This window comes from Citrobacter sp. U14242 (assembly GCF_046555775.1).
In the GTDB taxonomy this organism is placed as follows: Bacteria; Pseudomonadota; Gammaproteobacteria; order Enterobacterales; family Enterobacteriaceae; genus Citrobacter.
The window spans coordinates 1-115,343 of the sequence record NZ_JBKGLW010000005.1 but is presented as its reverse complement, the minus strand read 5'-3'; the positions used below and the strand labels follow the sequence as shown (position 1 = coordinate 115,343).

General features: G+C 52.0%; 103 protein-coding genes, 1 pseudogene and 1 riboswitch (1 of these 105 running past the window's edge). Of the genes and pseudogenes, 68 read left to right on the top strand and 36 right to left on the bottom strand.

The annotated features are described in order from the left end of the window. From ACLJXE_RS09800 to hldE, 3 genes are all read left to right on the top strand, one after another. On the top strand, positions 1-643 hold the 3' portion of the coding sequence (locus tag ACLJXE_RS09800; RefSeq protein ID WP_410750758.1) for an inorganic triphosphatase. Its footprint begins 659 nt before the window's first position; only the last 643 of its 1,302 coding nucleotides appear in the window; its start codon lies beyond the left edge, outside the window; it ends in the stop codon at positions 641-643. A 126-nt stretch (positions 644-769) separates the two neighbouring features. Further along, complete coding sequence (gene glnE, locus ACLJXE_RS09795) at positions 770-3,610, top strand: bifunctional [glutamate--ammonia ligase]-adenylyl-L-tyrosine phosphorylase/[glutamate--ammonia-ligase] adenylyltransferase (protein WP_410750757.1); 2,841 nt, start codon at positions 770-772, stop codon at positions 3,608-3,610. Positions 3,611-3,669: 59 nt separating this feature from the next. Further along, the gene (hldE, locus tag ACLJXE_RS09790; RefSeq protein WP_286629476.1) at positions 3,670-5,106 is read left to right on the top strand and encodes a bifunctional D-glycero-beta-D-manno-heptose-7-phosphate kinase/D-glycero-beta-D-manno-heptose 1-phosphate adenylyltransferase HldE; all 1,437 of its coding nucleotides are present in this window, start codon (positions 3,670-3,672) and stop codon (positions 5,104-5,106) included. 121 nt (positions 5,107-5,227) lie between these two features. On the opposite strand, the gene ibsE is transcribed toward hldE, so the two are convergent. Beyond that, on the bottom strand, positions 5,228-5,287 hold the full coding sequence (gene ibsE, locus ACLJXE_RS09785) for a type I toxin-antitoxin system toxin IbsE (RefSeq protein ID WP_286629726.1): 60 nt from the start codon (positions 5,285-5,287) through the stop codon (positions 5,228-5,230). A gap of 332 nt (positions 5,288-5,619) precedes the next feature. Here ibsE and glgS point away from each other — a divergent pair, with 332 nt between their 5' ends. After that, positions 5,620-5,826 carry a cell surface composition regulator GlgS gene (gene glgS, locus ACLJXE_RS09780; RefSeq protein ID WP_286629477.1) on the top strand — a complete coding sequence of 69 codons (207 nt, stop codon included), beginning with the start codon at positions 5,620-5,622 and terminating at the stop codon, positions 5,824-5,826. 33 nt (positions 5,827-5,859) lie between these two features. On the opposite strand, the gene ubiK is transcribed toward glgS, so the two are convergent. Further along, the gene (ubiK, locus tag ACLJXE_RS09775; protein WP_202037734.1) at positions 5,860-6,156 is read right to left on the bottom strand and encodes a ubiquinone biosynthesis accessory factor UbiK; all 297 of its coding nucleotides are present in this window, start codon (positions 6,154-6,156) and stop codon (positions 5,860-5,862) included. Positions 6,157-6,288: 132 nt separating this feature from the next. After that, positions 6,289-6,438: riboswitch (FMN riboswitch) on the top strand. Between the two features lie 106 nt (positions 6,439-6,544). On the opposite strand from ubiK, the gene ribB reads away from it, so the two are divergent. Continuing rightward, complete coding sequence (gene ribB, locus ACLJXE_RS09770; RefSeq protein WP_410750756.1) at positions 6,545-7,198, top strand: 3,4-dihydroxy-2-butanone-4-phosphate synthase; 654 nt, start codon at positions 6,545-6,547, stop codon at positions 7,196-7,198. An 82-nt stretch (positions 7,199-7,280) separates the two neighbouring features. On the opposite strand, the gene dsbI is transcribed toward ribB, so the two are convergent. From dsbI to zupT, 4 genes are all read right to left on the bottom strand, one after another. Continuing rightward, complete coding sequence (gene dsbI, locus ACLJXE_RS09765; protein WP_410750755.1) at positions 7,281-7,958, bottom strand: protein-disulfide oxidoreductase DsbI; 678 nt, start codon at positions 7,956-7,958, stop codon at positions 7,281-7,283. A gap of 14 nt (positions 7,959-7,972) precedes the next feature. Then, a complete protein-coding gene (locus ACLJXE_RS09760) occupies positions 7,973-8,641 on the bottom strand; it encodes a thiol:disulfide interchange protein DsbA/DsbL (protein WP_410750754.1) in 669 nt (222 codons plus the stop codon). A gap of 23 nt (positions 8,642-8,664) precedes the next feature. After that, a complete protein-coding gene (locus ACLJXE_RS09755) occupies positions 8,665-10,461 on the bottom strand; it encodes an aryl-sulfate sulfotransferase (protein ID WP_410750753.1) in 1,797 nt (598 codons plus the stop codon). A 634-nt stretch (positions 10,462-11,095) separates the two neighbouring features. Beyond that, positions 11,096-11,869, bottom strand: coding sequence for a zinc transporter ZupT (zupT, locus tag ACLJXE_RS09750; protein WP_410750752.1), 774 nt, complete (start codon positions 11,867-11,869; stop codon positions 11,096-11,098). Between the two features lie 147 nt (positions 11,870-12,016). Here zupT and ygiD point away from each other — a divergent pair, with 147 nt between their 5' ends. Continuing rightward, positions 12,017-12,805 carry a 4,5-DOPA dioxygenase extradiol gene (gene ygiD, locus ACLJXE_RS09745; protein WP_410750751.1) on the top strand — a complete coding sequence of 263 codons (789 nt, stop codon included), beginning with the start codon at positions 12,017-12,019 and terminating at the stop codon, positions 12,803-12,805. Positions 12,806-12,849: 44 nt separating this feature from the next. On the opposite strand, the gene ACLJXE_RS09740 is transcribed toward ygiD, so the two are convergent. From ACLJXE_RS09740 to tolC, 3 genes are all read right to left on the bottom strand, one after another. Next, the gene (locus ACLJXE_RS09740; protein WP_286629484.1) at positions 12,850-14,010 is read right to left on the bottom strand and encodes a glutathionylspermidine synthase family protein; all 1,161 of its coding nucleotides are present in this window, start codon (positions 14,008-14,010) and stop codon (positions 12,850-12,852) included. 5 nt (positions 14,011-14,015) lie between these two features. Beyond that, on the bottom strand, positions 14,016-14,693 hold the full coding sequence (locus ACLJXE_RS09735) for a DUF1190 family protein (protein ID WP_316083979.1): 678 nt from the start codon (positions 14,691-14,693) through the stop codon (positions 14,016-14,018). Between the two features lie 147 nt (positions 14,694-14,840). Beyond that, the gene (gene tolC, locus ACLJXE_RS09730) at positions 14,841-16,334 is read right to left on the bottom strand and encodes an outer membrane channel protein TolC (RefSeq protein ID WP_410750750.1); all 1,494 of its coding nucleotides are present in this window, start codon (positions 16,332-16,334) and stop codon (positions 14,841-14,843) included. A 199-nt stretch (positions 16,335-16,533) separates the two neighbouring features. On the opposite strand from tolC, the gene nudF reads away from it, so the two are divergent. The 5 genes from nudF to parE are packed head-to-tail and all read left to right on the top strand — an operon-like array spanning position 16,534 to position 20,939. Beyond that, positions 16,534-17,166, top strand: a complete 633-nt coding sequence (gene nudF / locus ACLJXE_RS09725; protein ID WP_410750749.1) for an ADP-ribose diphosphatase — start codon at positions 16,534-16,536, stop codon at positions 17,164-17,166. Continuing rightward, positions 17,163-17,585 carry a DUF1249 family protein gene (locus ACLJXE_RS09720; RefSeq protein ID WP_005123087.1) on the top strand — a complete coding sequence of 141 codons (423 nt, stop codon included), beginning with the start codon at positions 17,163-17,165 and terminating at the stop codon, positions 17,583-17,585. Before nudF ends, ACLJXE_RS09720 begins: the two co-directional genes overlap by 4 nt. 24 nt (positions 17,586-17,609) lie before the next feature. Next, entirely contained in the window at positions 17,610-18,437 is an 828-nt protein-coding gene (cpdA, locus tag ACLJXE_RS09715) for a 3',5'-cyclic-AMP phosphodiesterase (RefSeq protein WP_271442239.1), read from the top strand. Then, the gene (gene yqiA, locus ACLJXE_RS09710; protein ID WP_003024575.1) at positions 18,437-19,018 is read left to right on the top strand and encodes an esterase YqiA; all 582 of its coding nucleotides are present in this window, start codon (positions 18,437-18,439) and stop codon (positions 19,016-19,018) included. The genes cpdA and yqiA overlap by 1 nt, the downstream gene beginning before the upstream one ends. Before the next feature lie 28 nt (positions 19,019-19,046). Beyond that, positions 19,047-20,939: a DNA topoisomerase IV subunit B gene (parE, locus tag ACLJXE_RS09705; protein ID WP_271454301.1), complete on the top strand. Its 1,893-nt coding sequence runs from the start codon at positions 19,047-19,049 to the stop codon at positions 20,937-20,939. Positions 20,940-21,045: 106 nt separating this feature from the next. On the opposite strand, the gene ACLJXE_RS09700 is transcribed toward parE, so the two are convergent. The 4 genes from ACLJXE_RS09700 to qseB form a co-directional block, all read right to left on the bottom strand. Then, positions 21,046-21,360: a putative quinol monooxygenase gene (locus tag ACLJXE_RS09700; RefSeq protein WP_003024557.1), complete on the bottom strand. Its 315-nt coding sequence runs from the start codon at positions 21,358-21,360 to the stop codon at positions 21,046-21,048. A gap of 30 nt (positions 21,361-21,390) precedes the next feature. Then, positions 21,391-21,972: an NAD(P)H-dependent oxidoreductase gene (locus ACLJXE_RS09695; protein WP_271442236.1), complete on the bottom strand. Its 582-nt coding sequence runs from the start codon at positions 21,970-21,972 to the stop codon at positions 21,391-21,393. Positions 21,973-22,081: 109 nt separating this feature from the next. After that, positions 22,082-23,431 carry a quorum sensing histidine kinase QseC gene (qseC, locus tag ACLJXE_RS09690; RefSeq protein WP_410750748.1) on the bottom strand — a complete coding sequence of 450 codons (1,350 nt, stop codon included), beginning with the start codon at positions 23,429-23,431 and terminating at the stop codon, positions 22,082-22,084. Next, entirely contained in the window at positions 23,428-24,087 is a 660-nt protein-coding gene (gene qseB, locus ACLJXE_RS09685) for a quorum sensing response regulator transcription factor QseB (protein WP_410750747.1), read from the bottom strand. The genes qseC and qseB overlap by 4 nt, the downstream gene beginning before the upstream one ends. A gap of 152 nt (positions 24,088-24,239) precedes the next feature. Between qseB and ACLJXE_RS09680 the strand changes: the two genes are divergently transcribed. From ACLJXE_RS09680 to ACLJXE_RS09660, 5 genes are all read left to right on the top strand, one after another. Further along, a complete protein-coding gene (locus tag ACLJXE_RS09680; protein WP_410750746.1) occupies positions 24,240-24,638 on the top strand; it encodes a YgiW/YdeI family stress tolerance OB fold protein in 399 nt (132 codons plus the stop codon). A gap of 117 nt (positions 24,639-24,755) precedes the next feature. Continuing rightward, positions 24,756-27,014, top strand: coding sequence for a DNA topoisomerase IV subunit A (gene parC, locus ACLJXE_RS09675; protein ID WP_286629488.1), 2,259 nt, complete (start codon positions 24,756-24,758; stop codon positions 27,012-27,014). A 196-nt stretch (positions 27,015-27,210) separates the two neighbouring features. After that, the gene (gene plsC / locus ACLJXE_RS09670; protein WP_410750745.1) at positions 27,211-27,948 is read left to right on the top strand and encodes a 1-acylglycerol-3-phosphate O-acyltransferase; all 738 of its coding nucleotides are present in this window, start codon (positions 27,211-27,213) and stop codon (positions 27,946-27,948) included. 71 nt (positions 27,949-28,019) lie between these two features. Beyond that, positions 28,020-29,432 (top strand): cell division protein FtsP, encoded by a 1,413-nt coding sequence (gene ftsP / locus ACLJXE_RS09665; RefSeq protein WP_005123112.1) that lies wholly within the window; start codon positions 28,020-28,022, stop codon positions 29,430-29,432. A 189-nt stretch (positions 29,433-29,621) separates the two neighbouring features. Beyond that, positions 29,622-31,793 carry a YgiQ family radical SAM protein gene (locus ACLJXE_RS09660; RefSeq protein ID WP_040233974.1) on the top strand — a complete coding sequence of 724 codons (2,172 nt, stop codon included), beginning with the start codon at positions 29,622-29,624 and terminating at the stop codon, positions 31,791-31,793. 57 nt (positions 31,794-31,850) lie between these two features. On the opposite strand, the gene ACLJXE_RS09655 is transcribed toward ACLJXE_RS09660, so the two are convergent. The 4 genes from ACLJXE_RS09655 to yqhD all read right to left on the bottom strand — a co-directional run bounded on the left by ACLJXE_RS09655 (position 31,851) and on the right by yqhD (position 36,214). Continuing rightward, positions 31,851-32,306, bottom strand: coding sequence for an HIT family protein (locus tag ACLJXE_RS09655; RefSeq protein WP_286629491.1), 456 nt, complete (start codon positions 32,304-32,306; stop codon positions 31,851-31,853). Positions 32,307-32,350: 44 nt separating this feature from the next. Next, positions 32,351-33,805 (bottom strand): DASS family sodium-coupled anion symporter, encoded by a 1,455-nt coding sequence (locus ACLJXE_RS09650; protein WP_410750744.1) that lies wholly within the window; start codon positions 33,803-33,805, stop codon positions 32,351-32,353. A gap of 188 nt (positions 33,806-33,993) precedes the next feature. Continuing rightward, complete coding sequence (dkgA, locus tag ACLJXE_RS09645; RefSeq protein WP_286629492.1) at positions 33,994-34,821, bottom strand: 2,5-didehydrogluconate reductase DkgA; 828 nt, start codon at positions 34,819-34,821, stop codon at positions 33,994-33,996. A 229-nt stretch (positions 34,822-35,050) separates the two neighbouring features. After that, positions 35,051-36,214: an alcohol dehydrogenase gene (yqhD, locus tag ACLJXE_RS09640; protein ID WP_410750743.1), complete on the bottom strand. Its 1,164-nt coding sequence runs from the start codon at positions 36,212-36,214 to the stop codon at positions 35,051-35,053. 193 nt (positions 36,215-36,407) lie between these two features. On the opposite strand from yqhD, the gene ACLJXE_RS09635 reads away from it, so the two are divergent. After that, the gene (locus tag ACLJXE_RS09635) at positions 36,408-37,307 is read left to right on the top strand and encodes an AraC family transcriptional regulator N-terminal domain-containing protein (RefSeq protein WP_410750742.1); all 900 of its coding nucleotides are present in this window, start codon (positions 36,408-36,410) and stop codon (positions 37,305-37,307) included. A gap of 91 nt (positions 37,308-37,398) precedes the next feature. Here the strand turns inward: ACLJXE_RS09635 and yghB are convergent, their stop codons facing one another. Next, positions 37,399-38,058, bottom strand: a complete 660-nt coding sequence (gene yghB, locus ACLJXE_RS09630) for a DedA family general envelope maintenance protein YghB (protein ID WP_137382572.1) — start codon at positions 38,056-38,058, stop codon at positions 37,399-37,401. A gap of 131 nt (positions 38,059-38,189) precedes the next feature. Continuing rightward, entirely contained in the window at positions 38,190-39,377 is a 1,188-nt protein-coding gene (gene metC, locus ACLJXE_RS09625) for a cystathionine beta-lyase (protein WP_410750741.1), read from the bottom strand. Positions 39,378-39,628: 251 nt separating this feature from the next. Here metC and exbB point away from each other — a divergent pair, with 251 nt between their 5' ends. Next, a complete protein-coding gene (exbB, locus tag ACLJXE_RS09620) occupies positions 39,629-40,363 on the top strand; it encodes a tol-pal system-associated acyl-CoA thioesterase (protein WP_410750740.1) in 735 nt (244 codons plus the stop codon). Positions 40,364-40,369: 6 nt separating this feature from the next. After that, complete coding sequence (gene exbD / locus ACLJXE_RS09615; RefSeq protein ID WP_048213224.1) at positions 40,370-40,795, top strand: TonB system transport protein ExbD; 426 nt, start codon at positions 40,370-40,372, stop codon at positions 40,793-40,795. 74 nt (positions 40,796-40,869) lie between these two features. Here exbD and ACLJXE_RS09610 read toward each other — a convergent pair whose 3' ends face one another. Together ACLJXE_RS09610 and ACLJXE_RS09605 are read right to left on the bottom strand one after the other, a co-directional pair. Further along, complete coding sequence (locus ACLJXE_RS09610) at positions 40,870-41,277, bottom strand: hypothetical protein (protein WP_005123132.1); 408 nt, start codon at positions 41,275-41,277, stop codon at positions 40,870-40,872. Position 41,278: 1 nt separating this feature from the next. Next, entirely contained in the window at positions 41,279-41,683 is a 405-nt protein-coding gene (locus tag ACLJXE_RS09605; protein ID WP_410750739.1) for a hypothetical protein, read from the bottom strand. A 103-nt stretch (positions 41,684-41,786) separates the two neighbouring features. Here ACLJXE_RS09605 and ACLJXE_RS09600 point away from each other — a divergent pair, with 103 nt between their 5' ends. Next, positions 41,787-42,290, top strand: coding sequence for an ESA_00282 family adhesion-associated protein (locus ACLJXE_RS09600; protein ID WP_333908952.1), 504 nt, complete (start codon positions 41,787-41,789; stop codon positions 42,288-42,290). Between the two features lie 77 nt (positions 42,291-42,367). Here ACLJXE_RS09600 and ACLJXE_RS09595 read toward each other — a convergent pair whose 3' ends face one another. Beyond that, on the bottom strand, positions 42,368-43,408 hold the full coding sequence (locus ACLJXE_RS09595) for an aldo/keto reductase (RefSeq protein WP_410750738.1): 1,041 nt from the start codon (positions 43,406-43,408) through the stop codon (positions 42,368-42,370). Positions 43,409-43,563: 155 nt separating this feature from the next. On the opposite strand from ACLJXE_RS09595, the gene yghX reads away from it, so the two are divergent. The 11 genes from yghX (at position 43,564) to hybG (ending at position 53,432) form a co-directional block, all read left to right on the top strand. Continuing rightward, positions 43,564-44,451 carry a YghX family hydrolase gene (yghX, locus tag ACLJXE_RS09590; RefSeq protein ID WP_410750848.1) on the top strand — a complete coding sequence of 296 codons (888 nt, stop codon included), beginning with the start codon at positions 43,564-43,566 and terminating at the stop codon, positions 44,449-44,451. A gap of 215 nt (positions 44,452-44,666) precedes the next feature. Beyond that, positions 44,667-46,307 carry a methyl-accepting chemotaxis protein gene (locus tag ACLJXE_RS09585; protein ID WP_410750737.1) on the top strand — a complete coding sequence of 547 codons (1,641 nt, stop codon included), beginning with the start codon at positions 44,667-44,669 and terminating at the stop codon, positions 46,305-46,307. A gap of 85 nt (positions 46,308-46,392) precedes the next feature. Beyond that, positions 46,393-46,680, top strand: a complete 288-nt coding sequence (locus ACLJXE_RS09580; protein ID WP_048213218.1) for a DUF2623 family protein — start codon at positions 46,393-46,395, stop codon at positions 46,678-46,680. A gap of 188 nt (positions 46,681-46,868) precedes the next feature. Next, on the top strand, positions 46,869-47,987 hold the full coding sequence (hybO, locus tag ACLJXE_RS09575) for a hydrogenase 2 small subunit (protein ID WP_016154493.1): 1,119 nt from the start codon (positions 46,869-46,871) through the stop codon (positions 47,985-47,987). Positions 47,988-47,989: 2 nt separating this feature from the next. Continuing rightward, positions 47,990-48,976 carry a hydrogenase 2 operon protein HybA gene (hybA, locus tag ACLJXE_RS09570; protein WP_286629501.1) on the top strand — a complete coding sequence of 329 codons (987 nt, stop codon included), beginning with the start codon at positions 47,990-47,992 and terminating at the stop codon, positions 48,974-48,976. Then, on the top strand, positions 48,966-50,144 hold the full coding sequence (gene hybB / locus ACLJXE_RS09565; RefSeq protein ID WP_005123144.1) for a Ni/Fe-hydrogenase cytochrome b subunit: 1,179 nt from the start codon (positions 48,966-48,968) through the stop codon (positions 50,142-50,144). Before hybA ends, hybB begins: the two co-directional genes overlap by 11 nt. After that, on the top strand, positions 50,141-51,844 hold the full coding sequence (gene hybC, locus ACLJXE_RS09560) for a hydrogenase 2 large subunit (protein WP_410750736.1): 1,704 nt from the start codon (positions 50,141-50,143) through the stop codon (positions 51,842-51,844). Before hybB ends, hybC begins: the two co-directional genes overlap by 4 nt. Further along, positions 51,844-52,338 carry a HyaD/HybD family hydrogenase maturation endopeptidase gene (locus tag ACLJXE_RS09555; RefSeq protein WP_271449640.1) on the top strand — a complete coding sequence of 165 codons (495 nt, stop codon included), beginning with the start codon at positions 51,844-51,846 and terminating at the stop codon, positions 52,336-52,338. The genes hybC and ACLJXE_RS09555 overlap by 1 nt, the downstream gene beginning before the upstream one ends. Beyond that, on the top strand, positions 52,331-52,819 hold the full coding sequence (hybE, locus tag ACLJXE_RS09550) for a hydrogenase-2 assembly chaperone (RefSeq protein WP_271442646.1): 489 nt from the start codon (positions 52,331-52,333) through the stop codon (positions 52,817-52,819). Before ACLJXE_RS09555 ends, hybE begins: the two co-directional genes overlap by 8 nt. Then, positions 52,812-53,153 carry a hydrogenase maturation nickel metallochaperone HypA gene (gene hypA / locus ACLJXE_RS09545; protein WP_045447504.1) on the top strand — a complete coding sequence of 114 codons (342 nt, stop codon included), beginning with the start codon at positions 52,812-52,814 and terminating at the stop codon, positions 53,151-53,153. The genes hybE and hypA overlap by 8 nt, the downstream gene beginning before the upstream one ends. A 30-nt stretch (positions 53,154-53,183) precedes the next feature. Then, a complete protein-coding gene (hybG, locus tag ACLJXE_RS09540; RefSeq protein ID WP_048213216.1) occupies positions 53,184-53,432 on the top strand; it encodes a hydrogenase maturation factor HybG in 249 nt (82 codons plus the stop codon). A 93-nt stretch (positions 53,433-53,525) separates the two neighbouring features. On the opposite strand, the gene yghU is transcribed toward hybG, so the two are convergent. Further along, a complete protein-coding gene (yghU, locus tag ACLJXE_RS09535) occupies positions 53,526-54,392 on the bottom strand; it encodes a glutathione-dependent disulfide-bond oxidoreductase (protein ID WP_410750735.1) in 867 nt (288 codons plus the stop codon). Positions 54,393-54,610: 218 nt separating this feature from the next. Between yghU and ACLJXE_RS09530 the strand changes: the two genes are divergently transcribed. From ACLJXE_RS09530 to ACLJXE_RS09505, 6 genes are all read left to right on the top strand, one after another. Beyond that, on the top strand, positions 54,611-56,899 hold the full coding sequence (locus tag ACLJXE_RS09530; RefSeq protein WP_410750734.1) for an FdhF/YdeP family oxidoreductase: 2,289 nt from the start codon (positions 54,611-54,613) through the stop codon (positions 56,897-56,899). Positions 56,900-57,051: 152 nt separating this feature from the next. Then, a complete protein-coding gene (gene gss / locus ACLJXE_RS09525; protein ID WP_410750733.1) occupies positions 57,052-58,911 on the top strand; it encodes a bifunctional glutathionylspermidine amidase/synthase in 1,860 nt (619 codons plus the stop codon). A 1,057-nt stretch (positions 58,912-59,968) separates the two neighbouring features. After that, entirely contained in the window at positions 59,969-61,660 is a 1,692-nt protein-coding gene (locus ACLJXE_RS09520; RefSeq protein ID WP_410750732.1) for a ShlB/FhaC/HecB family hemolysin secretion/activation protein, read from the top strand. Positions 61,661-61,672: 12 nt separating this feature from the next. After that, positions 61,673-72,331, top strand: a complete 10,659-nt coding sequence (locus ACLJXE_RS09515) for a hemagglutinin repeat-containing protein (protein WP_410750731.1) — start codon at positions 61,673-61,675, stop codon at positions 72,329-72,331. Beyond that, a complete protein-coding gene (locus ACLJXE_RS09510) occupies positions 72,328-72,714 on the top strand; it encodes a contact-dependent growth inhibition system immunity protein (RefSeq protein ID WP_410750730.1) in 387 nt (128 codons plus the stop codon). Before ACLJXE_RS09515 ends, ACLJXE_RS09510 begins: the two co-directional genes overlap by 4 nt. Before the next feature lie 291 nt (positions 72,715-73,005). Beyond that, a protein-coding gene (locus ACLJXE_RS09505) for an IS3 family transposase (protein WP_096755719.1) occupies positions 73,006-74,153 on the top strand; the annotation gives its coding sequence in 2 pieces (ribosomal slippage) (positions 73,006-73,243 and positions 73,243-74,153; 1,149 coding nt in all). 208 nt (positions 74,154-74,361) lie between these two features. Here the strand turns inward: ACLJXE_RS09505 and silE are convergent. From silE to silR, 3 genes are all read right to left on the bottom strand, one after another. Beyond that, positions 74,362-74,793 carry a silver-binding protein SilE gene (silE, locus tag ACLJXE_RS09500; protein ID WP_038633721.1) on the bottom strand — a complete coding sequence of 144 codons (432 nt, stop codon included), beginning with the start codon at positions 74,791-74,793 and terminating at the stop codon, positions 74,362-74,364. A 250-nt stretch (positions 74,794-75,043) separates the two neighbouring features. Next, entirely contained in the window at positions 75,044-76,519 is a 1,476-nt protein-coding gene (silS, locus tag ACLJXE_RS09495; RefSeq protein WP_001548141.1) for a copper/silver sensor histidine kinase SilS, read from the bottom strand. Continuing rightward, positions 76,512-77,192, bottom strand: coding sequence for a copper/silver response regulator transcription factor SilR (gene silR, locus ACLJXE_RS09490; RefSeq protein ID WP_000697970.1), 681 nt, complete (start codon positions 77,190-77,192; stop codon positions 76,512-76,514). Before silR ends, silS begins: the two co-directional genes overlap by 8 nt. 189 nt (positions 77,193-77,381) lie before the next feature. Here silR and silC point away from each other — a divergent pair, with 189 nt between their 5' ends. The 7 genes from silC (at position 77,382) to ACLJXE_RS09455 (ending at position 87,050) form a co-directional block, all read left to right on the top strand. After that, complete coding sequence (gene silC, locus ACLJXE_RS09485; protein WP_048242262.1) at positions 77,382-78,767, top strand: Cu(+)/Ag(+) efflux RND transporter outer membrane channel SilC; 1,386 nt, start codon at positions 77,382-77,384, stop codon at positions 78,765-78,767. Between the two features lie 27 nt (positions 78,768-78,794). Then, positions 78,795-79,148, top strand: a complete 354-nt coding sequence (gene cusF, locus ACLJXE_RS09480; RefSeq protein WP_001246155.1) for a cation efflux system protein CusF — start codon at positions 78,795-78,797, stop codon at positions 79,146-79,148. A 113-nt stretch (positions 79,149-79,261) separates the two neighbouring features. Further along, entirely contained in the window at positions 79,262-80,554 is a 1,293-nt protein-coding gene (gene silB / locus ACLJXE_RS09475) for a Cu(+)/Ag(+) efflux RND transporter periplasmic adaptor subunit SilB (RefSeq protein WP_000157620.1), read from the top strand. Between the two features lie 10 nt (positions 80,555-80,564). Beyond that, positions 80,565-83,711 carry a Cu(+)/Ag(+) efflux RND transporter permease subunit SilA gene (silA, locus tag ACLJXE_RS09470; RefSeq protein ID WP_032620969.1) on the top strand — a complete coding sequence of 1,049 codons (3,147 nt, stop codon included), beginning with the start codon at positions 80,565-80,567 and terminating at the stop codon, positions 83,709-83,711. Positions 83,712-83,797: 86 nt separating this feature from the next. Further along, positions 83,798-84,238: a DUF411 domain-containing protein gene (locus ACLJXE_RS09465; RefSeq protein ID WP_000758228.1), complete on the top strand. Its 441-nt coding sequence runs from the start codon at positions 83,798-83,800 to the stop codon at positions 84,236-84,238. Between the two features lie 126 nt (positions 84,239-84,364). Continuing rightward, entirely contained in the window at positions 84,365-86,812 is a 2,448-nt protein-coding gene (silP, locus tag ACLJXE_RS09460) for an Ag(+)-translocating P-type ATPase SilP (protein WP_023331515.1), read from the top strand. A 40-nt stretch (positions 86,813-86,852) separates the two neighbouring features. Further along, entirely contained in the window at positions 86,853-87,050 is a 198-nt protein-coding gene (locus ACLJXE_RS09455; RefSeq protein WP_000843494.1) for a DUF2933 domain-containing protein, read from the top strand. A 33-nt stretch (positions 87,051-87,083) separates the two neighbouring features. On the opposite strand, the gene ACLJXE_RS09450 is transcribed toward ACLJXE_RS09455, so the two are convergent. Both ACLJXE_RS09450 and ACLJXE_RS09445 read right to left on the bottom strand, forming a co-directional pair. After that, the gene (locus ACLJXE_RS09450) at positions 87,084-87,821 is read right to left on the bottom strand and encodes a peptidoglycan DD-metalloendopeptidase family protein (RefSeq protein ID WP_000287501.1); all 738 of its coding nucleotides are present in this window, start codon (positions 87,819-87,821) and stop codon (positions 87,084-87,086) included. 288 nt (positions 87,822-88,109) lie between these two features. Further along, positions 88,110-88,559 carry a copper resistance protein gene (locus ACLJXE_RS09445; protein WP_001023257.1) on the bottom strand — a complete coding sequence of 150 codons (450 nt, stop codon included), beginning with the start codon at positions 88,557-88,559 and terminating at the stop codon, positions 88,110-88,112. 234 nt (positions 88,560-88,793) lie between these two features. On the opposite strand from ACLJXE_RS09445, the gene pcoA reads away from it, so the two are divergent. The 16 genes from pcoA (at position 88,794) to ACLJXE_RS09365 (ending at position 102,503) form a co-directional block, all read left to right on the top strand. Next, on the top strand, positions 88,794-90,611 hold the full coding sequence (gene pcoA / locus ACLJXE_RS09440) for a multicopper oxidase PcoA (protein ID WP_000925242.1): 1,818 nt from the start codon (positions 88,794-88,796) through the stop codon (positions 90,609-90,611). A 5-nt stretch (positions 90,612-90,616) separates the two neighbouring features. Then, positions 90,617-91,507 (top strand): copper resistance outer membrane transporter PcoB, encoded by an 891-nt coding sequence (gene pcoB / locus ACLJXE_RS09435; RefSeq protein ID WP_001378118.1) that lies wholly within the window; start codon positions 90,617-90,619, stop codon positions 91,505-91,507. Positions 91,508-91,546: 39 nt separating this feature from the next. Next, positions 91,547-91,927 carry a copper resistance system metallochaperone PcoC gene (pcoC, locus tag ACLJXE_RS09430; RefSeq protein ID WP_000025662.1) on the top strand — a complete coding sequence of 127 codons (381 nt, stop codon included), beginning with the start codon at positions 91,547-91,549 and terminating at the stop codon, positions 91,925-91,927. A 55-nt stretch (positions 91,928-91,982) separates the two neighbouring features. Then, on the top strand, positions 91,983-92,861 hold the full coding sequence (gene pcoD, locus ACLJXE_RS09425; protein WP_306453573.1) for a copper resistance inner membrane protein PcoD: 879 nt from the start codon (positions 91,983-91,985) through the stop codon (positions 92,859-92,861). Positions 92,862-92,915: 54 nt separating this feature from the next. Beyond that, positions 92,916-93,596 (top strand): copper response regulator transcription factor PcoR, encoded by a 681-nt coding sequence (gene pcoR / locus ACLJXE_RS09420; RefSeq protein WP_001188930.1) that lies wholly within the window; start codon positions 92,916-92,918, stop codon positions 93,594-93,596. Then, a complete protein-coding gene (pcoS, locus tag ACLJXE_RS09415; RefSeq protein ID WP_006785898.1) occupies positions 93,593-94,993 on the top strand; it encodes a copper resistance membrane spanning protein PcoS in 1,401 nt (466 codons plus the stop codon). The genes pcoR and pcoS overlap by 4 nt, the downstream gene beginning before the upstream one ends. Before the next feature lie 215 nt (positions 94,994-95,208). After that, positions 95,209-95,643 (top strand): copper resistance system metallochaperone PcoE, encoded by a 435-nt coding sequence (gene pcoE / locus ACLJXE_RS09410; protein ID WP_038633679.1) that lies wholly within the window; start codon positions 95,209-95,211, stop codon positions 95,641-95,643. Between the two features lie 486 nt (positions 95,644-96,129). Further along, on the top strand, positions 96,130-96,738 hold the full coding sequence (locus ACLJXE_RS09405) for a TetR/AcrR family transcriptional regulator (RefSeq protein ID WP_004393990.1): 609 nt from the start codon (positions 96,130-96,132) through the stop codon (positions 96,736-96,738). Further along, a complete protein-coding gene (locus ACLJXE_RS09400) occupies positions 96,735-97,886 on the top strand; it encodes an efflux RND transporter periplasmic adaptor subunit (RefSeq protein ID WP_022652304.1) in 1,152 nt (383 codons plus the stop codon). The genes ACLJXE_RS09405 and ACLJXE_RS09400 overlap by 4 nt, the downstream gene beginning before the upstream one ends. Beyond that, positions 97,883-99,088, top strand: a complete 1,206-nt coding sequence (locus tag ACLJXE_RS09395; RefSeq protein ID WP_022652303.1) for an ABC transporter permease — start codon at positions 97,883-97,885, stop codon at positions 99,086-99,088. The genes ACLJXE_RS09400 and ACLJXE_RS09395 overlap by 4 nt, the downstream gene beginning before the upstream one ends. A gap of 1 nt (position 99,089) precedes the next feature. Further along, entirely contained in the window at positions 99,090-99,800 is a 711-nt protein-coding gene (locus ACLJXE_RS09390; protein WP_022652302.1) for an ABC transporter ATP-binding protein, read from the top strand. 28 nt (positions 99,801-99,828) lie between these two features. Beyond that, positions 99,829-100,398 (top strand): cytochrome C, encoded by a 570-nt coding sequence (locus ACLJXE_RS09385; protein ID WP_080975551.1) that lies wholly within the window; start codon positions 99,829-99,831, stop codon positions 100,396-100,398. 159 nt (positions 100,399-100,557) lie between these two features. Next, on the top strand, positions 100,558-100,878 hold the full coding sequence (locus ACLJXE_RS09380; protein ID WP_001137910.1) for a DUF134 domain-containing protein: 321 nt from the start codon (positions 100,558-100,560) through the stop codon (positions 100,876-100,878). Continuing rightward, positions 100,853-101,314 carry a NifB/NifX family molybdenum-iron cluster-binding protein gene (locus tag ACLJXE_RS09375; protein ID WP_000626969.1) on the top strand — a complete coding sequence of 154 codons (462 nt, stop codon included), beginning with the start codon at positions 100,853-100,855 and terminating at the stop codon, positions 101,312-101,314. The genes ACLJXE_RS09380 and ACLJXE_RS09375 overlap by 26 nt, the downstream gene beginning before the upstream one ends. 160 nt (positions 101,315-101,474) lie before the next feature. Beyond that, complete coding sequence (locus tag ACLJXE_RS09370; protein WP_016241611.1) at positions 101,475-101,912, top strand: PaaI family thioesterase; 438 nt, start codon at positions 101,475-101,477, stop codon at positions 101,910-101,912. A 114-nt stretch (positions 101,913-102,026) separates the two neighbouring features. Then, positions 102,027-102,503 carry a Dps family protein gene (locus ACLJXE_RS09365; RefSeq protein ID WP_072259269.1) on the top strand — a complete coding sequence of 159 codons (477 nt, stop codon included), beginning with the start codon at positions 102,027-102,029 and terminating at the stop codon, positions 102,501-102,503. 291 nt (positions 102,504-102,794) lie between these two features. On the opposite strand, the gene ACLJXE_RS09360 is transcribed toward ACLJXE_RS09365, so the two are convergent. Then, complete coding sequence (locus ACLJXE_RS09360) at positions 102,795-103,145, bottom strand: ArsR/SmtB family transcription factor (RefSeq protein WP_040115257.1); 351 nt, start codon at positions 103,143-103,145, stop codon at positions 102,795-102,797. Between the two features lie 213 nt (positions 103,146-103,358). On the opposite strand from ACLJXE_RS09360, the pseudogene ACLJXE_RS09355 reads away from it, so the two are divergent. The 6 genes and pseudogenes from ACLJXE_RS09355 to ACLJXE_RS09330 all read left to right on the top strand — a co-directional run. Then, positions 103,359-104,679 (top strand): annotated as a pseudogene (locus tag ACLJXE_RS09355) (FAD-dependent oxidoreductase); the annotation flags it as partial. Between the two features lie 245 nt (positions 104,680-104,924). Further along, complete coding sequence (locus ACLJXE_RS09350; protein WP_042998085.1) at positions 104,925-105,389, top strand: methyltransferase family protein; 465 nt, start codon at positions 104,925-104,927, stop codon at positions 105,387-105,389. Positions 105,390-105,589: 200 nt separating this feature from the next. After that, entirely contained in the window at positions 105,590-106,570 is a 981-nt protein-coding gene (locus ACLJXE_RS09345) for an IS5-like element ISKpn26 family transposase (protein ID WP_000019445.1), read from the top strand. Continuing rightward, positions 106,552-106,788 (top strand): hypothetical protein, encoded by a 237-nt coding sequence (locus ACLJXE_RS09340; protein ID WP_311776198.1) that lies wholly within the window; start codon positions 106,552-106,554, stop codon positions 106,786-106,788. The genes ACLJXE_RS09345 and ACLJXE_RS09340 overlap by 19 nt, the downstream gene beginning before the upstream one ends. An 82-nt stretch (positions 106,789-106,870) precedes the next feature. Next, positions 106,871-107,740 carry a DMT family transporter gene (locus ACLJXE_RS09335; protein WP_048242046.1) on the top strand — a complete coding sequence of 290 codons (870 nt, stop codon included), beginning with the start codon at positions 106,871-106,873 and terminating at the stop codon, positions 107,738-107,740. 133 nt (positions 107,741-107,873) lie between these two features. Then, the gene (locus ACLJXE_RS09330) at positions 107,874-109,097 is read left to right on the top strand and encodes a MalY/PatB family protein (protein ID WP_023287190.1); all 1,224 of its coding nucleotides are present in this window, start codon (positions 107,874-107,876) and stop codon (positions 109,095-109,097) included. A gap of 185 nt (positions 109,098-109,282) precedes the next feature. Here ACLJXE_RS09330 and ACLJXE_RS09325 read toward each other — a convergent pair whose 3' ends face one another. The 3 genes from ACLJXE_RS09325 to ACLJXE_RS09315 all read right to left on the bottom strand — a co-directional run bounded on the left by ACLJXE_RS09325 (position 109,283) and on the right by ACLJXE_RS09315 (position 111,995). Next, positions 109,283-110,056, bottom strand: a complete 774-nt coding sequence (locus tag ACLJXE_RS09325; RefSeq protein ID WP_004729618.1) for an SDR family NAD(P)-dependent oxidoreductase — start codon at positions 110,054-110,056, stop codon at positions 109,283-109,285. A gap of 65 nt (positions 110,057-110,121) precedes the next feature. Further along, on the bottom strand, positions 110,122-110,823 hold the full coding sequence (locus tag ACLJXE_RS09320; RefSeq protein WP_096755722.1) for a DsbA family oxidoreductase: 702 nt from the start codon (positions 110,821-110,823) through the stop codon (positions 110,122-110,124). 65 nt (positions 110,824-110,888) lie between these two features. Continuing rightward, positions 110,889-111,995, bottom strand: a complete 1,107-nt coding sequence (locus ACLJXE_RS09315; RefSeq protein WP_006687059.1) for an alkene reductase — start codon at positions 111,993-111,995, stop codon at positions 110,889-110,891. Between the two features lie 213 nt (positions 111,996-112,208). Between ACLJXE_RS09315 and ACLJXE_RS09310 the strand changes: the two genes are divergently transcribed. Further along, positions 112,209-112,538, top strand: a complete 330-nt coding sequence (locus ACLJXE_RS09310) for a thioredoxin family protein (protein ID WP_002431133.1) — start codon at positions 112,209-112,211, stop codon at positions 112,536-112,538. A 29-nt stretch (positions 112,539-112,567) separates the two neighbouring features. Here the strand turns inward: ACLJXE_RS09310 and ACLJXE_RS09305 are convergent, their stop codons facing one another. The 4 genes from ACLJXE_RS09305 to ACLJXE_RS09290 form a co-directional block, all read right to left on the bottom strand. Then, positions 112,568-112,906 carry a carboxymuconolactone decarboxylase family protein gene (locus tag ACLJXE_RS09305; RefSeq protein WP_000888080.1) on the bottom strand — a complete coding sequence of 113 codons (339 nt, stop codon included), beginning with the start codon at positions 112,904-112,906 and terminating at the stop codon, positions 112,568-112,570. 4 nt (positions 112,907-112,910) lie between these two features. Next, entirely contained in the window at positions 112,911-113,492 is a 582-nt protein-coding gene (locus tag ACLJXE_RS09300; protein ID WP_000210409.1) for a TetR/AcrR family transcriptional regulator, read from the bottom strand. 141 nt (positions 113,493-113,633) lie between these two features. Further along, complete coding sequence (locus tag ACLJXE_RS09295; RefSeq protein WP_000108589.1) at positions 113,634-114,191, bottom strand: OsmC family protein; 558 nt, start codon at positions 114,189-114,191, stop codon at positions 113,634-113,636. A gap of 185 nt (positions 114,192-114,376) precedes the next feature. Then, complete coding sequence (locus ACLJXE_RS09290) at positions 114,377-114,961, bottom strand: recombinase family protein (RefSeq protein WP_012695450.1); 585 nt, start codon at positions 114,959-114,961, stop codon at positions 114,377-114,379. A gap of 159 nt (positions 114,962-115,120) precedes the next feature. Here ACLJXE_RS09290 and ACLJXE_RS09285 point away from each other — a divergent pair. Further along, positions 115,121-115,343, top strand: a 223-nt coding sequence (locus ACLJXE_RS09285; RefSeq protein ID WP_410750729.1) for a hypothetical protein, incomplete at its 3' end; no start/stop codon positions are given.

The following is a 115,343-nucleotide window of genomic DNA, read 5'->3' as shown; positions in this document are numbered from 1 at the left end:
CATTGAGCAAGGACTGGAAGCGGCGCTGGAACTGGCATTGTCGCAATGGCAGTATCACGAAGAGTTGTGGGTACGTGGTGTTAAAGGGGCGAAAGCCGGCGTGTTGGCTGCAATAGGGTTGGTTCGCCACGTCCTGATGCTCTTTGGTGGTAATGTTCCGCGTAAAGCGAGCGCTCACTTACGTGATTTGCTGACGCAGTCGGAAGCGACAATTGCTGCGGATGTTTCTGCCGTTTCGGCAGTTTATAGTACGCAAACGGCTATGGCTAAACTGGCACTTACCGAATGGCTGGTAACCAAAGGGTGGCAAACGTTCCTGGATGCGAAGGCGCAGGGAAAAATTACCGACTCCTTTAAGCGTTTTTCTGACACCCATCTTTCACGTCATGCCGCTGAACTGAAAACGGCTTTTGCTCAACCGCTGGGCGATCAGTACACTGATCAACTCCCTCGTCTGACGCGAAATATTGATAGCATTCTGATGCTGGCTGGATACTACGATGAGAATGTCGCATCGGAATGGATTGCCAACTGGCAGGGGCTGCGTCATGCCATCGAAACCCGCCAACATATTGAAATTGAACACTTCCGTAACGAAGCGATCTCTCAGGAACCATTCTGGCTACACAGCGGTAAACGATAATCAGGACCGAGGCCAGGATGCCTGATGGCGCTGCGCTTATCAGGCCTACGCGATGGGTGTAGGTGTCATGTAGGCCGGGTAAAGCGAAACGCCGCCATCCGGCACTATTCAAAGGATAACCCGTAGATGAAGCAGCTCTCTTCACCGTTACAGCAGTACTGGCCGACCGTTGTTGAGCGGCTGCCAGCAGCAATATCTGAGTCTTCACTTAGTGTGCAAGCGAAGTCAGTGCTTACATTCAGTGATTTTGTTCGCGACAGTGTGATTGCCCATCCTGAGTGGCTGGTGGAACTGGAAAGTGCCGCGCCACTGGCTGATGAATGGCAACACTATGTCACCTGGTTACAGCAAGCGTTGAACGACGTCAGTGATGAAGCGACGTTGATGCGTGAACTTCGCCTGTTCCGCCGTCGCATTATGGTGCGCATTGCCTGGGCGCAGACGCTGTCGCTGGTGGCTGAAGAGAGTATTTTGCAACAGCTAAGTCACCTGGCGGAGACGCTGATCATTGCCGCACGTGATTGGCTGTATGACGCCTGTTGCCGTGAGTGGGGAACGCCCTGTAATCAGGATGGCACCCCACAACCGCTGCTGATTTTAGGGATGGGGAAACTCGGTGGCGGCGAGCTGAATTTTTCTTCCGATATCGATCTGATTTTCGCGTGGCCGGAACATGGCTCGACGCAGGGCGGGCGGCGTGAGCTGGATAACGCGCAGTTCTTTACCCGTATGGGGCAGCGGCTCATCAAGGTGTTGGATCAGCCAACAATGGATGGGTTTGTTTATCGGGTAGACATGCGCTTACGTCCGTTTGGCGACAGCGGTCCGTTGGTGCTGAGCTTCTCCGCGCTGGAGGATTATTACCAGGAGCAAGGGCGCGACTGGGAACGCTATGCAATGGTAAAAGCACGTATTATGGGCGATGTCGACGGTACTTATGTCAGCGAGCTTCGCGCCATGCTACGACCGTTTGTCTTCCGTCGCTACATCGATTTCAGTGTGATCCAGTCCTTGCGTAACATGAAAGGAATGATTGCCCGTGAAGTTCGCCGTCGCGGTCTGAAGGACAACATTAAGCTAGGTGCGGGCGGTATTCGTGAAATTGAATTTATCGTTCAGGTATTCCAACTGATCCGCGGCGGGCGTGAGCCTTCTCTGCAATCCCGTTCGCTTTTACCGACACTAAGCGCCATCAATGCGCTGCATTTGCTGTCTGATACCGATACGGAACAACTGCGGACGGCCTATCTCTATTTACGCCGCCTGGAAAATCTGCTGCAGAGTATCAATGACGAACAGACCCAAACGCTGCCGGGCGATGAGCTGAACCGGGCAAGACTGGCGTGGGGGATGCGTGTCAATGACTGGCAGCAACTGACCGATGTGCTGGCGGCACATATGAGTAATGTGCGTCGGGTGTTTAATGAGTTGATTGGCGATGACGACAGCGAAACCCAGGAAGAGTCGCTGTCGGAACAGTGGCGCGAGCTGTGGCAGGATGCGTTGCAGGAAGATGATACTACGCCAGTGCTGATGCATCTGGCGGATGATGATCGCCGCCGTGTGCTGACGCTGATCGCCGATTTCCGCAAAGAGCTGGATAAGCGCACGATAGGCCCGCGGGGGCGTCAGGTGCTGGATCATTTGATGCCGCATCTGCTGAGCGATGTCTGTTCCCGCGATGATGCTTCCGTGCCGCTGTCGCGTATTACTCCGCTGCTGGTGGGTATTGTCACTCGCACGACTTATCTGGAACTGCTGAGCGAATTCCCAGGGGCGCTTAAACACCTGATTTCGCTGTGCGCTGCTTCACCCATGGTGGCCAGCCAACTGGCACGCTATCCGCTGTTGCTCGATGAACTGCTGGATCCTAACACGTTGTACCAACCCACGGCGACTGACGCCTATCGCGATGAGCTACGTCAGTATTTGCTGCGGGTACCGGAAGATGATGAAGAGCAGCAACTGGAAGCCCTGCGTCAGTTTAAGCAAACGCAGTTGCTGCGTATTGCGGCGGCTGATATCGCCGGGACGCTGCCCGTCATGAAGGTAAGCGATCACTTAACCTGGCTGGCGGAAGCCATTATTGATGCCGTAGTTCAGCAGGCGTGGACGCAAATGGTCGCCCGCTACGGGCAACCAACGCATCTTGGCGATCGTGAAGGCCGTGGTTTTGCCGTTGTTGGCTACGGCAAACTGGGCGGTTGGGAGCTGGGTTATAGCTCCGATCTCGACTTGATCTTCCTGCATGATTGCCCGATGGATGTGATGACGGACGGCGAACGTGAGATTGACGGGCGGCAGTTCTATCTGCGCCTGTCGCAGCGCATTATGCATCTTTTCAGTACCCGCACCTCATCTGGTATTTTGTATGAAGTGGATGCACGGCTGCGTCCGTCCGGTGCGGCGGGAATGCTGGTGACCTCAACAGAAGCTTTCGCTGACTACCAACGTAACGAAGCCTGGACGTGGGAGCATCAGGCGCTGGTGCGGGCTCGTGTGGTGTACGGCGACCCGCAACTAACCTCTCAGTTTGATAGGGTGCGGCGCGATATCATGACGCTCGCCCGTGATGGAAAAACGTTGCAGACAGACGTGCGTGAAATGCGTGAGAAAATGCGCAGCCATTTAGGCAATAAACATCGCGATCGTTTTGATATCAAAGCAGATGAAGGTGGTATCACCGACATTGAGTTTATTACGCAATACCTGGTGCTGCGCTATGCCCATGAAAAACCCAGGCTGACGCGCTGGTCGGATAACGTGCGCATTCTGGAATTACTGGCGCAAAACGACATTATGGATGAACAGGAAGCGCTGGCGCTTACCCGCGCTTACACAACGCTGCGCGATGAACTTCACCATCTTGCCCTGCAGGAACTTCCGGGCCATGTCGCGCCGGAGTGCTTCAGTGCTGAACGTACGCTGGTGCGTGACAGCTGGCAGAAGTGGCTGGTTGCCGAGTGAAGTATGCTATTATCGCGCGCAAATTTTAAGACCCTCAGAGAATCTCTCAGGAGACAGGAATGAAAGTAACGCTGCCAGAGTTTGAACGTGCAGGAGTCATGGTTGTCGGTGATGTGATGCTGGATCGCTACTGGTACGGCCCTACCAGCCGTATCTCCCCAGAAGCGCCGGTCCCGGTGGTAAAAGTGGATACCATTGAAGAACGTCCCGGTGGCGCAGCAAACGTGGCGATGAACATTGCCTCCCTGGGAGCGAATTCGCGTCTGGTGGGGCTGACTGGCATTGACGATGCGGCGCGTGCACTCAGTAAAACACTGGCGGATGTAAACGTAAAATGTGACTTCGTTTCCGTGCCGACGCATCCGACGATAACCAAGCTGCGCGTGCTTTCCCGCAACCAGCAGTTGATTCGCCTGGACTTCGAGGAAGGCTTTGAAGGTGTGGATCCGCAGCCACTGCATGAGCGTATCAATCAGGCACTGGGCTCTATCGGTGCGCTGGTGCTGTCGGACTACGCCAAAGGTGCGCTGGCAAGCGTTCAGCAGATGATTGCACTGGCTCGTAAAGCTGGGGTTCCGGTACTTATCGATCCGAAAGGGACCGATTTTGAACGTTACCGCGGCGCGACACTGTTGACGCCGAATTTGTCCGAATTCGAAGCGGTCGCGGGTAAGTGCAAGAGCGAAGATGAACTGGTTGAACGCGGCATGAAGGTGATTGCTGATTTCGGGCTTTCTGCATTGTTAATCACGCGCTCCGAACAGGGAATGACGCTGCTGCAACCGGGCAAAGCGCCATTGCACATGCCGACGCAAGCGCAGGAAGTGTATGACGTGACCGGTGCGGGCGATACGGTTATCGGCGTGCTGGCAGCGACGCTTGCCGCGGGTAATTCGCTGGAAGAGGCGTGCTATTTTGCTAACGCGGCTGCGGGTGTCGTGGTCGGTAAGCTGGGGACGTCCACCGTTTCGCCTATTGAGCTGGAAAACGCCGTGCGCGGTCGGGCTGATACCGGCTTCGGCGTGATGAGTGAAGATGAGCTGAAGCAGGCTGTCGCCAGCGCCCGTAAACGTGGTGAGAAAGTGGTGATGACCAACGGTGTCTTTGACATCCTGCATGCGGGCCATGTCTCCTATCTGGCAAATGCGCGCAAGCTGGGTGACCGTCTGATCGTCGCGGTTAACAGCGATGCGTCCACCAAACGTCTGAAAGGCGAAACTCGCCCGGTTAATCCGCTTGAACAGCGCATGATCGTGCTGGGTGCGCTGGAGTCCGTCGACTGGGTCGTCTCTTTTGAAGAGGATACTCCGCAGCGTCTGATTGCCGGTGTTCTGCCGGATCTGCTGGTAAAAGGTGGTGACTATAAGCCGGAGCAGATTGCGGGCAGCGAAGAGGTATGGGCGAACGGCGGTGAAGTGCTGGTGCTGAACTTCGAAGACGGCTGCTCAACGACCAATATCATCAAAAAGATCCAGAAAGACAGCGATAAATCGTGAATGTTGGAGAGGCATCGAACATTTCGTTTCGGTGCGCATCTCGATGTTGACGCTGCTGTTTTTTCGACCTAAAGTAAAAGAATAAGGGTGAGAGGGGATTTCTCCCCCCTCTGATTGACTGTTAGTAAGTGGGGAAACTTATCAGTAACAGCACAACCAGTATGATGACGAGCTTCATCATAACCCTTTCCTTATTAAAGCCCCTTGCTGACAAGGCGATTGTTGGTGAGTGTCCATGCAGGCACAAGGGCTTTCTCATCTCGATTTTCTATTGCTGGATCGGCTACGCAAAAAGAGCTTTTCCTGGAAGGCTGAACGTAGAACTGTCCGTGAACGTAATCCAGTCGTTGAACTTCATTACTGGTTCAACGCTTATTCCCTCAAATTTCGTGGAAAAGTGTGAAGCAGGGCCCTTATTTTGCGCACATAATGTACAGAACAGCTTCGCGTATAGAGAAATACTGAAATCAGAAAAAGCATATGGCCTTAACAGATATTCAATAACTGGAGGGTATGCTCATGAACAGCAATATGTATTCACTGAACAATTTCGATTTCCTGGCCCGGAGTTTTGCCAGAATGCAGGCTGAGGGCCGACCCGTTGATATTCAGGCTGTAACTGGAAATATGGATGAGGAACATCGCAGCTGGTTTTGCAAACGCTATGTACTTTACTGCCAGCAGGCAACAGAGGCGAAAAAATTAGAACTGGAACACTAACACATTAACGGGCCTTGCGGCCCGTTGTCGTTTTTATACTTGTGGATCAACTGGCGGGATTGCGGGCGCAGGCTTCACTTCAGCCGTTTTCTCACGCGCTTCAAGCTCAGTCAGACGTTGCTCAAGCAGCGCCAGTTTTTCACGGGTACGCAGTAAAACCTGGGTTTGTACGTCAAACTCTTCGCGGCTTACCAGATCCAGACGCGTCAGCTGCGACTGCAGCGTTTGGCGAATTTTCTTCTCGACGTCTTCGCCAAACTCCCGGATCCCTTTCGGCATCGACTCGTGAACCTGACGAGCAATCTGCTCAATTTTTTTCGGGTCAATCATTATGGTTTCCCTGAACTGGTACGTGTTGCTGCCTATTGTAGTGCGAACTGCCCCAGGCATAAACCAGAATTGTGTGAAGCTAAGTCGAGTAAAGGCGTTGATGAAGGTAATCAATAGCGTTATAGTTAACCCGCTTATTCTCAGGGCGGGGCGAAATTCCCCACCGGCGGTAAATCAACGAATGTTGAAAGCCCGCGAGCGCTTTTTGTTACGGCAAAAAGGTCAGCAGATCCGGTGTAATTCCGGGGCCGACGGTTAGAGTCCGGATGGGAGAGAGTAACGATCCAGTCGGGCATGGACCCGCTCACGTTATTTTTTTGCCGCTTTGACGGCACTCCTAAGACTGCCCTGATTCTGGTAACCATAATTTTAGTGAGGTTTTTTTACCATGAATCAGACGCTACTTTCCTCTTTTGGTTCACCTTTCGAACGTGTTGAACATGCGCTTGCTGCGCTGCGTGAAGGACGCGGTGTGATGGTGCTTGACGATGAAGACCGTGAAAACGAAGGTGATATGATTTTCCCGGCAGAAACCATGACGGTTGAACAGATGGCGCTGACCATCCGTCACGGTAGCGGTATTGTTTGCCTGTGCATCACTGAAGACCGACGCAAACAGCTCGATCTGCCTATGATGGTGGAAAATAACACCAGCGCTTACGGTACGGGTTTTACCGTGACCATTGAAGCTGCAGAAGGTGTGACTACCGGTGTTTCCGCAGCAGACCGTGTCACTACAGTTCGCGCGGCGATTAAAGATGGCGCTAAACCTTCCGATCTGAACCGTCCGGGTCACGTATTCCCGCTGCGTGCTCAGGCTGGTGGTGTGTTAACTCGCGGTGGTCACACCGAAGCGACCATCGATCTGGTGACGCTGGCTGGTTTTAAACCGGCTGGTGTACTGTGCGAATTGACTAATGATGATGGCACCATGGCGCGTGCGCCGGAGTGCATCGAATTTGCCGGTAAGTATAATATGGCGGTGGTTACTATTGAAGACCTGGTGGCTTACCGTCAGGCGCATGAGCGTAAAGCCAGCTAATTGCTGACTACCGCGATAACCGTGGTAGGGATAAAAAAACCGAAGTCAGTTTTCTGGCTTCGGTTTTTGTTTTTTACTCCGATTATTCGGTTCTGGCCAGTTTTGAAGCCCAGGCACCGCTCATCACCAGCAGCAGCATTAAACACAAACCAAAGGCGAGCAAGCAGGCTTGTGCCATATTCATGAACTGCCACGGTGGCAGCAGATACCAGCCTTCAGACTGTTGATACAGATCGACAAACCACTTCTGCATGTTGCTGAGCACCACGCCATCAGGAACAATCGGGGCGTCATACCCGCAGTCTCCGGTAGGCTTAAACCATTCCGGAGCCCAGTCTGCCAGCGGCAAATTGAACGGGAAGGTTGGGTCAGTTGAACATCCCTGCACGCCAAAGAGTGAATCCGGGTCTGGGTTGTGTACCGCATGATGAATGTCATTAAGTTTTATCGAGAACTTAATACCCGAGAGGCTGCCGTAAAAGGCCATGACGCAGCCAGTCAGCTTCAACACCACGTTTTTAGGGTTTACCGCTGCAATAAGCCCGCCAAAAACCATCACGAACATGGCAAAGCGAATGTAGACACATTGCTCGCAGGGGGCCATGTAGAGATAGATTTGAAAGAACGAGTGCGCCAGGATAATCAATCCCCCCATTGCACAAGCCATCAGCAACCACAGAAAGCGTCGTTCCTGCCATCTCACCAGAGTATCAACTGGCGTAGTACGTAAGTCTCGCCACAATCTTTTTATGAAAGCCATAGCCGGGTCCCTGTTTATTTTGCTGCCAGCTCTCTGATAAGCTCAGCCATGGAATCAATGGATTTGATACTTTTGGTATAGATCAGGTATTTACCATTGACGACATAGGCCGGGACGCCCTGAATTTTGGCGACATCATACGCCGCTTTCCATTTCTCCAGCGTTTGCTGAACGGCGGGGTCTTGCAGCGCGGCGTCAAAATCCGCCTGACTTATTCCTGCTGCATCCAGACCCGTTTTGATGAATGCGGCGGGATCTTTACCGTCTGACCAACGCTCTTTCTTGTCGTGATAGGCTGCGTAATAAGCGAACTTGGCTTTTTTGAACTGTGATTTGGCATCAAACAATGAAATACCTGCCGTCTGGTCCCTGGCAATCATTACGGCAAAGACTTCACTGGCCTGTTTGCCATACTCCCCTTTTGTTTCCAGATGAAATGGTGTGAAAGTGACGACATCGGCGACTTTGTCTGAAACGGGTCCTGTTACCGCTTTGTCGTATTTGTAGCAGAACGGGCAGGCGTAGCTGAATACTTTAATCAACGTCTTATCCGCGTTGGGAATCGGTTTTTCCAGCACTATATAGTCAGTGCCTTCGGTAAACGCCGATGCAGCAAATGATGAGGCAAGTGCAGCGGTTAATACCATGCATTTAAATAATGAAGTGATCCATTTAGATGACATAATTAATCCTTAATCTGACGTGATTATTTAAACATGTGCTGTGGGTGAACCAGCAATGCACGGTAGTGAGTTTGGTTTGGCTTATCGGACAGGACATTAATTTCAACTTTGACTTCTTTTGTTTTGTAGTCAATTTCGTTGATTTTGCCGATGGTTGGCTGTCCAACGTCGAATAAATTAATTGAACCGCCAAATCCAAACATGGTATCGCGATCTTTTTGATATTCGATTACTGAAGTGATAGGACTATAAAAATCGTAGCCGCGTTCTTTGCCGTATTCCCAGATTTGCTGGACGGTGCCTTTTTTCTCGTCAATTTTATATTCGACGAAACGGGAGTATTTCATCGTTGGCAATGCTGGTTGTTCGAGCCCACGACCATCTCCATTGTCAAAGACAGTTAATGTCCCCTTGCTGGAAAGCCAGGCGGTGTGTTGGGTGTAGGTAAAATCGAAATCGGTATTTTCGCACTTGCCGTTTTCGTTACATTTTAACGCGTTGCCTTTACCATCAACCGGTTTTAACAGCTTACTTGCCAGCGCCTTATTCCAGCCTTTAGACGGTGCCAGAATCCACTTCACTTGCTTATCACGACCGATTTTAACGACGCCCTGATGGCGGGAAGAGAGAATAATGGAGTCGTCTTTGGCATCATAGGCGATAGAGTTGACGTGAGCCCAGTTACGGCCAGCGCCCACGCCGAGGGCGTCGCCGTATGGTGTATCGGGCTCCAGTTTTGCCTGCTGGCCTGCGTGCGCGAGGTCGACATTAACGCACACCGCACCGGCGTCTAATGCACCCAACAGGGCATCCCGCAGCGGGTCGAGAATTTTTGTCAGGTCCCAGACGTCAACAACCCGACCCGATTTATCAACTTCGAGGATTTGGTCACGAATAGTATGTACATGCATGCCATCTTCTTTACGGTAATTACGCTTACCTACACGCAGTAATACTGTGCCTTTAACTGTTTCGATAGACTCATGCGTAGCATCAAGGAATCCGCGTGGCAGTTTATGATTTTCCAGTACCTGTCCCAGCATATCGAATTCATACCAGTGTTGCCCCTGTACTGCGGTAAACGTTCCGCGTGGCGTTTCGCGAATCCCCATCAGGTAACCACGTTTATTGATATCAACATCATGACCGTCATAGAACGTCTCTTGATCCAACCACCAACGGTACTCGCCTTCCGTGTCGACAACGAAAGTAAACGGAGCGATGTCAAAGGGGAGCGCGCCTCCGGCCGGACCTGCATCAAGAATGCCGGCATTTTTGTCTTTTTCACCGTGCCAGTGAAGATCTGAACCCTGAGAAGTAAAGGTGTGGGTATTTACCATATACAGGCGGTCTTCAAAGCCAGGCGCGACCTTAACAACGTTTGTTTGCTGTAAATCGGAAATAGAACGATTATCCATATAGTGATTAACGATGGCGGATGTCTGCACCACGTAATCTTCTTTTATGGCTTTGCCATTTTCGTTATATTCAACAGTAACCTTATTAGCGAATTTTTGATAAAGACCAAAAATAGGCACGCCGTCATAGGTTGCTAACGATTCTTTGCCAACGGTATAAGTTACGGGAACCCCTCTCTCACCTTTACCGTGGACGGTGACTTTAACATCTGAAATAACGTGGCTGTCTAATTCAATCAGGGCGGTAAGTGGCGCATTTCCATAAGGGTCAACAATTATTGCTCCTAACTTTCCTGCGGGTTGGGCAGGTTGAAAACCCGCTGCAAAAGAATTTACGGCGGTTAACCCGCATGTCAGGGCGATAGCGCCAACGAGGAGTGTTTTACGGTATTGTTTAAGCATGGATATATCTCCTTATATTACTTATAAATATAATTTATGTGAATGAAATATATTTCCTGAAGCAATAATTAAATGATATCTTTCGAGTGCTTGTTATAAATAAATGTATTTATTGGTTTGGAATATATAAGTTATCAATGATTGGTGTTTTTATTTCTTTTTGATAGTAGGTTGGGGGTATTTCCAGAACAATAATTATTATTCTGTAGTGTGATCCTTTCGACATTGTTTTATTTCTAATACACGTTTTGCAATTGGCGTTAGCTATTGATTTATATGATCGAAATCATATGTTTGTTTCTGAATTGTGCCACTATAGTGGTAGGTTGAAATAAGATTATGTGAAATTTTAACGTTAAATGTTTAATGATGTTAAATTTTAAGGGTGAAAGAATGTTTATTGCCTGGTATTGGATGGTATTAATTGCACTGGTTGCTGTGGGTTATTATTGCCATATGAAGCGTTATTGTCGGGCATTCCGGCAAGACAGAGATGCCTTACTCGAGGCGCGAAATAAACTATTTCGTCGCTCTGGCGAAGATAGCAGCGTGATTAAGGAACAGAAATAGTCTTTCACTTTCTGCTATGGATGAGCGGATGCTGTTAATTAGCAGGGGGCATCCGCCCTTTGAATTAACCAATTCCCATGGACTGGAGGATGACGAGGCTTAACCCCATCACCGACATACCACAAAGTACCCCATAGCTGGGATTATTATTCGGGTCGATCTCTTTTGCCAGCGGCATTAGCTCGTCGACGGACAGCGCCACCATAATACCCGCGACAGCCGCCATTATTGCCGCCATCACGACCGGCGAGATGAGACTTCCCAGAATTAACCACGCCAATACACCACCCAGAATTTCTGCCATGCCCGAGATTCCGGCCCAGAATATCGCCGTACGTTTGGACCCCGTTGCCGCATAGACCGGTCCCGCAACGGCTAGTCCTTCAGGAATATTGTGTAATGCGACGGCAAGAGCAATACCAAAGCCCAGTTCGAGGTTGCTGCTGGCGGTAACAAACGTCGCAATCCCTTCCGGGAAGTTGTGCAGGCTGATGCCGAGCGTTAATAAAATCGCGGTACGTTTAATGGAGCCGGGAAGCGGCTGCTTTGTTTTCTGTACCAGATCCTGAGGGTGCGCGTGCGGCAATAGACGATCCAGACCAAAATAGCCCAGCAAGCCAACGATAAACATTCCGTAGCCCAGCACTGGCGACATGCCTTCAGCAGCCAGCGCGGCAGGGAGCATCTCCATCAGGGAGATCAGTAACATAATTCCGGCGGCGAAGCCTAAAGAAAAGGCGAGAACGCGGTTGGAGGGCTTTTGCCCTAACACGCCGAGAAATGCGCCGATAAATGTGGCGGCGCCTGCCAGTAAAGTCAGAAGTAAAGGTACTGACATCGACAAATAAAACTCCTTATCAATCTACTTCTCGGACCAGATCTTCAAAATAACTGATGATCTTCATCATGGTTATCTGAGTTCTTCATCAGCCAAATAAGCGTATTGTGGTGATATCAAAATGACTCCCTCAGTAAGGATATCATCATGTCTTCAACTCGTATGCCAGCATTGTTTTTGGGCCACGGTAGCCCGATGAATGTTCTGGAAGATAACGTTTATACCCGTGCCTGGCAGCAACTGGGGGAAACGTTGCCGCGCCCGAAAGCCATTGTGGTGGTCTCGGCACACTGGTTCACTCGTGGGACAGGTGTGACGGCGATGGAAGCGCCTAAAACGATCCACGATTTTGGCGGTTTTCCGCAGGCGCTGTATGACACCCATTACCCGGCTCCAGGCTCACCTGAACTGGCGCAGCATCTGGTTGACCTGTTGGCTCCGGCGCCTGTTACCTTAGACAAAGAGGCGTGGGGTTTTGACCATGGTTCATGGGGCGTGCTGATCAAGATGTACCCGAACGCGGATATCCCGATGGTGCAGTTGAGTGTCGACAGCACTAAACCTGCGGCCTGGCATTTTGAAATAGGCCGCAAGCTGGCAGCGTTGCGCGATGAAGGCATTATGCTGGTGGCCAGTGGCAACGTGGTGCATAACCTGCGTACAGCACGCTGGCACGGTGAGAATACCCCCTACCCGTGGGCAACCTCATTCAATGATTATTTGAAAGCCAACCTGACCTGGCAGGGACCGGTTGAACAGCATCCGCTGGTGAATTATCTCGAGCATGAAGGCGGATCATTGTCGAACCCGACGCCGGATCATTTCCTGCCGCTACTGTATGTTTTAGGCGCATGGGATGGTAAAGAACCTGTAACAATCCCGGTCGATGGCATTGAAATGGGTAGCCTGAGTATGTTGTCAGTTCAGGTGGGATAAATACGTCGGCCCGGTAAGCGTGAGCGCCACCGGGCACAACAGATTTATTCGACAAAAATATGCGGATAGAAGCGTGAGAGATCCTGGGTGATCAACGCTCTGTCTTCACGAATGCCGATCCCGGCGGGTTGATCGTTAATCAGCCAGCTGCCGATCAGCATGTAGCTGTCGCCAAACTTCGGCAACTGATGGAACTGCTGCACGATCATGCCTTCTTCACCGTATGGCCCTTCCACTGCTTCGATCGTTTTACCGTTCTCAATGATGGAAACGTTAGCCCCTTCACGCGAGAAGATCGGCTTCACGACAAACTTATCCATCTGCGGATAGTCGTCTTCGGCGAAATATGCTGGTAGCAGATTCGGATGATCCGGGAACATTTCCCACAGCAGTGGCAACAGTGCTTTGTTGGAGATAATGCTCTTCCAGGCCGGCTCCAGCCAGCGAACGCCAGCGTCTTCCAGCTTGGTGGAGAACATTTCACGCAGCATAAACTCCCACGGATAGAGCTTGAACAGGTTGGCAATGACCTGATCCTGCAGATCCGTGAACTGACCTTTTTCACCGAGCCCGATATCTTCGACATAGAGAAATTCAGTGGCAATTTCAGCCTCAGCCGCGCAATCCTGCAAATACTGGATCGTTCCCCGATCTTCGACCGTATCGCGACAGCAGGTCAGGTGCAGCAGCTGAAAACCGTACTGCTCGCGCAGCTCAGTGAAACGTTCTATCAGCTTTTCCTGCAGACTGTTGAACTGATCGCTGCCTTCCGGCAGGTTGCCCGCATTGAGCTGATCTTCCAGCCAGATCCACTGGAAAAAAGCAGCTTCATACAATGAGGTTGGCGTATCGGCGTTGTTTTCTAACAGCTTAGGCTCGCCCGTACCGTCCCACGCCAGATCGAGACGGGAATAAAGCGACGGCTGCTGTGTCTGCCAGGACTGGCGGACAAAACCCCAGGTATGCTTCGGAATACGAAACTTAGTCATTAGCTCGTCGCTGGCGATGACCCGCTCCACCACTTTGAGGCACATCTGATGCAGCTCAGCGGTGACGTCTTCCAGCTTTTCGACCTGAGCAAGCGTGAGCTTATAGTACGCATCTTCACACCAGTACGGCTCGCCGTACATGGTGTGAAAGTTGAAACCGTATTCGGTGGCTTTGTCGCGCCAGTCCGGGCGCTCAACAATACTGACTCTTTCCATAGGGATCAGCCACCCATCGAACGTGTCGTGGTGCCGCTGGCGCTACGTTGCATGGTGCTCTGTTTAGCCACCGACTCACCAAATCCGCCGCGCGTAACGGTAGACGTTGTGGCGGGTTTTGGCGCCATCGCGGTTTTCGGCACGGTCATGGTGCGGCCCGGTGTGGCGGCACCGTAGTTTTTACCGCTGGCATCCGTATATTTGCCATATGCCGGGCTTGCCGGGTTTTTCGAGCTGAACAGCGGTTGCTGCGCGCCCATGCCGCCGCCCATCATCCGGCCCATCATGTAACCCGCCATCAGCGGCATCCAGAAGCTGCCACTGCTTTGATTCTGCGCCTGAGCCTGACCTTCGCCCGTAGGCGCCATTCCTGCCTGGGCAGGTGCCTGCTGGCACTGACCTTCACCGAACTCGGCAATACAGTCTTCGCGCGTGGCGTATTTTGGCGCCGTGCGTTCAGCTTCTTTCAGTGCGTTGTTGAATGCGGTAGTACATTCAGCGCTTTTACCCGGATTCGCCGCAGAGCAGTCGTCCGCATTCTGATAAAGCGAAACTGTTTCGTCACTCTTTTCACAGCCTGCCAGCATAAAAACAGCGGTCACAGCCAGTGCGACAGGAGTCAGATGGCGTGCGCTCCAGCTTTTGCGGAACGACGCGTGATGTATAGATTTTGTCCGTTTCATTTATGTCTTCCAGGACCAGTGGTAAATACTGTTCAGAATAGAGGATGACTGGTCGAAATTGAAGCGGGAAGAGGCGAGAATGCGGGAGAAGGGGCGGATCTTTACGTTGTCTTACGTTCAGACGGGGCCGAAGCCCCGTCATCAACATCAATTACGGAACGGGTTGTTGCCGTTACTGCTGCTGGTTGTACGTGCTGCTGCCGGTTTGACCGCCGGAGCCGCACTGTTCGCGGTATATCCGTCCGCTACGGCGTCTTGCTGGGTGTTTTCCGGCGCAACGGCGTCAGGCGCGGTGGAAATAGGTTTGCCCAGCGTATTGTTCAGCGCCACCAGATCCTGCTCGTTCAACGTACCGAGCGCAGACTTGATGTTTAACTGGTTGATCAGATAGGTATAACGCGCGTTAGCTAACTGCTGCTTGGCGTTGTACAGCGTGGTGGTGGCATCCAACACGTCCACGATGGTACGTGTACCGACGGAATAACCCGCTTCCATCGCGTCAAGGGAGCTTTGCGCAGAGACAACGGCTTGTTTGTACGCATTGATGCTACTGATAGACGCATTAATGTTGTTGAATGACGAACGAACGGTCTGCACTACGCTGCGGTGCGCGCTTTCCAGCTGTTCACTCGCGCCTACAAAGTTGTACTGTGCTTGTTTCACCTGCGAGTTAACCATCCCGCCCTGGTACAGCGGCAGCGAGAAGTTCAGACCAATTTTATTCTGGCCCTGGTTGCTGTCGTCATAGCGTGTGCCGGCATCGCTGGCACGAGTTTTAGATCCACTGTAAGAGGTATCAGATACACCGGTAGAGGCGGTTAGACCCAGCGTCGGCAGATGACCGTCCTGCGCCAGACGAATTTGCTCACGCGCCAGATCCTGGCTTAAACGCGCCTGCAGTAAGGTCAGGTTACGGTTTTCTGCTTCTTTCAACAGCGAATTCACCGCCTGCGGTTTGTTGGTTTTAAAACCATCAACATTCAGCGAGGCCAGTTCCGGGTAGTAATTGCCGGTGACCTGACGCAACTGTTCAACGGCGTTGTCCAGGTTATTACGCGCGGTAACTTCGTTCGCCAACACGGTATCGTACTGTGAACGGGCGTTTTGTACGTCAGTGATGGCAACCAGGCCAACGTTAAAACGCTGGGTTGTCTGATCTAACTGACGATAGACGGCATCTTTTTGTGCCTGGGTATAAGAGAGCACGTCAATCGCGTTCAATACGTTAAAATAGGCCGTGGCGGTATTCAGGATCAGCGTTTGCTGATCGGTCTGATAGGTCACGTCCTGGATGCCTGCTGATTTTTCTTGCAGCGTCAGGGCACGCCATTTTGACATATCGAACAGAGTCTGAGTCAGGCTTAACGAAGCACTTGTCGCGTTGGAGTTAACGCCATTGGCATCACGAAAGCCATTACTGTAGGTGTAATCGGCACCTAAACCCAGTTGCGGCAGTAAAGGACTACGCGCTTCGTTAATTTTTTCGAATGCAGCATCGCGATCGGCGGCGGATTTACGTAATTCCGGGTTGCTCAGGCGTGCTTGCTGATAAACCTGCATCAGGTTTTCTGCCTGGCTCAGAGTACTGAACCCCGACAGGCTCAGGCCGATAAGGATGGGGAGCAATTTCTTCATTTGCATTCCTTGTTGTGAAGCAGTATTTAGCGCTGATCAAATTGTAAAAATAATTGCTGATTCTAGCAGAATCCGCCACTTCAAAAAGTTGGCGTTACGTGCCATACGGCGTTAATTTGCATCAATTTAACACAAGGGCGCTCAAACAGCAGTCAAACGACCTTGAAATTCACACTTTAATCACTATTGGTACCAGGACAGCACAATGCGTAAACCAGACAACTTGCCAATGACATTCACTAAAAATGATGTAGAAATTATTGCACGAGAAACACTATACCGCGGTTTTTTTTCACTGGATCTTTATCGCTTCCGTCATCGCCTGTTTAACGGTGGTATGAGCGGTGAAGTAAAGCGTGAAATTTTTGAGCGCGGACACGCGGCAGTCTTGCTACCCTTTGACCCTGAGCGGGATGAAGTTGTGCTGATTGAACAGATCCGTATCGCGGCCTATGACACCAGTGAAACGCCGTATCTGCTGGAAATGGTAGCCGGAATGATCGAAGAAGGCGAAACCGTTGAAGATGTGGCCCGCCGCGAAGCAATGGAAGAAGCCGGACTGGATGTGAAGCGGACTAAGCCCGTGCTGAGCTATCTGGCAAGCCCGGGCGGCACCAGTGAGCGCCTGTCCATTTTGGTAGGTGAAGTGGACGCTTCGACCGCAAATGGTATCCACGGTCTGGCGGATGAAAACGAAGATATTCGTGTTCATGTGGTGAGTCGGGAGCAGGCTTATCAATGGGTAGAAGAGGGGATAATCGACAACGCGGCTTCTGTCATCGCCTTGCAATGGTTACAGCTGCACTATCAAGAGTTAAAAACTGAGTGGAAAAAATGAAGCGTTACACACCTGACTTCCCTGAAATGATGCGCCTGTGCGAAACCAATTTTTCGCAGTTGCGCCGCCTGTTGCCACGCAATGATGCAGCCGGTGAAACAGTGAGCTATCAGGTTGCAAACGCACAATATCGATTAACGATTGTTGAATCGACCCGATACACTACGCTTGTCGCGATCGAACAGACGGCACCAGCGGTTACCTACTGGAGCCTGCCGTCGCTGACTGTGCGCCTGTATCATGATGCGAGGGTGGCTGAAGTGTGTTCAAGTCAGCAGATCTTTCGCTTCAAAGCGCGGTATGATTATCCAAATAAAAAGTTGCATCAACGCGACGAAAAGCATCAAATTAATCAGTTTTTGGCCGACTGGTTACGGTACTGTTTAGCACATGGAGCGATGGCGATTCCGGTTTATTAGCGTCGTGAAACCTAAGGACACCATTTGGAAAGCCTGTTAACCCTTCCTTTGGCTGGTGAGGCCAGAGTCAGGATCTTACAAATTACAGACACTCACCTGTTTGCCGAAAAGCATGAAACCTTGCTGGGTGTGAACACCTGGGATAGCTACCAGTGTGTACTGGATGCAATACATGCAGAGTCGCCAGAGTACGATCTCATCGTTGCGACTGGGGATTTGGCACAGGATCAATCCGCTGCGGCTTATCAGCATTTTGCTGAGGGCATCGCAAGTTTTCGTGCGCCCTGCGTTTGGTTACCCGGTAATCACGATTTTCAGCCAGCGATGTACAGCGCGCTTCAGGATGCGGGTATTTCCCCCGCTAAACGCATCTTCATCGGTGAACAGTGGCAAATTTTGTTGCTGGACAGCCAGGTTTTTGGCGTTCCTCACGGTGAGTTAAGCGAATTTCAGCTTGAGTGGCTGGAGCGTAAACTTGCCGATGCGCCTGAGCGTAATACTTTGCTGCTTCTGCATCATCATCCTTTGCCTGCGGGCTGCAGTTGGCTCGATCAACACAGCCTGCGTAATGCGGCGGAGCTCGACAACGTGCTGGTGAACTATCCGCGCGTGAAGTATCTGCTCTGTGGGCATATTCACCAGGAGCTGGATCTCGACTGGAACGGCCGCCGACTGCTGGCGACGCCATCAACATGCGTGCAATTTAAGCCGCATTGCGCCAATTTCACGTTAGATACGATAAGCCCCGGCTGGCGTACGCTGGAACTCTTTGCAGACGGTACGTTGCAGACCCAGGTGTGTCGTCTACAGGGAAATCGGTTCCACCCTGATACCGCTTCAGAAGGCTACTGATGTCTACGCTTCTCTATCTTCATGGATTCAATAGTTCTCCTCGTTCGGCGAAGGCGTGTCTGCTAAAAAACTGGCTGGCGGAGCACCATCCGCACGTTGAGATGATTGTACCGCAGTTACCTCCGTATCCAGCTCAGGCGGCAGAGATGCTGGAGTCAATTATCCTTGAGCATGGCGGCGAGTCGCTGGGAATTGTCGGCTCCTCATTAGGAGGCTATTACGCCACCTGGCTGTCGCAATGTTTTATGCTGCCAGCGGTGGTCGTTAACCCTGCCGTGCGGCCTTACGAACTGCTGGTCGACTATCTCGGTCAAAACGAGAACCCCTACACGGGGCAGCAATATGTGCTAGAGTCACGCCATATTTACGATCTTAAAGTCATGCAGATTGACCCGCTGGAAGCGCCGGATTTGATTTGGCTGCTTCAACAAACGGGCGATGAAGTGTTGGACTACCGCCAGGCGGTGGCGTATTACGCCTCCTGCCGTCAGACAGTTATTGAGGGCGGAAACCACGCATTCACGGGCTTCGAAGATTATTTCAACCCGATTGTCGATTTCCTTGGACTGCACAGTTTCTGACGATCAATTCGAATTGCTAATTTAAACCATGACGCAAACTTATAACGCTGATGCCATTGAGGTACTCACTGGGCTTGAGCCGGTACGCCGTCGCCCTGGGATGTACACTGACACGACCCGTCCTAACCATCTTGGACAGGAAGTGATTGATAACAGTGTGGATGAAGCACTGGCTGGCCACGCGAAACGCGTGGATGTGATCTTACATGCCGATCAATCGCTGGAAGTCATTGACGACGGACGCGGCATGCCGGTGGATATTCACCCAGAAGAAGGCGTTCCGGCGGTCGAGCTGATCCTCTGTCGCCTGCATGCAGGCGGTAAGTTTTCTAATAAGAACTACCAGTTTTCAGGCGGTTTACATGGAGTGGGTATCTCCGTGGTCAACGCGCTTTCAAAACGTGTAGAAGTGAACGTGCGTCGCGATGGTCAGGTGTACAACATCGCGTTTGAAAACGGTGACAAAGTGCAGGATCTGCAGGTGGTCGGTACTTGCGGTAAACGCAATACCGGAACCAGCGTGCACTTCTGGCCGGATGAAACCTTCTTTGACAGCCCACGTTTCTCTGTTTCTCGCTTAACGCACGTACTGAAAGCGAAAGCGGTACTGTGCCCGGGCGTAGAAATCACCTTTAAAGATGAAGTGAACAATAGCGAGCAGCGCTGGTGCTACCAGGACGGTCTGAATGACTACCTGAGCGAAGCCGTAAACGGTCTGCCAACGCTGCCGGAAAAACCGTTTATCGGTAACTTCAGTGGTGAGACTGAGACTGTCGACTGGGCGTTGCTGTGGCTGCCGGAAGGCGGTGAATTACTGACCGAAAGTTATGTCAACCTGATCCCTACTATGCAGGGCGGTACGCATGTTAACGGCCTGCGCCAGGGACTGCTGGACGCGATGCGCGAGTTCTGCGAGTACCGTAATATTCTGCCGCGTGGTGTGAAGCTGTCAGCAGAAGATATCTGGGATCGTTGCGCCTATGTGCTGTCGGTAAAAATGCAGGATCCACAGTTTGCCGGACAGACCAAAGAGCGTCTTTCTTCACGTCAGTGTGCGGCATTCGTTTCTGGCGTAGTGAAAGATGCCTTTAGCCTGTGGCTGAACCAGAACGTGCAGTCCGCCGAGCAGCTGGCGGAAATGGCTATTTCCAGCGCGCAGCGTCGTTTGCGTGCGGCGAAAAAAGTGGTACGCAAAAAGCTGACCAGCGGTCCGGCGCTACCGGGGAAACTGGCGGACTGTACCGCACAGGATCTCAATCGCACCGAATTGTTCCTCGTCGAAGGTGACTCGGCGGGCGGATCGGCCAAGCAGGCGCGCGATCGTGAATTCCAGGCGATCATGCCGCTGAAAGGGAAGATCCTCAATACTTGGGAAGTTTCTTCTGATGAAGTGCTGGCTTCGCAGGAAGTTCACGATATTTCGGTGGCGATCGGTATCGATCCGGACAGCGATGATCTGAGCCAACTGCGCTATGGCAAGATCTGTATTCTGGCGGATGCGGACTCCGATGGTCTGCACATCGCGACGCTGCTGTGCGCGCTGTTTGTGAAACACTTCCGTACGCTGGTGAAACACGGTCACGTCTATGTGGCGCTGCCTCCGTTGTACCGTATCGATCTCGGCAAAGAAGTGTATTACGCACTGACAGAAGAAGAAAAAGCGGGCGTGCTGGAGCAGTTAAAGCGCAAGAAAGGGAAACCGAACGTACAACGCTTTAAAGGTCTGGGTGAAATGAACCCGATGCAACTACGTGAAACGACGCTGGACCCTAATACGCGTCGTCTGGTGCAGCTCATCATTGATGATGAGGACGATCAGCGTACGAATGCGGTGATGGATATGCTGCTGGCCAAGAAACGTTCAGAGGATCGTCGCAACTGGTTGCAGGAGAAAGGTGATCTGGCGGATCTCGAAGGCTAAGGATTATGAGTATGTAGGCCGGATAAGGCGGTTAATACCGCCATCCGGCAAGGTCATCATGCCCGATGGCGCTGCGCTTATCTGGCCCGGCGGCCATGACGATAGCTTAAATACCCGACTCCAGAATACGAATATTCATGTCCAGCACGTCACCTTTAACGGCTTCGCTGTAGGCTTTCATATGCGGGGTCTGCAAATGCGCTTCAAGATGCGCGATGCTTTCCCACTGTTCAACCATCACGATTGAGTCTGGTGCTGTGGTCTGAAAACTAACACCCGCAGCATGATCCACCATCGGCGCATAGCCGTGGCAGCCTTCTTCCTTCAGTACGGTCGGAACGATTTTAGCAAACTGATCCAGCACCGCCTGGCGGTGATGTTGACCTGGACGTGTACGGATTTCTGCAATAACAGTAAGCATGATTAACTCCTTCTAATTCCAGGTGACTAGTTAACCAAAAATCTCGGTCAGATGCTTGCGATATTCTGCGATATAACGCGGAACATCTGGCATTTTAATCACGTCATTGGTGATAAACGTCGGCAGCGCTTCCATTCCCAGGAACTGATTTGCTTTATGGAACGGCAGATACACGCCATCAACTCCAACACCATGGAAGAATTGGTCTTTTTCAGTGAAGGCTTCCATTGGCGCGTTCCAGGTCAGGGACAGCATGTATTTTTTGCCCTGAATCAGCCCGCCGGAACCGTATTTTTTAGAGGCATCTGAACGTGTACGACCATCGCTGGCATACAGCGTACCGTGACCTTCGGTAAACACATCATCGATGTATTTTTTCACCGTCCACGGTGCACCCATCCACCAGCCCGGCATTTGCCAGATAACCACATCAGCCCAGACGAAGTTCTGCACTTCAGTTTTAATGTCGTAATCGCCATCAGCACGCACGATTTTAACATCATGCCCGAGGTCGCGCAGGAGGCCATCCGCGACCTCGGTCAGGGTGTCGTTTAACTGACCGTTAGAGTGAGCGAATTTTTTCGCACCATTGATAATCAGAATGTTGCTCATTTTGTGTCCTCAAGGAAATACGTTTGAGGACGATTTTACCCCCACGGGCGGTACGGTGAAATTAGCAAAATGTGCAAAGTCTTTTGCATTATTAGCAATAATGCGGTCTTTACCAGCTGATTTTGGCCTCAAACCCGCCTTCCGGGGCATTACCAAACGAGGCAGACATCCCGTGTAATGTCGCTATACGACGAACGATCGACAGGCCCAGACCACTGCCGGTAACGCTTTGTCCCGGCGGACGATAAAAGCGTTCACCAATGTGCGTCAGGACTTCCGGTGCAACGCCCGGACCGTTATCGTTGACGCTAAAATAGCGGGAGTTAAGCGTCACCTCTACAATGCTACCCTGCGGGCTATAGCGAATCGCATTATCCAGCAGATTCCGCACCATCAGGCTGAGTAACAATGGTTGTCCCATACGTTTGATATCGTGGGCGTTAATCTGCAAACGAACATCAATGTGGGCCTGTTGCGCCGGGTGATAGATATCCATTACTGCGGATTGCAGTAGTTCCTCCAGCGAGATATCAGCCACGTCCTGAAGGTTGTCGAGGGAGTCGAGTCGTGACAGCGTCAGCAACTGATCCACCAGCCGCGTAGCGCGTTCGATCCCCGCGTGTAGCTGCACCAGCGCTTTTTCCCGTGTTTGCGGATCATCATCTGATAGTTGAACCACTTCTGTTTGCACTCGCAGCGCAGTTAATGGGCTGCGTAGCTCATGGGCAGCGTCAGAAGTAAAGCGCCGTTCGCGTACCATCATGGAATGTGTACGGATAAAAAGCTGATTGAGCGATTCGACCAGTGGACGCACTTCGCTTGGCACGCCTTTGGGGTCGAGGGGGTCTTCTGATTCGGGTGAGCGCCAGCGCAGGGCCTGGGCCAGTTTTTTCAACGGCCTGAGTTCACGACTGAGCATAACCACCAGGATCAGCAGCATCAGTGGGAGCGCGACCAGCCACGGGGTGAGTTGGGCGCTTACTATCGCCAACGCCATGTCTTCCCGATATTCCCACTCCTGACCAACGACTATACGGTATTTGCCATCCGCAGAATTCAGCCACAGAAACCGCCACGAGTCATTGTCACCGTTAAGTTGGCCGTTACTAAAGCCTTCCCGGCTGTAGCTGTAGGGAATGTCCCGACCGTTGTCGCCATCGTGCAGCACCATTTTCCCATCGGTGGAATAGATAGCAAACGCCAGCGCATCGTCGTCAATATGGCCGTGCTTCAGCTTCTTTGGCGTACCGGCCATATTGTGTGAAGCAGTAACGTCGCTGATATCCAGTGTGCTTAGCCGTTTGGCGAACAGCATTAACTGAGTATCAAACAGTTCATCCACATTGTCAGTTGTCTGCTTCCAGGCCACAAAACTGGAGATCGCCCAGGTTATAGAGGCCAGAAAAAGAAAAATAAGCGTTAGCCTGACGCGCAGGCTGAGGCGTTGTGTGAGTTTCATGCATCACCCAGGGTGTAGCCAATGCCATGTACAGTGCGGATAAAGTCGCTGCCGAGCTTACGGCGTAAGTGGTGGACGTGCACTTCAACGGCGTTGCTGGAGACGTTTTCGTCCCAGTTATACAGTTTTTCTTCGATCAGTTTGCGGGGCAGCACGCGGCCTTTACTACGCATCAGTAGTTCCAGTAGGGCGAACTCTTTGGGTTTGAGTGACAAAGGTTCACCTGCGACTGTCGCGACCAGCGCGCCGGGATCAAGCGAGACCTGACCATGGCTCAGAATGTTGCTGGCCTGGCCGCTGGCGCGGCGTACCAATGCTTCCAGTCTGGCGGCAACCTCGATGAGTGCAAAAGGTTTGCACAGATAGTCATCCGCGCCCAGGCGCAGGCCTTCAACGCGTTCTGTCAGCGCATCCCGAGCCGTCAGAATCAGCACAGGCTCTTGCTTACCCTTTGCCCGCCATTCGCGCAGGATATCGCGCCCGTCGATACCCGGCAGGGTCAGGTCAAGGATTACCGCATCATAAGGGGCGCTGTACAGCGCTTCTTTTCCCTGACGACCTTCGGTAAACCAGTCGATGCTGAAACCCATTTTACTCAGACCTGTTTTAAGGCCATCGCCAATCAACGTGTCATCTTCGATCAGTAAAATACGCATATGTTCTTCCCTGCGATAACGCTCTTTGCCGACAGTAAACCTTGTGACAACAGTCTCTGTACAGCAAAAAAAGTATCTTTTTTTGTCTTAAGAACTTGTTAAGGATTAACTTATTTAATAGTCGTAAACCAACATGAAAGGGAGACATGACGATGAAAAAATTAGCTGCAATGGTTGCCATAATGGCACTGTGTTCCGCACCTGTTTTTGCCGCTCAGCAGGGCGGCTTCTCTGGGCCAACGACAACCACTACGCAGAGCCAAAACGGCGGATTTGTCGGCCCGAACGGCAGCAGCACCACTGTTGAAAGTGCAAAATCGCTGCGTGATGACACCTGGGTCACGTTACGCGGGAACATCGTTGAACGTATTTCTGACGATCTGTACCTGTTTAAGGATGCCACTGGCACGGTTAATGTGGATATCGATCATAAACGCTGGAACGGCGTAACCGTCGGCCCGCAGGATACGGTTGAAATTCAGGGTGAAGTGGATAAAGACTGGAACTCCGTTGAAATCGACGTGAAACAGATTACCAAAGTTGCTAAGTAATCCCCATCAGGGCCGCATTCGCGGCCCTTTTCTTTGTGACTCAACACGCCAGATAGGGTAGTATCTGCGGCAATATTGCCCTTCAATAGACGGGTATAAGTTGAGGAACCACGATTAATGAGCGATATGGCAGAGCGCCTTGCGCTGCATGAATTCACGGAAAACGCCTATCTGAACTACTCCATGTACGTCATCATGGACAGGGCGTTGCCGTTTATTGGTGATGGTCTGAAACCTGTTCAGCGTCGCATCGTTTACGCGATGTCCGAACTGGGGCTGAACGCCAGCGCCAAGTTTAAAAAATCAGCCCGTACTGTCGGTGACGTGCTGGGTAAATACCATCCGCACGGCGACAGCGCCTGCTATGAGGCGATGGTGCTGATGGCCCAGCCCTTCTCTTACCGTTATCCGCTGGTTGACGGGCAGGGGAACTGGGGGGCACCGGACGATCCGAAATCCTTTGCCGCGATGCGTTACACGGAATCCCGTCTGTCGAAATATGCGGAAGTCCTGCTGGGTGAACTTGGTCAGGGAACGTCGGATTGGGTGCCAAACTTCGACGGCACTATGCAGGAGCCGAAAATGCTGCCTGCGCGTCTGCCGAATATTCTGCTGAACGGCACGACCGGTATTGCTGTGGGAATGGCGACGGATATTCCACCGCATAACCTGCGTGAAGTGGCCAAAGCGGCAATTACGCTGATTGAACAGCCGAAAACGACGTTGGATCAGCTGCTGGATATCGTACAGGGGCCGGATTACCCGACCGAAGCAGAGATCATTACTTCGCGTGCGGAGATTCGTAAGATATACGAAAACGGACGCGGTTCCGTACGCATGCGTGCGGTATGGACGAAAGAAGACGGCGCGGTGGTGATTTCCGCGCTGCCGCACCAGGTCTCCGGCGCAAAGGTGCTGGAGCAGATTGCGGCTCAAATGCGCAATAAAAAGCTGCCAATGGTAGACGATCTGCGCGATGAATCGGATCACGAAAACCCGACTCGTCTGGTGATTGTCCCGCGGTCGAATCGCGTGGATATGGAACAGGTGATGAACCATCTGTTTGCCACTACCGATCTGGAAAAAAGCTATCGCATTAACCTGAACATGATTGGCCTCGACGGTCGTCCGGCAGTTAAAAACCTACTGGAGATCCTCACCGAGTGGCTGACGTTCCGTCGCGATACCGTGCGCCGTCGCCTGAACTATCGCCTGGAGAAAGTCCTCAAGCGCCTGCACATTCTTGAAGGTTTACTGATAGCGTTCCTCAATATTGACGAAGTCATTGAAATTATTCGTCATGAAGATGAGCCTAAACCCGAGCTGATGTCGCGGTTTGGTATTTCAGAAACCCAGGCGGAAGCCATTCTTGAGCTGAAATTACGTCACCTTGCCAAACTGGAAGAGATGAAAATCCGCGGTGAGCAGGACGAACTGGCTAAAGAGCGCGATCAACTGCAGGGCATTCTGGCCTCTGAACGCAAAATGAGTAACCTGCTGAAGAAAGAACTGCAGGCTGATGCGGATGCCTATGGCGACGATCGCCGTTCTCCATTGCAGGAGCGTGAAGAAGCGAAGGCGATGAGCGAGCACGACATGTTGCCGTCTGAGCCAGTGACCATTGTGCTGTCCCAGAGTGGCTGGGTGCGAAGTGCGAAAGGCCACGATATAGACGCTCCGGGCTTAAGCTATAAAGCGGGTGATAGCTTTAAATCGGCGGTGAAAGGGAAGAGTAACCAGCCGGTCGTATTCGTTGACTCAACCGGGCGTAGCTATGCTATCGACCCAATTACTCTGCCGTCGGCACGGGGTCAGGGGGAGCCGTTGACCGGTAAGCTCACGCTGCCACCGGGCGCGACCGTTGAGCATATGCTGATGGAAGGCGACGATCAGAAACTGCTTATGGCATCTGATGCCGGTTACGGTTTTGTCTGCACCTTCAATGACCTCGTCGCGCGTAACCGTGCGGGCAAGGCATTGATTACGCTACCTGAAAACGCGCATGTTATGCCGCCGGTGGTGATTGAAGATGAAACCGATATGCTGCTGGCTATTACCCATGCGGGCCGCATGTTGATGTTCCCGGTGAGCGATTTGCCGCAGTTGTCGAAAGGCAAAGGGAACAAGATCATCAACATTCCTTCTGCGGAAGCGGCGAAAGGCGAAGATGGTCTGGCACAACTCTACGTGCTGCCGCCGCAAAGCACGCTGACTATCCACGTCGGGAAACGCAAAATTAAACTGCGTCCTGAAGAGCTGCAGAAGGTAACCGGCGAGCGTGGTCGTCGCGGTACGCTCATGCGCGGTCTGCAACGCATCGACCGTGTTGAGATTGACTCGCCCCGACGTTCCAGTCACGGCGACAGCGAAGAATAACGCCAGCGTCTGGCTCTCCCTGTTTTCACACAGGGAGAGCTTGTTTTAAAAAATCCCGTGAAACCGTTGTTTATTCGTGCGTTGCGATTAACAATACGCTTTTCCAGAGAGCCGCTCTTAACAATGCCCTAACCTGATGCAGTGTTCGGAATCAGGTGACGTAGAATGCCAGGCTCTTAGGCCTTTAGAGGTTGTTATGCTATATATTTTTCGTTTAATTATTACTGTTATTTACTGCATTTTGGTCTGTATTTTCGGTTGCATATACTGTCTGTTCAGCCCAAGAAATCCAAAACACGTTGCGACGTTCGGCCATATGTTTGGTCGCCTGGCTCCCCTGTATGGCCTGAAGGTCGAGTGTCGCATGCCGCCTGACGCGAAGAGCTATGGTAATGCTATCTATATTTGTAACCACCAGAATAACTATGACATGGTTACCGCAGCGAATATCGTTCAGCCACCGACGGTTACAGTAGGTAAAAAAAGCCTGTTATGGATCCCTTTCTTCGGACAGCTGTACTGGCTCACCGGTAATCTGTTGATCGACAGAAATAACCGCGCCAAAGCGCACAGCACCATTGCGGCGGTTGTGAATCACTTTAAAAAGCGTCGTATCTCTATCTGGATGTTCCCTGAAGGAACGCGTAGCCGTGGCCGTGGTCTGCTACCGTTTAAAACAGGTGCGTTCCATGCGGCAATTGCTGCGGGTGTCCCGGTTATCCCTGTTTGCGTTTCAACGACTTCTAATAAGATCAAATTGAACCGGCTGAATAATGGGCTGGCGATTGTAGAGATGCTGCCGCCAGTGGATATCAGTCATTTTGGTAAAGATCAGGTTCGTGAACTGGCAGCGCATTGCCGCACGCTGATGGAACAAAAAATCGCAGAACTCGATAAAGAAGTTGCTGAGCGGGAAGCTGCCGGTAAGGTTTAATTCGCTCATTTCGGGTTTGTTACAGGAAATGATTTCCTGCGTGTTAATCGCCAGTTTTTCATGGAGCTTATATGTCATTCAGTCGGCGTCAGTTCATTCAGGCATCGGGGATCGCGCTGTGTGCAGGTGCTGTTCCACTGAAGGCTAATGCTGCCGGTCAGCAACAACCGCTACCTGTTCCCCCCCTGCTGGAGTCCCGTCGGGGACAGCCGCTATTTATGACGCTGCAACGTGCGCACTGGTCGTTTACGCCTGGCACACGCGCACCCGTCTGGGGTGTTAACGGGCGCTACCTGGGGCCGACAATCCGCGTCTGGAAAGGCGATGATGTCAAGCTTATCTACAGCAACCGTCTGACAGAAAATGTCTCAATGACCGTTGCCGGATTACAGGTTCCAGGTCCTCTTATGGGCGGGCCGGCGCGTATGATGTCGCCTAATGCGGACTGGGCGCCCGTGCTGCCGATCCGCCAAAGCGCTGCGACCTTGTGGTATCACGCCAATACGCCAAATCGCACTGCCCAGCAGGTCTATAACGGCCTTGCCGGGATGTGGCTGGTTGAAGATGAAGTGAGTAAATCACTGCCGATCCCTAACCACTATGGCGTGGATGATTTTCCCGTCATTATTCAGGATAAGCGCCTGGATAACTTCGGTACGCCAGAATATAGCGAGCCGGGCAGCGGTGGTTTTGTCGGGGATACTCTTTTGGTCAACGGGGCGCAAAGTCCGTATGTCGAAGTGTCTCGTGGCTGGGTGCGTTTGCGTTTGCTGAATGCCTCAAACTCGCGTCGTTATCTGCTGAAAATGAGCGATGGCCGTGCGCTGCATGTTATCTCAGGCGATCAGGGGTTTTTACCCGCACCGGTTTCGGTGAAGCAGCTATCGCTGGCGCCAGGTGAGCGTCGTGAGATTCTGGTCGATATGACCAACGGTGATGAAGTTTCGATTACCTGCGGCGAGGCGGCCAGTATTGTTGACAGGATCCGTGGTTTCTTTGAACCTTCCAGTATCCTGATCTCCACGCTGGTACTGACTTTGCGACCAACCGGTCTTCTGCCGCTGGTAACGGATAGCCTGCCAATGCGTCTGTTACCCACCGAAATTTTGAGCGGCTCGCCGATTCGCAGCCGTGATATTAGCCTTGATGACGATCCTGGAATCAATGGCCAACTGTGGGATGTCAATCGCATGGATATCACGGCGCAGCAGGGCTCCTGGGAGCGCTGGACGGTGCGCGCAGATATGCCGCAGTCGTTCCATATCGAAGGCGTCTCTTTCCTGATCCGTAATGTGAATGGCGCGATGCCGTTCCCGGAAGACCGTGGCTGGAAAGATACCGTCTGGGTTGATGGGCAAGTGGAGTTGCTGGTCTATTATGGACAGCCTTCCTGGGCGCATTTCCCGTTCTACTTCAACAGCCAGACGCTGGAAATGGCAGACCGTGGTTCTATTGGACAGATGCTGGTGAATCCGGCTCCGTAACGGATATTCCTGTGCCGGGTGGCGGTTTCGCCTAACCCGGCCTGGCCCGTGCGAAAGCACAGGCACGGTCAGCGTAGCACCAGCAGAGATGAAATTTAACATCCTTACAATACTCCTTCATTTCCCCTGTTGATCCAGCGTATAATCCCCGGCCTTTGATTATTTTTTTACCATTTTTTTGGAAGCATTATGAGCGCAATATCCCTGATCCAACCGGACAGAGACCTTTTCTCCTGGCCGCAGTATTGGGCCGCCTGCTTTGGGCCGGCACCATTTTTGCCGATGTCACGCGACGAAATGGATCAACTTGGCTGGGATAGCTGCGACATCATTCTGGTTACCGGCGATGCGTACGTCGATCACCCGAGCTTCGGTATGGCTATTTGCGGCCGTATGCTGGAAGCACAGGGCTTTCGCGTGGGGATCATCGCCCAACCGGAGTGGAACAGCAAAGATGACTTTATGCGTCTGGGCAAACCGAACCTGTTCTTCGGCGTAACTGCCGGCAACATGGACTCGATGATCAACCGTTATACCGCCGATCGCCGACTGCGCCATGACGATGCCTATACGCCGGACAACGTGGCGGGTAAACGCCCGGATCGCGCGACGCTGGTTTATACCCAGCGCTGTAAAGAAGCCTGGAAAGATGTGCCGGTTATTCTCGGCGGTATTGAAGCCAGCCTGCGCCGTACTGCGCATTACGATTACTGGTCAGATACCGTGCGTCGTTCCGTGTTGGTGGATTCAAAAGCCGACATGCTGATGTTTGGCAACGGTGAACGTCCATTGGTGGAAGTCGCACACCGTCTGGCGATGGGCGAAACCATTGATCAGATCCGCGACGTGCGTAATACCGCGATTATGGTCAAAGAAGCGCTGCCGGGCTGGAGCGGGGTGGATTCCACGCGTCTGGATATGCCAGGAAAAATTGACCCAATCCCTCATCCGTATGGCGAAGACTTGCCGTGTGCTGACAACAAACCGGTGGCGCCGAAAAAACAAGAAGCGAAAGCGGTAACCGTACAGCCGCCGCGTCCGAAGCCGTGGGAAAAAACCTACGTACTGTTGCCGTCGTTCGAGAAAGTGAAGAGCGACAAAGTACTGTACGCCCATGCGTCGCGTATTCTGCACCATGAAACGAACCCAGGATGCGCGCGTGCACTGATGCAAAAGCATGGCGATCGCTATATTTGGGTTAACCCACCGGCGATCCCGTTGTCGACCGAGGAAATGGACAGCGTCTTTGCACTGCCGTACAAGCGTGTACCGCATCCGGCATACGGTAACAGCCGAATTCCCGCCTATGAGATGATCCGTTTCTCGATCAATATCATGCGTGGCTGTTTTGGTGGTTGCTCGTTCTGTTCGATCACCGAGCACGAAGGGCGCATTATCCAGAGCCGTTCTGAAGATTCGATCATCAATGAGATCGAAGCCATTCGTGATACCGTTCCGGGCTTTACCGGCGTGATTTCCGATCTCGGTGGCCCAACGGCTAACATGTATATGCTGCGCTGTAAGTCACCGCGTGCGGAACAGACCTGCCGTCGTCTGTCATGCGTGTATCCGGACATCTGCCCGCATATGGATACCAACCACGAACCGACGATTAATCTTTACCGCCGCGCGCGTGATCTAAAAGGCATTAAAAAGATCCTTATCGCATCCGGGGTGCGTTATGACATCGCCGTTGAGGACCCGCGCTATATTAAAGAGTTGGCAACTCACCATGTGGGTGGCTACCTGAAGATTGCGCCGGAGCATACCGAAGAAGGCCCATTGTCGAAGATGATGAAGCCGGGTATGGGCAGCTACGACCGCTTTAAAGAGTTGTTCGATACCTATTCTAAACAGGCCGGTAAAGAGCAGTACCTGATCCCATATTTTATCTCTGCGCACCCGGGTACGCGTGATGAGGATATGGTGAATCTGGCTCTGTGGCTGAAACAGCGTCGTTTCCGTTTGGATCAAGTGCAGAACTTCTACCCATCACCGCTGGCAAACTCTACAACTATGTATTACACCGGGAAAAACCCGTTGGGTAAAATTGGTTATAAGAGTGAAGATGTGGTGGTGCCAAGAGGTGATAAACAGCGCCGTCTGCATAAAGCACTGCTGCGTTACCATGATCCTGCTAACTGGCCGTTAATCCGTCAGGCGCTGGAAGATATGGGGAAAAAGCATCTGATTGGCGGTCGTCGCGAGTGTTTGGTTCCGGCCCCGACGCTGGAAGAGATGCGCGAAGCACGTCGTCAGAACCGCCACACCCGCCCGGCACTGACCAAGCATACGCCAGTCGCGCACCAGCGTCAGACGCCTGCGGCGAATAAAAAACGCGGGAAAGTTGCGGGGCGCTAATGCCAGACCGTAGACCGGATAAGGTGTGTCACCTTATCCGGTAATGACATTGACGCGTTAAGCTTCACGAATTCTGGCCGCTAATGCGGCCAGCTTTTCATCGTCTGCCCGCTCGTGGTCGTGTGACGACAAATACCCTTCATACTGTTCGAAAAATTTATTCTGCCGTGATTCAATCGGTTTCCAGTGCGTCAAATCACCTGTGCCATGCATAGGGCTGAGCTTACTGTGCACATGATCCACGCCAAACCCTTCGAAAAACATCCCTGTACGGCTGACGTCCGGGAAAGCGTTATCCAGTTTTTTCGCCACCTTTTGGGTCGCCAGCATCAGGTCTGCCAGTGCCTGCGGCGGCATATCAAATGCATAGCTGGGATAGTGCTTTTTCGGGATCACCACGGTAAAACCTTCGGTGTTCGGGAAAATAGACAGAAAGGCCAGGTGATGCTCATCCTCCCAGACTTTATGGCAGGGCGCTTTACCTTCAACAATTTGACAGAAAATACAGGTCATTCCTTTTCTCCGTAGGTAAGACGTTTTGTCAGGACGCAGTGAGTTTAGTACAGACCCAACATCTTCCACCACATCAGCCCTACGGTGATAAAGACGGCTTGATTAAACAGGCTGATGATGAATCCTGTTCGCCACCAGACCCCTGTCGGGACGTACCCGGCACCAAACAGAATCGGGCCGCGGGCGTGAGTGTACTGAGTGAGGGAACAGTACAGGCTGCTGGTGAAGGCCAACATCAACGCCGTAGGCGCTGCAGGAATATTCAAATGCAAGCCGACGCCAAGGAAAACGGCGTACAGCGCCGCAATCTGCGCATTACCGCTGGCAAAAAAGTAGTGGGTATAAAAGTACGCGGCGTTGAGCAGCAGCAGGACAACCACCCAACTGGTTCCATGCATGGTACTGCTCAGGCTATCGCCAATCAGGTTGCCAAACCAGGTGGTAAAGCCCAGCTTTTTCAACTGATTCGCCATCATTAATAGTGCGGCAAACCAGATCAGCGTATCCCATGCGCCTTTCTCACTTTTGACGTCCTCCCAGCTCAGAACGCCGCTGAGCAGCAAGATGGATAAGCCAACAAATGAGGCGGTTGTGGCGTCGACACCCAGCGTATCACCAAAAATCCACAGCACCAGCAGGACGCCGACAGTCGCCAGCATCAGCCATTCACCGCGTGACATACGGCCCATTTCTGCCAGTTCTTTGCGCGCCAGATTAGGGGCATCCGGCGTGTGTTTGATTTCCGGACGTACCAGCCAGTAAACCAGGAGTGGAACCAGCAGCAACGAGACCAGACAAGGCAGCAGCGCCGCCATAAACCAACTGCCCCAGGTCAGTGTGACCCCCGCGTTGGCCGCCAGTTTTACTGCCAACAGGTTGCCGGTATAGCCGGTCATAAAGAGCGCGGCGGTGACATCATTGACATTGCCAATACAGGTGATGAGAAAGGTGCCGATTTTATTGCGGGATTCATCTTCCGGGTTTGAATGGAAACTGCGTGCCAGAGAGTCAGCTATCGGGTAGATGACGCCGCCACAGCGTGCCGTATTGCTTGGCATTGCTGGGGAAAGTATCAGGTCCGCAAACGCCAGTCCGTAGGCGAGTCCCAGGGTACGTTTTCCGAGCAGACGGATCATCTGCAGCGCGATACGTCGACCGAGGCCGGTTTTGATAAACCCGCGGGCAATCATAAAGGCGACGACAATCAGCCAGATCAGCGAACTGTTCAGTTCGCTCAGTGCGGTGGTAATAGCACCGCTGGCGGTTTTATCCCCGGCAGCATAAGCGAGGGCAAAAACGGTAATACCGATAATGCCGACTGCGCCAATAGGCAGAACTTTTGCCACGATAGAAGCAATGGTAGCAACGAAGATAATGGCTGAATGCCAGGCTGGCGCACTTAACCCACTGGGTGGGGTAAGCTGCCAGAGCCCGGCAGAAATCAATAATATAAGAATTAATGGGAGCCATTTGACGCCATGCTGTGTTTTTTCCGCCATGGTCACGCACCTATAGATATTTGTGATGTATTAATGAAATTAATATTATTAATTAATAATTAGTAAGTTATGTCGCGTAATGCTGCACGTGGATGTGCCATAAATACATCTATACTTGCGCGTTTATTGTTTCTTAATATTTCGACAGGAGAAAAGCCCGACGGGAATGCCGGGCTGGAGAGGAGAGATTAACCGCCGAACTGATCCGGGTCAGGGCCCAGGCGTTTACCCTGATCGAGTTTTGCAATTTCACCGAGTTCGTCTTTATCCAGGCGGAAATCCCAGACGTTGAAGTTCTCGGCGATACGGGCAGGGGTGACGGATTTCGGGATGACAACCAGACCGTTATCCAGATGCCAGCGAATGACGACCTGCGCCGGTGATTTGCCATATTTTTCAGCGAGCTCGCGAATGATCTTTTGATCAAATACATCTTTACCGCCCTGCGCCAGCGGGCTCCAGGACTCAGTCTGGATCTTATGTGTTGCGTTCCAGGCGTGAAGCTGGCGTTGCTGCATCAGTGGATGCAGTTCTATCTGGTTAATCACCGGGGGGACACCTGTTTCATCCATCAGGCGCTGGAGATGGTTGATCTGAAAGTTGCACACACCGATGCTCTTGATCAGCCCCTCTTTTTGCAGGTCGATCATGTTTTCCCACGCTTCAACGTAGTGATCAATCGCCGGGACAGGCCAGTGCATCAGGTAGAGATCGAGGTAATCGAGCTGGAGTTTCTCCATGCTTTCGAGCAATGCTTCCCGTGGGCGCTTCTGGTCATCATTCCACAGCTTGGTGGTAATGAATAACTCTTCGCGTGGTACGCCCGCATTGCGTAATGCTTTGCCGACACCTTCTTCGTTTTTGTACGCCGCAGCGGTATCGATAGAGCGATAACCGACTTCCAGCGCTTTATGAATGGCGGAGATGACTTCTTCATTGCTTGCCTTCCAGACCCCCAGGCCCAGTTGCGGCATGACGTTACCATCCTGTAGCTTGATAATGGTTGGACCGGTCATAATTCCCCCCCTTAATTGAGTTCACCGGGGCAAGCCCCGGTAAGTTAGGTGTGATTTAAGTCTGGCCTATACTCGTCATACTTCAAGCTGTATATGCGTTGGCTGCACTTGTTCACCCCTGTCACTTACTTCTGTCAGCTCCAGGGGATTCTCTCTTTTGCCGGCTTTATGCAACTCGAATTGTTGAGAGTATAAATAGCCAAAAACGAAAGTCAGAGGTCAAAAAACCTTAGCGGGCAGCTTCGTAAATCCGGCGGCTGACGTCCAGCGTGATGTCCTGATGTTCACCCAGTTTCGTGCCGCCATGCGCTTCCAGTTTTTCCAGAAGTGCCGGGATGGAGCTGCCATCCAGACCGTAGTCAGACAGGTGAGTCGGTACACCCATTTGTTCGAAGAACTGACGGGTGGCGGCAATCGCGGCATCAATGCGCTGGTCTTCGGAGCCTTCAGTGATATTCCAGATGCGCTCTGCGTATTGCAGCAGTTTGGCACGCTTGGTATCGCGTTTTTCATTCCACAATGCAGGCAGGACGATTGCCAGCGTCTGAGCGTGGTCGAGTCCGTGCATTGCCGTCAGTTCGTGACCCAGCATATGGGTTGCCCAGTCCTGCGGTACGCCTGCACCGATCAGCCCGTTCAGTGCCTGAGTGGCTGCCCACATGACGTTAGCACGCACGTTGTAGTTTTCCGGCTCCTGTAATGCTTTTGGACCTTCTTCGATAAGCGTCAGCAGAATGCCTTCGGCAAAGCGATCCTGAATTTTGCCGTCAACCGGATAAGTCACATATTGCTCAACGGTATGAACGAATGCATCCACCACACCGTTTGCCACCTGACGCGGCGGGAGGGTGTAGGTGTAAACCGGATCCAGCACGGCAAAAACCGGCTGCACAAACGGGGTCATAAAGGCCAGCTTATCGCCGGTGGTTTTACGCGAAATTACCGCTCCGGAGTTAGATTCAGAACCGGTTGCTGGCAGGGTTAATACGGAACCCATTGGGATGGCGCTTTTTACGTCATTGCCGTGGGTTTCCAGAATACGCCATGGATCGATGCCGTCAGCGTACTGTGCTGCAGCGGCGATGAATTTGGTGCCGTCGAGAACAGAACCGCCGCCTACCGCCAGCAGGAATGTCACCTTCTCATCACGGACAATTTTTACCGCGTTCATCAGCGTTTCATAGGATGGGTTCGGCTCAATACCGCCAAACTCGAGCACATCCAGACCTTTCAGTGCGTCCTGAACTTGTGCCAGAACACCTGTTTTTTTCACGCTACCACCGCCGTAGGTAATCAGTACGCGAGCATCCTGGGGGATTTGGTCGCGCAGTTCTGCAATCGCGCCTTTACCAAACAGAATGCGGGTTGGGGTATGGAGATTAAAGTTGTTCATTGCTCGTTACCTTGTGTGGGTAAAAAAGAGGGCAGGCGAGTGTCTGCCTGATGGTGAACATTGTGGTCGTCAGAAGCGTTCCTCTCAATGCTCATTTCTGCCGATGTCTTGCCCATTTCTACAGACTACTGGAGAAAAGAGATAAAAGTGCGCACTATATCAAGGTTGCAAATCAATGATGAAATGGTGCCCTATGAACCGTGATGAGATCTGTCTCCTGCTGACAGATAAAATTAATCAGCTGAAAAATAATGAGAATAAATTAAATGATCTGCTGCCTGATATTCGCTTACTGTATGGCTCTGAACCAGGGGGGCGCACACCAGTGATGTATCAGCCTGGCATCATATTTCTCTTTTCAGGACATAAAATTGGTTATATCAACGAGCGTGTCTTTCGCTATGACGCCAACGAATATTTACTGCTAACAGTACCTTTACCCTTTGAATGTGAAACTTATGCGACACCGGACGTTCCGTTGGCGGGTATCCGCCTGAACGTCGATATCCTGCAATTGCAGGAATTGCTGATGGATATTGGGGAGGATGAGCTGTTCCAGCCCGCAATGGCGGCAAGCGGGATTAATTCGGCGACGCTATCCGATGAAATTCTTTGTGCAGCGGAACGTCTGCTGGATGTGATGGAGCGGCCATTGGATGCACGTATTCTGGGAAAACAGATTATTCGTGAGATCCTCTACCACGTGCTGACCGGGCCACGTGGAGGAGCCTTACTGGCGCTGGTCAGTCGCCAGACACATTTCAGTTTGATAAGCCGTGTGCTGAAGCGAATTGAAACCAAGTACACCGAAAATCTCAATGTTGAGCAATTAGCGGCAGAGGCCAATATGAGCGTGTCGGCGTTCCATCATAATTTTAAATCGGTGACCAGTACTTCACCATTGCAGTATCTGAAGAGCTATCGATTGCATAAAGCGCGGATGATGATGATTCATGATGGGATGAAAGCGAGTGCGGCGGCAATGCGCGTGGGTTATGAGAGTGCATCGCAGTTTAGTCGGGAGTTCAAACGTTACTTTGGCGTCACGCCAGGGGAAGATGCAGCCAGAATTAGGATGATGCAGGGGAGTTGATCTCTTGTCGGTCAGACAGGTTTACTGTAGGCCTTAAAGCTGCGCGCCATAAGGCGAAATGCCGGGAGGGGACCCGGCCTACGGACGCAGCTCAGGCGCTACAGTATTTTTTTTTAATCACCACGAACAGCGTTCCCAGCAGACCTGCAGTTAGCAGGGCGATTGGCAGGATCATTAAAAAGGTCATTACCTGATCTTCGTGGCGTTTAACAAACGGGATCATGCTGAGCGCATAGCCGAAACTGGTGACCACCGTGACCCACAGCAGGCCGCTCAGCCAGTTAAAAAACTGGAAACGACGGTTAGGCAGCCCTGAAATCCCCGCCATGGTCGGCAGCAAGGTGCGTACAAACGCCAGGAAACGTCCGGCGAGTAGTGCCATCAACCCGTGTTGGTCAAACATACAGGTAGCACGCTGATGATATTTTTCAGGTAATTGTGCCAGCCAGCCTTTCACTGTTCGTGTATTGCCCAGCCAGCGCCCCTGAATGTAGCTCAGCCAGCAACCGAGGCTGGCAGCGGCAGTCAGAATCGCTATGGTAGGTAAAAAGCTCATCACGTCCTGAGCAATCAGCGCTCCTGCCAGTAATAGCAGGCTGTCACCGGGCAAAAAGGAGGCGGGCAGCAGGCCATTTTCTAAAAACAGCGTGGCGAACATCACAAAGTACACCACGCTCACGACGTGTGGGTCCGCCAGCGCGGCAAAATCATGTTGCCAGAGCGCGGAGATAATATCTTGAATGACTACCATGGACTTTCCTGTGGAACAGCGTTTATAGGTGGATTGTACTCCTGAATTGTCCGGGATGCCTTGATCCCGGACGCAACAATTGCAGACTTTTCCACCAGAAGTGTCTGCATATATGTCCATCTGCGGCAATGTTACTCGATTCGGGTAAATCCTGCGGCTAAATCGGCAATCAGATCGTCAACATTTTCTAAACCGATGTGTAAACGGATGAGCGTTCCGCTGAAGTCCACTTTACCTTCCGGACGAATTGCCGCGATGTGTTCCGGTTGGTTAGCCAGAATCAGCGATTCAAAACCGCCCCAGGAATAGGCCATGCTGAACAGGCTGAAGTGATCCAGGTACGCAGACAGTTCTTCATTATTTAGCTTCTTATGCAGAACAAATGAGAACAGACCGCTGCTACCGGTAAAGTCGCGTTTCCAGAATTCGTGTCCCTTGCTGCCGGGAAGTGCCGGGTGATTCACGCGGGCAACCTGCGGATGGTCAGCCAGCCACTCGGCGACTTTTAAACTGCTTTCATGGTGTTGGCGAAGGCGAACGCTTAACGTCCGCAATCCGCGGCTGGTCATATAGGCGGTATCGGCATCCAGCATTTGTCCCATCAGATAGGCATTTTCACGCAGTTGATCCCAGCAACGGGCATTGGATACCGCTGTCCCAACCATGCCGTCAGAATGACCAATCAGATATTTCGTCCCGGCCTGAATTGAGATATCGATACCGAAATCCAGCGCGTTGAACAACACGCCCGCAGCCCAGGTGTTATCAATCATGATGATAGCGTCCGGCACAACGCTTCTGACTGCGGCAACAATAGCTGGAACATCATGAACTTCCATGGTGACAGAACCTGGAGACTCAAGAAAAACAACTTTAGTGTTCGGCTGTATATGCTTCACAATATCCGCGCCGACCAGCGGATCGAACCAGCCGGTTGTCACGCCAAGCTTGCCCAGTATCTTAGTGCAGAAATCCTGGCTGGGTTCATAGGCGGTGTTTGTCATCAGCACATGATCGCCTTGTTCAACAAAGGCAAGGATGGTGTTGGCAACGGCTGCTGCACCGCAAGGGAACAGGGCGCAGCCCGCTCCGCCTTCCAGTTCACACATCGCTTCCTGCAGTGAGAAATGCGTCAGCGTGCCGCGACGTCCATAGAAAAGGGCACCGTTTGCGCGGTTATGCGTCGCCTGTTTTTTCGCCGCAACGGTGTCGAATACCAGTGAAGACGCGCGCTGGATCACGCTATTTACCGAACCCAGCGTGTATTTTTTACTACGCCCGGCGTGAACGAGTTTGGTCTCAAGCTGCTTATCTGCCATGTTGTATTACCTATTTTTATACGTCTGGATGTCTAAACTAGCATGAATCTCATCTGCCGCGTCCTGCAGAATAGCCATAAAGTACAAAATATTCTCAAATCGATTTCGGGGGACTTTTTTACTGCGTGAGCGCAAGGAAAAGAAACCAAAGGTGCGGCACTATGTAAATAGTAATGAGAACGACTATCAATTCGACGTCGTTTTGATATGATTACGCTCAGATTTTGTGATTTGCGTCCTGGAGATACAGAGTGGGTAATAATTTGATGCAGACGGACCTTTCCGTCTGGGGTATGTATCAGCACGCCGATATCGTGGTTAAGTGCGTGATGATTGGGCTGATTTTGGCGTCAGTGATCACCTGGGCTATCTTCTTTAGTAAGAGCCTTGAGTTCTTTACGCAGAAGCGCCGTCTTAATCGTGAACAGCAGATGCTGGCAGATGCCCGCTCTTTAGATCAGGCAAGTGAGATTGCCGCTGGATTCGATGCCAAAAGCCTGGGTTCTCTGCTGATTAATGAAGCGCAGAATGAACTGGAACTGTCAGAAGGCAGTGATGACAACGAAGGGATCAAAGAGCGTACCGGTTTCCGTCTGGAACGTCGCGTTGCCGCAGTTGGTCGTCAGATGGGGCGGGGTAATGGATACCTGGCAACCATCGGGGCTATCTCTCCATTTGTCGGGTTGTTTGGTACAGTATGGGGCATCATGAATAGCTTCATCGGTATCGCACAAACCCAAACCACCAACCTGGCTGTTGTTGCTCCAGGTATTGCAGAAGCACTGTTAGCGACCGCGATCGGTCTGGTTGCGGCAATTCCTGCTGTTGTTATCTACAACATTTTTGCTCGTCAGATTGGCAGCTATAAAGCGATGCTGGGCGATGTCGCGGCGCAGGTGCTGTTGCTGCAAAGTCGTGACCTGGACCTGAGTGCAAGCGCGTCTGCACACCCGGTACGTGCTGCGCAGAAATTACGTGTAGGGTAATGTTCCATGGCAATGAGCTTTAATGAAAACCTGGATGATAACGGTGAAATGCATGACATCAACGTGACGCCGTTTATCGACGTCATGTTGGTATTGTTGATCATCTTTATGGTGGCAGCGCCACTGGCAACCGTGGATGTGAAGGTGAATCTCCCCGCATCTACCAGTACGCCGCAACCGCGTCCGGAAAAACCGGTTTACCTGTCAGTAAAAGCCGATAACACCATGTTTATTGGTAACGATCAGGTAACCGATGAGACGATGATTAACGAGCTAAACGCGCTAACTGAAGGCAAGAAAGACACCACTATCTTCTTCCGGGCAGATAAAACCGTTGACTACGAAACCATGATGAAGGTTATGGATACGTTGCATCAGGCGGGCTACCTGAAGATTGGTTTGGTCGGTGAAGAGACCGTGAAAGCCAAATAACTCTTGTTGCCGGGTACAGGTTGACCTTACCCGGCAAGCTTCTCCTGCTATTACTCCCCTGTACGTCTTTTGCCTTATCTGTTCTCGTCCAACGCAACCGTAGTGATTTTTGTGGGCTCATAGTTCCCTTCGGATAGCTTACGGGTCAGGCGCAATGTGGCTGTTTCACGCGCAAGCAGATGCTGGTATGTGCTTTCCAGACGGGCCATGATTTTGTCCCGTAATTCTGGCTGCTGAGCGATGATGGCCTCGATAGTGGCACCGTAAATCTCTTCTTTGGCTTGCAGGGCGTAGATTTCATGACGATTTTGCCATTTCATCCGCACCAGCGCGGCGGGTATAGAAACCATCTCTTGAGCAAGGCTTTCCAGCGTCGCGTTTTTATTGGCTATCAACACAGACAGATTTTGTTTTAAGACAAACTCATCACTTTTGTGGTTATCTAAAGCCAAATAAACATTATTATCTTCAACATCTTTCATTTTATTTCTCTTCCAGAGAATAAAAAATAGGATCGTTGGTTTCGCGAGTAATTAAATTAAGCCAAATTTTGTTGCCTTGTTCATTTATCATGGCTGTTTTTTGGGCCAGAATTTTACTTAATTCCTGGGCGTTAATGTCACCTTCCGCCTGTAATGAATTGAGCAGACGAGTAAATGACTCAATTTTTGCCGCGCGGAAAAGACGCTCTTTTAAATGACGATCGCACTCTTCAAATAACATATTCCGGGACTGACCGGTAGTTGCGGAGCTAATCAAAACTTCTGATTCGTAATCACTTAGCGTTATCTTTCCCTGAGTCAAATTTTCACTATTTTCTGTGGTGTTTGTATTATTTGGGGGTGCAGATAAATGAAAACGAGAGGGAACAAGATGCTCGGGAAGCATGTTGAAATATCCTTTGCTGCCAATAATATGATGTTTTTAATAAGGTAGGCCGCGTTGACAATAGCATGGGGTAATTTTAAAATCAAAAAAAATGGAGCCTGCTATGAACAGTATATTTTATTCTGTTATTACCCTGCTATTGCTTACCTGCGGGGTACTTTTGCTAATGCGTAGTGCAAATAAAAACCGTTATGCAGAAGATGTTAACGCACAGCACCAGCCGGAAATGCTAAGTAAAGAAGAGGGAGAAGATCATTTTTCTGCCCTGATGAATTCGATTACTCCGGTATGGTATTGGCGAGTCAATCACGAATATATCGATTTTATCCACTCCACAGTCAAGCGGATGACTATGGTGGAGCTGAATGAAACGCCCGGGCTCTTTGACGCACAGCGGCGTTGTAGCGATCTTAACTCTGCGGTTTATAAGTATTACGACAATATCAAAAAGCGCTGCCTCAGTGGGGAGAAAGTCCCGCACGCCGATCTGGATGTGCTTAACTTGCGGCAGTGCTTCAGGGAGTTCAGCCTGGAAGCCTATCCTGCACTTGTCGCGCTGGTGTGGCCGGAATACCAGCGTCCATTGATCAAAGAGGACGAGGTGTGAGGCGAGATTTACTTGCCCACTCTCATCAGCAGACCATTATGCCGGGTAGGGCTACACCCGGCGTAATGGTCAGATCGTTACTTGTCTGATGAGGCTTGCCACAGATTGAGTTTGCCGTCAGCGACATGTTTATCGATCTGTGCCAGTTCTTCGGCACTAAATGTCAGGTTTGCCAGTGCCTGAACGTTCTCTTCTAACTGCTCAGGTCGGCTGGCGCCAATTAATACCGATGTGACCCGGTTATCTTTTAGTAGCCAGCTTAACGCCATTTGCGCCATCGACTGCCCACGCTGTTGAGCCATCTCATTGAGCAAACGCAGACTGCTGAGGTTTGCTTCCGTCAGCATATTTTCCGTCAGTCCACGGACTTTTTTCCCTTCACGCTGCATGCGGGAACCATCAGGAATACCGTTGAGGTATTTCCCTGTCAGCAGCCCCTGGGCCAACGGGGTGAAGGCAATACACCCCATCCCGTTGGATTCCAGCGTATCCAACAATCCGCTGCTGTCTACCCAGCGGTTAAGCAGGTTGTAGGATGGCTGGTGGATAAGCAGCGGAATTTTCCATTCCCGCAGCAGTTCGGCCATCTTCTGCGTGCGCTCTGGAGAATAAGATGAGATGCCGACATACAGCGCTTTGCCACTTTGCACGGCATGGGCCAGCGCGGAAGCGGTCTCTTCCATTGGTGTGTTTTCATCAACGCGGTGCGAATAGAAAATGTCGACGTAGTCGAGACCCATACGCTTGAGGCTCTGGTCGAGGCTGGCCAGCAGATACTTGCGTGAGCCGCCAGAACCGTACGGCCCCGGCCACATGTCGTAACCAGCTTTGGTCGAGATAATCAATTCATCACGATATTGTGCAAAATCCTCGCGCAGTAATCGACCAAAGTTCTCTTCAGCACTGCCCGGAGGCGGGCCGTAGTTATTGGCTAAATCAAAATGTGTGATCCCTAAATCAAATGCTTTTCGTAGCAGTGCTCGTTGTGAATCCAGAGCTTGAACGTGTCCAAAACTGTGCCATAAACCCAGCGACAGCGCGGGCAAGCGCAAGCCGCTGCGACCACAGTAGCGATAGAGCATTTGCTCATAACGTTCAGGATTGGCAAACCAGGCCATGAGATCTCCTTAGTGCAGGTGAATTTCAAAACAACGTTTCTATTTTAGCGGGTTCGTGGTGAATATCCCGTTCACCAGGTCACATTGGGATGAAAAACTGGGCAAAAACAGATCACTGTGCTTTGCTTAAAAAAACATCACTCAGGAGTGCGGCCATGCCACGTTTGACTGCTAAAGACTTTCCGCAGGAGTTACTCGATTACTATGATTATTATGCTCATGGCAAAATATCTAAACGAGAGTTTCTGAATCTGGCGGCGAAATATGCGGTAGGTGGCATGACAGCGCTGGCGCTATTCAATTTGCTGAAACCGAATTATGCCCTGGCAACGCAGGTAGAATTTACCGATCCCGATATTCTGGCAGAATACATTACCTATCCATCGCCTGATGGGCATGGTGATGTGCGAGGTTATCTGGTGAAACCCGCGAAGCTGACGGGGAACGTTCCGGCAGTGATTGTGGTACATGAGAATCGCGGTTTGAATCCGTATATTGAGGATGTTGCACGGCGGGTGGCGAAGGCGGGTTATATTGCGCTGGCACCCGATGGATTAAGTTCACTGGGAGGTTATCCCGGCAATGACGATAAAGGCCGGGAATTACAGCAGCAGGTTGATCCCGTTAAGCTGATGAATGATTTTTTTGCTGCTATTGAATTTATGCAGCGTTATTCGATGACGACGGGAAAGGTGGGGATCACTGGATTTTGCTACGGTGGTGGTGTGGCGAATGCAGCGGCTGTTGCTTTCCCTGAACTGGCCTGTGCGGTGCCCTTTTATGGGCGTCAGGTTCCTGCTTCCGATGTCCCTAAAATTAATGCGCCTTTATTATTACACTATGCAGAACTAGACACACGAATTAATGAAGGCTGGCCCGCTTATGAAGCTGCACTCAAAGCGAATAAGAAAATCTATCAAGCATATATCTATCCCGGTGTTAATCATGGTTTTCATAACGATTCGACACCCCGTTATGATAAAGCAGCTGCTGATTTAGCCTGGGAACGCACTCTTGCCTGGTTTGATAAATATTTGTTATGAAAAACAACGCATTATTTACAGCCCCAGGTTAATTGTCTGAATAATAATGCTACCTAATTTCATTAACATTCATATTGATATGACCAGCAGGGATAATAGACAGACTTAAAAAAGTAAAAAAATAAAGAACGTATTATATCTTCTTCATTGCCTGCCGATAACAAGGGGAAGTATCGCCTGATGGCGAATTCTTCATCAATGGCAAGGAAATTATTATGTATTTGCTGAAAAACTTCACTATTCGTATTGTCATGCTGGCAATACTTGGACTTTTTTGCCTGCTCTGGTCGGGCGTGGGTTTATTCAGTCTTCATGCGTTATCAAAAATATCAGAAGGGACTGATATTGATCGTCATCTCGTCAAACAGATGACGGTGCTGAGTCAGGGTAACGATCAGTACTTCCGCTTTGTGACACGCCTGAGCCGTGCAGTGGATGTCAAAATTGGTGGTGGAACGCCTGATTTTACACCTGCCCAGCAATCGCTGGATAATCTGAGCCAGAAGCTCCAGGAGATGAAAACATTATCTCCCGGGCCGATGGACCCGGAAATTTCAGCAGCGGTGCTGGCTAAGTGGCAAGCTTTGCTGGATAAAGGCGTGATACCGCAAATGCAGTTGGCGCAGCAGAGCTCGCTTACGGCGTTTTCGGAACATGCCAGCACGATTACGCCCGCACTGAGCCGTGAATTTGGTGCCAGCGCTGAACGGTTTAATACCACAGCCGGAAAGAGACTTGATGCGACGCGTATTATGGTAGACGGTAAAACGTCGATCATTCGGACACTGATTATTACTGCCGTTATCCTCGGGATTGCCCTCCTTTTCTTCACCGATCGTTACCTCGTTACCATGATGGTGAAACCTCTCGGTCGTATTCGCCAGCAGTTCCGCCAGATTGCCCAGGGCGATCTCAGCCATCCGATTGAAGAATTCGGCCGGAACTGTGTAGGCCAACTGGTCCCTTTATTGTGCGCGATGCAGGACAGCCTGCGTGAAGCCGTAAGTACGATTCGTTCAGGCAGTGACAACATCTGGCGAGGCGCTACGGAAATTTCTACCGGCAATAACGATCTCTCTTCCCGTACTGAAGAGCAGGCGGCAGCGTTGGAAGAAACCGCAGCCAGCATGGAGCAGCTAACCGCAACGGTAAAACTTAACGCCGAAAATGCGCGTGAGGCCAGCCAGCTTGCCGATACCGCAACAGAAACGGCAGGCAAAGGAAGCAAGTTGGTTTCTGAAGTGGTCGACACCATGGACGGTATTGCTGCCAGTTCTAAACAGATAGCAGAAATTACCTCCGTCATTAATAGCATTGCTTTCCAGACCAACATTCTGGCGCTCAACGCCGCCGTTGAAGCGGCCAGGGCTGGTGAACAGGGACGTGGCTTTGCTGTGGTGGCGGGGGAGGTCCGTAATCTCGCCAGTCGTAGCGCCGGAGCGGCAAAAGAGATTGAGACATTAATCGGTGAATCTTCACGCCGTGTCGATCAGGGGGCTCGACTGGTCAAAGAGACCGGGTTAACGATGGAAGCGATTCTACGCGGTGCGACCGAAGTCACCGTTATCATGAAACAAATAGCCTCTGCTTCTGAAGAGCAGAATAAAGGTATCTCGCAGGTCAGCGTTGCGATCACTCAGATGGACAGCGTGACGCAGCAGAATGCCGCGTTGGTAGAACAAGTCTCCGCAGCGGCAGTGGCGCTGGAACGGCAAACGGAAGAGCTGCAACGCTCTGTACAGCAATTCCGGCTTTCAGCCAATGATGTGCAATATGCATCGACAAATACCGCTTCCCCCTCCGTAGAAAGCAGAACCTCTGCAGCGCCTAAAACGGACGAGTGGGTGTCCTTTTAATCTGGCACAAAAAAGTGCGTGATACCTCTGGCCTTTGTTTAAAAAATCGCTATATAATTTATTATATAGCGATTGGAGGTTATGCATGGACAACCATTTTGGTAAGGGCCTGATGGCCGGATTGAACGCCTCAAGTGCGGACAGTGCTCGTTCAGTGGCGAATTTTTGTTCAGATTATAAACGCGGTTTTGTTCTGGGTTTTTCACATCGAATGTTTGAAAAAACGGGTGACCGACAGCTCAGCGCATGGGAAGCGGGGATCCTGACGCGTCGTTATGGGCTGGATAAAGAGATGGTGATGGATTTCTTCAAAGAGAACCAGTCGAGTACAACAATTCGGTTTTTCATGGCTGGCTATCGGCTCGAAGCTTGATCCAAAAGGGGTATTATCTTGCTTTAATTAATTACACTATTGACCTACGCCTTCGTTTTGTTGCTCCGCCGAAGTATTATAATGCACATAACCATATAAAAAGTGTGGTAATGGCGCGCCGATCGCAATAAGCAACATGCGAATGGTGCAAAATAAAAGCCAGGTCTTCGCAACGGAATAACAATAAAATGACTGGAGATAATTCTCTCATCAATTCGAACGGCATCAATCGCCGTGATTTCATGAAGCTTTGTGCAGCACTGGCCGCTACCATGGGGCTCAGTAGCAAAGCCGCCGCAGAAATGGCCGAATCAGTTTCTCGTCCTCAGCGCCCACCGGTTATCTGGATTGGTGCTCAGGAGTGTACGGGTTGTACTGAATCTCTGCTTCGCGCGACACACCCTACAGTGGAAAACCTCGTTCTGGAGACCATCTCTCTGGAATACCATGAGGTACTCTCTGCCGCCTTTGGCCACCAGGTCGAAGAGAACAAACATAACGCTCTGGAGAAGTACAAAGGGCAATATGTTCTGGTGGTAGATGGTTCTATCCCGCTAAAAGATAATGGTATTTACTGCATGGTTGCCGGTGAGCCAATTGTGGATCACATCCGCAGAGCGGCCGAAGGTGCAGCAGCTATCATTGCTATCGGCTCTTGTGCCGCATGGGGTGGTGTAGCTGCCGCTGGCGTGAACCCAACGGGTGCAGTCGGCTTGCAAGAAGTTCTGCCAGGCAAAACCATCATCAACATTCCAGGCTGTCCGCCTAACCCGCATAACTTCCTCGCCACGGTCGCGCATATCATCACTTACGGTAAGCCGCCGAAGCTGGATACCAAAAACCGTCCGACATTTGCCTACGGTCGTTTGATTCACGAACACTGCGAACGTCGCCCGCATTTTGATGCCGGCCGTTTTGCTAAAGAGTTCGGCGATGAAGGCCACCGCGAAGGTTGGTGCCTCTATCATCTGGGCTGTAAAGGGCCAGAAACGTACGGTAACTGCTCGACCTTGCAATTCTGTGATGTTGGCGGTGTGTGGCCGGTGGCGATCGGTCATCCTTGCTACGGCTGTAACGAAGAAGGCGTCGGTTTCCATAAAGGTATTCACCAGCTCGCCCATGTGGAAAACCAAACCCCGCGTTCAGAGAAGCCTGATGTCAACATGAAAGAAGGCGGCAACATTTCAGCTGGGGCTATTGGGCTGCTTGGCGGCGTAGTAGGACTGGTTGCCGGCGTCAGCGTGATGGCGGTACGTGAACTGGGGCGTCAGCAGAAGAAAGATAACGCTGACTCACGGGGAGAATAACCGTGAACAGACGTAACTTTATTAAAGCAGCCTCCAGCGGGGCATTGCTGTTGGGCGCAGCGCCGTCCATCAGTCATGCGGCTGCAGAAAACCGTCCGCCGATCCCGGGTTCACTTGGGATGCTCTATGATTCGACGCTGTGCGTAGGCTGCCAGGCCTGCGTCACTAAGTGTCAGGATATCAACTTCCCGGCGCGTAACCCGGAAGGTGAGCAAACCTGGTCGAACAACGACAAACTGTCACCGTATACCAACAACATCATCCAGGTGTGGCGTAGCGGAACAGGTGTTAACAAAGACCAGACCGAAAACGGCTACGCGTACATTAAGAAACAGTGCATGCACTGTGTCGATCCGAACTGCGTCTCCGTTTGCCCGGTTTCCGCGCTGAAGAAAGACCCGAAAACCGGCATCGTCCACTATGACAAAGATGTCTGTACTGGCTGCCGCTATTGCATGGTTGCCTGCCCGTACAACGTCCCTAAATACGACTACAACAACCCGTTTGGTGCGCTTCATAAATGTGAATTGTGTAACCAGAAAGGGGTTGAACGTCTGGACAAAGGGGGGTTACCGGGGTGTGTTGAAGTGTGTCCTGCCGGTGCAGTGATTTTTGGTACGCGTGAAGAGCTGATGGCTGAGGCGAAAAAACGTCTCGCACTGAAGCCTGGCAGCGAATACCACTATCCGCGTCAGACAGTGAACGCTGGTGATACCTATTTGCATACGGTACCGAAGTACTATCCGCACCTGTACGGTGAAAAGGAAGGCGGTGGTACGCAGGTTATGGTGCTGACGGGTGTTCCTTACGAGGATTTGGATCTGCCAAAACTGGATGACCTTTCAACCGGTGCGCGTTCCGAACATGTTCAACATTCCCTGTATAAGGGCATGATTTTACCCCTGGCAGCGCTGGCGGGCTTAACCGTGCTGGTTCGTCGTAATACGAAAAACGACCATCACGATGGAGGAGACGATCATGAGTCATGATCCTAAACCGCTGGGCGGAAGAATAATCAGCAAACCGGTCATTATTTTTGGGCCGTTAATCGTCCTGTGTATGCTCCTGATTGTGAAACGTCTGGTCTTCGGATTGGGGTCTGTCTCCGATCTGAACGGCGGCTTCCCATGGGGTGTATGGATCGCGTTTGACCTGTTGATCGGTACCGGTTTCGCGTGCGGCGGTTGGGCGCTGGCATGGGCGGTGTATGTTTTCAATAGAGGGCAATACCATCCGCTGGTACGTCCGGCGCTGCTGGCGAGCCTGTTCGGTTACTCGCTGGGGGGGTTGTCGATCACCATTGACGTCGGTCGTTACTGGAACCTGCCGTATTTCTACATTCCGGGCCACTTTAACGTGAACTCGGTACTGTTTGAAACGGCGGTCTGTATGACCATCTATATCGGTATCATGGCGCTGGAATTTGCTCCGGCCTTGTTTGAACGTCTGGGCTGGAAAGTCTCCCTCAAGCGTTTGAATAAAGTGATGTTCTTTATTATCGCTCTCGGCGCGCTGCTGCCGACTATGCACCAGTCTTCAATGGGGTCATTGATGATTTCTGCGGGCTATAAAGTACATCCGCTATGGCAAGCTTATGAAATGCTGCCACTTTTCTCGGTATTAACCGCCTTTATAATGGGCTTCTCGATCGTCATTTTTGAAGGCTCGTTGGTACAAGCGGGTCTGAAAGGTAACGGTCCGGACGAGAAAAGTTTGTTCATCAAGCTGACGAATACGATTAGCGTGCTGCTGGCGATTTTCGTTGTCCTGCGCTTTGGCGAGTTGATCTACCGCGACAAGCTGTCGTATGCGTTTGCAGGCGATCTTTACTCCGTGATGTTCTGGATTGAAGTCGTGCTGATGGTCTTCCCGCTGGTGGTGCTGCGTGTCACGAAGCTGCGCAATGACTCGCGTATGCTGTATCTGTCCGCGTTGAGCGCATTACTGGGTTGTGCAACATGGCGTCTGTCCTATTCGCTGGTGGCATTCAATCCTGGTGGTGGCTACCACTACTTCCCGACCTGGGAAGAACTGTTGATTTCTATTGGTTTTGTGGCTATTGAGATTTGTGCATACATCGTACTCATTCGTCTACTGCCGATACTTCCTCCTTTAAAACAAAACGATCAAAATCGTCATGAGGCGAGCAAAGCATGAGCCAGAGAATTACTATTGATCCGGTAACCCGTATTGAGGGTCATTTACGCATCGACTGCGAAATCGAAAATGGCGTGGTATCTAAAGCATGGGCTTCCGGTACCATGTGGCGCGGCATGGAAGAGATCGTGAAGAATCGCGATCCGCGCGATGCCTGGATGATTGTTCAGCGTATTTGTGGTGTTTGCACCACAACTCACGCTATCTCTTCTGTTCGTGCAGCTGAAAGCGCGCTGAATATTGATGTTCCGGTGAACGCACAGTACATCCGTAACATCATTCTGGCCGCGCATACCACGCATGACCATATCGTGCACTTCTACCAGCTCTCTGCGCTGGACTGGGTGGATATTACTTCCGCATTGAAAGCCGATCCGGCGAAAGCCTCGGCGATGCTGAACGGCGTGTCTTCCTGGCATCTGAACAGCGCTGAAGAGTTCACCAGGGTACAGAACAAGATCAAAGACCTGGTTGCCAGCGGTCAGTTAGGTATTTTTGCCAACGGTTGTTGGGGGCACCCGGCTATGCAGTTGCCGCCGGAAGTGAACCTGATTGCGGTCGCACACTATCTGCAGGCGCTGGAATGCCAGCGTGATGCTAACCGTGTTGTGGCGCTGTTGGGGGGTAAAACGCCGCACATTCAGAACCTGGCCGTTGGTGGGGTTGCGAACCCCATTAACCTTGACGGCCTTGGCGTACTGAACCTTGAACGTCTGATGTACATCAAGTCCTTCATCGATAAGCTGAGCGATTTTGTTGAGCAGGTTTACAAGGTCGATACCGCGGTTATTGCAGCGTTCTATCCTGAATGGCTGGAACGTGGCCAGGGGGCAGTTAACTACCTGAGCGCACCGGAATTCCCGACTGATGGCAAAAATGGCAGCTTCCTGTTCCCGGGTGGTTACATCACGGATGCAGACCTGTCGACCTATCGTCCGATCACCTCTCACTCTGATGAATACCTGATCAAAGGGATTCAGGAGAGTGCGAAACACGCATGGTACAAAGACGAAGCGCCGCAGGCACCGTGGGAAGGTACAACGGTTCCTGATTACACCGGCTGGTCAGACGATGGAAAATACTCCTGGGTTAAAGCGCCAACCTTCTACGGCAAAACGGTGGAAGTGGGCCCGCTGGCTAATATGCTGTGTAAACTGGCGGCAAAACGCGAGTCTACCCATGCCAAGCTGAATGAAATCATTGCGATTTACACCAAGCTGACCGGTAAAACCATCGAAGTCTCGCAGCTGCATTCGACGCTGGGCCGTATCATTGGTCGTACCGTTCACTGCTGTGAACTGCAGAATGTTCTGCAGGATCAGTACAACGCGCTGATCGTGAACATCGGTAAAGGCGACCACACCACCTTCGTGAAACCGGATATCCCGGCAACGGGCGAATTCAAAGGTGTGGGTTTCCTTGAAGCGCCGCGCGGTATGCTTTCTCACTGGATGGTGATTAAAGACGGCATTATCAGTAACTATCAGGCGGTTGTACCGTCAACCTGGAACTCCGGCCCACGTAACTTTAATGATGAAGTGGGGCCGTACGAGCGTTCGCTGGTCGGTACGCCAATTGCCGATCCAAATAAACCGCTGGAAGTGGTGCGTACCATTCACTCCTTCGATCCTTGTATGTCATGTGCGGTGCATGTGGTGGACGTTGACGGGAACGAAGTCGTCTCAGTTAAGGTTCTGTAATGCGGATATTAGTCTTAGGGGTCGGCAATATTTTGCTGACCGATGAAGCCATCGGGGTACGTATCGTTGAGGCATTAGAACAACGATACATCCTGCCAGACTATGTTGATGTTCTGGACGGTGGTACGGCTGGGATGGAGCTTCTCGGCGATATGGCGAACAGAGATCATCTGATTATCGCTGACGCCATTGTGTCGAGAAAAAACACGCCGGGAACGATGATGGTCCTGCGGGACGAAGAGATTCCGGCGTTGTTTACCAACAAAATCTCACCGCACCAGCTTGGCCTGGCCGACGTTTTGTCGGCCCTGCGTTTTACCGGCGAGTTTCCGAAAAAACTGACCCTGGTGGGTATCATTCCGGAATCGCTGGAACCGCATATCGGGCTGACACCGACAGTTGAAGCGATGATTGAACCTGCGCTTGAGCAGGTTCTTGCTGCGCTACGCGAGTCTGGCGTTGAAGCTATTCCACGGGAGAAGGCACATGTCTGAGGAGTTCTTAGGCTTTCAGACAGCCCCGAAGCAGCAAATTCAGGCAGCGTTTGAAGAGGTTTCCCGACGTTCGATGCACGATCTTTCTTTCCTGCATCCGAATATGCCGGTGTATGTCTCTGATTTTACGCTGTTTGAAGGGCAGTGGACGGGATGTGTTATCACGCCCTGGATGCTCAGTGCACTGATTTTCCCAGGGCCGGATCAGATCTGGCCCGTGCGTAAAGTCAGTGAAAAAATCGGGCTGCGTTTACCGTATGGTGAGATGACATTTACTGTTGGTGAACTGGATGGTGTATCGCAATACCTCTCCTGCTCGCTGATGTCGCCGCTTTCGCACAGTCTGTCGGCGCAGGAAGGTGTTCGCCTGGCTGACGATTGTGCGCGGATGGTGTTATCGCTACCGGTAAGTGACCCGAATGCGCCGCAGATGGGGCGTCGTGCGCTGCTGTTGGGCCGACGGAACTGCGAAAATGCATGAGCTGTCTCTTTGTCAGAGCGCGGTTGAAATTATTCAGCAGCAGGCAGAGCAGCACGATGTAAAACGTGTTACCGGCGTTTGGCTGGAAATTGGGGCGCTCTCGTGTGTTGAAGAGAGTGCCGTCCGTTTCAGTTTTGACATCGTATGTCAGGGAACACTGGCGCAGGGATGTGAACTGCATATTGATTACAAACCCGCCCAGGCCTGGTGTTGGGATTGCAGTCAGGTCGTAGAGATCACCCAGCATGATGCACAGTGTCCTCTCTGTCAGGGCGATCGTCTGCGGGTAGATGCTGGCGATTCACTGAAAGTGAAAAGTATTGAAGTCGAATAGCCCATAGGTTGCTATGGGGCGGAGTCAGATATGTGTATTGGAGTCCCTGGTCAGGTTCTGGCCGTTGGTGAAGATATTCACCAGCTTGCGCAGGTTGAAGTGTGCGGCATCAAGCGTGATGTTAATATTGCCCTGATTTGTGAAGGCGAGCCTGCCGAACTGGTTGGGCAATGGGTGCTGGTGCACGTAGGGTTCGCCATGAGCATCATTGATGAAGATGAAGCTAAATTCACGTTGGATGCACTTCGCCGCATGGAGTATGACGTTACCAGTGCGTGATAACTGGTTTGTGCCTGATGGCGCTGCGCTTACCAGACCCACGTCTTGTATGTCGGCCGGATGAGGCATTTCGCCGCCATCCGGCATTTTATTTTAACCCTGACGTTTATCTTCGGTATGGGTATCGAAGTCGCTGGCATCATGGCGTTCATGAAGCTGCTCATTCAGCGGTCCGTTAGTGCGGTTTACAATGCGGCCACGTTTAACTGCCGGACGTGCTGCAATCTCTTTTGCCCAACGCTGAACGTGCTTGTAGCTACCCGCATCAAGGAATTCTGCCGCATCATAAACATTCCCCAATACTACATTGCCAAACCACGGCCAGACCGCCATATCGGCAATGGTGTACTCATCTCCCGCCATAAACTGATGATGTGCAAGTTGCTTATCCAGCACGTCGAGTAAACGCTTGGCTTCCATGGTGAAGCGATTGATTGCGTACTCAATTTTAACCGGCGCATAGTTGTAGAAGTGGCCGAAACCACCACCGAGGAAGGGGGCAGCACCCTGTAACCAGAATAACCAGTTCAGCGTTTCGGTGCGTTTTGCCAAATCCTGCGGCAGGAAATAACCATATTTTTCTGCCAAATAGAGCAGGATCGAACCAGATTCAAAGACACGTACTGGCGGGTTTTGTGAATGGTCGCGCAGCGCTGGGATCTTAGAGTTTGGATTCACTTCAACAAAGCCGCTGGAGAACTGATCGCCATCGCCAATGCGAATGATCCAGGCATCGTATTCCGCACCCTTTACACCCTGCGCCAGCAACTCTTCCAGCATAATCGTCACTTTCTGACCGTTTGGTGTACCCAGCGAGTACAGCTGCAACGGATGTTTGCCGACCGGTAGCGTTTTCTCGTGCGTTGCACCGGAAACCGGGCGGTTGATATTGGCGAATGCGCCGCCGTTTGATTTTTCCCACGTCCAGACTTTCGCGGGCTGATAAGTGTTGTCTGACATGTTGACCTGCCTTCTGAGTGGTTGTGTTGAAGCAGTGTAGCAGCTAGGTAGAACTCAATTTAACAGATTGGGACTTTATGTCGCTTTGTGCTGAAAGGGGAAGATAAAACTAACCCGTTCATTGTACCCAGGCTGTACTCCATGAAGAGGAAATCAATATTGGATGGAAATTGCTACCGTACTCACCATCAATAATTGGCGGTCAGTAAGCAGTAATAATGAAAAAGGGTGTTCCAGGCGTTAGCGATTATCGGGGCCCGGCAGGTGGGTGGGGCGCGGTAAAAGCCGTCGCTGCGTCGGTGTTTTCGCAAAAGGCTGTTGTACGCGACATTATCGCGATGTTCAAAATGAATCAGGTGAAAGGGTTCGATTGTCCGGGATGTGCGTGGCCGGATCCGGGTCATCGTGCGCCAATGGAGCTTTGTGAAAACGGCGTAAAGGCCGTCTCCTGGGAAACAACCCGCAAGAAAGCTTCTCCGGTGTTCTTCAGCCATCACCCGGTGTCGACATTATGGCAATACAGTGATTATGAACTGGAGAATATTGGGCGCCTGACGCACCCGATGAAGTACGATGCAGGCTCGGATACCTGGCAGGCCGTGGAATGGGCCACTGCGTTTCAGGAAATCGGCGAGCGCCTGCGCAGCTATGATTCCGCTGAGCAGGTCGAGTTTTATACCTCAGGCAGAACGTCCAACGAGGCTGCGTTCCTGTACCAACTTTTTGCCCGCGAATACGGCAGTAGCAACTTTCCGGATTGCTCAAACATGTGCCACGGTCCAACCAGCGCCGGACTGACACCGGCAATAGGATTAGGAAAAGGCACCGTTGATCTCGATGATTTTGACCATTGCGATCTGGTGATTTGCATCGGACATAACCCTGGCACGAACCATCCGCGCATGCTCACCACGCTGCGCGATGTTGCCAGACGCGGGGCTAAAATTATCTCCATCAATCCGCTGACCGAAAGAGGGCTTGAGCGCTTTAGCTTCCCGCAGAGTCCGAAAGAGATGTTCACCGGCCAGGCAACGGAACTCAGCAGCGACTACTACCAGGTCAAAATGGGCGGTGATGCCTCGCTGCTTAAAGGCATCATGAAGGCGCTGATCGAGATGGATGAAGCGCGGATTTTGTTGAACAGACAACCTTGTCTCGATCATGCCTTTATCGATGAGCATACCGAAGGCTATTCGGCGCTGTATGACGATTTACGCCAGTGTAGCTGGGCGGCGCTGGAATTGGACTCCGGCCTGACGCGCAGCCAGATGGAAGACCTGGCGCACAGTTACAGCAAGTCCCGCGCTACTATCATCTGCTACGGCCTGGGGATCACCCAGCATAAAAACGGTACTGAGAACGTTCAGCAATTGATCAATCTGCTGTTGCTGAAAGGCAATATGGGCAAACAGGGCGCAGGGATTTGCCCGCTGCGCGGCCACTCGAACGTGCAGGGTGACCGTTCCGTGGGGATTAACGAGGCAGCATCAGAAGACTTCCTGCAACGCCTTGAGACGCATTTTTCTATCCGTGTTTCGCGCAAACACGGTCGATCCAGCGTGGAGAGTATTCGGGCAATCGAACGGGGAGACGCGAAAGCGCTTATCTGTATGGGCGGAAATCTGGCGGTGGCGATGCCGCAGCCACAGCGTACCTTCGCCGCGATGAAAAAGCTGAATATGCAGGTCCATATCGCAACCAGGCTCAATCGATCGCATTTGCTGTTGGCTAAACATAACTATCTGCTACCCGCATTGGGCAGAACGGAACGCGATCTGCAAGCGACAGGCATTCAGTCGGTGACCGTCGAGGATTCAATGTCGATGGTGCACGCCTCCTGTGGTGGGCTGAAACCCGCTTCGCAATGGTTAAAGTCTGAACCGGCAATTGTGGCGGCAATGGCCCGCGCCACGCTGTCTCACTCGCCGGTGAACTGGGAGACGTTAGCCGGGAACTACGCGCTGATCCGCGATGCCATTGAAGCTGTGATTCCGGCGTTCCACGATTACAATGCGCGTATTGCTGTACCTGGCGGATTTCGTATGGATACACCAGCCTCACGCCGTGAATGGCATACGGAGAATGGTAAAGCCAACTTTTTCGTCAGCCGCCAACGGGCCGTGGTGCGGGAAAACCAACCTGCTGACGCGCTGGTTCTGGCTACGTTGCGCAGCCACGATCAATACAACACCACTATCTATGGCATGAACGATCGCTATCGAGGTATTACCGGTCGGCGCGATGTCGTGTTTTTGAGTGACACTGAAGCAGCGGCTCGCGGGCTGAGTCAGGGGGATGTTGTCAACGTTCATGCGCTGGACGATAACGGGCTGCCCTGTGCCGATCGCGTGATGTACAGGTTAACGGTGGTGATTTACAACATGGCTGCGGGCTCTATTGGTGCTTATCTGCCGGAAGCGAATGTGTTGTTGTCTCTGGATGCGGTAGACACTGAGAGCTTAACGCCGGCGTATAAAAGCGTACCGGTAACGTTGAAGAAAGCGTAGTTCCTGCTGCGAATTTTTCGCCTCTGAGCGCCAGCCGCTGCGTTGAGGTGTATGATAGGTCGACCTCTGTCCGGTTAGTGTCGCAGAGCAGGCAATCAGAGCGAAAAATTCACGCCAACCTGCTCAGGCTGTATTGTTTTGAGGTAAGGTGCATGAGCAAAGGAACGACCACTCAGGATGCCCCATTCGGGACATTATTGGGCTACGCCCCAGGCGGCGTAGCAATCTACTCTTCAGATTACAGCTCCCTCGACCCACGGGACTACGACGATGATGCTGCTTTTCGTAGCTATATCGACGACGAATATATGGGCCACAAATGGCAGTGCGTAGAATTTGCACGCCGTTTTCTCTTCCTCAACTATGGCGTAGTTTTCACGGATGTGGGTATGGCCTGGGAGATCTTCTCCTTGCGCTTCCTGCGTGAAGTGGTGAACGACAATATCCTGCCATTGCAAGCGTTTCCGAATGGTTCTCCCCGCGCACCAGAAGCCGGTGCATTGTTAATCTGGCAAAAGGGCGGTGAGTTCAACGATACCGGCCATGTGGCGATCATCACTCAATTGCTGGAAAACAAAATCCGTATTGCCGAGCAGAACGTGATCCATACGCCGCTGCCGCCAGGGCAGCAGTGGACACGCGAGCTGGAAATGGTGGTGGAAAATGGCGGCTACACGCTGCGTGACACCTTTGATGACACCACCATCCTTGGCTGGATGATCCAGACTGACGACACTCGTCACAGCCTGCCGCAGCCGGAGATCGCCAATGATTCCCTGAAAATTGGCAGCGCACGTCTGGAAGATAACGGGCAGTTTGACGGTAAGTGGCTCGATGAGCAGGATCCGCTGCAAAAAGCTTACGTGCTGGCGAACGGTCATGTGATCAATCAGGATCCGCATCAGTACTTCACGATTACCGAAAGTGCAGAGCAGGAGCTGATTAAGGCGACCAACGAACTGCATCTGATGTATCTGCACGCTACTGACAAGGTGCTGAAAGACGATAATCTGCTGGCTCTGTTTGATATTCCGAAAATACTCTGGCCGCGTCTGCGCCTTTCCTGGCAGCGGCGTCGTCATCATATGATTACGGGTCGTATGGATTTCTGTATGGATGAACGCGGGCTGAAGGTGTACGAGTACAACGCCGATTCCGCATCGTGCCATACCGAAGCTGGTCTGATCCTTGAAAGATGGGCTGAGCGGGGTTATACCGGGCAGGGACATAACCCGGCTGAAGGACTGATTAATGAACTGGCGGGGGCATGGAAGCACAGCCGTGCGCGTCCTTTCGTTCATATCATGCAGGATAAGGATATTGAGGAGAACTACCACGCGCAGTTTATGCAGCAGGCTCTGCACCAGGCGGGTTTCGAAAGTAAGATCCTGCGTGGTCTGGACGAACTGCGTTGGGATGACGCGGGGCAACTGATTGATGGTGACGGTCGCCTGGTGAACTGCGTCTGGAAAACCTGGGCGTGGGAAACCGCGATTGAACAGGTGCGTGAGGTGAGTGAAACTGAATACGCCGCTGTGCCGATTCGTACCGGACATACCCAGCAGGAAGTGCGATTGATAGACGTGTTGCTGCGCCCGGAAGTACTGGTATTTGAACCTCTGTGGACAGTGATTCCAGGGAACAAGGCGATTCTGCCGATTCTGTGGCAGCTCTTCCCTCATCATCGCTATTTGCTTGATACGGATTTCACGGTGAATGATGAGCTGGCGAAAACGGGTTATGCGGTGAAACCAATAGCTGGGCGCTGCGGTAACAACATCGATTTGGTTAGCCACCAGGAAGAGTTGCTGGATAAAACCAGCGGTAAGTTTGCCGAGCAGAAAAATATTTATCAGCAGCTTTGGTGTCTGCCGAAGGTCGCCGGTAAATATATTCAGGTCTGTACGTTCACTGTGGGCGGTAACTACGGTGGTACCTGCCTGCGCGGCGACGAATCGTTGGTAATTAAAAAAGAGAGCGATATCGAACCGCTGATTGTGGTGAAGGGGTAATCTCGCGACCCCGTAGTGGCGACATTGCCATTGCGGGGTTGTATGTGAGAGAGCGGTTCTTGCACATCCAGAAAGCAAAAAACTAGCCCTAAGGCTGGTTTTTCTGAATAGTGGTGCCGGACTCGGAATCGATGTTTTATTTTTATGATTTATAGGTAAAATTGTTTATTCTTTGCCATAAAGCATCATGATTGTCAGACTTTCCTTTGTGATAACACCCATTCCATTTCACGATAAGGAATTACTGTTACAGCACATGTGAAAAATTATACGCAATACCATATCTTCATGGATGAAAACCTGAGTCGGTATTCTGCATAAAAAATTAACCTCTCCCGTAATCTCATGACCAATAACTGTTATGGGATATTTATCATGGAATACGTAATCAACTCAAACCACAAACCAGACTGTTCTCTTTAGTCAGTTTTATTTAACCATCAGGATCGGTTATTTGACTGTTATTAGAAATTACTTATGCTTCGGGTGGATTTCGCATACAGGAAAAACTCTGATTCATACGCGTATGGTGATATTCATCAACTGGCGGCTGAGATGACATGGCTGACTGAACAATGCGCAGAGATATCTGGTCTGGAGGGATATTCCTGGGTAAACAGTCGCAGCGTACAGAGCGGCGGATTTACAGAGTCAGCGTAGTCCCTGTTCCGGCAGTCAGTGGCAGGCGGCGTAAGCGGAGCTGACTCTATCCGGTAAAAAATCACGCCAATGCGTCATCGTTTGAAGAAGTCTGCACCATTCGAATATCTGACTTCTTCTCCCTTACCATCAACGGAGAACAAACGATGACCACACCAACTAGCCTGCTTACCGGATCACGGATCAAGGTAATATCCAGCAACCCTGACTGACAATTGCCTTCAGCACATCTGACGCCTGTCTGTTGATGCATTACTTTTTTGCCATTTCAGCGGGACGAAAAAACATATTAGCCTTGGTTACCATATGCACAAAATTAATAATGTTATTTACAAAATCTTACTAATCCCTTATTTTCTCGTTCAGTTTTCATACAAACTTTCCTTAAGGATAAGCAATGGGCAGGAAGCCAGTACGCGGATTTTCCGTCGTCACGCGCCTCTTCTGTATCTCCATTCTGGCGGTAGCGTGCGTGCGTGCCACAGCGGCACCGCTCTCTCCGGCTGACCGCGATACCATTCAACAGCAGCAACAACAGTTGCTTGAGCAGAACCAGCGTCAGCGCGATGAACTGGAGCGCAGCACACCGCTACCCCGCTCATCTGCGCCTGTCGTGCCGCCGACCACAGAAGGCCCGTGCTTTACCATCTCCCGTATTGAAGTGCGCGGTGCCACCCTGCTCTCTCCACGCGACGCCGACACAATTACCGCACCCTGGCTAAATCAGTGCCTGGATATGACCCGGCTGACGCAGGTCACTAACGCCGTCTCCGACTGGTATATCAGCCAGGGATACATCACCAGTCGCGCTTTCCTGACCGAACAGGACCTCTCCTCCGGCGCGCTGACCCTCACGGTGCTGGAAGGCCGGTTACAGCAAATCCGTCTGGAAGGTGTACCGCAGCGGACGCTCGCCATGACGTTTCCCGGGCTGGAAGGAAAAATCCTTAACCTGCGCGACATTGAACAGGGTATGGAGCAATTAAACCGCGTGCGGCAGGCTCCGGTGGAAATTGAAATTCAGCCTGGAGACAAACAGGGCTGGTCAATTGCCAATCTCACTGCCGCCCCGGAATTTCCGCTTATCGGTTCGGTAAGTTTCGACAACAGCGGGCAGAAAAGCACAGGGACCGGCCAGTTCAGCGGTGCCCTGACCGGCAATAACCTGCTTGGGCTGGCGGATAAATGGTTCGTCAGCGGCGGGCGCAGCAGCGATTTTTCGGCTTCACATGATGCGCAGAATTTTGCCGCGGGTGTCAGTGTGCCGTATGGCTACGGTCTGCTTGATTACAGCTACAGCTGGAGCAATTACCTCAACACCATTGATAACTATGGCTGGCCGTGGCGCTCAACCGGCGACAGCGAAACGCACCGGCTTACCGGCTCATGGATGATGTTTCGCAACGGTGATATCAAAACCGGTCTTACAACCGGGATCACCCACCGCATCAGTCGTAATTATCTGGATGACGTGCTGCTGGATTCCAGCAGTCGCAAGCTCTCCAGTGTGATGTTCGGTATAAATCACACGCAAAAAATGTTCGGCGGTGTGGCGACCCTCAACCCGTCTTTTACCCACGGCGTGCCGTGGCTGGGTGCGGAAGACGATCACGATAAACATGGCGATGTGCCGAAAGCGGAGTTCCGCAAATGGAGCCTCAACGGCAGCTTCCAGCGCCCCGTCGCGGCCGATCTCTGGTGGCTCAGCGGCGTCTATTTTCAGTGGTCACCGGACCGGCTATTCGGAGCCGAACAGCTCACTCTTGGTGGAGAAAGCTCTGTCCGCGGTTTTAAAGAACAGTATCTCTCCGGCAACAATGGCGGTTATCTGCGTAATGAGCTGAATTACTCGCTGTTTACCCTGCCGTGGATGGGGCAAATCAGCGTGATGGCGGCGCTGGATGGCGGCTGGCTGAAACACGATGACCAGGAGTACGCCAGCGGCACGCTGTGGGGCGCGGCAGTCGGGCTGACCAGCGCCAATCACTGGTTTTCAACACAGTTTACCGTGGGAACCCCCGTGAAATACCCGGACTGGCTGGCACCGGATCATCTCATTATTTATTACCGCGTGGCGGTGGCGTTTTAAGGGACAAAAACGATGGATAACAATCAGACTCGTTTTTCTCAGCGTGTACTGAGCTGGCTGCTGAGTACCCTGCTGGCAACGCAACCGCTGCTGCCCGCGGTGGCTGAGACCATTACCCCCACCGGTAACACGACGATGGACAAGGCCGGAAACGGTGTACCGGTGGTGAATATTGCCACGCCCAACGGAGCGGGGATATCCCATAACAAATACGGTGAGTATAACGTCGGCAAAGAGGGGGTAATCCTTAACAACGCCACCGGTAAGCTGAACCAGACGCAACTGGGTGGGCTCATTCAGAGTAACCCGAACCTGAAAGCCGGGCAGGAAGCGAAAGGCATTATCAACGAAGTCACCGGCGCTAACCGTTCACAGCTTCAGGGTTATACCGAAGTGGCGGGCAAAGCGGCGAACGTGATGGTTGCCAACCCTTACGGCATTACCTGCAATGGCTGCGGTTTTATCAACACGCCTCAGGCGACACTCACCACGGGGAAACCGGTGATGAACGCCGACGGCAGTCTGCAGGCGCTGGAGGTCACGAAAGGCAGCATTACCATCAATGGCGCTGGTCTGGACGGCAGCCACTCAGATGCCGTATCCATTATTGCCCGTGCAACGGAAGTGAACGCCGCGCTGCACGCGAAAGACCTGACGGTCATCAGCGGGGCTAACCGCGTCACAGCGGACGGCCGCGTCAGCGCGCTGAACGGTGAAGGGGATGTGCCGAAAGTCGCCATTGATACCGGCGCACTCGGCGGGATGTACGCCAACCGTATCCGCCTGACCTCCACCGAAAGTGGTGTCGGGGTGAACCTCGGCAACCTCAATGCCCGCAGCGGTGATATTACGCTGAACAGCGCCGGTAAGCTGGTCCTGAAAGACAGCCTTGCCAGCGGCAACACAGCGGTCAGCGGGACGGAGGTCATACTGTCCGGGGATAACAAAGCCGGTGGCAATCTTAACGTTACCGGGACAACCGCGCTGACGCTGAATCAGTCCCGCCTGGTGACAGATAAAAATCTGGCGTTGTCCTCGTCCGGGCAGATTATCCAGAATGGCGGGGAACTGACCGCCGGACAGAATGCCACGCTCAGCGCACAGCGCCTGAACCAGACCGCAGGGGCAGTGAATGTCGCCGGAAATGTCACCCTCACCAGCACGGATGACGCCACGCTGAAAGGCCGTACCGTTGCCGGGAAAACGCTTACCGTCAGCTCCGGCAGCCTGAACAACAGCGGCACGCTCGCAGCCGGGACAGATGCTGCAGTGAATACCGGTGCGTTGATGAACAGTGGCACCGTCCAGGGTAACAGTCTGAAGATCACAGCCGCCGACCTGACCAGCACCGGCAATCTCAAAAGTGCCTCAGCGCTGAATATCAACGCCCGGGACATTACGCTGTCCGGCGAGACCGTTGCCGATGGTACTGTGACCGTGAAAGGCAACGGTCTGACAACCACCTCCACCGCGCAGACTCAGGGCAACAGCATCAGCGTGGATGTACAGAACGCACAGCTTGACGGGATACAGGCCGCGAGAGATGGCTTCACGCTGAAGGCCAGTGACGGTCTGACTCACAGCGGGAAATCGTCAGCCTCCACGCTGAACACTGAAAGCGGCCACCTCAGCAACAGCGGTACACTGACCGCCTCCGCGCTTGCGATCAACAGCACCACGGTTGTCAACAGCGGACTGATCCACGGTGAACGGACGCTCGCACTGGTCTCCCGCCTGCTGGATAACCGGGAGAATGGCGTGGCGTACAGCCCGGCCGCGATCTCCCTTTCAATAGCTGAGCTGAAAAACGCCGGGATTATCACCAGCGATGCGGCACTTTCGCTGTCAGGCTCTCAACTGACCAACAGTGGAGAAGTAAGCGGTGCTTCACTCGATGTTGATTACGGCACGCTGAATAACAGCGCAGGTGGCCTGCTGCTGGCGCAGGGGGCAAACCACATCACAGCGCAGTCACTGTCGAATGCAGGCAGCATCGCAGGTGACACGCTGATGCTGAATGCAGACCGTCTCACCAGTTCTGGCCTGTTACAGGGTGATACCACCCTGTCGCTGGCTGGCGGAATACTGGATTTACTGGCAAGCTCCCGCACACTCACGGGCGGAGATCTCACACTTTCAGGCACCACGCTGATCACCGCAGGGCAGACACAGGGGCAGAACGTCAGCGTTAATGTCCGTGACTGGCAGAACAGTGGCAGCGGGCTTGCAACCAGCAACCTTACCGCTTTGGCAGCCGGGATGCTCAGCAATACCGGCGATCTGATGAGTCAGGGCGACGTCACGCTGAATGCCGCCACAACAGACAACCGGGGCAGTTTGCTTTCGGCTGGCGACCTTTCCCTTTCAGGTCATTCTCTGGATAACAGCGGCACTCTCCAGGGGCGCCACGTCACGGTTCGTCAGGACAGTATCACCAACAGCGGAACGCTCACCGGGGTCGCCGCACTCACGCTGGCCTCACGCCTGGAGATGGCGGCACCGTTGCTGACGCTGACAAACAGCAGGGGTGGAAAGTTACTCACGACCGGTGAGCTGAACATTACCGCAGGCAGCATCAGTAACGCAGAGCAATGGCAGGGGAAACGGGTACTTATCCATGCGCAGACACTATCGAACAGCGGCGCGCTCCAGGCGGCAGAATTACTGGATGCGCAAATCAGCAACAGCCTCACCGGCACAGCCGGCAGTAAAATCACCTCAAACGGCGGGCTGGCGTTATCGGCACTGACGCTGAGTAACAGTGGACAGTGGATAGCGAAAAACCTGACGCTGAATGCGGATTCGCTGACCAACAGCGGTGAGATAACCGGCGTGGATACGCTGGCGGTCACCCTGAACCAGACGCTGAACAACCAGGCCAGCGGTAAACTGCTGAGTGCCGGTCATCTGACGCTCAACGCGAGCGATATCACGAACGGCGGGCAGCTCCAGGGCCAGACGACCTCTGTCACCACGGGGCAACTGACCAACAGCGGACGGCTTCATGGGGAAGCGTTGACGTTGGCGGTCTCCGGAGAACTGAACAACAGTTCTGGTGGTGTGTTACTGAGCCAGAATGCACTGAATGTCACCGCAGCGACGCTGAACAACCAGGGCACAATACAGGGCGGTGGCGAGTCTTCCGCGAAGGCCACCACCCGCCTGCAGAACGACGGCAAAATCCTCTCCGGTAGTAAACTTACGCTGACGGCACCGGAACTGGCGAACAACAGCAGCGGACTGGTACAGACCGTCACGCTGTTGCTGGATGTGGTGAACGCCGTCAATGGTGGACGCGTACTTGCGACCAGCAGTGCTGAACTGAAAGGCACATCGCTTAATAACAGCGGCACGCTTCAGGGCGCGGACCTGCTGATGAATTACAGGAGCACGACCAACAGCGGAACGATTCTGGGGACAACCGCTTTCACCGTTAAAGGTGATGCGCTGGCGCAGACCGGTGCCGGTCGTCTGTACAGCGCGGGCAATCTGTTGCTCGATGTGCGTGACTTCAGCGGTCGTGGCCAGGTGGTGGGGCTCGGTGATACGACGCTGAAACTGATTACTACACTCACCAACACCGGCACGCTGGCAGCAGGGAAAACCCTTTCCGTCACGTCGCAGAACGCCGTCACCAACAGTGGTGTGATGCAAGGCAATGCCATTGTCCTCAGTGCGGGCGGCGCGTTCACCAACAACAAAACGCTCACCACAGGTAACGGTAGCAGTAGCTTCAGCGCACAGAGTCTGTTGCTGAATGCGTCCGGCTCGCTCCAGGCGGGCGGCGATGTCAGTCTGACCAGCCGGGGCAATATCACTGTAAATGGCTTTACCGGGACGGCTGGCAATCTGACGATGGCTGCCGCAGGCACCCTGATTAATACCGCGCTGATTTACGCGGGGAATAACCTGAAGCTGTTTGCCGACAGAATTCACAATATTTACGGTGATATCCTGGCTGGAAACAGCCTGTGGATGCAGAAGAATGCCTCCGGTGCTGCGAATACCGAAATCATCAACCGTTCGGGCACCATAGAGACCACTCGCGGTGATATCACCATTCATACCGGGCATTTACTGAATGAGGCCGATGGTCTGACCATCAGTCAGTCTGAACGGGATTACCCGGATGCCATTCCTGCTGCAGACGAATATTACTTCGCTTATGACCTTAATGGCAGACGTTCGGATTTTGTGATTAGTCTCGCGGAATGGGCTGACAATCCGGAAAATATTGTCTGGAGCTACTGGGGGGAAACCTGCGCGGGTAACAGTCAGTCTTGCCATGACAATTATAAGCACCGTCTTCTGGGTAGCGATGTCCGTCGTTACGTTCTGAGTGAATCCGTAGTTTCAGTCTCTGCCACAGGAACCACTGCCCGAATTGCATCCGGGCGGGATATCACCATTAATGCCGGTACGCTGGATAACCGTGCCAGCCATATTCTTGCGGGTCGTAATGCCATCCTGGAGGGAGGCACCCTGAACAACCTGTCAGCTGAGGGGGGGCGGCGCACCACGTATGTGCAGGCGGAATACCGCTGTGAGTGGTTTTACTCTTCCGGCTGTGATGTCGTACCCGTCCGTTATGATGGTTATAAGAAATATGGGGTATGGTACTCGCCAACGAACGTTAATGGTAACGTATATATTCCAGGAAGGGATCGCCTTGATTACCGATGGATCCCCTACGTTCTTGGTGAGCGGACAACCGAATTTGTCGCCGATAGCGGTGTATACCGCTCGGTTATCAGTGCTGGCGGTAATGTCAGTGCGAACTTCACCAGCAATATCAGTAATACCTCCGTCACTGCAAACGCAGGGGGAGTCAGTAACACCATTACTGCGCCGGTGCTGAACACGCTCACACCGGCGACGGTCGGCGGTAGCCTGAACAGTGAATCACTGACCGGTGCCGGCAACGTGAATGTCAGCGCACCCGGCTGGCTGGACAGTATCACGGACGGACTGAAAGAAATTGCCAGTGGTTCGTCACTTTCCGGTCAGAACGGTAATAGTGGGAACTATCGCCTGCCCTTTGGTAACAATGGCTACTTCGTCCCCTCCACTGACCCCGATAGCCCGTATCTGATTACGGTGAACCCGAAGCTCGATGGCCTCGGGAATGTGGACAACAGCCTGTTTGACGGGTTGTATGGACTTCTCGGGATGAAACCCGGTCAGGCACCGCATGCGGATGCGCGCTGGAGCGATGAAAAACAGTTCCTCGGCTCATCGTATTTCCTTGATCGCCTGGGCCTGAAACCGGAGAAAGACTACCGCTTCCTCGGGGATGCAGCCTTTGATACCCGGTACGTGTCAGATGCGACGCTGAACCTGACCGGTTCACGTTATATCAACGGCCTCGGCTCTGACCTCGAACAAATGCAGTACCTGATGGACAGTGCCGCCAGCCAGCAGAAAAATCTCGGACTACAGTTCGGCGTGGCGCTGACCGCTGAGCAGGTGGCACAACTCACGGGCAGTATTCTGTGGTGGGAATCCGCGACCATCAATGGTCAGACCGTGATGGTGCCAAAGCTGTACCTTTCCCCGAAAGATATCACCCTTCATAACGGCAGCGTTATCAGCGGGAACAACGTGCAGCTTGCGGGCGGCAATATCACCAACAGCGCAGGCAGCATCACTGCACAGAACGGTCTATCGCTCGACAGTGCCAGCAGTATCGACAACCTGAATGCGGGGCTGATAAGTGCGGGCGGCAGCCTGGATCTGAGCGCAATCGGGGATATCAACAACACTGGCTCGGCCATCAGTGGTAAAACCGTTTCACTGGAAAGCGTGGCTGGCAGTATCAATAATGTGACCCGCTCACAACAGTGGAATGTGAATGCCGGACGAACCCACCTCAGTGGTACTGATACCGGCCCTGTAGCGACGATTACCGCGTCAGACTCGCTGTCACTGGATGCCAGAAAGGATATCAGCATTGCCGGAGCGGAAATCACCGCCGGTGGTTCACTCGGTATGTCTGCGGGTAATGATATTAATATTGCCGCAAACCCGTTAAGCGAAAGCGACAGCCGCCACGGGGGGCGGTATGAAGCCAGCAACAGCCGCACCACACTGCAGGGCAGTTCGGTCAGTGCGGGCGGAAACCTGCTGATGGTGGCAGACAATAACCTGAATGTAACCGCTTCTTCGGTCTCTGCAGCTGAAAGCGCTCTGCTCTCTGCGGGTAACAACCTTAACCTGAACGCGGCACGTGAAGGTGAGTCCCATCGTAACGGTGGCACTGAAAACCACGAAAGCCATGCAGTGGTCGCCACCGTCACAGCCGGAGATAACCTCACCCTTGCCGCCGGTCGGGATATCACAAGCCAGGCCGCCGGTATTGCAGCCGAAAACAACGTTGCCATCCAGGCCGGACGTGACGTGAACCTGATGGCGGAGTCGGTCAGTGCCGGCGACAGCTATACGTCGAAGAAAAAGAAAGAGATTAACGAATCCGTTCGCCAGCAGGGAACGGAAATTACGTCCGGCGGAAACACCACCATCGTGGCCGGACGCGACGTGACCGCGCAGGCGGCTGACGTGTATGCCTCCGGAAACACGGCCGTGGTGGCCGGACGGGATATCACCCTCACCACCGCCACTGAAAGCGACTATGAGTACCGGGAGAAGAAGAAAACCTCCGGTGGCATGTTCAGTAAAAAGACCACCCACACCATCCATGAGGAAAACCACACCCGTGAGAACGGCACACAGCTTTCAGGGGAAAACGTGGTACTCAGGGCGGGCAATGACCTGACGATACAGGGTTCATCCGTTGCCGCTGAACGCGATGTGGCACTGAAGGCCGGGAATAACGTGACGGTGGAAGCTGCCACCAACACCGATACGTATTACGACATGAAGAAGACGAAGAAATCCGGCATCTTCTCCAGTGGTTCGGGTCTCGGTGTGACCATCGGTTCACAGTCGTCAAAAACCACCCGACAGGGGGCGGAGACCACCCAGAGTGATGCGCGCAGCATGGTGGGCACCTCCGGCGGTAACGTCATTATCAGTGCAGGAAATCAGGTGACACTGAGCGCCGCCGACGTGATTGCCGGACGGGCGAAGGACGACACGTCCCGTGCCACCGGGCATATCGATATCACCGGCAGTGACATTGCCATTATCCCCGGACGGGACACGGTCACCGAATTGGTGAAACAGGAGACAAAATCCTCCGGCGTCACCGTCAGCGTGAAAGCGCCGTTTGAGGACACGGTACGCAATGTGCGTGACACCGTGCGCGGGAAAGACAGCAGCGGTAACAGCACCGTTGATAAGGTGAAGTCACTGGGTGCGGAAGGTGCCGCCCTTGCCCTTGATGGTCCGGGGCAGATGGTCGCTGTCTCCGCTGGCAGCAGTAAATCGTCCTCTGAATCACACTACCAGGGTGAATTTAACAGCGGAAGCCAGCTTGCAGCAGCAGGCAATATCCAGATGACCGCCACCGGCAAACAGGGCGGTAACAGCGGCAATATACTGATTGCAGGCAGTCAGGTGAATGCCGGTGAAGCGGTGATACTGGATGCGAAGCGTGATGTGAACATCACCACTTCCACGGATACCGAAACATACAGCAACAGCAGTAAATCCAGTGGCTGGAACATCAGTTCAGAAATGCCGACCGCAGGCAGTGCCACCCGGGCCACCACCGGGGGCGGCAAACACGGCAGCCAACTTCTGCCGGGCGGGATGAGCCAGTCAGCAAATCACAGCAGCGGCACGCGCACCACGGAAAACGCATCCGTCATTCAGGGTTCGGATATTTACGTCAACAGCCGGGAAGGCAGCGTGAACATCAGCGGTAGTCATCTGACGGCCACAGAAGACCTGATGCTGTCAGCGGTAAAAGGCGACATTAACGTGACCGCCGGACGTGACACGTCTCACAATGAAAACAGCGGCAGCAGTAAAACCATCGGCACGCTGGGGGGAGACGGTTACAGCGCCACGGCAGGTTACAGCCGTGAGAAACACAGCAGCCGTGATGACGCGTCCACTGAAAGCGGGCAGCGCAGCCAGTTAACGAGCACAAACGGCAACATTATTGCCCAGGGCGGAGGCGACCTGTCCCTTTCCGGTACGGATGTCAGAGCCGGTAAATCGGTTTCACTCAGCGGTGAAAACGTGCTGTTTGACGTGAGCCGCGACACCCGTGACGGGGAAGCCCACAGCAGCAGTTCACAGTACGGGGTGACCGCCTCTGCCGGTGGCTGGGCCGTTGATGCGGCGAAGGCGGCTGAAACGGCTGCCCGCAGCGCGGAAAACGGCGACGATGCCCGACTCACTGCTATTAAGGCAGGTCAGGCGGGCACCACCGCCGCACAGGGCATGATGACGGACTCGGCTGTTGTGAAGGGCAAGGTTTCTGTTACGGCGGGCTCGTCCTCGCAGGACAGTTCATACCATGCCACGAATACGCAGGGCACCACCGTCAGCGCCGGTGAGAACGTCATCATTAACGCCCGCAACGATATCATCGGTCAGGGCGTACAGATTGGCGGGAAACAGGTGGTACTGGATGCGGGGCGGGATATTCTGCTGACTGCCTCACAGAACACGCACAACAGCCAGAGTAAAAACAGTGGCAGCCAGGTCAGCGCCGGCGTGGGCGTCAGCCTCATCGGTTCACAGAACGGTATCAGTATTGAGCTGGGGGCCTCACAGCAGAAAGGTAAGGAAAACAGCCAGTCACAGAGCAACAGTAACAGCGTTATCCGTGCGCAGGAGCAGCTGACCGTAAACAGCGGACGCGACACCACGCTGAAAGGGGCAGCGCTGGCAGGCAACCATGTGGTGGTCAACACCGGGCGCGACCTGACCATCAGCAGCGTGCAGGATACGGCCTCTTACGACAGCAAGCAGTCCTCCTCCGGTGCGGGTCTGAGCCTGTGCATTCCTCCGCTGTGCTATGGCGCGTCTTCCGGCAATGTCAGCACCTCGGGTGAAAACGTCACCCAGAGTGGTAAGAGCGTCACTGACCAGAGCGGTATTTTCGCCGGAAAAGGCGGCTTTGATATCACGGTCGGAAACCATACCCAGCTTGATGGCGCAGTGATTGCCTCCACGGCGGGCAGCAACAAGAACAAGCTGGATACGGGAACGCTTGGCTGGAGCGATATTCACAACGAGAGCAAAACCACCGGTGACAGCCACACCGTCGCAATTTCGGGCAGTATGGGCGGCAGCGGGAGCGGTGAAAACCGCAACGTGGCTCCGGCCATCGGTACCGGTCATGCGGAAGAGAGCAGCAGCGGCACCACGTCGTCTGCCATCAGTAACGGCACCCTCATCATCCGCGACAAGAATAACCAGAAACAGGATATTGCTGACCTGAGCCGGGACACGGACAACGCCCACCACGGGGTGGATGTGAACGGTGATGTGCAAAAGGTGAAGGATAACCTGGCGGTACAGAGCGAAGGTGCTGCGCTGGCAACCTCTGCGCTGGATGTGTACGGCAAGTATGCAGAGCAGAAGGCGAAGGAATCCAATGCGGCACTGGAAGCCCGGCTGACTGCGGAAGGGAAAATGCAGGGTGAAACGGCACAGGAGCGGGAAGCTTTTCTGAAAACGCAGCCGGGTTACCAGAGTACCGATTACGGTCCGGGGAGTGAGTTCTGGACGAAGGGCAGCGCGGCGGCAGGACTGCTGGCCGGTGCGCTTGGCGGCAATCTGAAGGCAGGCGCGGCAGCCGGAGCGGCACCGCTGCTGGCCTCACTGGTTAAGGATGTGAAGAACGACGCGGCCCGAGCGGCGCTGCACGGTATCGTGGCAGCGGCGCTGACACAGATGAGCGGTGGCAGCGGCTCTGACGGCATGAAGGCCGGAGCCATTGGGGCCATTACTGCCTCGGCGATGACGGACCATCTGGTGAGTGCACTGTACGGTAAGGATGTCAGCCAGCTCACCGCCGATGAAAAACGTCTGGTGAGCAGCCTGGTGACGATTGCGGGCGGTCTGACCGGGGCTGCGGTGACGGACGGCGATCTGTCAATGGCCGCTCTCGCATCAAACACGGCGAAAGTGGAAGTTGAGAATAACTCGCTCGCCAATGAAGATAGTAAGTCTGGTTGGGGTCTACCAATGACACCAGGCGATAAGGTCAAAGCAGAGGCTGATAAGAATATTGCTTCGGTACTTGATGGAGCGATAAAAGATCTGGGTGAAGCCCTCGATAAAGCAACTCAGTGTTCATTCGGGCGTGCATGTTCTTCGGATGATTCAAATCAGGAATCGAAACCCAACGTTGCCGGCAACATGACGGATAACGAGAAGGCTGAATATGGTGGAGCTGCGTCAGGCTCTCCGACTCCACCAGAAGATGATCATGAAAAACAAGAAAGTAAGCCTGTTGATAAACTCAATCAAAAGCAAGAAAGTGCTATCAAGAAGATCGATAACACTATAAAAAATGCTTTAAAAGATCATGATATCACAGGAACTCTTAAGGATATGGATGGTAACCCTGTACCTAAGGAAAGCGGTGGATATTGGGATCACATGCAGGAAATGCAAAACACCCTCAGGGGCTTAAGGAATCATGCAGACACATTAAAAAATGTTAATAATCCTGAAGCTCAAGCGGCATATGGTCGCGCAACAGATGCTATCAATAAAATTGAATCAGCCTTGAAAGGACATGGGATATGATTACTTTCCGTAAGTTGATAGGAAAAATAAATTTAAAACCTGATTCTGTTCAGAAATCATCGCTTGAACAATGGTTTGAACATGTCATTGATATACCAATAGAAGAGCTGTCCGTAGAAGATCTTTGTCGTGCTATTCGTCAGGATCTCTTTATCGACCAGCTAATGCCAAGAGTATTACAAGTATTGGAGGAAGACCCATTGGCGGGAGAATATTACGATGGTGAACTCATTGCAGCTCTGGCAACAGTAAAATTAGAGGATCTAAAAGGTCATATGGATTGTTTTGAACAGGCTAAGATGATTATAAATAAAATAAACACTTCAGATATTGATAATGAAATAAGAAAAGATATATTGAAAATCAATAAAATAGGTACGTGAGAAAAAGTAGCTTGTTCTCGCAAGGTAATGGTGTGAACGTGTTCAGGCAAAAAAGGTGCGTCGGGGCAAAATATTGGCAGCACTAAAGTGCGCCTGCGAGAGAGGGTTTTAACCTGCTGACTGTACGGGGAAAATGCCTGTTCGTTCTCAATAATCGTGTCGGATCGAGTTGTTGTGGAGAATAATGCGCTGAGTGATCTCCTCCCTGAAAACAGTGCCAGTCTAAACTGAATCGCCACGGGTTTAACAGACACCTCAGAGTCATTTAAGATGGCTTAAAGAGAGGTGCCCATGAGCGGTAAGCGTTATCCCGAAGAGTTTAAAATTGAAGCAGTCAAACAGGTTGTTGATCGCGGTTATTCTGTTGCCAGCGTTGCAACACGTCTCGATATCACCACCCACAGCCTTTACGCCTGGATAAAGAAGTACGGTCCAGATTCTTCCACTAATAAAGAAGAGTCAGATGCTCAGGCCGAGATCCGCCGTCTCCAGAAAGAGCTGAAGCGGGTTACCGACGAACGGGACATATTAAAAAAAGCCGCGGCGTACTTCGCAAAGCTGTCCGACTGAGGTACGCCTTTATCCGTGACAACACCTGTTGCTGGCCTGTTCGCCTGCTCTGTCGGGTGCTGGATGTTCATCCCAGTGGTTTTTACGCCTGGCTTCAGCAGCCGCATTCACAACGCCATCAGGCAGACCTGAGGCTGACAGGGCAGATTAAACAGTTCTGGCTGGAATCGGGATGCGTCTATGGTTATCGCAAAATCCATTTGGATCTGCGGGACAGCGGGCAACAGTGCGGAGTGAACAGAGTCTGGCGACTGATGAAACGTGTCGGGATAAAGGCTCAGGTCGGATACCGGAGCCCGCGGGCACGTAAAGGCGAGGCCAGTATCGTGTCGCCCAACAGGCTCCAGCGACAGTTCAATCCGGATGCTCCGGATGAGAGTTGGGTAACGGACATAACCTACATCAGGACCCACGAAGGCTGGCTGTATCTTGCCGTGGTTGTTGATCTGTTCTCACGCAAAATTATCGGCTGGTCCATACAATCCCGGATGACAAAGGACATTGTCCTGAACGCACTGCTGATGGCTGTATGGCGGCGTAATCCCCAAAAACAGGTGCTGGTTCATTCGGATCAGGGCAGTCAGTACACAAGCCATGAGTGGCAGTCGTTCCTGAAATCACACGGCCTGGAGGGCAGCATGAGCCGTCGCGGTAACTGCCATGATAATGCGGTTGCAGAAAGCTTTTTCCAGTTGTTGAAACGTGAACGGATAAAGAAAAAAATCTACGGAACGCGGGAAGAAGCCCGCAGCGATATTTTTGATTACATCGAAATGTTTTATAACAGTAAGCGTCGGCATGGTTCTAGCGAACAGATGTCACCGACAGAATATGAAAACCAGTATTATCAACGGCTCGGAAGTGTCTAGATTATCCGTGGCGATTCAGGCAGGGATAACATTAATATTACAAAAAGGGTGTTTTTGATTTTCATATAATAATTCCTTTCAGACAGGTACCGGTTAAGTGTAGCTGAGTCAGACAAAAAAGCCCCCTGACGGGGGGCAAAAATGTAGCAACGTTGTTTCAGGAAAATCTATCAGGGAAAAGGTAACAGCACGGATACTACCGTCGCATTCAGCCTGCATTGATCATGCGGCGGTGCGCTTCGGCCATGGCCTGATGTGGGCCGGATTGCCCGTTATTCATGAATTCATGGGCAACCGCTGCTCTTTCATGCTCATTCATCGCCGCGTAAGACGTTGACGGGACGGTCGTGGATACCGTGTTATTTCCCATCATCTTCTGATGACTTTCCACCATTTTCTGGTGCGCATCCGCCGAGCCGTTCGTCATGGTTTCATGAGCAATAATGGCCTGTTCATGCTGGTCCATACCGGTCATACGAGGAGCAGTCCCCTGGATCCCGACAGGAGCCGCAGCAGACTGCATCTGGTGAGCAGGAGCCTGTGCATTGTTGACGCGATCATGGATATTCACGGTTTCGGTGGCCCAGACCGATGAAATTAAACCAAAGCCCAGCAAAGATGCTAATACGATATTTTTCATGATAACTCTCCATTTCTGAATTAGTGATGTCCGGGGAAGTACAACCGGTGTTTTCAGTTCCATAACTGAAACAAGTTCGGCAGCGTTTATTTCTCCGGAAGAGGGCTGGATATTCATTTCCTGGCGTACTCTGACGCCGGGTATTGATGAAGCAATCCAGCCTTCCTGATAAGTTGCACTAATTATATCGAATGGCTTCTGTTTGCTGCATGACAGGCTAATGACATCTTTGTCATTTACATCTTTATTTTCAGCATTGGGTTTCCGGGATCATTTTCTCCAGTCTGGGCACGGATAAGATAAAACGCGTGGAGCGTACGTCTGATTCCACCTGCACTCTTCCGTGATGTGCTTCCACGATTGACTTCACAATCGCAAGGCCGATGCCGCTGCCTTCTCCTTTTCGTTGTCTGGATGGATCCACCCGATAAAAACGGTCAAACAGCCTTGATAAATGTTCTTCAGGGATCGGTTTCCCTGGATTTTCAATCACAAGGTCAAAAAAGCTCTCCTGCTTTCTTATTGAGACGGTGATGGCCTGTCCCTCCGGGGTATAACGCAGGGCATTGGATAACAGATTATTGATCGCTCTTCTGAACATTTGTGGATCTCCCTCAACCAGGCAGGGCATCCCGTTAAATTTGAGCGTGATATTGCGTTCTTCGGCCCAGGCTTCGAAAAACTCGAAGACTTTCATGACTTCTGCTCTGAGGTCAAAACGGACCCTGTCAGGTATAAGCTGGTTATTGTCCGCCTGTGCCAGAAACAGCATGTCGCTGACCATTTTGGTCATCCGGTTATACTCTTCAAGACTGGAGTAGAGGACATCCTCAAGTTCCTTCTGGGTTCGATCCTGACTCAGTGCGATTTCAGTCTGCGTCACCAGATTGGTGATGGGCGTTCTGATCTCATGCGCGATATCGGCAGAGAAATTGGCCTGGCGGGTAAAGACGTCCTCAATCTTTCCAATCATATGATTGAACGAGATAACCAGTTGCTCCAGCTCAATGGGAACGCGTGTCGGTTCCAGCCGCGCATCAAGATTCTCGGAGGTGATGTTTTTAATGGCATTGCTGACATTACGAAGGGGCAGGTGCCCCTGACGGACAGCGATGCGAATGATCAGAACAATCAGCAGGCTTATCACGACGGCGATCGCAATCAGATTTTTTTTCAGCGCATCGAGGTAATGGAGATGGAAATTAATGGAGAGGCCAGTCAGCATGACATAATTCTGCTGTTTGCCCTGAAATATCGCCTGGCCAGAGGAGGCGATAATCCGGTATGTTTCCATCTTCATTTCAGACCCGGTATCCATCGGTCTCGCAGGATCCTCCACCGTCCAGAGAAAGACATCACGTGCACGGCTATGCTCGCTAAAATCGGCTGAACTCACAGCAGAGCGTAAAGCAGCCCCCTGCACAGAGCTGTACAGCACCTCTCCCCGGGGATTAAGTAGCAAAAGAGCAACGTTACGGTAGCTGGCGATCGATTCCTTTATTTTGCTTATTTTCTTTTCATCCGGATCAACCGGAGACTGCAGGATACGGTTTAGTGTGGTGCTGATTTGTTGCAGATCGCTGACATCCTGCTCGGCAAAATGCTTATCAACAGAATGCAGCATAAACCAGGTGAAGGCGATAAACGCCAGTATTGTGGACAGGCTGATAAAAAAGGTCAGCCGCAGAGCGAGTGAGAAAGGTCGTCTGGACGGTTTGCTATGCATCCGGGATCTCCAGCATGTAGCCCACGCCCCGCACTGTCTGGATCAGTTTTGTCTCGTAATCGTTGTCTATTTTAGCGCGGAGTCGCTTTACTGCGACATCAATCGCGTTAGTGTCGCTGTCAAAATTCATGTCCCAGACCTGAGAGGCAATCAGGGAGCGGGGAAGAACTTCTCCCTGATGGCGAATGAAGAATTCCAGCAGGCTGAACTCTTTACTGGTGAGCACAATGCGGTTCCCGGCGCGGCTGACTTTTCTGGATACGAGATCAATAGAGAGGTCAGCCACCTTAAACTGGCTTTCCGTGATCATCGTGTTTCCCCGCCTCAGAAGAGTTCTCACCCGGGCGAGCAGTTCGGCAAACGCAAAGGGTTTAACCAGATAATCGTCCGCACCCAGCTCCAGTCCTTTGACCCTGTGTTCGATCGTGCCCAGGGCCGTCAGCAGTAAGACCGGCGTACCCTTTCCGGCAGTGCGCAGCATACGGATGATATCCCAGCCGTTCACATCAGGTAGCATGATATCCAGAATGACTAAATCATACTCGGCGGTCATGGCGAGATGATATCCGGTAAGACCATTATCAGCGTGATCCACTACGAACCCTGCTTCTGTAAGCCCTTTGCTGAGATATTCACCTGTTTTAATTTCGTCTTCGACGATCAATATTTTCATCTTGCTCCCCGGCTGGCTGCTAATGTCATTCTATTGCGCCCACGATCGTTATCAACGGATTACAGCAAAAATGACAACATTGTCATTATCCTGTCACCCGGCAAACAGAGAGCGTTCGGTAAAGTAACCCTGGTAATACTCTGAACTTCATTTGAACCATTTACCAGGTCTGCCTGTACGAGAAGCGTTATGTTCAAATTAAAATTACTTAGCATCAGTACCATATTCATCCTGGCAGGTTGTGTTTCTCTGGCACCTGAATATCAGCGTCCGCCAGCTCCGGTTCCCCAGCAGTTTTCATTGTCTAAAAACAGTCTGACGCCTGCGGTAAACAGCTATCAGGATACGGGCTGGCGAAACTTTTTTGTCGATCCCCAGGTCAGCAGGCTGATCGGTGAAGCCCTGAATAATAACCGTGATTTGAGAATGGCTGCCCTGAAGGTTGAAGAGGCCCGGGCCCAGTTCAACGTCACGGATGCAGATCGTTATCCCCAACTGAATGCCTCATCCGGGATTACATACAGCGGTGGTCTGAAAGGTGACAAGCCGACCACGCAGGAGTACGACGCGGGTCTGGAGCTCAGCTATGAGCTCGATTTTTTTGGCAAACTTAAGAACATGAGTGAGGCTGATCGCCAGAACTACTTTGCCAGCGAAGAAGCCCGTCGTGCCGTACACATCCTGCTGGTCTCCAACGTTTCACAGAGCTATTTCAGCCAGCAACTGGCGTACGAACAACTCCGTATTGCGCGGGAAACGCTGAAAAATTATGAACAGTCTTATGCATTCGTTGAGCAACAACTGGTGACCGGGAGTACGAACGTTCTGGCGCTTGAACAAGCCAGGGGGCAAATCGAAAGTACCCGCGCCGAAATAGCCAAACGAGAAGGCGATCTGGCTCAGGCAAACAATGCCCTGCAACTGGTGCTTGGAACGTACCGCGCAGTTCCGTCAGAAAAAGGGATGAAAGGTGGGGAGATCGCACCAGTAAAATTGCCACCAAATCTGTCGTCACAAATATTGCTGCAGCGTCCGGATATTATGGAAGCGGAATACCAGTTGAAAGCGGCTGATGCCAATATTGGCGCAGCGCGAGCGGCTTTTTTCCCGTCCATTACCCTGACCAGTGGTCTCTCCTCAAGCAGTACGGAGCTGTCCAGCCTCTTTACGTCAGGAAGTGGAATGTGGAATTTTATTCCTAAAATTGAAATTCCTATATTTAATGCTGGCAGGAACAAAGCCAATCTGAAGCTGGCTGAAATTCGCCAGCAACAGTCGGTGGTTAATTACGAACAAAAAATTCAGTCAGCCTTTAAAAATGTTTCCGACACGCTTGCGCTGCGCGACAGCCTTAGCCAGCAACTTGAGTCACAGCAGCGTTATCTTGATTCACTACAGATAACTCTACAGCGTGCCAGAGGATTGTATGCAAGTGGTGCTGTCAGTTACATCGAAGTGCTGGATGCAGAACGTTCCCTCTTCGCTACCCAGCAAACCATTCTCGATCTTACCTATTCCCGGCAGGTTAACGAAATTAATCTGTTTACCGCGCTGGGTGGCGGTTGGGTAGAGTAAATTTATTTAATTAATCAGGAAATTAAAATGCGTAATTCACTTAAAGCCGTTTTATTTGGTGCCTTCTCTGTCATGTTTTCTGCCGGTCTTCATGCTGAAACACATCAGCATGGCGATATGAATACTGCCAGTGATGCTTCGGTACAGCAAGTTATCAAGGGCACCGGTGTCGTTAAAGACATTGATATGAATACTAAGAAAATCACCATTTCGCATGAAGCAATTCCAGCGGTGGGCTGGCCTGCAATGACCATGCGCTTTACTTTTGTTAATGCAGACGATGCTATTAATGCCCTGAAAACAGGCAACCATGTCGATTTCTCGTTTATTCAGCAGGGCAATATCTCCTTACTCAAAAGCATTAACGTGACGCAGTCCTGATTGGCTGTCCGGAGCGATTACATCCTGTGCGCCTGTACATTCACATAGGTATATGTGTGAGTTAACCGTCAGGCGCATATGCCAGGTGTTTTGATTTTTTAGCGGAAAATTGTATGGCTTCTTTAAAGATAAAATATGCTGCAATAATTATCAGCAGCCTCATAGCAGGGGGGCTGATATCGGTTACTGCCTGGCAGTATGTAAACTCAGCACAAAAGACAGAAAAAACAGAACAAAAGGCACCGGAACGAAAGGTGCTTTTCTGGTATGACCCAATGAAACCGGATACCAAATTTGATAAACCCGGAAAATCGCCCTTTATGGATATGGACCTGGTGCCAAAATATGCTGATGACAGTGGCGATAAAAGCAGTGGCGGGATCCGTATCGACCCAACCCAGGTTCAGAATCTGGGATTAAAAACGCAAAAAGTCACGCGAGGAATGCTGAATTATTCTCAGACAATCCCGGCTAATGTCAGCTATAACGAGTATCAGTTTGTTATTGTGCAGGCGCGTTCTGACGGGTTTGTCGAAAAAGTCTACCCCATGACGATTGGCGATCATGTGAAGAAGGGGACGCCACTTATCGATATTACCATTCCGGACTGGGTGGAAGCACAGAGTGAATTCCTTCTGTTATCCAGCACCGGTGGTACTTCCACGCAAATTAAAGGCGTTCTGGAACGGCTTCGCCTGGCAGGTATGCCGGAAGAGGATATTCAGAGACTGCGTTCTACCCGGAGCATTCAGACCCGTTTTACCATTAAAGCACCTATTGATGGTGTCATTACTGCATTTGACCTGCGCACCGGCATGAATATTTCGAAAGATAAGGTGGTGGCTCAGATTCAGGGAATGGACCCGGTCTGGATCAGCGCTGCAGTGCCAGAATCTATCGCCTATCTGCTGAAAGATACGTCGCAGTTTGAAATTTCGGTACCGGCTTATCCGGATAAAACATTCCATGTCGAAAAATGGAATATTCTTCCCAGCGTGGATCAGACAACCCGTACGCTTCAGGTCCGTCTCCAGGTTTCTAATAAGGATGAGTTTCTCAAGCCGGGCATGAATGCCTATCTGAAACTGAATACCAGAAGCCAGGAGATGCTGCTGATACCAAGCCAGGCCGTTATCGATACCGGCAAAGAACAGCGCGTGATTACTGTTGATGATGAAGGCAAGTTTGTGCCGAAACAGATCCACGTTCTGCATGAGTCACAGCAACAGTCCGGCATCGGCTCCGGCCTGAATGAAGGCGATACCGTGGTGGTCAGTGGCCTGTTCCTCATTGACTCTGAAGCCAATATTACGGGCGCACTGGAACGTATGCGCCACCCTGAAAAAACAGAAAGCAGTATGCCAGCAATGTCTGACCAGCCTGTAAATATGCATTCAGGGCACTGAGGAGACGACGATGATTGAATGGATTATCCGGCGCTCTGTCGCCAACCGTTTCCTGGTCATGATGGGGGCCCTGTTTCTCAGCATCTGGGGCACATGGACGATTATTAACACGCCTGTCGATGCCTTGCCTGACCTGTCAGATGTGCAGGTCATTATCAAAACCAGCTATCCCGGCCAGGCCCCGCAGATTGTAGAAAACCAGGTCACCTATCCACTTACCACCACCATGCTGTCCGTGCCTGGCGCAAAAACCGTGCGTGGTTTTTCACAGTTCGGTGATTCGTATGTGTATGTCATTTTTGAAGACGGCACCGATCTGTACTGGGCCCGTTCCCGCGTGCTGGAGTACCTGAACCAGGTACAGGGAAAACTGCCCGCCGGTGTGAGTTCTGAAATCGGTCCGGACGCCACGGGGGTGGGCTGGATATTTGAATATGCCCTTGTCGATCGCAGCGGAAAACACGACCTTTCAGAACTGCGTTCTCTGCAGGACTGGTTCCTGAAATTTGAGCTGAAAACCATCCCGAACGTGGCTGAGGTCGCTTCGGTTGGCGGCGTGGTGAAACAGTACCAGATTCAGGTCAATCCGGTAAAACTGTCTCAGTATGGTATCAGCCTGCCCGAAGTGAAACAGGCCCTTGAATCGTCTAACCAGGAGGCCGGTGGCTCATCCGTTGAAATGGCCGAAGCTGAGTATATGGTCCGTGCCAGCGGTTATCTTCAGAGCATTGATGATTTTAATAACATCGTCCTGAAAACAGGCGAGAACGGCGTGCCGGTTTATCTGCGGGATGTTGCCCGAGTGCAGACCGGGCCTGAAATGCGGCGTGGTATTGCCGAGCTGAACGGCCAGGGCGAAGTCGCTGGCGGCGTGGTGATCCTGCGGTCGGGTAAAAATGCACGCGACGTTATCACGGCAGTGAGGGATAAACTTGAGACGCTGAAGGCCAGCCTGCCGGAAGGCGTTGAAATCGTGACCACCTACGATCGCAGCCAGCTCATCGACCGGGCGATTGATAACCTCAGTTCCAAACTTCTGGAAGAGTTTATCGTGGTGGCCATCGTCTGTGCCCTGTTCCTGTGGCACGTACGTTCTGCCCTGGTGGCGATTATCTCTCTGCCGCTTGGTCTGTGTATCGCCTTTATCGTCATGCACTTCCAGGGACTGAACGCCAATATCATGTCGCTGGGAGGGATAGCGATTGCCGTCGGTGCGATGGTGGATGCCGCCATTGTGATGATTGAGAATGCGCATAAGCGGCTTGAGGAGTGGGATCATCAGCATCCTGGTGAGCAGATTGACAACGCCACCCGCTGGAAGGTGATTACCGATGCCTCCGTTGAAGTGGGACCCGCACTGTTTATCAGCCTGCTGATCATCACCCTGTCCTTTATTCCTATCTTTACCCTGGAAGGTCAGGAAGGACGTCTGTTTGGCCCGCTGGCATTCACGAAAACGTACTCCATGGCGGGCGCGGCCGCGCTGGCCATCATCGTCATTCCGATTCTGATGGGATTCTGGATCCGGGGGAAAATTCCTGCAGAGACCAGTAACCCCCTGAACCGGGTACTGATCAAAGCGTATCATCCATTGCTGTTGCGGGTTCTCCACTGGCCAAAAACAACCCTGCTGGTTGCGGCCTTGTCCATTTTCACCGTTATCTGGCCGCTGAGCCAGGTGGGCGGTGAGTTTCTGCCGAAGATTAACGAGGGCGACCTGTTGTATATGCCGTCGACCCTGCCGGGTGTCTCTCCGGCTGAAGCTGCAGCGCTCCTGCAGACGACGGACAAGTTAATCAAAAGCGTTCCTGAAGTGGCCTCTGTATTTGGCAAGACCGGTAAAGCAGAGACCGCCACGGATTCCGCACCGCTCGAAATGGTTGAAACCACGATCCAGCTCAAACCTGAGGATCAGTGGCGTCCAGGCATGACGATTGACAAGATTATTGAAGAACTCGACAGGACCGTCCGTTTACCGGGGCTGGCAAACCTCTGGGTGCCGCCAATCCGTAACCGTATTGATATGCTCTCAACCGGGATCAAAAGCCCGATAGGTATCAAGGTGTCCGGAACGGTTCTGTCCGATATCGATGCAACGGCGCAGAGTATCGAAGCGGTCGCCAAAACCGTACCCGGCGTAGTGTCTGCTCTCGCAGAGCGACTGGAAGGCGGGCGCTACATTGATGTGGATATCAACCGGGAAAAAGCCTCCCGCTACGGAATGACGGTGGGCGATGTGCAGCTGTTCATCTCATCAGCCATCGGTGGGGCTATGGTGGGTGAGACGGTTGAAGGCGTGGCCCGGTACCCGATTAATATCCGCTATCCGCAGGATTACCGGAACAGCCCGCAGGCCCTGAAACAGATGCCGATCCTGACCCCGATGAAGCAGCAGATCACGCTGGGCGATGTTGCGGATATTAAGGTCGTTTCCGGGCCGACTATGCTGAAAACGGAAAATGCCCGTCCAGCCAGCTGGATTTACATTGACGCGCGCGGCAGGGATATGGTGTCGGTGGTTAATGACATTAAAACGGCGATCAGTCAGAAAGTGAAACTGAGACCGGGTACCAGCGTGTCATTCTCCGGACAGTTTGAACTGCTTGAGCATGCCAACAAGAAACTGAAGCTGATGGTGCCGATGACGGTGATGATCATCTTCATCCTGTTGTATCTGGCATTCCGCCGGGTTGATGAAGCCCTGCTGATCCTGATGAGCCTGCCGTTCGCCCTGGTTGGCGGGATATGGTTCCTGTACTGGCAGGGCTTCCATATGTCTGTCGCAACCGGAACGGGGTTTATCGCTCTGGCCGGGGTGGCAGCAGAGTTTGGCGTGGTCATGCTGATGTATCTGCGTCATGCCATTGAAGCGCACCCGGAATTGTCCCGTAAAGAGACGTTCACACCGGAAGGCCTTGATGAAGCCCTCTATCATGGTGCCGTACTGCGTGTCCGGCCGAAAGCCATGACCGTGGCGGTGATCATTGCGGGTCTGCTGCCAATACTCTGGGGAACCGGTGCAGGTTCAGAAGTCATGAGCCGTATCGCGGCACCCATGATTGGTGGGATGATCACGGCTCCGCTGCTGTCCCTGTTCATTATTCCTGCCGCCTACAAATTAATCTGGCTGCGCAGACATAAAAAAAGCGTGTCCTGAACCTGAAAGGGCACCCCCTGTGGGTGTCCTTCTTTACTGATTCACCCTGACGTCAGGGTTTAAATCGATAATATACAGAGGTGAGTATGAAAAAAGTGGTTCTGATGGCGCTGGCTCTCGGCCTTTCACTGCCCGCGATGGCGAGTGAAAAAGTGATTGATATGTACAAATCTGAAAACTGTGGCTGTTGTTCCCTGTGGGGCAAGGCGATGGAAAAAGACGGGTTTGAAGTACGAACTCACGTCATGAATGATCAGGCGCTGTCAGCCCTGAAAGAAAAGCATGCTATTCCTGCAGGACTGCGAAGTTGTCATACCGCGGTTGCCGGTAATTTGATCATTGAAGGCCATGTGCCTGCGACAACGATACATAAGGCAATGCAGTCTGGTTCAGGTATATACGGTCTCGCCACCCCCGGTATGCCAGCAGGAAGTCCTGGAATGGAGATGGGAGCCCGAAAAGAGGCTTACGATGTTATCGCATTCTCACCGGATGGAAGTAAAAAAGTCTTCCAGCGAATCGAATAGTCAGCGGAACGGCTGATAACGGGACGCCGGCAGCAGGCACTCTTATGCCGGCGGCATTCGTGGTAATCGCATCCATGACATACCCTGAAGACAGAAGATGCTTCGGTATGCATAAGGAGAGTTACTGTGAAAAATGACAATGCAGTGCAACACAACAACCAGACTGCTTCTGAGCAGACATTATCCCCGGACGAGGGCCACGTATTGCATAAGGTGAGAGATCCCGTGTGCGGGATGGACATCCTGCCCGACAGGGCGCACAGCAGCATTCGATACCAGGACCATCAACTTTATTTCTGCTCCGCCAGCTGTGAGAGTAAATTTAAAGCCCATCCCGATCGTTATCTTACCGAAGATGCCAGTGAACATTCCCATCACCATCACCACGATCATCACGAAGTCAGCCCTGATCAGATAAAACAGCCTCACCACCAGGCGGAGAAAGAGAATTCTGAAGGTGTGTGGACATGTCCGATGCACCCGGAGATACGCCGCAGTGGTCCCGGAAGCTGTCCTGTCTGTGGAATGGCACTGGAGCCGCTCGTAGCTACGGCATCCACGGGGCCAAGTGATGAACTTCGCGACATGACAAGACGCTTCTGGCTGGGGTTGTTGCTGGCGTTTCCGGTTCTGGTACTCGAAATGGGATCTCATCTGTTTCCCGCCTTGAGGAATACAGTACCGCCACAGTACAACACATGGCTGCAGCTGCTTCTGGCCTCTCCTGTCGTGTTGTGGTGTGGCTGGCCATTCTTCGCCCGGGCCGGAATGTCGTTACGTAACCGCTCCCTGAATATGTTTACCCTTGTTGCAATGGGCACCGGCGTAGCCTGGGTGTACAGCGTCATTGCAACCGTCTTCCCCTCCTGGTTTCCTGCATCGTTCAGAAACATGGATGGCCTGGTGGCCGTTTATTTTGAAGCCGCAGCAGTTATTACGGTGCTTGTTCTGCTGGGACAGGTTCTTGAGCTGCGGGCACGGGAACAAACCTCAGGTGCCATTACTGCACTACTGAATCTTGCCCCCAAAACCGCCAGGCGGCTGGATCATGACGGTCATGAAACGGATATTAATGCGGAAGATGTTCTGCCTGGCGATAAGCTCCGCATCAGACCAGGAGAGAGTATTCCGGTCGACGGTATTGTGATCGAAGGCAAAACAACCGTTGATGAATCGATGGTGACCGGGGAATCTATGCCGGTTACCAAAACGGAGGGTGACCCTGTCATCGGGGGGACCATTAATCAGACAGGGAGTCTCATCATCCGTGCAGAGAAAGTCGGTGATGAAACAATGCTCTCACGAATTGTTCAGATGGTCGCTGATGCACAGCGTTCGCGTGCCCCCATCCAGAGAATGGCTGACAGCGTTTCAGGCTGGTTTGTTCCTCTGGTGATACTTATCGCGGTTGTTGCTTTCGTGATCTGGTCTGTCTGGGGGCCCGAGCCCAGGATGGCGCACGGTCTCATTGCGGCTGTGTCGGTCCTGATTATTGCCTGTCCCTGCGCGCTGGGGCTGGCCACGCCGATGTCGATAATGGTGGGGGTGGGCAAAGGAGCCCAGGCCGGGGTGTTAATCAGGAATGCCGAAGCCCTTGAGCGTCTTGAAAAAGTGGACACGCTGGTTGTCGACAAAACAGGCACGCTCACGGAAGGTTCGCCTACGGTGACAGGGATTATCAGTCTCAATCCGGGTGGGGAAACATCTCTTTTGCGTGTAACAGCCGCAGTGGAAAAAGGCTCGCAGCATCCGCTGGGTATGGCAGTAGTTAAAGCAGCACAGGAAAAGGGGATCGCAATACCCGCAGTCACTCATTTCGATGCACCGTCGGGTAAAGGTGTCTCAGGCGATGTCGAAGGTCAACGGGTTGTTATTGGTAATGAACTGGCTATGCAGGAAAACAGTATCGTTATTGATAATCAAAAGGCCGTTGCGGATACGTTGCGGATGGAAGGCGCTACCGTTATCTATGTGGCCACAGACGGGGACCTTGCAGGCCTGATAGCTATCTCGGATCCCGTGAAAACAACCACGCCGGATGCGCTTAAAGCTTTGCGTCAGGCGGGGATCCGCATTGTTATGCTCACCGGGGATAACCAGCTTACTGCTGAAGCAGTCGCACGGAAACTGGGAATAGATGAGGTTGAAGCCGGAATTCTGCCGGATGGCAAAAAAGCAGTGATAACCCGACTGAAAGAGTCTGGCCATGTGGTTGCGATGGCCGGAGACGGTGTGAATGATGCCCCGGCGCTGGCAGCGGCTGACGTGGGTATAGCCATGGGAACGGGTACAGATGTGGCAATTGAAAGTGCCGGAGTCACCCTTCTCAAAGGCGACTTGATGATACTGAACAGGGCCCGTCATCTGTCAGAGATCACCATGAAAAATATCCGTCAGAATCTGTTTTTTGCATTTATCTACAACGCACTTGGCGTGCCTGTGGCTGCAGGTCTGCTTTATCCTGTGTATGGAATACTGCTGTCGCCAGTTATTGCGGCGGCGGCCATGGCTCTTTCCTCCGTCAGCGTCATTGTGAATGCGTTGCGTCTGAAAAGTGTCAGGCTCGGGAAATAACACTGAGTGAAGGGTCAGTTACGAACAGAAGGAGTCCAGTATGAAAAGTACCACCTATGCGCTTATTGCTGTCGCCGCGATCGCGGCATTTGCCCTCCTGCGCGAACACTGGTCACATGTGGCAGGTTACTGGCCATATCTGTTATTGCTGGTCTGCCCGCTAATGCATCTTTTCCACGGCCACGGAGGGCATGGAGATCATCAACATCACGGAAGTGAAAACGATAAAAAAAATTAATCCGGCAGACGGGGCCGCGTCGCGGTCCCGTTATCAGTCCAGGTATCGTTCGTAGTCTCTGGCATGCGCAAAGGCATGCTGTTCGAGTTTGTTATCAGCGGGTGCCGCTGCCCGGAACGCCAGAGAGTTAACAGGGTTGTTATTGATGACCAGCTCGTAATGCAGATGAGGACCGGATGAACGTCCGCTGTTACCGGATAACGCAATAGCACCTCCCCGTGTAACCCTGGCCCCTTTAGTAACGAGTATTTTATTGAGGTGGAGATAGCGAGTTTTAACACCGGCTTTTCCCGTTACTTCAACAAAATATCCCATGGTACTGTTGTATTCGGCCCGGGTGATTTTTCCGTCGATGACGCTGACTATTTTCGTGTTCATGGGCATGGAATAATCAATGCCATTATGGGGACTCACTTTTCCCGATACCGGGTTAAGTCTTGCAGGATTGAAAGGCGAACTGAGTCTTGCTGTGGCCGGTAACGGATAATCGAGACTGCCTTTCCCGGAAGTATCGGAAAGGTTATAGAACTTTTTATCTGATATACGATACGCCGTGTAATTAAATGAACCGGACGTAAATTTATAGGCCACGACACGTGATTTTCCCGCTTTCTTTTGCAGTACGAGTTTTAATGATTCATTTTTTTTCAAATGCCGCAGATTAAACCGGGAAGGCAAGGAGCGCTGAAGAGTAGCGATCTCGTTCGATTCCAGCCCCGAGCGGGTGGCTGAAAGGTAGGCATTTTCTTTTACGACATCGGTAGAATACATTTACTGGAATTCGCCGTTAGCATGAACACTGCGGCGTATGCTAGGGGTTTTCAGGAGGCGTGTCATCTGTCAGTTAATCGGGAGCACCGTTGATGGTCGTCATTTTTGTAACATATCTTGTTTCCCGTTTGCTCCTGAAGCTCTGGGAACTGTATGACCAGCCCGACGGTGATGATTAACGGGACTGAAACAGGTTACGGCAGAGCAATATGGGGCTCATGTCCTGCTACGTAACCCGTCAGTAAAGCCCTGCTGCGCACCTGACGCTAAGCACTAACCCGCCTGCAGTTACCTGGTCGAATACAGCCCGCGAAGCTTTCTTGCCTGCGTCTGATGTGCTTCCGCACCGGCATTATTGACCTGCTCATGCACGAGAGCGGCTTTTTCTCCGGCATTCAGTTCGTTAAAAGAAGAAGACGAGGTCTTTGAATTTGCATCACTGCCGGACAGCATTTTTTTATGTTCCTCAATCATTTTCTGATGCGCATAGGACGCGCTGTTGTTCATAAATGAATGAGCAACAATGGCCCTTTCATGTTCATTCATTTCAGAGAATGAGGGCGTGTTGTTTTTATTAACCCTGTCCGGTAAGTTTTCATGCGTCGAGGAATTCACATGACTGACGGCTGAGGCATTATTAACAAATCGATGTGCTTCATGGGCAATATCACTGGACTGAGCAAAAGCTGCCCCACAAAATAAAGCTGTAAACGCAGTGGTCGTGATTAATATATTCATGTGTAATTACCTTCTGAGGTACATAAAAGATGTCCTTATGATCATATATAAAAATAATCAACCTGTGGGGAAGATGACGTAAATGTAATACAGCTATGTACATTACACGATTGTAATGAATTTGTTTCTTAAGGTGTGCTAGATTCATTTCATTGTAAGTGGATGAACCAGTAATTTAATTTAAATCGGTTCTCGAATTCTGTCAGTAACCATACTTTAAATAAGGGAATGCGCATGCTGTTGAAAACGTCTCGACGAACTTTCCTGAAGGGGTTAACCCTCTCTGGCGTAGCCGGAAGTCTTGGCGTATGGAGTTTCAATGCGCGTTCCAGTCTGAGCCTGCCAGTTGCCGCATCCCTGCAGGGTACTCAGTTTGACCTGACCATTGGTGAAACGGCCGTCAATATCACGGGCAGTGAGCGTCAGGCCAAAACAATCAATGGAGGCCTGCCGGGGCCCGTTCTTCGCTGGAAAGAAGGTGACACCATTACCCTGAAGGTCAAAAACCGTCTTAATGAACAGACGTCCATTCACTGGCACGGCATTATTCTTCCGGCCAATATGGATGGTGTTCCGGGGCTGAGTTTTATGGGCATAGAGCCTGATGATACCTACGTTTACACCTTTAAGGTTAAGCAGAACGGGACTTACTGGTACCACAGCCATTCCGGTCTGCAGGAACAGGAGGGGGTATACGGTGCCATTATCATCGATGCCAGGGAGCCAGAACCGTTTGCTTACGATCGTGAGCATGTGGTCATGTTGTCTGACTGGACCGATGAAAATCCTCACAGCCTGCTGAAAAAATTAAAAAAACAGTCGGATTACTACAATTTCAATAAACCAACCGTTGGCTCTTTTTTCCGCGACGTGAATACCAGGGGGCTGTCAGCCACCATTGCCGATCGGAAAATGTGGGCTGAAATGAAAATGAATCCGACTGACCTCGCGGATGTCAGTGGCTACACCTACACCTATCTCATGAACGGGCAGGCCCCGCTGAAAAACTGGACCGGACTGTTCCGTCCCGGTGAAAAGATACGCTTACGGTTTATCAACGGCTCGGCAATGACCTATTTCGATATCCGTATCCCCGGGCTGAAAATGACGGTCGTGGCTGCAGATGGCCAGTATGTAAACCCGGTTACCGTTGACGAATTCAGGATTGCCGTTGCCGAAACCTATGATGTCATTGTGGAGCCTCAGGGTGAGGCCTATACCATCTTCGCACAATCCATGGACAGGACCGGTTACGCTCGAGGGACACTGGCCACGAGAGAGGGGTTAAGTGCTGCCGTTCCCCCCCTCGATCCCCGTCCTCTGTTGACCATGGAAGATATGGGTATGGGGGGAATGGGACATGATATGGCAGGAATGGACCACAGCCAGATGGGAGGCATGGATAACAGCGGAGAGATGATGTCTATGGACGGTGCTGACCTTCCGGATAGCGGGACATCCTCCGCGCCCATGGATCACAGCAGCATGGCCGGTATGGATCATTCCCGGATGGCCGGAATGCCGGGTATGCAAAGTCATCCTGCGTCAGAAACGGATAACCCACTGGTTGATATGCAGGCGATGAGCGTCTCTCCGAAATTAAATGATCCGGGTATTGGTCTTCGAAATAACGGAAGAAAGGTTCTCACGTACGCGGATTTGAAAAGCCGCTTTGAGGATCCTGACGGACGTGAACCTGGCCGTACCATAGAACTGCATTTAACCGGCCACATGGAAAAGTTTGCCTGGTCATTTAACGGAATCAAGTTTTCAGATGCCGCACCGGTGCTGCTGAAATACGGTGAGCGGCTCAGGATCACGCTGATCAACGATACCATGATGACTCACCCCATTCACCTGCATGGTATGTGGAGCGATCTGGAAGATGAAAACGGTAATTTCATGGTTCGTAAACACACAATAGATGTTCCCCCTGGTACAAAACGCAGTTACAGAGTGACAGCAGATGCGCTTGGCCGCTGGGCGTATCACTGCCATTTGCTCTATCACATGGAAATGGGAATGTTTCGTGAAGTCCGGGTGGAGGAATGATGCGAATGAAGAGAAATTTGAAGGCCATACCTGTTCTGGTCGCCGGTTTGTTTACCTCACAGCTTTCTATTGCGGCGGGCTCCGTCTCTGCAGATCCCCACGCCGGGCACGACATGTCTGCCATGCAGATGCCAGCAGATGAGAATTTCACTGAGATGACGTCAATGGAGCCCATTGTAACTGAGAGCAGAACGCCAATTCCGCCTGTTACCGATGCCGACCGGAAGGCTGCATTCGGCAATTTACAGGGGCATGCGATTCACGACAGTGCGATTAATTATCTGGTTCTGCTGGATCAACTGGAATGGCAACGGTCGGATAACACCAACAATTTCAGCTGGAGTGTTAACAGCTGGATTGGAGGCGACACAGATCGGATTTGGCTAAAGAGTGAAGGTGAACGAAGCAATGGGGAAACGGAGGCGGCTGAAGCGCAGTTACTCTGGGGACATGCGGTTGGCCCATGGTGGGATTTGGTTGCGGGTGTCAGGCAGGATTTCAGACCTGCTTCTGCCCGGACCTGGGCTGCTGTCGGTTTTCAGGGGCTGGCACTCTATAATTTTGAGTCTGAAATTACGGGTTTTGTCAGTAATGGCGGAAAAGCAGCCCTTCGTCTGGGAGGAGAATACGACGTTTTACTGACTAACCGGCTCATACTCCAGCCATCCTATGAGGTGAATTTCTACAGTCAGGATGATGAATCGCGGGGTCGCGGCAGGGGACTGACTGACACAGAGCTGGGGCTCCGGCTGCGCTATGAAATACGCCGTGAGTTTGCACCCTATATAGGCGTTTCCTGGAATCAACTTTACGGGAAAACATCCGATATGGCGAAAAGAGAAGGTGAGAAAGACCATCAGGTAGTATTCCTGGCGGGAGCCAGAATCTGGTTTTAACGCACTGATATAAAACACTCAACTAAACAGGTAAATAAAATGTCGATTTTAAATAAAGCCATTCTTACAGGTGGCCTCGTTATGGGCGTTGCTTTCTCTGCTATGGCCCATCCGGAATTAAAAAGCTCTGTGCCACAGGCTGATTCAGCCGTAGCGGCCCCGGAAAAGATTCAGCTTAATTTCTCGGAAAATCTGACCGTGAAATTCTCAGGTGCAAAATTAACGATGACGGGTATGAAAGGCATGTCATCACATTCTCCGATGCCGGTCGCGGCAAAAGTGGCGCCAGGCGCTGACCCTAAATCGATGGTCATTATTCCGCGAGAGCCTTTACCCGCTGGCACTTATCGTGTTGACTGGCGCGCGGTTTCTTCAGATACGCACCCTATTACCGGTAATTACACCTTTACAGTGAAGTAATATTATGAACGACCTGATTATGATTGTTATTCGTTTTCTTCTTTATCTGGATTTGATGGTAATATTTGGATTGCCATTTTTTCAGATATATGGAATAAGCGGTGTCAGATATGAAACCTATAACCTGACTAATTTCAGGTCGTTTATAACCTTTGCTGTTGTTACAGGCATCATTCTTACTGGCATTAATATGCTCCTGGTATCTAATGCCATGAGTGGAGTAACTGACCTCAGAGAATTATCCATCCATGTTATCGAGATGGTGATAGAAGAAACTGATGTGGGTATTAGCTGGATTGTCAGGCTCTGTGCCCTGTTTACCACACTCGGTGCTTTGTTCCTTTACACTAATAAGAGAGTATTGTCCTGCCTGCTGATGACGATGAGTGGGGGCGTGGCGCTGGCTACACTTGCCTGGGGAGGACACGCCGTTATGCATGACGGTCTGCATTACTATCTCCATTTACTGAGCGATCTGACCCATCTCGGCGCTGCAGGTGCCTGGACAGGTGCTCTGGTTGCATTTGCTATCCTGCTGATGCGCAGAAACGAGCATAATGCACAGAGCGTCATTGTGATATCTGACTCCCTGGCAAAATTTGCCACGGCAGGAACGGTGATTGTTGTAGCCCTGATCCTGAGTGCGCTGGTCAACTATCTGTATATTGCTGAGGGTAACTTAACTCCCTTATTCAACAGTTCCTGGGGGAGGATATTGCTTGCCAAGACGGCTCTGTTTGTTCTGATGCTTCTTCTGGCTGCAGCAAACCGGTTTCACCTGGGTCCCCGGCTTGAAGTTATGGTCAGGGAAGGGAATTATGATCGCAGCGTTGCCCTGATGCGAAACAGCATCCTGACAGAATTCGTTGTTGCGATTATCATTCTGGGCGCCGTAGCGTGGCTCGGAATGCTTGCTCCGTCTCAGGTCAGCTAGGGGACAGCCAAAGCTCATGCGTGAGATTTTTACTTTCATATCAGCGAGTTGACCATGCAGCGTATTTTAATCGTTGAAGACGAACAAAAAACAGGTCGTTACCTGCAGCAGGGACTGGTTGAGGAAGGCTATCAGGCCGATCTCTTTAATAATGGCCGCGATGGTCTCGGGGCCGCGTCGAAGGGACAGTATGATTTGATAATACTGGACGTGATGCTGCCTTTCCTCGACGGGTGGCAAATCATCAGCGCACTGAGGGAGTCCGGGCACGAAGAACCGGTCCTGTTTTTAACCGCAAAGGACAACGTGCGGGACAAAGTGAAAGGACTGGAGCTTGGCGCAGATGACTACCTGATTAAGCCCTTTGATTTTACGGAGCTGGTTGCACGTGTAAGAACCCTACTGCGCCGGGCACGCTCGCAGGCCGCAACAGTCTGCACCATCGCCGATATGACCGTTGATATGGTGCGCCGGACCGTGATCCGTTCGGGGAAGAAGATCCATCTCACCGGTAAAGAATACGTTCTGCTTGAGTTGCTGCTGCAACGCACCGGAGAAGTGTTACCCAGGAGTCTTATCTCGTCCCTGGTCTGGAACATGAATTTTGACAGTGATACGAATGTGATTGATGTCGCCGTGAGACGTCTGAGAAGTAAAATTGATGATGACTTTGAGCCAAAACTGATCCATACCGTTCGCGGTGCCGGATATGTCCTGGAGATCAGAGAAGAGTGAGGTTCAAAATTTCCCTGACCACACGCCTGAGCCTGATTTTTTCTGCGGTGATGCTTACGGTATGGTGGTTATCAAGTTTTATCCTGATTAGCACCCTTAATGGCTATTTCGATAATCAGGACCGCGATTTTCTGACAGGTAAACTTCAGCTCACCGAAGAGTTTCTTAAAACAGAGACGTTCCGGAACAAAACGGATATTAAGTCATTATCAGAAAAAATAAACGATGCGATGGTAGGGCACAATGGTTTATTCATTTCTATAAAAAACATGGAAAATGAAAAAATTGTTGAACTCTATGCCAAAAATTCTGTTGTTCCAGCGGTCCTGCTTAATAAGTCGGGTGATATTCTCGACTATATGATCCAGACGGAAGAAAATAACACCGTGTACCGCAGTATCTCGCGGCGGGTTGCCGTGACGCCGGAACAGGGTAAAAGCAAACATGTCATCATTACGGTTGCCACGGATACTGGGTATCACACCCTGTTTATGGACAAACTCAGTACCTGGCTGTTCTGGTTCAATATCGGTCTGGTCTTTATTTCTGTTTTTCTGGGCTGGCTGACCACACGTATTGGTCTGAAACCGTTACGGGAAATGACCAGTCTGGCTTCCTCCATGACTGTACACAGCCTGGATCAGCGTCTAAATCCCGATCTGGCTCCGCCGGAAATCTCTGAGACCATGCAGGAGTTCAATAATATGTTTGATCGCCTGGAGGGGGCATTCCGGAAACTGTCAGATTTCTCGTCTGACATCGCGCATGAGCTGCGCACACCAGTCAGTAATCTGATGATGCAGACGCAGTTTGCACTGGCTAAGGAAAGGGATGTTTCGCATTACCGCGAAATTTTATTCGCTAACCTGGAAGAACTGAAAAGGTTGTCACGAATGACCAGTGACATGCTTTTTCTGGCACGTTCAGAGCATGGTCTGCTGCGGCTGGATAAACATGATGTGGATCTGGCAGCCGAACTGAATGAATTACGTGAGTTGTTCGAGCCCCTGGCAGACGAAACAGGAAAGACAATCACGGTTGAAGGAGAGGGCGTTGTTGCCGGAGACAGCGATATGCTCCGACGTGCTTTCAGTAACCTGCTTTCCAATGCAATCAAGTATTCTCCCGATAACACCTGTACAGCGATACACCTTGAGCGTGACAGTGACTGTGTGAACGTGATGATTACGAATACGATATCCGGCCAGGTTCCCGCTAATCTGGAACGTTTGTTTGACCGGTTCTATCGCGCAGACTCATCAAGGTTCTACAACACGGAAGGCGCGGGGCTGGGATTATCAATTACAAGGTCGATCATTCATGCTCACGGCGGCGAGCTGTCAGCAGAACAGCAGGGGCGGGAAATTGTGTTCAGTGTGCGTCTGTTAATGGATTAATACCGTTATTCAGGAGAAACCCGGAAGGTGACAAAAATGTCATCGTTCAGTCACGCGATAAACAGAGGCGGTTTTTTATAATCAGCCATAAATCAGGACAGCGTGATAATTCAATCGCCCGGTTCCTGGCGTGATGATCAACCAGCCCTGAGATCAAATGCTTTCTCTGTTATAAGCATTGATTGTTCGGGTATGAAAACACCGGAGACCCAACCATGAAAAAGATCCTTGTATCCTTTATTGCCATGATGGCTGTCGCTTCATCTGCCTGGGCTGCAGAGACAATGAACATGCATGACCAGGTAAATAATGCCCAGGCGCCTGCCCATCAGATGCAATCATCCGCTGAAAAAAGTGCAGTTCAGGGGGAGAGCATGAAAATGATGGATATGAGCGGTCACGATCAGGCCGCAATGTCCCATGAAATGATGCAAAACGGCAATTCTGCTGCCCATCAGGACATGGCTGAAATGCATAAAAAAATGATGAAATCCAAGCCAGCAGCTTCTAACGAAACAGCAAAATCATTTTCCGAAATGAACGAGCATGAGAAAGCCGCTGTTATGCATGAGAAGGCGAATAATGGTCAATCTTCCGTTATTCATCAGCAGCAGGCTGAAAAGCATCGCAGCCAGATCACCCAGAATTAACCCGCAGCTCCACTTGTTAGACCCTCATTTGACGCCGAAGTCACTGGCTTACGCTCCCGTCCGGGAGCGTTTTTTTCCCATATATCAAACTTTAACTCTGAAGAGGTGGAAGTATCTGACCAACACTGTCACGTAACGCCAGATAACTACAAAAACACCTTTTTCCTCCTGTAAATTGCAGTTCCTGCAAGAACATCAAGGCATAATGTTGGAACAGCGTGTGATACACACTTAGTATCATGTTTTGTATGTGTTTTTTTTAAAAGTTTACAACTTTAAAGTCTTTTTCAGGTTAAAGGATACAACTTTAATGTCTCTACACAACTGATCGTGGTTGCCATACTGGGGACGTCTCAGAAAACGGAAAATAAAGCACGTTAAGCCCATTGCAGACTCTAGATATTGACGAGTACGTCGGGTTTTCTCTTGTTTGAGTTGCCTCTTGTGGTAAGATAGTAATCAATTACTATCTTACCAGGAGTGCTCGTGGACACCCATCCAAAGCATCTGCCGGCCGATGAACGTCGTGCCGTAACTGTCGAGTCCGTCGTGGCGCTTGCCGGTTCACAAAACCCAAGCGAGATAACCACTGCGGCTATCGCTAAACACATGAACTTGACCCAGGGTGCGCTGTTTCGGCACTTCCCGAACAAGGAAGCCATTTGGCAGGCGGTCATGGAGTGGGTAGCAGAGCGCCTATTAGCCAGAATCGATCGATCCGCACAAGGAATCGAGTCGCCCTTGGCAGCCATGGAGGCGATGTTCATGAGTCATATCGAATTCGTAGCTGAGCACCCAGGCGTGCCAAGAATGATGTTTGGTGAGCTTCAGCGTGCCGAATCGACACCGGCCAAGCGCATGGTGCAAACCTTGATTCAGCGCTACGGCGAACGTTTGCATCGTCTCATCGAGAAAGGCAAGGCCAGCGGCGAGTTGTCTCCCTCGCTTGACAACGAGGCGGCGGCAACGCTGTTCATTGGCACGATCCAGGGCTTGGTCATGCAATCGCTGTTGGCGGGTGATGTGGGACGTATGCACCGCGATGCGCCGCGCGTCTTTGCAATTTATCGGCGTGGCATAAGGAGTGCGCAATGAAAAAGTTACCCTTGCAAGGCCGCACCCTGGCACTGCTTGCCGTCATCATTCCTTTGCTGGTGCTTTTTATTTATGTCGGTCTGCGATCAGGGCCGCTCGCCCCGGTCGCTGTGACGGTGGCAAGCGTGGAATCACAGGCTATCACACCGGCGCTGTTCGGCATCGGCACGGTGGAGGCGCGCTACACCTACAAGATCGGACCGACGTTTGCCGGGCGCGTCAAACGCCTGGAGGTGCATGTAGGCGACCAGGTCAAGGCCGGACAGGTGCTCGGCGAGATGGAGCCGGTCGACCTTGATGATCGGGTGCGCTCACAGGAGTCTGTATTCAAGCGGGCGGAAGCGGCTTTGCGCGAGGCAGAAGCCCGGCAAGCCTACGCGCAAACCCAGGCGCGCCGCTATGAGCAATTGTTTGCGGTGCGCTCGACCAGCGAGGAAATCGTCACCACCAAGCGGCAGGAACTGCAGATCGCCGATGCCGCCCTATCCGCCGCTCGGGAAGATATTGCCCGGGCACGCTCCGACCGCGAAGCACTCGTCGCGCAGCGGAGCAATCTGCGCCTGATCGCGCCGGTCGACGGTGTAGTCGCCGTGCGCGATGCCGATCCCGGCACGACCATCGTCGCGGGCCAGGCCGTGGTGGAAGTGATCGACCCCAAGAGTTTGTGGATCAATGTGCGCTTCGACCAGATCAGCGCATCGGGGCTGGCTGGGGGGCTGCCGGCTCATATCGTCCTGCGTTCGCGTGGTGGCCAGACCTTGAAAGGTCGCGTGCTGCGGGTGGAACCCAAGGCCGACGCGGTAACCGAGGAAACGCTTGCCAAGGTGACATTCGATAACAAACCAGAACCTTTGCCACCAGTGGGTGAACTGGCCGAAGTCACGGTTGACTTGCCGGCGCTCCCGGCCGCTCCACTGATCCCCAACGCTGCCGTCCAGCGTGAAGGCGATAAAGTTGGTGTCTGGCAAATCGTGGATGGTGATCTGCATTTCTCCCCGGTCAAGCTCGGCACTTCCGACCTCAATGGTTACGTGCAGGTGCGCGAAGGGCTCAAGAATGGGGACCAGGTTGTGACCTATAGCGAAAAGGCACTGACGGCGCGCAGCCGCATCCATGTGGTCGAGCATATCCCGGGAGTTTCACGATGATCAGCCTGGCCGGCCGCGACATTCTCCATGCCTGGGGGAAATTCGTCTTCACCGGCATCGGTCTGGGTCTGCTGATCGGCGTCACCCTAGTCATGGCTGGGGTGTACCGAGGCATGGTGGACGACGGCAAGGCGTTGCTCGACAACAGTGGCGCTGACCTTTGGGTGGTGCAAAAGGATACTCTGGGTCCTTATGCGGAGTCGTCCAGCCTCAACGATGACGTGTATCGCGCCATTCTCGCCATGCCGGGAGTCTCACAGGCTGCGAACGCGACCTACCTGACCATGCAGGTACGCAAGGGCGAGAGTGATGTACGCACCATGGTGGTCGGCATCGCGCCCGGTGCGTTGGGGGCTACACCCGGATGGCCTCCTTATCTCGTCGCTGGACGCCAGATCACGCGCGGTCACTACGAGGCTGTGGCCGACATCGCCACCGGCTTCAAACTGGGAGATCGTCTTGCCATTCGCCGCAATCATTACACCGTCGTGGGGCTGACACGGCGCATGGTGTCGTCCAGCGGCGACCCGATGGTATTCATTCCGCTCAAAGATGCCCAGGAGGCCCAGTTCCTCAAGGACAACGATGCCATCTGGCAAAGCCGGCGTCGCACCGAAGCCAACCCGGTCTTCAATCGACCCGGTGATCCAGGTTTGCTGGATGCCGTGATTGCTTCACAGAGCAGCAACGCGTTCGTCAATGCCGTGCTGGTCACTCTGAAACCTGGTCATGCGCCGGACGAGGTTGCCGAATCCATCCAGCGCTGGAAGCGTTTGACGGTCTACACCCGGGCACAGATGGAAGACATCCTCGTCGGCAAGCTGATCGCCACCTCGGCCAAGCAGATCGGCATGTTCCTTGTGATTCTGGCCATCGTTAGCGCGGCCATCGTTGCCTTCATCATCTATTCGCTGACGATGGACAAAATCCGTGAGATCGCGGTGTTGAAGCTCATCGGCACACGCAACCGAACCATCGCCGCGATGATCATGCAGCAGGCGCTCGCCCTGGGCGTGATTGGCTTCGTGGTCGGCAAGATCACAGCCACCTTTTCAGCACCGGCTTTTCCAAAATATGTCCTGCTCACGCCAATGGATTCTGTCGCCGGTTTTTTTGCCGTGCTCGTGATCTGCGTTCTAGCTAGCCTCGTCGCCATTCGCATAGCACTCAAGGTCGATCCGGCCGAAGCCATTGGAGGTTGAGATGAGTAGCAAAGGGATACACATCGAAAGTTTAAGCAAGCGGTATGGCGATGGTGACACCGCTGTCTTTGCCTTGAGAGACGTGAATATGCATGTTGCGCCTGGTGAAGTGGTGGGACTGATCGGCCCTTCCGGGTCCGGCAAGAGCACGCTGCTCAAGTGTCTGGGTGCGGTGATCGAACCGACCGCCGGTCGCATGACGCTGGGCGATGAAGTGATCTACGCCGATGGCTGGAAAGTCCGCGACCTGCGCGCCTTACGGCGTGACAAGATCGGTTTCGTTTTCCAGGCGCCGTACCTGATTCCGTTTCTCGATGTCACCGACAACGTGGCGCTGCTGCCGATGCTTGCAGGCGTCGCGAATGGAGAGTCGCGCGCGAAGGCACTGGAATTGCTCACAGCGCTTGATGTGCAACACCGAGCTCGCGCAATGCCCTCGCAACTCTCCGGTGGCGAGCAGCAACGGGTCGCCATCGCGCGCGGACTGGTCAATCGTCCGCCGGTGATCCTGGCCGATGAACCCACTGCGCCGCTGGATTCCGAGCGCGCCATGGCTGTAATCCGCATCCTCAACGACATGGCCCGGAAGTTCGAGACCGCCATCATCGTCGTCACCCATGACGAAAAGATCATCCCCACATTCAAGCGCATCTACCACATCCGCGACGGCGTGACCCATGAGGAAGCTGGCGAAGGGCGGGAGTTCGAATGAGAGAACGATTGAATTACAGGAGAATTTCATGACCCACCGCAAACACAGCCACGCATTTGGAACTATCACCCTGACCGTTACGGCCTGCCTGCTTTTATGGGGTTTTCAGTTGCCAGCTTGGGCTGGTGACGCTACCCAGGTTGAGCCACTGGCGCTACGCAAGATCATGCAGGAACTCGGGCGCAACATGCAGGCTATTACCGGTGCGATTTCGCAGGAGGAATGGGTTCAGGTCGTTCAGCTCGCCCCAAAAGTTGCTGCACACCCCGAGCCACCGCTTACTGAAAAAATGCGCATCCTTGCTTACCTCGGCGCTGATGCGACCAAGTTCAGAAACTTTGACGCGCAGACTCACGAGGCGGCGCTGGCCATGAAGCTGGCTGCTGCGAGCAGCGACGGCAAGGCGGTGATCCAATCATTCGCCCTATCTGTCCCCGCTGGGGTGGGAGCATATCAACCTGACCGGCGATTACCTATGGCGCAGCAGTGCCAAGGTCGGTGCGGGGAAGTTCAGGCCATTGCGACCGCTGCCACCGGCTTAGCGTGCTTTATTTTCCGTTTTCTGAGACGACCCCCTTATGGCAGCACTTTAAATTGAGTCTCATACAGTATCTGTTTTCTTTCTCTTCATCTCTCATGACCTGCTGCCCACTTACAGACTCCAGGGTAAAGCAAAAAATTCTCCACCGGTGAGCAGAGTATATTGCATATGCCAGTTTATGAGTGTATATATAGCATATGCCAATAAGGAGCCTTCATGCCAAGACCCAGAATTCCCCGTAACATCTGTGGCCGCCCTGCGGATACCTGTTTTAAGCCCAATGCGCGACCGATGAGCCAGCTTGAACATGTTCATTTAAAAGAAGATGAGTTTGAAGCGTTACGGCTAGTCGATTTACTGGGCATGCAACAGCAGGAAGCGGCTGTTGCAATGGGGGTTTCAAGGCAGACACTGGCCAATGTCCTGAAAGCAGCCCGTTTTAAGGTTGTGGACTGTCTCACTCAGGGCAAGGCCTTAATAATGCACTCTGAAAGGGAAGGAGTTACACAAGATGATCACAGCCATTCCAGTGAATGACGACCGGGTAGCAAATCATTTTACCAAAGCGAGTCACCTTGTCCTGGTGGATGAGCGCGGTGTGGAGCTCAGCCGGACAGAAAATCCCGCGCTGGGCGCAGATTGTTCAGGTAAACGGAAGCTGGTTGACCTGCTGGTTCAACAGCAAGTCAGCCGCGTTGTGGTCCGTAACATCGGGGAACGGATGCTGGGTAAATTACTGGGGCATCAGATCGCGGTGTACCAGACTGACTGTGGTCGTCGTTTGTTCACTGAACTGTGTGATCCGGATACCCGTGTTCTGACTGAACTGAATAAGCCGGAGCAGGGACGCCAGTCCTTTCATCATGAGGCGAAAGGGAAAAAATGCTGTCACTCTGACGGGAACACAGCAGAAAATGCGTGCCAGGGTGGGCGTCAGCATCATCACGGAAACGGGCGCTGTTGCCATTCATGAGTTTATTTCATCACGGGCGGTGATTTTTATCAGACCCGTATTGTGTATAAACCAGGAGCCGGAATGTGTGGAGGAGGCAGTAATGATGCCGGGGGAGCCCCTCAGCTGACTGAATTCCGGATGCCTCCCGTCAGTACAACCGGACGCTGAGCAGAAACAGATGAATTGTTATCTTGATGCCAGAAAGGCCCATACCTGTTGTATGGTCTGTAGTTCCCGCGACAACAACCCTGATACGGTGAACTTAATGTTTTCAGAGCACCCGGATGGCTCTGTATGTGCGGACTACACGGCCAATCACAGGCATCAGGGGTATACGGGTCTTTTACATGGCGGAATGACGAGTACCCTGCTGGATGCAGCAATGACTCATTGTTTGTTCATGCAGGGTGTGCAAGCCCTGACGGCTGAACTGACGGTAAGATTCATTTCACCCGTTTGTACCGGAGACAAACTGATGGTATGTGCCAGACTGCTTGGGCAACGCAGGGGGATTTACCTGCTTGAAGCATGGCTGACAAAAGGACAGCAGACAGTGGCACGTGCCACGGCGAAATTCATTGTTCCGTCGCAGGATATTGCTCTGGCGCATCGCTAGTGTGACAGACGACAGGTGTACCTGGTTATTATAAAAATTTGAGGCGTGTTTTGCTCAGACCGGAAAGAATAATCGCATATCGTATATTCCACTGAAACCGTGTAAGAGGTAGTTATGAGTAAACAAATCATTGATATTGGTATTGCTGAATCATCCCGGGTGGAGATTGCAGACGGTCTGTCCCGGCTTCTTGCTGACACCTATACCCTGTATATAAAAACACATTACTATCACTGGAATGTAACTGGCCCCATGTTTAATAGCTTACATTTAATGTTTGAAAATCAATACAATGAGCTGGCCACCGCCGTTGATGATATTGCTGAACGTATACGCTCGCTCGGATGTTTCGCGCCCGGCACATATCATGAATTTTCACGTTTAACTGCGGTTAATGAAGACAAGGATATTCCGGCAGCAAAAAACATGATTGAAAATCTTGTCCAGGGCCAGGAGACCGTGGTTAAAACCGCACGCTCTTTATTCCCGATCGTTAATAGTGGGAATGATGAAGCCACTGCGGATCTGCTTACACAACGTATCCAGTTGCATGAGAAAACCGCCTGGATGTTGCGTAGCCTGCTTGAATGATGTCACCCGGTAGCAGCAGAGATAAACAGTTTGTCAGCCACAGGCCATTTCTGACGCAGCAGTATCACTGCGTGCCTGTGGCTCTTTTATCTGACCGGAATAGTATAAAAACCGATAAATCAACCAGTAAACCTGTGAGCGGGCAAGTGATTAAACAGTCCGGAAAGGGATTGCCGGCGGGTATATCCGAATCACTGTCGTTTTCCCGTTACAGTTTCGTCCAGGCACTTCATAGCCTCAACAAGTTTATGATCCACTGATAAAACGGTTTGCAGAGAAAGCAGAATCATATTATTCGTTGTTATGGTTTCCTTTACCTGTCCCGGCCTGCGGACAGTAAAGAGTATATAAGGTATTTAACAACGTCATGATCCGGTTATCCCCGATACGGTAATATACCATTTTACCAGCCCGTCGGGTCTCAACCAGCTTCAGGCGGCGCATGACGCCAAGCTGCTGAGACAACGTCGGCTGAGTAATCCCGACCGCCGCTTCGAGTTCGGACACATTCGCTTCTCCCTGGCTTAACTGGCACATCAACAGCAACCGGTCGCTGTTGGCTAGTCCCCGTAAAACATCCGCTGCCCTCAGGGCCGCATTTTTCATATCAGTCTGACGTTTTGTGTCTTCATTCATTTGCATTGATGATTTCTCATATTATGTGTTTTTATATAATATATTTTAGTATACTGATAGTGGCATAATTTTGCCACCGTGTTCGCCAGGTCTGCAGCGTCCAGCTGACCCGGGTAACTAATTATATCTGGTAGGCATTTTGCCCCGAGTGAACAGAGAGGATGTAATGAAAATAGTGATAGTTGGTGGTGTTGCCGGTGGCGCATCCGCTGCAGCCAGGGCTCGCCGGTTGTCCCTCCTTTGCCCGGGCTACAGCAAGAGGGAGTCTTTACGCTCCGAAATCTTACTGACATGGATGCTATCCTGGCGTGGATTGAGCAACATAACGTAGCTCACACCACGCTTGTCGGGGGGGGGGTTCATCGGACTTGAAGTGATGGAGGCTCTGAGCGAACGGGGGATCCGTGTCACTCTGCTGGAGATGGGGGAACAGGTTATGGCTCCGGTTGATCCTGAAATGGCATCAGTCCTGCATCAGGAAATCCGGAATCATGGCGTGGATCTGCGTCTCAGAACGGCACTCACCGAGGTACTGCGGACAGAAACGGGATTCCGCGTTGCACTGTCTGACGGTGGCTTTGTGCAGACCGACATGGTTATTCTCGCCATCGGGGTAAAACCTGAGAACAGCCTTGCCACATTAGCCGGGCTCGAAGTGGGTAAACGTGGAGGCATAAGTGTCAATGCCTGTATGCAGACCAGTATCCCTGACATCTACGCCGTGGGGGATGCAGTTGAAACACCTGACCTTGTTTTTCAGGAACCCGCTAATATTCCTCTGGCTGGGCCCGCCAACCGCCAGGGACGCATTGCTGCTGATAACATGCTTGATCACCACAGCCTTTACCATGGCAGTCAGGGGACATCCATTTGTAAGGTATTTTCGCTGAGTATTGGCAGCGTCGGTGCGAATGAAAAGCAACTGAAAGCCCACGGCACCCGATACGAGAAGGTTTACGTCCATGCTGCTGATCATGCCGGTTACTACCCGGGGGCAACGATGATCAGTCTTAAACTGCTGTTCAGCCCCGATACTGGCAAAATTCTCGGGGCCCAGGCGTCAGGGAAAAAAGGGGTTGATAAACGCATCGATGTCCTGGCTGTCGCACAGCGTGCGGGACTTACCGTCAACGATCTTGAGCATCTGGAGCTGACTTATGCTCCTCCTTTTAACAGTGCAAGGGACGTTGTTAACCAGGCTGGAATGGTGGCGGCAAATGTCATCAAGGGAGATACGGTCATCTGTCATGTCCGCGATGTGTTACAACGGGTACCGGGTAGTTATTGTTTACTTGATATTCGCTCTCCTGCAGAACTGAAACAATTTGGCGAATATCCTGACGCGCTATCCATTCCACTGGATTCCCTGCGGGAGAATCTTGAAAAAGTGCCTAAAGATAAAGAGATTTTTATAGGGTGCCAGAGTGGCCTGCGCGGGCATGTGGCATACCGTATTCTTCAGGCCCACGGCTTCAGGACATATAATCTGAGTGGTGGCTTTATAACCTGGCAGGCGGTAACGGAGTCAATAAGTAAATAAGAGATGAGGTGCCATACACATGGCACCCTGAATCGCCACAGGTTTAACAGTGAAGTGGTCTGCTGAATTTGTTCACCTGAACAGAGGTGTGGACTGACCCCGCACCGTTATAAGGACAGTTATGAAAAAAATAACTTTTCAGATCAGGCGTATAATGTCAGATTCATGGTCACTATAGGAATGGCAAGGACTGGATTTTCATTTTGCAGCCTTCAGGCTGCTTAGTTCAGAGATAGGTCTGTGTAATGCGTAACTTCGTGACTCGATTGAGAGTATGGTTTCCGCCCCCACTCATCTTATTGCTGTTTTTCGTCACTGATGTGTTGACTGCAATCCCGCGTTTTACCTTCGACATCGTGAATATAGTGCTAAGCGTGTTGCTGACCGGTGTTTGTATTACCATGATACTGCACACCGCTTGGCAGATGAGCACGAACGGCACGACGCTTAATCCGATTCATCCGGATAGAACCACCAAGCTGGTAACTGTCGGTTGTTACGCATGGAGTCGAAACCCTATTTACCTTGGAATGAGCGGGCTCCAGTTATCCGTTGCTCTCTGCTTTGGCAGCCTGGTGGGGATACTTGCTGTACCGTTGTTTATGTTTGTAGTAGCCAGATTACATATCCATGTTGAAGAGGTACAGCTTCGAAAACGTTTCGGGTTGGAATGGGAACGCTATACCCAACGGGTTCGTCGCTGGTTATAGCAACCCCGTGGTGTTGCAGGAGACAAATAACGTCGAAATCATAAAGAAAAGAATTCATCATCCTTGAGCTTTTATATCGTAATCGTAAACCAGGTGCCGTATGTAGCCATTGAGCCAGTGCTGGTACCTTAGGGAAGGTGCGAACAAGTTCCTGATATGAGATCATCATATTCATCCGGAGCGCATCCCAGAGGGACATCATGAGCCATCAACTCACCTTCGCCGATAGTGAATTCAGCACTAAGCGCCGTCAGACCCGAAAAGAGATTTTCCTCTCCCGCATGGAGCAGATTCTGCCATGGCAGAATATGACCGCTGTCATCGAGCCGTTTTATCCCAAGGCGGGCAATGGCCGACGGCCCTATCCGCTGGAGACCATGCTGCGTATTCACTGCATGCAGCATTGGTACAACCTGAGCGACGGTGCCATGGAAGATGCCCTGTACGAAATCGCCTCCATGCGCCTGTTTGCCCGATTATCCCTGGATAGCGCCCTGCCGGATCGCACCACCATCATGAATTTCCGCCACCTGCTCGAGCAGCATCAACTGGCCCGTCAATTGTTCAAGACCATCAATCGCTGGCTGGCCGAAGCAGGCGTCATGATGACCCAAGGCACTTTGGTGGATGCCACCATCATTGAGGCACCCAGCTCTACCAAGAACAAAGAGCAGCAACGCGATCCGGAGATGCATCAGACCAAGAAAGGCAATCAGTGGCACTTTGGCATGAAGGCCCACATTGGTGTCGATGCCAAGAGTGGCCTGACCCACAGCCTGGTCACCACCGCGGCCAACGAGCATGACCTCAATCAGCTGGGTAATCTGCTTCATGGAGAGGAGCAATTTGTCTCAGCCGATGCCGGCTACCAAGGAGCGCCACAGCGCGAGGAGCTGGCCGAGGTGGATGTGGACTGGCTGATCGCCGAGCGTCCCGGCAAGGTAAAAACCTTGAAGCAGCATCCGCGCAAGAACAAAACGGCCATCAACATCGAATACATGAAAGCCAGCATCCGTGCCAGGGTGGAGCACCCGTTTCGCATCATCAAGCGGCAGTTCGGCTTCGTGAAAGCCAGATACAAGGGGCTGCTGAAAAACGATAACCAACTGGCGATGTTATTCACCCTGGCCAACCTGTTTCGGGTGGACCAAATGATACGTCAGTGGGAGAGATCTCAGTAAAAACCGGAAATAACGCCAGAAATGGTGGAAAAAATAGCCTAAATAGGCTGATTCGATGTGTTTGCGGGAAAAAAATCGGCCCAGATCCGCGAAATTTTAATCAGCGAGTCAGCTTGGGAAGAAATGACCTGCTTATTCGCACCTTCCCTTCCTCTACTGGGGATGTGAAACAGAATTCATTCCGAATGCCTGTCCTCACCTTCCAGTTTGAAAGCTGATTATTGCTTCCTGTTCGGTGATCACTTACGCTATGCTACCAACTAGATGGTAGTTTGCAAGAATTTTATGAGGTCTCACTGAATGGCCAATTGCGCGCTCATTCTTAAAATATCCCTGGCAATGCTGGCGTTTGCTGCAAACTCTATTCTGTGCCGTCTGGCCCTGCAGGGAGGCCACATTGATCCCCTTTCATTCAGCAGCCTCAGGCTGGCCAGTGGTGCACTCGTCCTGTCACCTTTCTTGTTTTATCACGCAAAAACTACATTATCGCTGTGGCGTCCGCTGAGCGGATTTTACCTCATGGTGTACGCAGTGCTCTTCTCTGTCGCCTATATCCATCTCGATACCGGGGCAGGTGCGCTGTTACTTTTTGGTGCCGTACAGTTTGCGGTGGTGATCCACGGATTATTTAAAGGGGAATCACTCTCCGTTATGCGGGCTTGCGGTTTAGTTATTGCTCTGGCAGGAATTGCTGCCCTGCTGTTACCCGGGGCGAAGGCACCGCCGCTTTACAGTGCACTTATGATGATCGTTGCCGGATTAGCCTGGGCCGCCTATTCCGTCAGGGGGAGGGCGGGCCAGGCGGCCGGGGCTTCAACGGCGGCAAATTTTGTACTCGCCACGCCGATGGCTCTCGCTCTTTCGTTGCTGTTTATGAAGCAGGGTCACTATGATGCTGCGGGCATTGCTTTGTCATTGCTGTCCGGTGCCGCCGCCTCAGCCGGTGCATATGTATTGTGGTATACCCTTTTACCCCCTCTCGGCTCTATCACCGCCAGTACCCTTCAGCTCAGCGTTCCCTGTCTGGCAATGCTAGGGGGTGTGGTATTCCTGGATGAATCACTGACGGTCAGAACGATATTTTCTGCCCTGGCGGTGCTGACTGGCATTGTGATGGTGACACGCGAGAAATCCCCCCGTAAGTCGATGACAAAGGCGAGAGAACCTTAATAACGCAATTAATTCATGCAGTTGTGATGATTCTCTTATGTTAATCACACGAGCCAGTTTTCCCGCTCCGGCATCAGACAGACAGTAATACTGAGGTCGACGTTTCTGACTACACCTAAGGCAGGTTTATGAAATGAAATATGATTTTGATGAGTACGTAAGCAGAGAGAAAACAGACAGTCTCACCGTGGACGGCTGGCGGGAATACCTGTTTTCGGGACAGTCCGAATTTGCAATGCGGTATCCGGCAGAAGGGCTAATCAACCTCTGGGTTGCTGACATGGCTTTTGCCACACCAGAGCCGATTCTTCAGGCCATCAGAGACCGTCTGGATAGAAAAATACTCGGCTACACTAAAATCTACGACGAAGAATACTATGAGATCTTTGGCAGCTGGTGTGAGCGACAATATGGTCACCGTTTCAAAACGGAAGACATTGTGCTGTCTCCGGGCATTATTCCCGCGCTGAACCGTCTCGTCCCGCTTCTGACCGACATGGATGACAGTATTCTTATTATGACGCCTTCATATGGCCCGTTTAAAAAGGCGGGTGAATACAGTCAGCGTCGCGTGGTGTACTCGGCGTTAAAAAAATCAGCAGGCGGCTGGGAACCTGACTGGGAAGACTTTGCACGCAAAGCCAGTCAGGCCGATTTACGTGTGAAAATTCTTTTCCTGTGTAATCCGCATAACCCGACCGGACGAGTCTGGCGGCCTGATGAACTTAAGCGGATTATTGAAATTTGCCTGGCCAATGACATCTGGGTGATATCTGACGAAATTCACTGCGACCTGTCCCGAAGCGGTATCGGTCATACACCGGCCGCCTCTCTTTTCCCTGATTCTACACGCATTATTACCTGCATGTCCTCGAGTAAAACATTCAATCTGGCCGGGAATTTGTTGGCAAATATTATTATTCCGGATCCCGGTGTCAGAAGCGAGTGGCGTCTCAGACACGACGAGTTCATCTCTCCACTGAGCCTGGCAGCAAACAAAGCGGCGTGGAGTGAATGTGATGACTGGCTTGTCCATCTGAGGGAATATATTGACGGCAATTTCCAGTACCTGCACGACTATCTCAAAAGCTATTTACCCGAAACCAGGTTCTCGATCCCCGAAGGGACATATCTGGCCTGGATAGATATTAGCCGCTACCTGCCCGACACCGCAGGTGAGGATTTATCGCTGTATTTTGCCCGGGAGTCAGGGGTCCTTCTTGAAGGGGGCTTGCTGTTTGTCGACAATGGGGACGGATATATCCGGTTAAATCTGGCCTGCCCACGGAGTATGCTGACAGCAGGGATGAAAAGAATTTCACAGGTACTGCGGATACCGGCTCCTCATCGTGTATAACCCCTTTCTCTCTGGCCGTTTTGTCCTGTCAGGATGTCGTCAGAACCCGGCATAACACCCTGTGCCGGGAACACAAAAGGCACGGATGAACAGGTCGTGAATATTCTTAGTGAAGCCTGCTGATGACATGTCTGGCGACAAAAAAATGCCGCCCTTAAGGGGCGGCTTATGCCAGCGTCACGGGGTTATCGTCTGACCGCCATGATGCCCGCATCGACATCCCAGATAGCGCCCGTCACCCATGAGGTTTTGTCAGACAACAGGAAGAGAATAGTGTTTGCCACATCTTCGGCAGTTCCGACGCGTCCCAGCGGGTGGAAATCGTTCAGCGACTTCATAGCATCTGCGATATCCGCTTTGTCCATGAAGCCTTCGTATATCGGCGTATGAACAATCCCGGGAGACACCGCGTTGACACGAATACCCGCGCTGGCCAGCTCAATCGCCAGATTACGCGTCAGGGCATGCAGACCCGCTTTTGCCATTGAATAGGCCGAGGCCGGCGAGTCACCCAGTGCAGCCTGAGCACCAATCGAACCGACGTTGACGATAGACCCTTCGAGCTTCGCGGCGAGCATGTTCTTCACGACATCCTGTGTAATAAAGAACGTGGCTCGGTTCAGCGAAAGATACATGTCATAATCGGCAAAGCTGTGCTCGGTAAATCCTTTGGGCATGAAGATACCGGCGGCATTCACCATCAGGCTGATATCGCGATGGTGAGCATTAATTTCCTGACGGATAGTTTCCATACCTTCTTCGGTCATCAGGTTCGCCGCGATGACCGCAACCGGTCCCAGAGGGCTCAATTCTTTTTGCACCGCTTCGGCTTTGTCTTTTTTATTCCCGGTCAGCACGACACTGCCGCCCGCTTCCAGTACCATGCGTGCCACGGCCAGGCCCATGCCGCTGGTACCGCCGACGACGAGCAGTTTTTTACCTTTGAAAAAAGTGTTCATTTTCTGACTCCATTACTGGTGGGTAAGACGTTGCCGGCAGCGTGAAACTGCCGGCGGTTGACGGATTAAATACTGCAGCCATCCGTTCCGCAGGTCTGACCCGCAGTGGCTGAAAATTCGGTTTGCTGTTCATCCCAGACCTGACGCAGGGCATTCAAAAAGTTATCTGCTGCCTGAGCCCCGCTGATGGCATATTTTTCGTTCATCACAAAAACCGGAACGCCGCTGAGGCCAATAGACTGTGCGTGGGCTTCATCGTCGGAAACGGTGGCGCGAAAATCGTCATTTTCCAGGGCGGCTGCAGCGTCAGCTTTCGGCATACCGGCTTCTACGGCCATGGCAACGAGCTGCTGACGGTCAAAGAGAGAGCGACCTTCGGTGATACTGCCATGATAAAAACGTTCTTCCACCGCGTCCGCAATTCCGGCCTTACGCGCGGCAACCAGCAGGGTGTGTGCATCTTCTGTATCACCAAACATCATGCCGTCGAAGTTGTAGATCAGACCTTCAGATTTACCGGCGGTGCCCACCTGATTCATCATCAGCTCCGCTGAATGCTGACTGCCCAGCTTTTTAACGATGGCATCCTTAAAAGGCATCGCGGGAGTACCACCGGCCAGACGGTAGCTGTGATGGCGGATCACCACCTGGTCGCGAAATTCAAAGCGATTCAGACCCTGTTCAAATCTTTTTTTAGCAATCCAGCACCACGGGCAGACCAAATCTGACCAGATATCGATGGTAAGGGTGGGTTTCAGCGTTTGCATAATGATTCCTCAAAGACGTTGGGCGGTCGGATCTCACTTATCAGAGAACCGCGACCGTATGGGATTTATTGCGCCTGCCAGACCGGGTAATCGGTATAGCCTTTTTCCGGGGAACCACTGACGCCGTAGTAGGTGGCGCGGTCACTTTCTGCCAGTGGCCAGCCGTTTTGCATTCTTTCAACCAGATCCGGGTTAGCGATGTAGGGCACACCAAATGCCACCAGATCCAGCTCATCATCTTCCAGAGCCTGCTCTGCGATATCACGGGTAAAACCGCCGGCAGCGATGATGGTGCCTTTAAACGTGTTGCGAAAACGGCGGCGGAAGCCTTCCGGAAGTGGCGCTTTGGTGTACACCGGTTGATAGTAAAGGTGTACGTAGGCCAGTTCCCGCTGACCGAGCGCGTCGGTGATGGCTGACCAGGTTTGCTCTTCACCTTCATACGGCGCGAGGTCATAAATGCGGCCGAACGGTGACAGGCGCACGGCAACGTGGCTGTTACCCACGGCTTCCGCCACGGCGTCAATGGTCTCCAGCAGGAAACGCTGACGATTTTCCACCGAGCCGCCGTATTCGTCGGTGCGGGTGTTCAGTTCGCTACTGAGGAACTGGTCAAAGATGAATCCGTTTGCCGCCATGATTTCCACGCCGTCAAAGCCGGCTTCCATCGCCAGGCGTGCGGAGTGCACGAAGTCTGCAGTGATGCGTTTAACTTCATGCGTTTCCAGCGCGCGTGGCTGGCTTGGTACAACCGGGCCCGGTTCTCCGGATTCGGTCAGCGCAAAAACGGTGGTATTGACCGCCTGAACGGTGCCCGCTGAAACCGGCGCTATGTGGCCTGGCTGAAGAGAGACGTGAGACATACGGCCGACGTGCCAGAGCTGCGCGAAAATACGGCCACCTTTGGCGTGAACCGCTTGTGTCACCTTACGCCAGCCCTGGACGTGTTCGTCGTTGTAGATACCAGGGGTATAAAGGTAACCCCGGCCTTCTTCTGAAACCGGCATCCCTTCGGTGATGAGCAGGCCAGCAGAAGCACGCTGTGCATAGTACAAAGCCACGACCTCATCCGGCACGTCATTCATGGTGCGGGTGCGGGTCATCGGTGCCATGACTACACGGTTTTTTAACGCCAGGCCAGACAGATTGTAGGGGGTGAAAAGCTTACTCATCGTATACCTCACAAAAAACAAAAAGGAGTATCCCGGCAGGGATTTGCACAGCCCGGCAGTATCATCGACTGGACGTCGCGCACTGGAGTTGCATAAACATCTGATGGGTGGCAATATACCAACCATCTAGTAGGTAGGTCAATGGCTGTGTCGTATTTTTTTGTCATAACGCAGCCATTTCTGAATTGTCACTCATTTTGCGAGGTCATCACCATGCGTACATTAACAGCTTATAACGAAGATAATTTCCGCCAGATAGAGCAGTACAAAGGAATATCGGTGGTACGTTTCTCTGCACCCTGGTGTCCGCCCTGTCAGGCCAGCGAAGAAATGTTCAGTCAGTTTGCAGACCGGCTCGATAGAGATATTCAGGTGGGGAAAGTCAATGTAGATCAGGCGCCGGTGCTGACAACCAAATACGAGATCTGGGGGCTGCCGTCTGTGCTGATATTTCATGAAGGGCAATTAGTTAAACGCATACCGGGTGTGAAACCTGCATCGGTATATGCTCAGGCTATTGCGGACATAAAAAAAGGGCAGTAATGCCCTTTTAACGTGGAATTTATTAATGCTTAACCGCGTGCCTGACCGACGGCATCCAGAGTGCGGGCTGAATAAATGACCGCCGCGCCAGCGTTGAGGTTAATCGCCACGCCCAGCGCTTCAGCAATTTCAGCGTCGGTTGCACCGGCTTTCACAGCTGCGTCGGCGTGAAAAGCAATACAGCCGTCGCAGCGGGTTGTGACTGCGCACGCCAGGGCAATGAGTTCACGCACTTTTGCGCCCAAAAGGTCAGTTTTGTTACCTGCGTTGCCCAGGGCAACCACGCCTTTCATGGTCTCGGGGGTCAGTTTGCCCAACTCGCCTAAACGTTGCATTAACTCTGAGCGATAGTTGTTCCAGTCCAGCATAGTGTCATTCTCCTGAATGAGGGGTATTAAGAAGCAGTTTTATATACTTAAGGCTGTTGGCGAAGACTTCGGGTCTGGCCGTTGCATGCGCCACTACGCTTGAGCCTTCACAGACATTAATGATCATCAAAGCAATATCTGATGGTTCGGCATGGGATGAAAACTCACCTGACTCCATGCCCGCCCTGACGACTTTTGTGAGCCACTCGATTTGCATATCGAAATAAAGTGATGTCTGTACAGTAATTGCCTGAGGCAGATTGGCGGTCTCTGCTGACAACGCACAACACAGTGGCAGTAGCGAAGCTTTATGGCTTTGCGCGAAGATATCGATGTAAGCCGCAATTCTTCTCTCCGCGCTTTTCTCAGTCGCCTCTATCTGCTCAAATACGCGTTGTGTATCAGAGAACGCCTGTATTACCACCTGCTCACCCAGAATATCTTTGGTCGGGAAATGGTGATGAATACTGGCCTTGGTGATACCCACTATTTTTGATAAATCAGCATAGCTGAATGCTGAATACCCTTTTTCGCGCATCAGGTGTTCTGCTTCGCTGAGCAGCCGTTCCCTTGTCATGGTTGTCATAATTACTCCATATAATCTACTAGTTGATAGATTATATTGTTGCTATTTTTCCGTAGCAAGTTGTATCACTGACTCAGTATCGTGCAGAGCTGAACGTCACTGCCATCCTGCATTCTGAATGGCAGCATTACATCTCTGACATCACGCCAGGCGTGTAATCATTTCAACCGGATTAGCCAGAGTATCGTGGATTGGCGAATTCTTTTGCATTTCGCTGACCAGCGCTTCTAACTCCTCGCGACTGGCGGTCTTGCTCGTAAGGTGAACATCGACGCGAATAGATTTCGCACCTTTACGCACGTTGCTGTCCAGCCCAAGGAAGCCGTTGAGGTTGATATCGAAATTAAGATCCAGCTCGATACCGTCCAGGTCGATCCCTTTTTCAGCAGCCATCATGGTAAGGGTGGCGGTATAACAGCCAGCCAGCGCCTGCATGATGTATTCAGTCGGGCTCATGCCGGTATCGGTGCCGAGTAAACCTGCGGGTTCATCACCGATATTAGAAAATTTCCCCACACGGCTGGTATCGATAACGCCGTTCTGGATTGTGGCGCCGGTCTCTGTGCGAACGGTTAATCCGCCGCTGGAACGGGCTTTCATCTGGAAAGTCAGGTTACCCAGGCCAGGCTGGCTGCGAACTGCTTCACGGGTATTGTGGATCGCAGCTGCGTCTGCAGAAGGTTTAACGGTAGTAGACATAATGGCTCCTGTAATTTCTTGATAAAAGGTATAGCTGGTGTAATCAGTACCAACCATCTAGTTGGTAGATTAATATCGCGAACCTCTTTTGTCTACTCTTTTATAAAAAATAGGGGGAAAAGAACCCAGCAGGCTGTTTTATTTCATAATAACCATTTGATTTTTTTTATAATCTTCCCAGCCACTCACTCTTGCAGCAATCCAGCCTTTACCCGAAGGATAGTCTGGCGGGTGGTATTAAATTCCCGGGCAATAGCACTGATACTGATGCCAGCATTTAGGCGCTCTGTCACTGTTTGCTTTTGTTCCTCGCTCAGGATGGGGGGGCGACCGAAGCGTTTTCCAGCCGCTTTTGCCCTCGCAATACCTGAATACGTTCGCTCAAGCAGCAAATCCCGCTCAAACTCCGCTACAGCAGAAATTACCTGCATAGTCATTTTTCCGGCCGGACTGGTCAAGTCAACGCCTCCGAGTGCGAGACAATGAACGCGAATATCTAAAGCCGCCAGTTGCTCTACTGTTTTTCGGATATCCATCGCATTACGACCCAGACGGTCAAGTTTGGTGACAATCAGTACATCCCCATTTTCCATGCGATCTAGCAACCGGATAAATCCGGGGCGTTCGCTGGCAGCAACCGAGCCACTGATATGCTCCTCAATAAGTCGTTGGGATCTGATGGCAAAACCCGCCGCTTCAATTTCACGACGCTGGTTTTCTGTGGTCTGTTCCAGAGTTGAGACCCTGCAGTAGGCAAAAACACGTGACATGGGAAACTTTCCGTACGAAATGGATGTCCGAATTATAACGTGTGTCCGAAATTAATTTCACTAAGTTTCGGACATGTGCTGTAAGTGGTGTACGAAACCGACCGATTTCGGTCACAGCGAACAAATAACAGATGAAAACTATACGCGAGGGAGGCATTTATGCCACGGCGACAGATACTGAGCAGCGAAGAGCAGGAACGCTTACTGGTTATACCAGATGATGAAATTATTCTGACCCGAATGTGTTTTCTGAACGAACCGGATATTGCGCTCATTAATAAGCACCGAAGGGGCACTGTTGCAAAGTTAGCGATGAGGCAGCCTTTTGTCTTATTCAAAGGCCTTACATTTCAAAAACTCTGCTTACCAGGCGCATTTCGCC

What these genes read in the sequence shown, in the direction of transcription:
- glnE (WP_410750757.1), top strand. Translation starts at nt 770, where the DNA reads ATGAAGCAGCTCTCTTCACCGTTACAGCAGTACTGGCCGACCGTTGTT.
- hldE (WP_286629476.1), top strand. Translation starts at nt 3,670, where the DNA reads ATGAAAGTAACGCTGCCAGAGTTTGAACGTGCAGGAGTCATGGTTGTC.
- glgS (WP_286629477.1), top strand. Translation starts at nt 5,620, where the DNA reads ATGCTCATGAACAGCAATATGTATTCACTGAACAATTTCGATTTCCTG.
- ubiK (WP_202037734.1), bottom strand. Translation starts at nt 6,156, where the DNA reads ATGATTGACCCGAAAAAAATTGAGCAGATTGCTCGTCAGGTTCACGAG.
- ribB (WP_410750756.1), top strand. Translation starts at nt 6,545, where the DNA reads ATGAATCAGACGCTACTTTCCTCTTTTGGTTCACCTTTCGAACGTGTT.
- dsbI (WP_410750755.1), bottom strand. Translation starts at nt 7,958, where the DNA reads ATGGCTTTCATAAAAAGATTGTGGCGAGACTTACGTACTACGCCAGTT.
- ACLJXE_RS09760 (WP_410750754.1), bottom strand. Translation starts at nt 8,641, where the DNA reads ATGTCATCTAAATGGATCACTTCATTATTTAAATGCATGGTATTAACC.
- ACLJXE_RS09755 (WP_410750753.1), bottom strand. Translation starts at nt 10,461, where the DNA reads ATGCTTAAACAATACCGTAAAACACTCCTCGTTGGCGCTATCGCCCTG.
- zupT (WP_410750752.1), bottom strand. Translation starts at nt 11,869, where the DNA reads ATGTCAGTACCTTTACTTCTGACTTTACTGGCAGGCGCCGCCACATTT.
- ygiD (WP_410750751.1), top strand. Translation starts at nt 12,017, where the DNA reads ATGTCTTCAACTCGTATGCCAGCATTGTTTTTGGGCCACGGTAGCCCG.
- ACLJXE_RS09740 (WP_286629484.1), bottom strand. Translation starts at nt 14,010, where the DNA reads ATGGAAAGAGTCAGTATTGTTGAGCGCCCGGACTGGCGCGACAAAGCC.
- ACLJXE_RS09735 (WP_316083979.1), bottom strand. Translation starts at nt 14,693, where the DNA reads ATGAAACGGACAAAATCTATACATCACGCGTCGTTCCGCAAAAGCTGG.
- tolC (WP_410750750.1), bottom strand. Translation starts at nt 16,334, where the DNA reads ATGCAAATGAAGAAATTGCTCCCCATCCTTATCGGCCTGAGCCTGTCG.
- nudF (WP_410750749.1), top strand. Translation starts at nt 16,534, where the DNA reads ATGCGTAAACCAGACAACTTGCCAATGACATTCACTAAAAATGATGTA.
- ACLJXE_RS09720 (WP_005123087.1), top strand. Translation starts at nt 17,163, where the DNA reads ATGAAGCGTTACACACCTGACTTCCCTGAAATGATGCGCCTGTGCGAA.
- yqiA (WP_003024575.1), top strand. Translation starts at nt 18,437, where the DNA reads ATGTCTACGCTTCTCTATCTTCATGGATTCAATAGTTCTCCTCGTTCG.
- parE (WP_271454301.1), top strand. Translation starts at nt 19,047, where the DNA reads ATGACGCAAACTTATAACGCTGATGCCATTGAGGTACTCACTGGGCTT.
- ACLJXE_RS09700 (WP_003024557.1), bottom strand. Translation starts at nt 21,360, where the DNA reads ATGCTTACTGTTATTGCAGAAATCCGTACACGTCCAGGTCAACATCAC.
- ACLJXE_RS09695 (WP_271442236.1), bottom strand. Translation starts at nt 21,972, where the DNA reads ATGAGCAACATTCTGATTATCAATGGTGCGAAAAAATTCGCTCACTCT.
- qseC (WP_410750748.1), bottom strand. Translation starts at nt 23,431, where the DNA reads ATGAAACTCACACAACGCCTCAGCCTGCGCGTCAGGCTAACGCTTATT.
- qseB (WP_410750747.1), bottom strand. Translation starts at nt 24,087, where the DNA reads ATGCGTATTTTACTGATCGAAGATGACACGTTGATTGGCGATGGCCTT.
- ACLJXE_RS09680 (WP_410750746.1), top strand. Translation starts at nt 24,240, where the DNA reads ATGAAAAAATTAGCTGCAATGGTTGCCATAATGGCACTGTGTTCCGCA.
- parC (WP_286629488.1), top strand. Translation starts at nt 24,756, where the DNA reads ATGAGCGATATGGCAGAGCGCCTTGCGCTGCATGAATTCACGGAAAAC.
- plsC (WP_410750745.1), top strand. Translation starts at nt 27,211, where the DNA reads ATGCTATATATTTTTCGTTTAATTATTACTGTTATTTACTGCATTTTG.
- ftsP (WP_005123112.1), top strand. Translation starts at nt 28,020, where the DNA reads ATGTCATTCAGTCGGCGTCAGTTCATTCAGGCATCGGGGATCGCGCTG.
- ACLJXE_RS09660 (WP_040233974.1), top strand. Translation starts at nt 29,622, where the DNA reads ATGAGCGCAATATCCCTGATCCAACCGGACAGAGACCTTTTCTCCTGG.
- ACLJXE_RS09655 (WP_286629491.1), bottom strand. Translation starts at nt 32,306, where the DNA reads ATGACCTGTATTTTCTGTCAAATTGTTGAAGGTAAAGCGCCCTGCCAT.
- ACLJXE_RS09650 (WP_410750744.1), bottom strand. Translation starts at nt 33,805, where the DNA reads ATGGCGGAAAAAACACAGCATGGCGTCAAATGGCTCCCATTAATTCTT.
- dkgA (WP_286629492.1), bottom strand. Translation starts at nt 34,821, where the DNA reads ATGACCGGTCCAACCATTATCAAGCTACAGGATGGTAACGTCATGCCG.
- yqhD (WP_410750743.1), bottom strand. Translation starts at nt 36,214, where the DNA reads ATGAACAACTTTAATCTCCATACCCCAACCCGCATTCTGTTTGGTAAA.
- ACLJXE_RS09635 (WP_410750742.1), top strand. Translation starts at nt 36,408, where the DNA reads ATGAACCGTGATGAGATCTGTCTCCTGCTGACAGATAAAATTAATCAG.
- yghB (WP_137382572.1), bottom strand. Translation starts at nt 38,058, where the DNA reads ATGGTAGTCATTCAAGATATTATCTCCGCGCTCTGGCAACATGATTTT.
- metC (WP_410750741.1), bottom strand. Translation starts at nt 39,377, where the DNA reads ATGGCAGATAAGCAGCTTGAGACCAAACTCGTTCACGCCGGGCGTAGT.
- exbD (WP_048213224.1), top strand. Translation starts at nt 40,370, where the DNA reads ATGGCAATGAGCTTTAATGAAAACCTGGATGATAACGGTGAAATGCAT.
- ACLJXE_RS09610 (WP_005123132.1), bottom strand. Translation starts at nt 41,277, where the DNA reads ATGAAAGATGTTGAAGATAATAATGTTTATTTGGCTTTAGATAACCAC.
- ACLJXE_RS09605 (WP_410750739.1), bottom strand. Translation starts at nt 41,683, where the DNA reads ATGCTTCCCGAGCATCTTGTTCCCTCTCGTTTTCATTTATCTGCACCC.
- ACLJXE_RS09600 (WP_333908952.1), top strand. Translation starts at nt 41,787, where the DNA reads ATGAACAGTATATTTTATTCTGTTATTACCCTGCTATTGCTTACCTGC.
- ACLJXE_RS09595 (WP_410750738.1), bottom strand. Translation starts at nt 43,408, where the DNA reads ATGGCCTGGTTTGCCAATCCTGAACGTTATGAGCAAATGCTCTATCGC.
- yghX (WP_410750848.1), top strand. Translation starts at nt 43,564, where the DNA reads ATGCCACGTTTGACTGCTAAAGACTTTCCGCAGGAGTTACTCGATTAC.
- ACLJXE_RS09585 (WP_410750737.1), top strand. Translation starts at nt 44,667, where the DNA reads ATGTATTTGCTGAAAAACTTCACTATTCGTATTGTCATGCTGGCAATA.
- ACLJXE_RS09580 (WP_048213218.1), top strand. Translation starts at nt 46,393, where the DNA reads ATGGACAACCATTTTGGTAAGGGCCTGATGGCCGGATTGAACGCCTCA.
- hybO (WP_016154493.1), top strand. Translation starts at nt 46,869, where the DNA reads ATGACTGGAGATAATTCTCTCATCAATTCGAACGGCATCAATCGCCGT.
- hybB (WP_005123144.1), top strand. Translation starts at nt 48,966, where the DNA reads ATGAGTCATGATCCTAAACCGCTGGGCGGAAGAATAATCAGCAAACCG.
- hybC (WP_410750736.1), top strand. Translation starts at nt 50,141, where the DNA reads ATGAGCCAGAGAATTACTATTGATCCGGTAACCCGTATTGAGGGTCAT.
- ACLJXE_RS09555 (WP_271449640.1), top strand. Translation starts at nt 51,844, where the DNA reads ATGCGGATATTAGTCTTAGGGGTCGGCAATATTTTGCTGACCGATGAA.
- hybE (WP_271442646.1), top strand. Translation starts at nt 52,331, where the DNA reads ATGTCTGAGGAGTTCTTAGGCTTTCAGACAGCCCCGAAGCAGCAAATT.
- hypA (WP_045447504.1), top strand. Translation starts at nt 52,812, where the DNA reads ATGCATGAGCTGTCTCTTTGTCAGAGCGCGGTTGAAATTATTCAGCAG.
- hybG (WP_048213216.1), top strand. Translation starts at nt 53,184, where the DNA reads ATGTGTATTGGAGTCCCTGGTCAGGTTCTGGCCGTTGGTGAAGATATT.
- yghU (WP_410750735.1), bottom strand. Translation starts at nt 54,392, where the DNA reads ATGTCAGACAACACTTATCAGCCCGCGAAAGTCTGGACGTGGGAAAAA.
- ACLJXE_RS09530 (WP_410750734.1), top strand. Translation starts at nt 54,611, where the DNA reads ATGAAAAAGGGTGTTCCAGGCGTTAGCGATTATCGGGGCCCGGCAGGT.
- gss (WP_410750733.1), top strand. Translation starts at nt 57,052, where the DNA reads ATGAGCAAAGGAACGACCACTCAGGATGCCCCATTCGGGACATTATTG.
- ACLJXE_RS09520 (WP_410750732.1), top strand. Translation starts at nt 59,969, where the DNA reads ATGGGCAGGAAGCCAGTACGCGGATTTTCCGTCGTCACGCGCCTCTTC.
- ACLJXE_RS09515 (WP_410750731.1), top strand. Translation starts at nt 61,673, where the DNA reads ATGGATAACAATCAGACTCGTTTTTCTCAGCGTGTACTGAGCTGGCTG.
- ACLJXE_RS09510 (WP_410750730.1), top strand. Translation starts at nt 72,328, where the DNA reads ATGATTACTTTCCGTAAGTTGATAGGAAAAATAAATTTAAAACCTGAT.
- silE (WP_038633721.1), bottom strand. Translation starts at nt 74,793, where the DNA reads ATGAAAAATATCGTATTAGCATCTTTGCTGGGCTTTGGTTTAATTTCA.
- silS (WP_001548141.1), bottom strand. Translation starts at nt 76,519, where the DNA reads ATGCATAGCAAACCGTCCAGACGACCTTTCTCACTCGCTCTGCGGCTG.
- silR (WP_000697970.1), bottom strand. Translation starts at nt 77,192, where the DNA reads ATGAAAATATTGATCGTCGAAGACGAAATTAAAACAGGTGAATATCTC.
- silC (WP_048242262.1), top strand. Translation starts at nt 77,382, where the DNA reads ATGTTCAAATTAAAATTACTTAGCATCAGTACCATATTCATCCTGGCA.
- cusF (WP_001246155.1), top strand. Translation starts at nt 78,795, where the DNA reads ATGCGTAATTCACTTAAAGCCGTTTTATTTGGTGCCTTCTCTGTCATG.
- silB (WP_000157620.1), top strand. Translation starts at nt 79,262, where the DNA reads ATGGCTTCTTTAAAGATAAAATATGCTGCAATAATTATCAGCAGCCTC.
- silA (WP_032620969.1), top strand. Translation starts at nt 80,565, where the DNA reads ATGATTGAATGGATTATCCGGCGCTCTGTCGCCAACCGTTTCCTGGTC.
- ACLJXE_RS09465 (WP_000758228.1), top strand. Translation starts at nt 83,798, where the DNA reads ATGAAAAAAGTGGTTCTGATGGCGCTGGCTCTCGGCCTTTCACTGCCC.
- ACLJXE_RS09455 (WP_000843494.1), top strand. Translation starts at nt 86,853, where the DNA reads ATGAAAAGTACCACCTATGCGCTTATTGCTGTCGCCGCGATCGCGGCA.
- ACLJXE_RS09450 (WP_000287501.1), bottom strand. Translation starts at nt 87,821, where the DNA reads ATGTATTCTACCGATGTCGTAAAAGAAAATGCCTACCTTTCAGCCACC.
- ACLJXE_RS09445 (WP_001023257.1), bottom strand. Translation starts at nt 88,559, where the DNA reads ATGAATATATTAATCACGACCACTGCGTTTACAGCTTTATTTTGTGGG.
- pcoA (WP_000925242.1), top strand. Translation starts at nt 88,794, where the DNA reads ATGCTGTTGAAAACGTCTCGACGAACTTTCCTGAAGGGGTTAACCCTC.
- pcoB (WP_001378118.1), top strand. Translation starts at nt 90,617, where the DNA reads ATGAAGAGAAATTTGAAGGCCATACCTGTTCTGGTCGCCGGTTTGTTT.
- pcoC (WP_000025662.1), top strand. Translation starts at nt 91,547, where the DNA reads ATGTCGATTTTAAATAAAGCCATTCTTACAGGTGGCCTCGTTATGGGC.
- pcoD (WP_306453573.1), top strand. Translation starts at nt 91,983, where the DNA reads ATGGTAATATTTGGATTGCCATTTTTTCAGATATATGGAATAAGCGGT.
- pcoR (WP_001188930.1), top strand. Translation starts at nt 92,916, where the DNA reads ATGCAGCGTATTTTAATCGTTGAAGACGAACAAAAAACAGGTCGTTAC.
- pcoE (WP_038633679.1), top strand. Translation starts at nt 95,209, where the DNA reads ATGAAAAAGATCCTTGTATCCTTTATTGCCATGATGGCTGTCGCTTCA.
- ACLJXE_RS09400 (WP_022652304.1), top strand. Translation starts at nt 96,735, where the DNA reads ATGAAAAAGTTACCCTTGCAAGGCCGCACCCTGGCACTGCTTGCCGTC.
- ACLJXE_RS09395 (WP_022652303.1), top strand. Translation starts at nt 97,883, where the DNA reads ATGATCAGCCTGGCCGGCCGCGACATTCTCCATGCCTGGGGGAAATTC.
- ACLJXE_RS09390 (WP_022652302.1), top strand. Translation starts at nt 99,090, where the DNA reads ATGAGTAGCAAAGGGATACACATCGAAAGTTTAAGCAAGCGGTATGGC.
- ACLJXE_RS09385 (WP_080975551.1), top strand. Translation starts at nt 99,829, where the DNA reads ATGACCCACCGCAAACACAGCCACGCATTTGGAACTATCACCCTGACC.
- ACLJXE_RS09380 (WP_001137910.1), top strand. Translation starts at nt 100,558, where the DNA reads ATGCCAAGACCCAGAATTCCCCGTAACATCTGTGGCCGCCCTGCGGAT.
- ACLJXE_RS09375 (WP_000626969.1), top strand. Translation starts at nt 100,853, where the DNA reads ATGATCACAGCCATTCCAGTGAATGACGACCGGGTAGCAAATCATTTT.
- ACLJXE_RS09370 (WP_016241611.1), top strand. Translation starts at nt 101,475, where the DNA reads ATGAATTGTTATCTTGATGCCAGAAAGGCCCATACCTGTTGTATGGTC.
- ACLJXE_RS09365 (WP_072259269.1), top strand. Translation starts at nt 102,027, where the DNA reads ATGAGTAAACAAATCATTGATATTGGTATTGCTGAATCATCCCGGGTG.
- ACLJXE_RS09360 (WP_040115257.1), bottom strand. Translation starts at nt 103,145, where the DNA reads ATGCAAATGAATGAAGACACAAAACGTCAGACTGATATGAAAAATGCG.
- ACLJXE_RS09350 (WP_042998085.1), top strand. Translation starts at nt 104,925, where the DNA reads ATGCGTAACTTCGTGACTCGATTGAGAGTATGGTTTCCGCCCCCACTC.
- ACLJXE_RS09345 (WP_000019445.1), top strand. Translation starts at nt 105,590, where the DNA reads ATGAGCCATCAACTCACCTTCGCCGATAGTGAATTCAGCACTAAGCGC.
- ACLJXE_RS09335 (WP_048242046.1), top strand. Translation starts at nt 106,871, where the DNA reads ATGGCCAATTGCGCGCTCATTCTTAAAATATCCCTGGCAATGCTGGCG.
- ACLJXE_RS09330 (WP_023287190.1), top strand. Translation starts at nt 107,874, where the DNA reads ATGAAATATGATTTTGATGAGTACGTAAGCAGAGAGAAAACAGACAGT.
- ACLJXE_RS09325 (WP_004729618.1), bottom strand. Translation starts at nt 110,056, where the DNA reads ATGAACACTTTTTTCAAAGGTAAAAAACTGCTCGTCGTCGGCGGTACC.
- ACLJXE_RS09320 (WP_096755722.1), bottom strand. Translation starts at nt 110,823, where the DNA reads ATGCAAACGCTGAAACCCACCCTTACCATCGATATCTGGTCAGATTTG.
- ACLJXE_RS09315 (WP_006687059.1), bottom strand. Translation starts at nt 111,995, where the DNA reads ATGAGTAAGCTTTTCACCCCCTACAATCTGTCTGGCCTGGCGTTAAAA.
- ACLJXE_RS09310 (WP_002431133.1), top strand. Translation starts at nt 112,209, where the DNA reads ATGCGTACATTAACAGCTTATAACGAAGATAATTTCCGCCAGATAGAG.
- ACLJXE_RS09305 (WP_000888080.1), bottom strand. Translation starts at nt 112,906, where the DNA reads ATGCTGGACTGGAACAACTATCGCTCAGAGTTAATGCAACGTTTAGGC.
- ACLJXE_RS09300 (WP_000210409.1), bottom strand. Translation starts at nt 113,492, where the DNA reads ATGACAACCATGACAAGGGAACGGCTGCTCAGCGAAGCAGAACACCTG.
- ACLJXE_RS09295 (WP_000108589.1), bottom strand. Translation starts at nt 114,191, where the DNA reads ATGTCTACTACCGTTAAACCTTCTGCAGACGCAGCTGCGATCCACAAT.
- ACLJXE_RS09290 (WP_012695450.1), bottom strand. Translation starts at nt 114,961, where the DNA reads ATGTCACGTGTTTTTGCCTACTGCAGGGTCTCAACTCTGGAACAGACC.